The 115,343-nt window shown below is 58.4% G+C and carries 93 protein-coding genes, 7 tRNA genes, 1 other RNA gene, 1 pseudogene and 1 other annotated feature (1 of these 103 running past the window's edge); of the genes and pseudogenes, 79 read left to right on the forward strand and 23 right to left on the reverse strand.

The window, feature by feature from the left end; genetic code table 11:
- Positions 1-307 precede the first annotated feature (307 nt).
- The 28 genes from GTO91_RS05275 (at position 308) to GTO91_RS05410 (ending at position 29,112) form a co-directional block, all read left to right on the forward strand.
- Positions 308-763, forward strand: a complete 456-nt coding sequence (locus GTO91_RS05275; RefSeq protein ID WP_161255958.1) for a DMP19 family protein — start codon at positions 308-310, stop codon at positions 761-763.
- Positions 764-1,131: 368 nt separating this feature from the next.
- Positions 1,132-2,019 carry a 5-oxoprolinase subunit PxpB gene (gene pxpB / locus GTO91_RS17995; protein WP_235919194.1) on the forward strand — a complete coding sequence of 296 codons (888 nt, stop codon included), beginning with the start codon at positions 1,132-1,134 and terminating at the stop codon, positions 2,017-2,019.
- Positions 1,925-2,842, forward strand: coding sequence for a 5-oxoprolinase subunit C family protein (locus tag GTO91_RS05285; RefSeq protein ID WP_235919224.1), 918 nt, complete (start codon positions 1,925-1,927; stop codon positions 2,840-2,842). Before pxpB ends, GTO91_RS05285 begins: the two co-directional genes overlap by 95 nt.
- A gap of 3 nt (positions 2,843-2,845) precedes the next feature.
- A complete protein-coding gene (locus tag GTO91_RS05290; RefSeq protein WP_161255962.1) occupies positions 2,846-3,610 on the forward strand; it encodes a LamB/YcsF family protein in 765 nt (254 codons plus the stop codon).
- A gap of 321 nt (positions 3,611-3,931) precedes the next feature.
- Positions 3,932-4,369 carry a HutP family protein gene (locus GTO91_RS05295; protein ID WP_161255965.1) on the forward strand — a complete coding sequence of 146 codons (438 nt, stop codon included), beginning with the start codon at positions 3,932-3,934 and terminating at the stop codon, positions 4,367-4,369.
- A gap of 322 nt (positions 4,370-4,691) precedes the next feature.
- Entirely contained in the window at positions 4,692-5,009 is a 318-nt protein-coding gene (locus GTO91_RS05300) for a P-II family nitrogen regulator (RefSeq protein ID WP_161255968.1), read from the forward strand.
- Positions 5,010-5,013: 4 nt separating this feature from the next.
- On the forward strand, positions 5,014-5,400 hold the full coding sequence (locus GTO91_RS05305; RefSeq protein WP_161255971.1) for a P-II family nitrogen regulator: 387 nt from the start codon (positions 5,014-5,016) through the stop codon (positions 5,398-5,400).
- Between the two features lie 33 nt (positions 5,401-5,433).
- Positions 5,434-6,288: a nitrogenase iron protein gene (gene nifH / locus GTO91_RS05310; protein ID WP_161255974.1), complete on the forward strand. Its 855-nt coding sequence runs from the start codon at positions 5,434-5,436 to the stop codon at positions 6,286-6,288.
- A gap of 178 nt (positions 6,289-6,466) precedes the next feature.
- A complete protein-coding gene (gene nifD, locus GTO91_RS05315; RefSeq protein ID WP_161255976.1) occupies positions 6,467-7,927 on the forward strand; it encodes a nitrogenase molybdenum-iron protein alpha chain in 1,461 nt (486 codons plus the stop codon).
- Positions 7,924-9,366: a nitrogenase molybdenum-iron protein subunit beta gene (gene nifK / locus GTO91_RS05320; RefSeq protein ID WP_161255978.1), complete on the forward strand. Its 1,443-nt coding sequence runs from the start codon at positions 7,924-7,926 to the stop codon at positions 9,364-9,366. Before nifD ends, nifK begins: the two co-directional genes overlap by 4 nt.
- A 168-nt stretch (positions 9,367-9,534) precedes the next feature.
- The gene (gene nifE, locus GTO91_RS05325; protein WP_161255980.1) at positions 9,535-10,893 is read left to right on the forward strand and encodes a nitrogenase iron-molybdenum cofactor biosynthesis protein NifE; all 1,359 of its coding nucleotides are present in this window, start codon (positions 9,535-9,537) and stop codon (positions 10,891-10,893) included.
- Entirely contained in the window at positions 10,890-12,173 is a 1,284-nt protein-coding gene (nifN, locus tag GTO91_RS05330; RefSeq protein WP_161255982.1) for a nitrogenase iron-molybdenum cofactor biosynthesis protein NifN, read from the forward strand. Before nifE ends, nifN begins: the two co-directional genes overlap by 4 nt.
- Positions 12,174-12,186: 13 nt before the next feature.
- Positions 12,187-12,576 carry a nitrogen fixation protein NifX gene (nifX, locus tag GTO91_RS05335; RefSeq protein ID WP_161255985.1) on the forward strand — a complete coding sequence of 130 codons (390 nt, stop codon included), beginning with the start codon at positions 12,187-12,189 and terminating at the stop codon, positions 12,574-12,576.
- Between the two features lie 4 nt (positions 12,577-12,580).
- The gene (gene fdxB, locus GTO91_RS05340; protein ID WP_161255988.1) at positions 12,581-12,847 is read left to right on the forward strand and encodes a ferredoxin III, nif-specific; all 267 of its coding nucleotides are present in this window, start codon (positions 12,581-12,583) and stop codon (positions 12,845-12,847) included.
- Between the two features lie 95 nt (positions 12,848-12,942).
- Positions 12,943-13,776, forward strand: a complete 834-nt coding sequence (locus tag GTO91_RS05345) for a radical SAM protein (RefSeq protein ID WP_161255991.1) — start codon at positions 12,943-12,945, stop codon at positions 13,774-13,776.
- 18 nt (positions 13,777-13,794) lie between these two features.
- Positions 13,795-14,925 carry a homocitrate synthase gene (gene nifV / locus GTO91_RS05350; protein WP_161255994.1) on the forward strand — a complete coding sequence of 377 codons (1,131 nt, stop codon included), beginning with the start codon at positions 13,795-13,797 and terminating at the stop codon, positions 14,923-14,925.
- A gap of 97 nt (positions 14,926-15,022) precedes the next feature.
- Positions 15,023-15,517: a hypothetical protein gene (locus GTO91_RS05355; RefSeq protein ID WP_161255997.1), complete on the forward strand. Its 495-nt coding sequence runs from the start codon at positions 15,023-15,025 to the stop codon at positions 15,515-15,517.
- A gap of 258 nt (positions 15,518-15,775) precedes the next feature.
- The gene (locus GTO91_RS05360; protein ID WP_161256000.1) at positions 15,776-16,738 is read left to right on the forward strand and encodes a DMT family transporter; all 963 of its coding nucleotides are present in this window, start codon (positions 15,776-15,778) and stop codon (positions 16,736-16,738) included.
- 23 nt (positions 16,739-16,761) lie between these two features.
- A complete protein-coding gene (locus tag GTO91_RS05365) occupies positions 16,762-17,637 on the forward strand; it encodes a DMT family transporter (protein WP_161256004.1) in 876 nt (291 codons plus the stop codon).
- A 196-nt stretch (positions 17,638-17,833) separates the two neighbouring features.
- A complete protein-coding gene (pdxS, locus tag GTO91_RS05370; RefSeq protein ID WP_161256007.1) occupies positions 17,834-18,721 on the forward strand; it encodes a pyridoxal 5'-phosphate synthase lyase subunit PdxS in 888 nt (295 codons plus the stop codon).
- A gap of 14 nt (positions 18,722-18,735) precedes the next feature.
- Positions 18,736-19,392, forward strand: coding sequence for a pyridoxal 5'-phosphate synthase glutaminase subunit PdxT (gene pdxT / locus GTO91_RS05375; protein ID WP_161256010.1), 657 nt, complete (start codon positions 18,736-18,738; stop codon positions 19,390-19,392).
- 146 nt (positions 19,393-19,538) lie between these two features.
- Positions 19,539-20,441 carry an alpha/beta fold hydrolase gene (locus tag GTO91_RS05380; RefSeq protein ID WP_161256013.1) on the forward strand — a complete coding sequence of 301 codons (903 nt, stop codon included), beginning with the start codon at positions 19,539-19,541 and terminating at the stop codon, positions 20,439-20,441.
- 117 nt (positions 20,442-20,558) lie between these two features.
- Positions 20,559-20,768: a binding site (T-box leader), on the forward strand.
- 101 nt (positions 20,769-20,869) lie between these two features.
- Positions 20,870-22,033, forward strand: a complete 1,164-nt coding sequence (locus GTO91_RS05385; protein ID WP_161256016.1) for a pyridoxal-phosphate-dependent aminotransferase family protein — start codon at positions 20,870-20,872, stop codon at positions 22,031-22,033.
- 3 nt (positions 22,034-22,036) lie between these two features.
- Positions 22,037-23,617: a phosphoglycerate dehydrogenase gene (gene serA, locus GTO91_RS05390; protein ID WP_161256019.1), complete on the forward strand. Its 1,581-nt coding sequence runs from the start codon at positions 22,037-22,039 to the stop codon at positions 23,615-23,617.
- A gap of 125 nt (positions 23,618-23,742) precedes the next feature.
- Positions 23,743-25,011: a serine--tRNA ligase gene (gene serS, locus GTO91_RS05395; RefSeq protein WP_161256022.1), complete on the forward strand. Its 1,269-nt coding sequence runs from the start codon at positions 23,743-23,745 to the stop codon at positions 25,009-25,011.
- Positions 25,012-25,220: 209 nt separating this feature from the next.
- Positions 25,221-28,220 (forward strand): diguanylate cyclase, encoded by a 3,000-nt coding sequence (locus tag GTO91_RS05400; RefSeq protein WP_161256024.1) that lies wholly within the window; start codon positions 25,221-25,223, stop codon positions 28,218-28,220.
- Positions 28,221-28,421: 201 nt separating this feature from the next.
- The gene (locus GTO91_RS05405) at positions 28,422-28,922 is read left to right on the forward strand and encodes a RidA family protein (protein ID WP_161256027.1); all 501 of its coding nucleotides are present in this window, start codon (positions 28,422-28,424) and stop codon (positions 28,920-28,922) included.
- Positions 28,923-29,022: 100 nt separating this feature from the next.
- Positions 29,023-29,112, forward strand: a tRNA-Ser gene (locus tag GTO91_RS05410).
- 137 nt (positions 29,113-29,249) lie between these two features.
- Here GTO91_RS05410 and GTO91_RS05415 read toward each other — a convergent pair.
- Positions 29,250-31,223 carry a PAS domain S-box protein gene (locus GTO91_RS05415; protein ID WP_161256031.1) on the reverse strand — a complete coding sequence of 658 codons (1,974 nt, stop codon included), beginning with the start codon at positions 31,221-31,223 and terminating at the stop codon, positions 29,250-29,252.
- 418 nt (positions 31,224-31,641) lie between these two features.
- Between GTO91_RS05415 and GTO91_RS05420 the strand changes: the two genes are divergently transcribed.
- Complete coding sequence (locus GTO91_RS05420) at positions 31,642-32,994, forward strand: sensor histidine kinase (RefSeq protein WP_161256034.1); 1,353 nt, start codon at positions 31,642-31,644, stop codon at positions 32,992-32,994.
- A gap of 79 nt (positions 32,995-33,073) precedes the next feature.
- Here the strand turns inward: GTO91_RS05420 and GTO91_RS05425 are convergent, their stop codons facing one another.
- From GTO91_RS05425 to GTO91_RS05435, 3 genes are all read right to left on the reverse strand, one after another.
- Positions 33,074-34,231 (reverse strand): NAD(P)/FAD-dependent oxidoreductase, encoded by a 1,158-nt coding sequence (locus GTO91_RS05425; protein WP_161256037.1) that lies wholly within the window; start codon positions 34,229-34,231, stop codon positions 33,074-33,076.
- 154 nt (positions 34,232-34,385) lie between these two features.
- Positions 34,386-36,173 (reverse strand): methyl-accepting chemotaxis protein, encoded by a 1,788-nt coding sequence (locus tag GTO91_RS05430; RefSeq protein WP_161256040.1) that lies wholly within the window; start codon positions 36,171-36,173, stop codon positions 34,386-34,388.
- A gap of 263 nt (positions 36,174-36,436) precedes the next feature.
- Positions 36,437-36,595 carry a hypothetical protein gene (locus GTO91_RS05435; RefSeq protein ID WP_161256043.1) on the reverse strand — a complete coding sequence of 53 codons (159 nt, stop codon included), beginning with the start codon at positions 36,593-36,595 and terminating at the stop codon, positions 36,437-36,439.
- A 168-nt stretch (positions 36,596-36,763) separates the two neighbouring features.
- Here GTO91_RS05435 and GTO91_RS05440 point away from each other — a divergent pair, with 168 nt between their 5' ends.
- On the forward strand, positions 36,764-38,017 hold the full coding sequence (locus GTO91_RS05440) for an L-lactate MFS transporter (RefSeq protein ID WP_161256046.1): 1,254 nt from the start codon (positions 36,764-36,766) through the stop codon (positions 38,015-38,017).
- 4 nt (positions 38,018-38,021) lie between these two features.
- Here GTO91_RS05440 and GTO91_RS05445 read toward each other — a convergent pair whose 3' ends face one another.
- The gene (locus tag GTO91_RS05445; protein ID WP_161256049.1) at positions 38,022-38,732 is read right to left on the reverse strand and encodes a YetF domain-containing protein; all 711 of its coding nucleotides are present in this window, start codon (positions 38,730-38,732) and stop codon (positions 38,022-38,024) included.
- 130 nt (positions 38,733-38,862) lie between these two features.
- Between GTO91_RS05445 and GTO91_RS18595 the strand changes: the two genes are divergently transcribed.
- The 14 genes from GTO91_RS18595 to GTO91_RS05515 all read left to right on the forward strand — a co-directional run bounded on the left by GTO91_RS18595 (position 38,863) and on the right by GTO91_RS05515 (position 50,205).
- On the forward strand, positions 38,863-41,217 hold the full coding sequence (locus GTO91_RS18595) for a sigma 54-interacting transcriptional regulator (protein ID WP_161256051.1): 2,355 nt from the start codon (positions 38,863-38,865) through the stop codon (positions 41,215-41,217).
- Between the two features lie 263 nt (positions 41,218-41,480).
- Entirely contained in the window at positions 41,481-42,479 is a 999-nt protein-coding gene (dhaK, locus tag GTO91_RS05455; RefSeq protein WP_161256053.1) for a dihydroxyacetone kinase subunit DhaK, read from the forward strand.
- A 49-nt stretch (positions 42,480-42,528) separates the two neighbouring features.
- A complete protein-coding gene (gene dhaL / locus GTO91_RS05460) occupies positions 42,529-43,167 on the forward strand; it encodes a dihydroxyacetone kinase subunit DhaL (protein WP_328793734.1) in 639 nt (212 codons plus the stop codon).
- 14 nt (positions 43,168-43,181) lie between these two features.
- Positions 43,182-43,577 (forward strand): dihydroxyacetone kinase phosphoryl donor subunit DhaM, encoded by a 396-nt coding sequence (dhaM, locus tag GTO91_RS05465; protein WP_161256057.1) that lies wholly within the window; start codon positions 43,182-43,184, stop codon positions 43,575-43,577.
- 116 nt (positions 43,578-43,693) lie between these two features.
- The gene (locus tag GTO91_RS05470; protein WP_328793735.1) at positions 43,694-43,969 is read left to right on the forward strand and encodes an HPr family phosphocarrier protein; all 276 of its coding nucleotides are present in this window, start codon (positions 43,694-43,696) and stop codon (positions 43,967-43,969) included.
- 9 nt (positions 43,970-43,978) lie between these two features.
- Complete coding sequence (ptsP, locus tag GTO91_RS05475; protein WP_161256091.1) at positions 43,979-45,724, forward strand: phosphoenolpyruvate--protein phosphotransferase; 1,746 nt, start codon at positions 43,979-43,981, stop codon at positions 45,722-45,724.
- Between the two features lie 254 nt (positions 45,725-45,978).
- A complete protein-coding gene (locus tag GTO91_RS05480) occupies positions 45,979-46,128 on the forward strand; it encodes an Mrp/NBP35 family ATP-binding protein (RefSeq protein ID WP_161256094.1) in 150 nt (49 codons plus the stop codon).
- A 171-nt stretch (positions 46,129-46,299) separates the two neighbouring features.
- On the forward strand, positions 46,300-46,725 hold the full coding sequence (locus GTO91_RS05485; RefSeq protein WP_161256096.1) for a PadR family transcriptional regulator: 426 nt from the start codon (positions 46,300-46,302) through the stop codon (positions 46,723-46,725).
- A complete protein-coding gene (locus GTO91_RS05490) occupies positions 46,722-47,582 on the forward strand; it encodes an ATP-binding protein (RefSeq protein WP_161256099.1) in 861 nt (286 codons plus the stop codon). Before GTO91_RS05485 ends, GTO91_RS05490 begins: the two co-directional genes overlap by 4 nt.
- Complete coding sequence (locus GTO91_RS05495) at positions 47,579-48,466, forward strand: ATP-binding protein (RefSeq protein WP_161256103.1); 888 nt, start codon at positions 47,579-47,581, stop codon at positions 48,464-48,466. Before GTO91_RS05490 ends, GTO91_RS05495 begins: the two co-directional genes overlap by 4 nt.
- A 112-nt stretch (positions 48,467-48,578) precedes the next feature.
- A complete protein-coding gene (locus tag GTO91_RS05500; RefSeq protein ID WP_161256105.1) occupies positions 48,579-48,917 on the forward strand; it encodes a DUF5320 domain-containing protein in 339 nt (112 codons plus the stop codon).
- Positions 48,918-48,931: 14 nt separating this feature from the next.
- Positions 48,932-49,390: a QcrA and Rieske domain-containing protein gene (locus GTO91_RS05505; protein ID WP_161256108.1), complete on the forward strand. Its 459-nt coding sequence runs from the start codon at positions 48,932-48,934 to the stop codon at positions 49,388-49,390.
- A 52-nt stretch (positions 49,391-49,442) separates the two neighbouring features.
- On the forward strand, positions 49,443-49,799 hold the full coding sequence (locus tag GTO91_RS05510) for a NifB/NifX family molybdenum-iron cluster-binding protein (protein ID WP_328793740.1): 357 nt from the start codon (positions 49,443-49,445) through the stop codon (positions 49,797-49,799).
- A 34-nt stretch (positions 49,800-49,833) separates the two neighbouring features.
- Positions 49,834-50,205, forward strand: a complete 372-nt coding sequence (locus tag GTO91_RS05515) for a NifB/NifX family molybdenum-iron cluster-binding protein (protein WP_235919195.1) — start codon at positions 49,834-49,836, stop codon at positions 50,203-50,205.
- 159 nt (positions 50,206-50,364) lie between these two features.
- Here the strand turns inward: GTO91_RS05515 and GTO91_RS05520 are convergent, their stop codons facing one another.
- Positions 50,365-52,071 carry a methyl-accepting chemotaxis protein gene (locus GTO91_RS05520; RefSeq protein WP_161256115.1) on the reverse strand — a complete coding sequence of 569 codons (1,707 nt, stop codon included), beginning with the start codon at positions 52,069-52,071 and terminating at the stop codon, positions 50,365-50,367.
- Between the two features lie 494 nt (positions 52,072-52,565).
- Here GTO91_RS05520 and GTO91_RS05525 point away from each other — a divergent pair, with 494 nt between their 5' ends.
- The 12 genes from GTO91_RS05525 (at position 52,566) to GTO91_RS05580 (ending at position 61,732) form a co-directional block, all read left to right on the forward strand.
- The gene (locus tag GTO91_RS05525) at positions 52,566-54,533 is read left to right on the forward strand and encodes a YcdB/YcdC domain-containing protein (protein ID WP_161256118.1); all 1,968 of its coding nucleotides are present in this window, start codon (positions 52,566-52,568) and stop codon (positions 54,531-54,533) included.
- A 61-nt stretch (positions 54,534-54,594) separates the two neighbouring features.
- Complete coding sequence (locus GTO91_RS05530; protein ID WP_161256120.1) at positions 54,595-56,481, forward strand: YcdB/YcdC domain-containing protein; 1,887 nt, start codon at positions 54,595-54,597, stop codon at positions 56,479-56,481.
- Positions 56,482-56,590: 109 nt separating this feature from the next.
- Positions 56,591-56,667 (forward strand) — tRNA-Arg (locus tag GTO91_RS05535).
- Positions 56,668-56,853: 186 nt separating this feature from the next.
- Positions 56,854-56,930 (forward strand) — tRNA-Arg (locus tag GTO91_RS05540).
- Between the two features lie 26 nt (positions 56,931-56,956).
- A tRNA-Arg gene (locus GTO91_RS05545) sits at positions 56,957-57,033 on the forward strand.
- 90 nt (positions 57,034-57,123) lie between these two features.
- Positions 57,124-57,582 (forward strand): nucleoside deaminase, encoded by a 459-nt coding sequence (locus GTO91_RS05550; RefSeq protein WP_328793736.1) that lies wholly within the window; start codon positions 57,124-57,126, stop codon positions 57,580-57,582.
- A gap of 61 nt (positions 57,583-57,643) precedes the next feature.
- A tRNA-Ser gene (locus tag GTO91_RS05555) sits at positions 57,644-57,735 on the forward strand.
- Between the two features lie 171 nt (positions 57,736-57,906).
- Positions 57,907-58,092: a hypothetical protein gene (locus tag GTO91_RS05560; protein WP_161256123.1), complete on the forward strand. Its 186-nt coding sequence runs from the start codon at positions 57,907-57,909 to the stop codon at positions 58,090-58,092.
- 232 nt (positions 58,093-58,324) lie between these two features.
- A complete protein-coding gene (locus tag GTO91_RS05565; RefSeq protein WP_161256126.1) occupies positions 58,325-58,963 on the forward strand; it encodes a TetR/AcrR family transcriptional regulator in 639 nt (212 codons plus the stop codon).
- A 97-nt stretch (positions 58,964-59,060) separates the two neighbouring features.
- Positions 59,061-59,648, forward strand: a complete 588-nt coding sequence (locus tag GTO91_RS05570; RefSeq protein WP_161256129.1) for a hypothetical protein — start codon at positions 59,061-59,063, stop codon at positions 59,646-59,648.
- A gap of 18 nt (positions 59,649-59,666) precedes the next feature.
- Entirely contained in the window at positions 59,667-60,995 is a 1,329-nt protein-coding gene (locus tag GTO91_RS05575) for an MFS transporter (RefSeq protein WP_161256132.1), read from the forward strand.
- Positions 60,996-61,228: 233 nt separating this feature from the next.
- Positions 61,229-61,732, forward strand: a complete 504-nt coding sequence (locus GTO91_RS05580) for a hypothetical protein (RefSeq protein WP_161256135.1) — start codon at positions 61,229-61,231, stop codon at positions 61,730-61,732.
- A gap of 138 nt (positions 61,733-61,870) precedes the next feature.
- On the opposite strand, the gene GTO91_RS05585 is transcribed toward GTO91_RS05580, so the two are convergent.
- From GTO91_RS05585 to GTO91_RS05595, 3 genes are read right to left on the reverse strand one after another with little or no spacing between them, the layout of a single operon-like run.
- Entirely contained in the window at positions 61,871-65,014 is a 3,144-nt protein-coding gene (locus tag GTO91_RS05585) for an efflux RND transporter permease subunit (RefSeq protein ID WP_161256138.1), read from the reverse strand.
- A 2-nt stretch (positions 65,015-65,016) separates the two neighbouring features.
- Entirely contained in the window at positions 65,017-66,363 is a 1,347-nt protein-coding gene (locus GTO91_RS05590; RefSeq protein ID WP_207708974.1) for an efflux RND transporter periplasmic adaptor subunit, read from the reverse strand.
- 45 nt (positions 66,364-66,408) lie between these two features.
- A complete protein-coding gene (locus tag GTO91_RS05595) occupies positions 66,409-66,933 on the reverse strand; it encodes a PadR family transcriptional regulator (RefSeq protein ID WP_161256141.1) in 525 nt (174 codons plus the stop codon).
- Between the two features lie 313 nt (positions 66,934-67,246).
- Between GTO91_RS05595 and GTO91_RS05600 the strand changes: the two genes are divergently transcribed.
- Both GTO91_RS05600 and GTO91_RS05605 read left to right on the forward strand, forming a co-directional pair.
- Complete coding sequence (locus GTO91_RS05600) at positions 67,247-67,630, forward strand: CoA-binding protein (RefSeq protein WP_161256144.1); 384 nt, start codon at positions 67,247-67,249, stop codon at positions 67,628-67,630.
- 536 nt (positions 67,631-68,166) lie between these two features.
- Entirely contained in the window at positions 68,167-70,146 is a 1,980-nt protein-coding gene (locus GTO91_RS05605) for a methyl-accepting chemotaxis protein (RefSeq protein WP_161256147.1), read from the forward strand.
- Positions 70,147-70,199: 53 nt separating this feature from the next.
- Here GTO91_RS05605 and GTO91_RS05610 read toward each other — a convergent pair whose 3' ends face one another.
- The 8 genes from GTO91_RS05610 to GTO91_RS05645 all read right to left on the reverse strand — a co-directional run bounded on the left by GTO91_RS05610 (position 70,200) and on the right by GTO91_RS05645 (position 81,228).
- Positions 70,200-72,701, reverse strand: a complete 2,502-nt coding sequence (locus GTO91_RS05610) for a DsrE/DsrF/DrsH-like family protein (protein WP_161256150.1) — start codon at positions 72,699-72,701, stop codon at positions 70,200-70,202.
- Positions 72,702-72,738: 37 nt separating this feature from the next.
- Positions 72,739-73,026: an ArsR/SmtB family transcription factor gene (locus GTO91_RS05615; protein ID WP_161256153.1), complete on the reverse strand. Its 288-nt coding sequence runs from the start codon at positions 73,024-73,026 to the stop codon at positions 72,739-72,741.
- Positions 73,027-73,388: 362 nt separating this feature from the next.
- Positions 73,389-74,009, reverse strand: coding sequence for a CBO0543 family protein (locus GTO91_RS05620; RefSeq protein ID WP_161256156.1), 621 nt, complete (start codon positions 74,007-74,009; stop codon positions 73,389-73,391).
- Between the two features lie 235 nt (positions 74,010-74,244).
- Positions 74,245-75,960: a methyl-accepting chemotaxis protein gene (locus GTO91_RS05625; protein ID WP_161256159.1), complete on the reverse strand. Its 1,716-nt coding sequence runs from the start codon at positions 75,958-75,960 to the stop codon at positions 74,245-74,247.
- Positions 75,961-76,032: 72 nt separating this feature from the next.
- Positions 76,033-77,067: a cytochrome-c peroxidase gene (locus tag GTO91_RS05630; protein ID WP_207708975.1), complete on the reverse strand. Its 1,035-nt coding sequence runs from the start codon at positions 77,065-77,067 to the stop codon at positions 76,033-76,035.
- Positions 77,068-77,360: 293 nt separating this feature from the next.
- Positions 77,361-77,693 carry a hypothetical protein gene (locus tag GTO91_RS05635; RefSeq protein WP_161256165.1) on the reverse strand — a complete coding sequence of 111 codons (333 nt, stop codon included), beginning with the start codon at positions 77,691-77,693 and terminating at the stop codon, positions 77,361-77,363.
- Between the two features lie 74 nt (positions 77,694-77,767).
- Positions 77,768-78,847: a TolB-like translocation protein gene (locus GTO91_RS05640; protein ID WP_161256168.1), complete on the reverse strand. Its 1,080-nt coding sequence runs from the start codon at positions 78,845-78,847 to the stop codon at positions 77,768-77,770.
- Positions 78,848-78,951: 104 nt separating this feature from the next.
- Complete coding sequence (locus GTO91_RS05645) at positions 78,952-81,228, reverse strand: HelD family protein (RefSeq protein WP_161256171.1); 2,277 nt, start codon at positions 81,226-81,228, stop codon at positions 78,952-78,954.
- 252 nt (positions 81,229-81,480) lie between these two features.
- On the opposite strand from GTO91_RS05645, the gene GTO91_RS05650 reads away from it, so the two are divergent.
- Positions 81,481-82,746 carry an MFS transporter gene (locus GTO91_RS05650; protein WP_161256174.1) on the forward strand — a complete coding sequence of 422 codons (1,266 nt, stop codon included), beginning with the start codon at positions 81,481-81,483 and terminating at the stop codon, positions 82,744-82,746.
- Here the strand turns inward: GTO91_RS05650 and GTO91_RS05655 are convergent.
- Positions 82,716-82,967: a hypothetical protein gene (locus GTO91_RS05655; RefSeq protein WP_161256176.1), complete on the reverse strand. Its 252-nt coding sequence runs from the start codon at positions 82,965-82,967 to the stop codon at positions 82,716-82,718. The genes GTO91_RS05650 and GTO91_RS05655 overlap by 31 nt on opposite strands.
- 474 nt (positions 82,968-83,441) lie before the next feature.
- Between GTO91_RS05655 and GTO91_RS05660 the strand changes: the two genes are divergently transcribed.
- Positions 83,442-84,623: a metallophosphoesterase gene (locus GTO91_RS05660; RefSeq protein ID WP_161256179.1), complete on the forward strand. Its 1,182-nt coding sequence runs from the start codon at positions 83,442-83,444 to the stop codon at positions 84,621-84,623.
- On the opposite strand, the gene GTO91_RS05665 is transcribed toward GTO91_RS05660, so the two are convergent.
- Both GTO91_RS05665 and GTO91_RS05670 read right to left on the reverse strand, forming a co-directional pair.
- Positions 84,571-86,004 (reverse strand): sensor histidine kinase, encoded by a 1,434-nt coding sequence (locus tag GTO91_RS05665; RefSeq protein ID WP_161256182.1) that lies wholly within the window; start codon positions 86,002-86,004, stop codon positions 84,571-84,573. The two genes, GTO91_RS05660 and GTO91_RS05665, sit on opposite strands and share 53 nt — an antisense overlap.
- A complete protein-coding gene (locus GTO91_RS05670; protein ID WP_161256184.1) occupies positions 86,001-86,684 on the reverse strand; it encodes a response regulator in 684 nt (227 codons plus the stop codon). Before GTO91_RS05670 ends, GTO91_RS05665 begins: the two co-directional genes overlap by 4 nt.
- Before the next feature lie 643 nt (positions 86,685-87,327).
- Between GTO91_RS05670 and GTO91_RS05675 the strand changes: the two genes are divergently transcribed.
- A complete protein-coding gene (locus GTO91_RS05675) occupies positions 87,328-89,121 on the forward strand; it encodes an HD domain-containing phosphohydrolase (protein ID WP_161256187.1) in 1,794 nt (597 codons plus the stop codon).
- Between the two features lie 41 nt (positions 89,122-89,162).
- Here GTO91_RS05675 and GTO91_RS05680 read toward each other — a convergent pair whose 3' ends face one another.
- Complete coding sequence (locus tag GTO91_RS05680) at positions 89,163-91,577, reverse strand: ATP-binding protein (protein ID WP_161256190.1); 2,415 nt, start codon at positions 91,575-91,577, stop codon at positions 89,163-89,165.
- Between the two features lie 331 nt (positions 91,578-91,908).
- Here GTO91_RS05680 and GTO91_RS05685 point away from each other — a divergent pair.
- From GTO91_RS05685 to dnaX, 3 genes are all read left to right on the forward strand, one after another.
- Positions 91,909-92,002: transfer RNA gene (locus GTO91_RS05685), tRNA-Ser, on the forward strand.
- A 59-nt stretch (positions 92,003-92,061) separates the two neighbouring features.
- Positions 92,062-92,327, forward strand: an RNA gene (gene ffs, locus GTO91_RS05690) — signal recognition particle sRNA large type.
- A 122-nt stretch (positions 92,328-92,449) separates the two neighbouring features.
- The gene (gene dnaX / locus GTO91_RS05695) at positions 92,450-94,369 is read left to right on the forward strand and encodes a DNA polymerase III subunit gamma/tau (protein WP_161256194.1); all 1,920 of its coding nucleotides are present in this window, start codon (positions 92,450-92,452) and stop codon (positions 94,367-94,369) included.
- A 75-nt stretch (positions 94,370-94,444) separates the two neighbouring features.
- Here dnaX and GTO91_RS18350 read toward each other — a convergent pair whose 3' ends face one another.
- Complete coding sequence (locus GTO91_RS18350) at positions 94,445-94,567, reverse strand: hypothetical protein (protein WP_268894817.1); 123 nt, start codon at positions 94,565-94,567, stop codon at positions 94,445-94,447.
- Positions 94,568-94,595: 28 nt separating this feature from the next.
- Entirely contained in the window at positions 94,596-94,766 is a 171-nt protein-coding gene (locus GTO91_RS05700; RefSeq protein ID WP_161256197.1) for a hypothetical protein, read from the reverse strand.
- A gap of 544 nt (positions 94,767-95,310) precedes the next feature.
- On the opposite strand from GTO91_RS05700, the gene GTO91_RS05705 reads away from it, so the two are divergent.
- The 15 genes and pseudogenes from GTO91_RS05705 to GTO91_RS05775 all read left to right on the forward strand — a co-directional run.
- The gene (locus tag GTO91_RS05705; protein WP_161256200.1) at positions 95,311-95,634 is read left to right on the forward strand and encodes a YbaB/EbfC family nucleoid-associated protein; all 324 of its coding nucleotides are present in this window, start codon (positions 95,311-95,313) and stop codon (positions 95,632-95,634) included.
- A 3-nt stretch (positions 95,635-95,637) separates the two neighbouring features.
- Positions 95,638-96,237: a recombination mediator RecR gene (recR, locus tag GTO91_RS05710; protein WP_161256203.1), complete on the forward strand. Its 600-nt coding sequence runs from the start codon at positions 95,638-95,640 to the stop codon at positions 96,235-96,237.
- Positions 96,238-96,404: 167 nt separating this feature from the next.
- Entirely contained in the window at positions 96,405-96,677 is a 273-nt protein-coding gene (locus tag GTO91_RS05715; RefSeq protein WP_161256206.1) for a pro-sigmaK processing inhibitor BofA family protein, read from the forward strand.
- Between the two features lie 240 nt (positions 96,678-96,917).
- Positions 96,918-100,418, forward strand: a complete 3,501-nt coding sequence (nifJ, locus tag GTO91_RS05720; RefSeq protein WP_407929516.1) for a pyruvate:ferredoxin (flavodoxin) oxidoreductase — start codon at positions 96,918-96,920, stop codon at positions 100,416-100,418.
- A gap of 199 nt (positions 100,419-100,617) precedes the next feature.
- Positions 100,618-100,944, forward strand: a pseudogene (locus GTO91_RS05725) (PPC domain-containing DNA-binding protein); the annotation flags it as partial.
- Positions 100,945-101,285: 341 nt separating this feature from the next.
- Positions 101,286-101,972 (forward strand): hypothetical protein, encoded by a 687-nt coding sequence (locus tag GTO91_RS05730; protein ID WP_161256211.1) that lies wholly within the window; start codon positions 101,286-101,288, stop codon positions 101,970-101,972.
- A gap of 86 nt (positions 101,973-102,058) precedes the next feature.
- Positions 102,059-103,144 carry a transketolase C-terminal domain-containing protein gene (locus GTO91_RS05735; RefSeq protein WP_161256213.1) on the forward strand — a complete coding sequence of 362 codons (1,086 nt, stop codon included), beginning with the start codon at positions 102,059-102,061 and terminating at the stop codon, positions 103,142-103,144.
- 15 nt (positions 103,145-103,159) lie between these two features.
- Entirely contained in the window at positions 103,160-103,924 is a 765-nt protein-coding gene (locus tag GTO91_RS05740) for a thiamine pyrophosphate-dependent enzyme (protein ID WP_161256215.1), read from the forward strand.
- A 2-nt stretch (positions 103,925-103,926) separates the two neighbouring features.
- A complete protein-coding gene (locus tag GTO91_RS05745; protein ID WP_161256218.1) occupies positions 103,927-104,496 on the forward strand; it encodes a 2-oxoacid:acceptor oxidoreductase family protein in 570 nt (189 codons plus the stop codon).
- Positions 104,497-104,638: 142 nt separating this feature from the next.
- Positions 104,639-104,911, forward strand: a complete 273-nt coding sequence (locus GTO91_RS05750) for a 4Fe-4S dicluster domain-containing protein (protein WP_161256222.1) — start codon at positions 104,639-104,641, stop codon at positions 104,909-104,911.
- A 76-nt stretch (positions 104,912-104,987) separates the two neighbouring features.
- Positions 104,988-105,063, forward strand: a tRNA-Ala gene (locus GTO91_RS05755).
- Positions 105,064-106,002: 939 nt separating this feature from the next.
- The gene (locus tag GTO91_RS05760; RefSeq protein WP_161256225.1) at positions 106,003-106,404 is read left to right on the forward strand and encodes a GntR family transcriptional regulator; all 402 of its coding nucleotides are present in this window, start codon (positions 106,003-106,005) and stop codon (positions 106,402-106,404) included.
- Between the two features lie 77 nt (positions 106,405-106,481).
- Positions 106,482-107,396, forward strand: coding sequence for an ABC transporter ATP-binding protein (locus tag GTO91_RS05765; protein ID WP_161256227.1), 915 nt, complete (start codon positions 106,482-106,484; stop codon positions 107,394-107,396).
- Positions 107,374-108,456 (forward strand): ABC transporter permease, encoded by a 1,083-nt coding sequence (locus GTO91_RS05770; protein WP_161256230.1) that lies wholly within the window; start codon positions 107,374-107,376, stop codon positions 108,454-108,456. The genes GTO91_RS05765 and GTO91_RS05770 overlap by 23 nt, the downstream gene beginning before the upstream one ends.
- 604 nt (positions 108,457-109,060) lie before the next feature.
- A protein-coding gene (locus GTO91_RS05775; protein WP_161256233.1) for a carboxypeptidase regulatory-like domain-containing protein crosses the window boundary here: on the forward strand, positions 109,061-115,343 show its 5' portion. 4,553 nt of this gene lie beyond the right edge of the window; the window shows 6,283 of its 10,836 coding nt (coding positions 1-6,283); the start codon lies at positions 109,061-109,063; the stop codon falls past the right edge of the window.

The raw sequence follows: 115,343 nt of genomic DNA on the forward strand, positions 1-115,343 counted from the left end.
AATCGGTCGAGGACTTGACCTTCACTTGCTGCTTTACGAAACTAACTCTGTGTAGTTTTGAGGGAAAGCCCACTGCTTTTTATGAAGCGTGGGCTTTTTGCGTTTGTAACTTTTGTGTCTGTAACAATCTCTTGTCGATTCTGATACAAAAAATACATTTATTATTTAATTTAAAAATGATTTGGTATAATGGTGGGTGGTAAGACGTTACTTTGAGCACTATCTAGTATGTTTCTGTACTACCTGCGCTGAGGCGAGCAAACGGGGTATGGGAAGATAACCAGCGAAAGATAGGTGAACGTTGATGGTGAAAAGAGTAGTGACAAAAGAGATGATGGAAAGCAATCCTTATGAAAAATGGAATCAGTTCGTCCACTTACTTGCTTTGGAAGAATATGATGATTTAACTGAAATTCAAAGAGTGGCCCACCTGAGTTTTTGGTATGATTCGGAGGTTCAAAATGGGGGCCATATGCAATATTTTTTAAATAGAGGCATCTCATTAGCGAACGAGACAGCGATTGCGCTTAAAAAAATTGGTGCGCAATCACAGGCTATAGTATTTTCTAAAGCGTTACGTATTCTTATGACCGAAGGGATACCCGAAATTAAAACCGTAGAAGAGTACGTAGAAGAAGCGCGCGATGGCAAATTCGATGAGGTCGATTTCGAATATTATGATTCTGAACCATCAATAGTTGATTTTCTTCGTGAATATTTAGAGAAGTATGAAGAAGAATTTATAGTTTTTCAAGATTTATAATTAACGCCTTAGCGCGAAGAGAAGGCTAAGATGAACGTACATACAAAGGAGTATGGCAATTTATCGCTTAACGGTAATGCTTTTTTTGAAATGTAATTCTCATAACTAGGATCTAATCTAATGTCATGACCCCTTTTTTATGTCTAGAACCGTCTTCATGATGGCAAGTATATTTTAGAAAGGGAAACCCATTCGTGGAGCAATCCTATATCAACAAGCAGCTATATCTCCAAGGAGGCTGTACAAAGATTAAAAATATATTTTAAAAAGGCGTTTCATTCTCCAGCAAAATTCGATACAATTTTTTAGAAAGACCATATTTGTAATTTTGAGAACAATCTGACAGCATGGGGATGAGCAAGCACATCATGGAGAATCGGACAAAAGAACAGAAGTGCCGGCTGGTGCCGATGGGAGACAGTTGTTGGCTCATTCAGTTTGATCAGGAGATCTCCCCGGAAATCAACGTCCACGTGCATGCCCTGGCGGCGGCGCTGGCGCAAGCGAAGCATGGATGGCTGCGGGAGATCGTCCCCACCTACTGCGCCTTGGCCGTCTATTACGATCCCATGCAAATCGACGCCCACGATGTCGAATGCTACCTCTGGGCGGAACTGGCGCTGCTGAATGAAAGGGGCAGCACCATGTCCTTGACCTGGGAGGTGCCTGTGCTCTACGGTGGGGAATGGGGACCTGATCTGGCGTCATTGGCGCTGCGCAGCGGTCTGAAAACAGATGAGGTGATCGCCCTTCACGCAGGGAGAAGCTATCACCTGTACATGCTCGGGTTTGTGCCGGGATTTTGCTACCTCGGGAAAGTCCCCTCCAAGATCGCGGCGCCACGCCACGCCAAACCGAGAAAGGCTGTGCCTGCCGGTTCGGTCGGCATTGCCGGCGAGCAGACCGGCATCTATCCCATCGAAGCGCCGGGCGGTTGGCAGATCATCGGTCGTACGCCGGTGACCCTCTACGATCCGCGCAGGGAATCCCCTGTGCTCATGCGTCCCGGCGACCGGGTTCGCTTTCGTCCCATCGATCTCGCCACCTACCACATGTTGAACCAAAAGAGCAAATCGGGCTGGCAACTGACGCCGGTGGAGGGGACGAGCAACGTTGACAGTACAGGTCATCAAGGGCGGCTTATTAACCACCGTTCAAGATATGGGGCGTCATGGGCACCAGGCATTCGGGATGCCCGTCGCCGGAGCCATGGACACCTTTTCCTTGCAAGCAGCCAATCTGCTGGTCGGCAATGATCCGAGCGCGGCGGCCTTAGAGATTACACTGGTCGGGCCGCAGCTTCGCTTTTTATCGACGGCGATTATCGCCGTCACCGGCGGCGATTTATCTCCCGTAGTGGATGGTAATCCCCTGCCCATGTGGGAAAACGTGCTGATCGAAGCGGGCAGTCTGCTGACTTTCGGCGCACCGCGCAGCGGATGCCGGGCCTATCTGGCCGTGGATGGCGGATGGGCCGTCGAGCCAGTCATGGGCAGCCGCTCAACCTATTTGAGAGGTCAGATCGGGGGCTACCAGGGCCGGGCGCTAAAAGATGGCGATACGCTTCCACACCACCGGGGAAAGGATTTCAACCAAATCGGTTATCGCGTTATGCAGGCGGAGTGGGTCCCCCGCTACAGGGCAGCTGTCTCCGTCCGGGCGATCGAGGGTCCCCAGGTTGACGTTTTTTCTGCCGCCATGCGGGAGCGCTTTTTCACAGCCGATTTCTGCGTCTCCCTTCTATCGGATCGGATGGGCTATCGATTGGAAGGTCCGTCGATTCAAGCCGTTATGGGAAAAGAGATGATCTCTGACGCCACCGCTCTGGGAGCGGTGCAGGTTCCACCCGACGGTCAGCCCATCGTGCTGATGGCCGATCGGCAGACCACCGGCGGCTATCCCAAGATCGCCACCGTCATCACCGCCGACATCCCCCTGCTGGCCCAGGCGCAGGCTGGCCACCGGATCCGCTTCGTCCCTTGTACCCTTGGCGAGGCGCGGGCCGCGCTGCGCCAGCAGGCAGAAGTCCTTCGTTCACGCATCATTGCGCGGCGACCGTCGCCGGCGGAGGTGTCTTAATCGATGCGGATCGACCTCAACTGTGATATCGGCGAAAGTTATGGCGCCTACCGGATCGGCTGTGACGACGAGATGATCGCCATCGCCTCATCCGTCAACATCGCCTGCGGCTTTCACGGCGGCGATCCCGACGTGATGGCGGTCACGGTGGAACGGGCCTTGCAGTCCGGCGCAGCCATTGGCGCCCATCCCGGCTTTCCCGACCTGGCCGGCTTCGGCCGCCGGGAGATGCGCCTCCAGCCGTCTGAGGTGACCAACCTGATCATCTACCAGATCGGTGCGTTGCAGGCATTCGTGCAGGCCGCCGGCGGAAGGCTCCACCATGTCAAACCACATGGCGCCCTTTACAACATGGCTGCTGTCGATGACGAACTGGCGGCGGCGGTCGCGCTGGCCGTAAAAAGAGTCGATCCGAAACTCGTTCTCTACGCCCTCACCGGCTCCCGCCTTGTTGAAACGGCAAGAAGGCTAGGGCTGACGGTGGCGCGGGAGGCTTTCGTCGACCGGGCGTACCGAGCCGATGGCACACTGGCGCCCCGCAACCTCTCCGGCGCGGTGATCACTGATCCGGTGACGGCTGGCGCGCGGGCGGTGACGATGGTGAAGACCGGTTGCATTCCATCGATAGACGGCGACCCGATCCGAATTGACGCGGACACGCTCTGCCTGCACGGCGACAACCCGGCCGCCGCCGCCATAGCCAAGGCGGTGCGGGCTTCCTTGGAAACAGCGGGGATTGCCGTGAAGGCAGGCTTCGGAACGACATGAGCATGCAAGAATACTGAATGCAATATATTGACACAAATAGGACAACCGCCTAAAGAAAAGTTGGGGAACAAAACAGATATATGAAAACATGCGAAAGAGAGAGAGAAGAAGAGATAATCGAACCTTGAGTGGTCTGTTTAATCCATTTTGCCCGTTTTTGATGAGTGACAGGATAAGAAAACGGGTTTATGTTTATACCATAACTCAACGGACTCCCTTGCACAGTGGCATAGACGCCATTTTGAAGTGAAAGCTTCAAAATGGCGTTTTTCATTTTTACCCTTGTTTTTCTAAGAACGCGAAAAGGGGGATTCGAGAGAGATGAAGGCAACTGCCCAGGAGGGCAAACCCTCTTTAGAGCGCGCCGCCATGATGCTTGCCATGAGTGAGACGAGAGAAAAAGAATACCGCCTTCGCCAGTACTACGGGGAAGAGATGGGACTGGCCTGCGTCGTCACCGAAGTGGGGGGCACCGTCAGCGCCTTGCAGAGCACCGGCAAACTGACGAATTCCGTCATCGCCGCCGCCATTAACGCCAAAGTCATCGAGGGAAAACCGGAGTCCGTCCACGCCGTGCTCCACGCCACCGTCGATGCGATGAAAGGGATTTTCCTCGAAACAGCCAACAACGCCAGCCTAGCCTTGAAAATCAGCGTCATCTCCGACGGCAGATGGGTGGCCGTCGGGATCTTCGGAAAGTCTTCCGTCCATCCTCTTACCGAACACAGCCGGGTTGGGCTGGGATACATGCACCTCTAGAAGTGAGGAACCTTTTTCAGCCATATGGAGATGTTGACCCCAGCGGGTCAAATAAGCGGAGAGCGTGTCATTCGCAGAGTGAGAGTTTCGCAGACATAGCGTAGCGCACAACTTCATAGGAAAATGGGCGCCAACCCTTATGCGGGGCTGGAGTGTTTACAGCGGATTAGAGAGCCTTTGGTTAACAAAACCAGGGGCTCTTTCTGTTTCTCCGGCGGGAGTGTTTTTTCCTGACCACGTAAGGAGGTGATGCCCTCGGTTTCCTTGAGGGTTCCCCACACCATCACTACCCCCCAAACAAAAAAGAGGAGGCGTTGATTCCATGAAAATGATCCGTGCCATCATCCGGCCGGAAAAAGCCGAAGTCGTCGCGGAAGCCCTGGCCCAAGAGGGCTTAACCTCTCTCACGAAAATGCACGTCTTCGGTCGCGGCAAATCGAAAGGGATGCGCATTGGCGATGTGGTCTATGACGAATTCCCCAAAACGATGCTCCTGATGGTCGTCGATGATGAAAATGTCGAGAAAGCCGTCGATGTGATCATCGAAGCCGGCAAAACCGGTTCCATGGGTGACGGCAAGATTTTCGTCACCCCGGTGGAAGAAGCCTACACCGTACGTACGGGGGCAAGGGGGTTGTAATTTTATGAAGGAAATCGTCGCCTTCATCCGGCGCCACCAGCTGCCGGCCACGAAAAAGGCCCTGGAAGAGGCCGGTTTCCCGGCCCTCACCATCCAGAGCGTTGAAGGCCGGGGAAGACAAAAGGGCATCGGCGGTTGGGCCGCCGAGGTCGATCCGGAACTGAACAAGTTCACCTCTACGGCCCTGCAGAGCATGGAGCCGGAGATCAAATGGATTCCCAAGCGCATGCTGACCATCATCGTCCAGGACGATCAGGTCTCGGCAGCGGTGGACGCCATCGTGGCGGCCAACAAGACCGGTCATATCGGCGACGGCAAAATCTTTGTTTGCCCCCTGCAAGAAGTGGTCCGCGTGCGGACCCAAGAGCGGGGTTGCGACGCCGTCATCTAATCTCATCCACGGAAGACTGAAGGAGGAATTCCCATGCGGCAGATCGCCATTTACGGAAAAGGTGGCATCGGCAAGTCCACCACCACGCAAAACACCGTTTCCGCTTTGGCGGAGATGGGCAAAAAGGTCATGATCGTCGGCTGCGACCCCAAAGCTGACTCGACCCGTCTGATCCTGCACTCCAAAGCCCAGGCCACTGTCATGGACCTGGCCCGTGAAAAAGGCACCGTCGAAGACCTCGAACTGGAAGACGTGCTCCTCACCGGCTTCGCCGACATCCGCTGCGCCGAGTCGGGCGGTCCGGAACCGGGCGTTGGCTGCGCCGGCCGCGGCGTCATCACCGCCATCAACTTCCTCGAAGAAAACGGCGCCTACACCCCTGACCTCGACTATGTCTTCTATGACGTTCTCGGCGACGTTGTCTGCGGCGGTTTCGCGATGCCGATTCGCGAGAACAAAGCCCAAGAGATCTACATCGTCACCTCCGGCGAAATGATGGCCATGTACGCCGCCAACAACATCGCCCGCGGCATTCTCAAGTACGCCTCCTCCGGCAAAGTCCGTCTCGGCGGCCTGATCTGCAACAGCCGGAAGGTAGACAAGGAATACGAACTGATCGACGAGTTGGCCACCCGTCTGGGCACCCAGATGATCCACTTCCTGCCCCGCGACAACCAAGTCCAGCGGGCCGAGCTGCGCCGGATGACCGTCATCGAGTACTCCCCCGATCATCCGCAAGCGGACGAATACCGCGCGCTGGCCAAGAAAATCGACGAAAACAAAAAACTCGTCATTCCCACGCCGCTTACCATGGACGAACTGGAAGACCTGCTCATCCAGTACGGCATCCTGGAAGACGAGGAAACGGCGGCCGCCAAGCTCGGCTAAGACCACATCAACGCAGCGAATTTCTCGACCATCTACATCGCCTTCACTGCGCCAGAATACGCAGAAAGCTACTTTTTTTACAAACCCTGACATCTCTTCTCGATGACCGGCAACGTCCTCCGAATGCTACTTACGCGACGAAAACACCCAATTTTAGAAAGGAAAGAGGTGTAGCTTCATGGCTGAACAGCAAGATCCGAAGGGTTATGCCAGCAGAGAGATGGTCGACGAGGTCCTCTCTGTCTATCCCGAAAAAGCTCAGAAGATGCGCGCCAAGCACATCACCGTCAAGGAAGAGGGCTGCGCCTCCTGCTCGATTCGCTCCAACTCCAAGACAGTCCCCGGCCTGATGACTGCCCGCGGTTGCGCCTACGCCGGCGCCAAAGGCGTCGTCTTCGGACCGGTGAAAGATATGGTGCACATCTCCCACGGACCTGTTGGCTGCGGCTACTACTCCTGGGGCAACCGCCGGAACCTGGCGGAAGGCACCCTGGGCGTCGATAACTTCGTTCCCTTCCAGTTCACCTCCGACTTCAGCGAAGGCGACATCGTCTACGGCGGCGACAAGAAGCTGGAGCAACTCTGCCGGGAAGTCAAAGAACTCTTCCCGACCGTCAAAGGCATCTCCGTCATGTCTGAGTGCCCCGTCGGCCTCATCGGCGACGACATCGAGAGCGTCTCCAAGCGGATGAGCAAGGAACTGGGCATCCCCATTGTCCCGGTTCGCTGCGAAGGCTTCCGCGGCATCAGCCAATCCCTCGGCCACCACATCGCCAACGACGCGGTGCGCGACCACCTGTTGGCCAAAAAAGAACGTCCCGATCCCGGTCCCTATGACGTCTCCCTCATCGGCGACTACAACATCGGCGGCGACGCCTGGGCCTCCATCAAGATCCTCGAAGAGATGGGCCTGAAGGTCCGCAACACCTGGACCGGCGACTCCACCGTCGAGATGCTGCAAACGGCCCACCAGGTGAAGCTGAACCTCATCCACTGCTACCGCAGCATGAACTACATCTGCAAGCACATGGAAGAGGAATACGGGATTCCCTGGATGGAGTTCAACTTCTTCGGTCCCACCAAGATCAAAGAATCGATCCGCAAAATCGCCGCTTTCTTCGACGAGACCATCCAAGAGAAAGCGGAAGCGGTCATCGCCAAGTACGACCCCCTCATGCAAGCCGTCATCGAAAAGTACCGCCCACGCCTCGAAGGCAAAAAGGTCATGCTCTACGTCGGCGGCCTCCGTCCCCGCCACGTCATCGGCGCCTACGAAGACCTGGGCATGGAAGTCGTCGGCACCGGTTACGAGTTCGCCCACAAGGACGACTATGACCGCACCTTCCCCATGATGGGCGACAACACCGTCATCTATGACGACGTGACCGCCTTCGAGTTTGAAGAGTTCGTCAACCGCATGCGGCCCGACCTGATCGGCTCCGGGATCAAGGAAAAGTACGTCTTTGAAAAGATGGGCTACCCCTTCCGCCAGATGCACTCTTGGGATTACTCCGGTCCCTACCACGCCTATGACGGGTTCCCCATCTTCGCCCGTGACATGGACATCGCCCTGAGCAGCCCCACCTGGGGACTGGCCAAGGCGCCCTGGAAAAAAGAAGCGAAGGAGGTGCGCAAATGAGTGAGAACACCTGCGCCTGCACGCAATCCAAAGAAGAAATGGCCGAATGGCTGAATTCGCCGGAATACCGGGAGATGAACTTCAACCGCAAAGCCCTTTCCATCAACCCCTCCAAAGCCTGTCAGCCCCTCGGCGCCCTCCTTTGCGCCCTCGGAATCGATGGCTGCCTCCCCTTCGTCCACGGTTCGCAAGGCTGCGCCGCTTACTTCCGCAACACCCTGAACCGTCACCTGCGCGAGCCTGTTCCCACCGTCTCCGACTCGATGACAGAAGACTCGGCCGTCTTCGGCGGTCAAGCCAACCTGATCGAAGGCCTGAAAAACGCCTACCAGGTCTATAAGCCCCAGATGATCGGCGTCTTCACCTCCTGCATGGCCGAGGTTATCGGCGACGACCTGAATGCCTTCATCGCCAACGCCCGCAACGCCGGTTCGGTGCCCCAGGATTTCCCCATCGCCTTCGCCCAGACGCCCTCCTTCGTGGGCTCCCACATCACCGGTTGGGACAACATGTTCAAAGCCCTGCTCCAATCCCTGGCTGACCCGCGCCATGGCAGATGGACCAACGGCCGCCTGTACGTCGTTCCCGGCTTTGACGCCTACCCCGGCAACCTGCGTGAATACAAGCGCCTCGTGTCGGCCATGGGCATCCCCATGACGATGCTGCCCGACGCCACCGAAGCCATGGATTCGCCCCACACCGGCGAGTACCAGATCTACCCCGGCGGCACGCCCATGTCTGAACTGGCGGACGCGCTGAACGCCTCCGGCTTCATCTTCATGCAGCGCTACTCCACCGTCGGCAGCTACAAGTTCGTCAAAAACGTTCAGAAGATCAACACCGAAGTGGTCACCATGCCCATCGGCATCAACAACACCGACAAGTTCCTGATGGCCCTCCAGGAGATGACCGGCAAGCCGATCCCGGCGGAACTGGAAAAAGAGCGCGGCCGCGCCGTCGACTCGGCCACCGACGCTCACCAGTACATCCATGGCAAGCGCTTCGCCATGTTCGGCGACCCCGACCTGCTCCTCGGCCTCACCGGCTTCCTGCTCGAAATGGGCGGCATCCCTGCCCACATCGTCTGTACCAACGGCACCGAGCAATTCCGCAAGGACATCCAGGCGGTGCTCGACGCCAGCCCCTTCGGCAAGGACTGCGGCGTGCACGTCGGCCGCGACCTCTGGCATATGCGCTCCTTGCTGATGACGGAGCCCGTCGACATGCTGATCGGCGACTCCCACGGCAAGTTCGACGCCAAGGACGCCAACATCCCCTTGGTCCGTATCGGCTTCCCGATCATGGACCGCGTCAACCTGCACCGCAGCCCCATCGTCGGCTACCAGGGCGCCATCAACCTGGTCACCATGATCGCCAACACCTTCATGGACCAAGTCGACCGGACCTGCCCGGACCGTCTCTTCGAACTGATGCGCTAATCCGGCGTTACGCCGCAGTGGAAGGATGGAAAAAGCTCCGGTGGCGGGAAGCCGCCACCGGAGGCGTTCCCCTCCTTTCGGCAATCGTTAAAGAACCTTCTGGATTCGCTGCAACGAAGTGAAAACCAGAAACCAGCCTGAGAAAAAGTGGAATAGGGGGTGCCGCCGGTGTTTGTCAATCTGTCCAAGTTAAACCTGCGCGAGGAATGTCCTCTCACCGACAAGGGCGCGCCCAAGCTCTGCATGAAAGCGCTGCCTGGGGAAGGCGCCGAGCGCTCCTGCGCTTTCGACGGCGCCCGGGTCGTGCTCATGCCGATCACCGACGTCGCCCATGTCGTTCACGGTCCCATCGCCTGCGCCGGCAACTCCTGGGATAACCGGGGCGCTCGCTCCTCCGGGGCGCAGCTCTACCGCCGGGGGTTGACGACGGACCTGATGGAGATGGATGTCGTCTACGGAGGAGAGAAAAAGCTCGTCCAGGCCATCATCGAAATCGCCGCGAAACACCGGCCGAAGGCAGTCTTTGTCTATGCCACCTGCGTGTCCGCCCTGATCGGCGACGACCTGGAATCTGCTTGCCGGCAAGCCCAAGCGCAGGTCCCCGTTCCCGTCATCCCCGTCAACGCCCCCGGTTTCCTCGGTGACAAAAACATCGGCAACCGAGTCTCCGGCGAAGTCCTCTTCCAGCATGTCATCGGCACCGCCGAACCGGAGGAGATCCACCCCTTCGCCATCAACTTCATCGGCGAGTACAACATCGCCGGCGACCTCTGGGGCGTCCAGCCTTCGCTCGAAGCCATCGGCGTCAAACTGCAATCCTGCATCAGCGGCGACGCCCGCTTCGACGACCTGCGCACCGCCCACCGGGCCAAACTGAACATCCTCGTCTGCTCGAAGAGCCTGACCAACCTGGTCAAGCAGATGGAGAAAAAATACGGCATCCCCTACATCGAAGGCTCCTTCTACGGGATCCATGACACGAGCAACACCTTGCGGGCCATCGCCGAAGCCTTCGGCGACGCCGACCTGATCGCCAGGACAGAAGCCCACATCCAAAAAAAAGAGGCCGAGACGCGGGCCGTCATCGCGCCCTATAGACAAGGACTCGAAGGCAAACGGGCCGTCCTCTTCACCGGCGGCGTCAAGACCTGGTCCATGGTTACCACATTGAAGGAACTGGGTATCGAGGTCCTCGCCGGCGGCACCCAGAACTCGACACCGGAAGACTTCCTGCGCATGAAAGCCCTCATGGATCCGGAAGCCCACATCATCGAAGACACCAGCGCCGCCGGATTCCTAACCCTGATCAAAGAAAAAGCGCCCGACCTGATCGTGGCGGGCGGCAAGACAAAGTACCTGGCCCACAAGACGCGAACCCCTTTTCTCGACATCAATCACGGACGCAGCCTTCCCTATGCCGGCTATGACGGCATGATCACCTTCGCAAAAGCCGTCGCCCGCACCGTCTTCAGCCCCGTGTGGGAAAAAATGCGGCAACCCTTTCCGGCAGGAGGTGACGCGCAATGACCGCCACCGCCTTCGCCCCCCGAAGCTACACCGGCAACCCCCAGAAAAACAGCCCCGCCTTGGGCGCCACCCTGGCCTACATGGGCGTCGACGGGCTTTTGGCCCTCCTGCACGGCTCCCAGGGATGCTCCACCTTCATCCGGCTTCAGTTGTCGCGCCACTTCAAAGAACCGGTGCCCCTCAACTCGACGGCCCTTTTGGAGGACACGGCTATCTTCGGCGGCTGGGAACACCTGAAAAAGGGCATCGCCAAAGCAGCCGACAAGTTCAAGCCGCGCATCATCGGTGTCATGAGTTCGGGCCTGACAGAGACCTTCGGCGATGACATGGAAAGCGCCTGGTCCACCTTGCGGCAGGAACGGCCCGACCTGAGCGACCTGCCCGTCGTCCTGGCCAAAACGCCCGACTACGTCGGTTCGTTGCAAGAAGGCTACCAGCGCACCGCCCTGGCCCTCGTGGAGACACTGGCCAAGGATCCCGCGCCGCAGGATGCAAAGACCGTCGCCCTCTTTCCCGGCGTCCATCTCACCCCGGCCGACGTGGAAGAACTGAAAGACATGGTGAGCCTCTTCGGACTGACACCGCTTGTTCTGCCGGACATCTCCACATCTCTGGACGGCCACTCCGAGCTCGACCCGGCGCCGGTCGTACAGGGCGGCATCACCTTAGAGGAAATCCGCCGCATCCCCGGCTGTGTCGCCGCCTTCTCCTTCGGCCCCAGCATGGCCGTCGTCGGCGAGGCACTCCAGCGGATGCACGGCGTGCCCCATATGGCCGTCCACTCCTTGACGGGGTTGGAAGCCGTCGACATCTTCGTCCTCAAACTGTGCCAAATCTCGGGACGGCCCATTCCGGAGCGACTGCTCCGGCAGCGGAGCCGCCTGTTGGATACACTGGCCGACTACCACGACCAGATCGGCCGGAAAAAAATTGCCTTGGCCCTCGAATCGGACCTCCTGCTGAGCTTAGCCGGCTGCCTCGCCGAATTCGGCGCCGTCATCCAGACGGCCCTGGCCGCCACAGCCCCTGACCCGAGCGCGGTCCCCCCGGGCATCCCCGTCATTGTCGGCGACCTGGAGCACCTGGAGGAGACGGCCGTCGGCAGCCACCTGATCATCGCCAACTCCAACGCCCGCCAAGCGGCCCTGCCGCTCAAAATCCCCCACCTGCGCGCCGGCCTTCCTGTCTTTGACCGGGCCGGCATGCCCCAGACGGTCTGGATCGGCTACCGGGGAACCCAGCGATTCCTCATCGACTGCCTGAACGCCATGGCTGTGTAAGGAGGCGCCTATCATGCTCGTCGCTTTTGCCACCGAGAGCCAGACCCACATCGACGCCCACTTCGGGCTCGCTCCCGCCTTTGCCCTCTATGACATTACCCCGGAAGCGATCACATCAAAGGGGATCGTCTACTGCCCCCAGGAGTTCGCCCCAGACGCCGACAAAGAGGATAAAGTCGAAAACCGCATGCAGATCCTGCGCGGCTGCGCCGTCGCCTACTGCACCAGCATCGGCGGCCCGGCAGCAGCCCGCCTGGTCCAGAGCGGGATCCACCCACTGAAAGTGCCTGAAGGCACGGCCATCGAGGATGAACTGAAGCGCCTGCAAACCCTGCTGGCCGGTTCCCCGCCGCCGTGGCTGCGCAAACGGCTCCAACAAGAAAAGATGATGAAGGAGGACTAAACATATGGCTACCTTCACCGGATTGACCTACGGCGGTCAAGAATGGACCCCCAAATTCGTCGAGGCGATCGACCCCATGAAATGCATGGGCTGCGGCCGCTGCATCAAGGTTTGCTCCCAGGGCGCTCTCGGCCTCGACACCTTCATGGATGAAGACGACATGCAGCGCATGATCTCCATCATCGCCGACAAGGACCGTTGCATCGGCTGCCAGGCTTGCGGCCGGACCTGCGCCAAGCGCTGCTTTACCTTTGCGCCGAAAGAGATCTAAGGTTGAAGCAGGGGAGTCGCCTCCCATCAGCGTGAAGCTACAGGTTTTTCACATCACCTGACGCGAAAAAAATGAACCGGAAAGAGGTGTGAAACATGGGATGTCTCGGATCTTGCGATGGAAACCAAAAAGAGTCGACCCCTCGCCACCCCTGTTTCTCACCTCAGGGTCACGGCAAAGCCGGGCGCATTCACCTGCCGGTGGCGCCGAGTTGCAACATCGGCTGTGGATACTGTGTGCGTAAATTCGACTGTGCCAACGAATCCCGTCCCGGCGTCACCAGCCGGGTGATCACGCCGGAACAGGCGCTTTGGCGCGTTGATCAGGCCTTGGCTTCCGATATCGGCGCCTATCTCAACGTGGTCGGCATCGCAGGCCCCGGAGAACCGCTAGCCAACGAAAACACCTTCAAGACCTTTAGCCTGATTCAAGAGCATCATCCGCACTTGATCAGTTGCGTCAGTTCCAACGGTTTGATGCTCGCCGATCGCCTCGACGATCTGGTGAAGCTGAATGTCTCGCACATCACGGTCACCATGAACACGCTCGATCCGGCCATCGGCGCGCGCATCTACCGCCATGTGCGCTATCAGGGACAACGGTTGACTGGGGAAGCGGGCGCCGCATTGCTTATCGAGCGGCAACTGCGCGGCATCGAAATGGCGGCGGCCGCCGGACGGACCGTCAAAGTGAATACGGTCGTCATCCCGGGCCTGAACGATGACAAGATCGAAACGCTTGCCCGGGAAGTGAAAAGCCGCGGGGCTGCGCTGCTCAATCTCATGCCCCTGATCAACCAGGGTGATTTCGCCGATTGGGCGCCGCCGACGCCGGCCATGCTGCAGAAGCTGCAACAAAAAGCGTCCGTCATCCTGCCCCAACTGGCCCACTGCCGCCAGTGCCGCGCCGACGCCATCGGATTGATATAAGGGTAAGGGGGCGTTGTCATGCGCCAACGGGTTTGGTTGATGGATACGACGTTACGCGACGGCGAGCAAACGCCGGGGGTGGCTTTTTGCCCACAGGAAAAAGAGCTGCTGGCCCGGCGCCTCGCTGAAGCGGGCGTCCACGAAATTGAAACGGGCGTGCCCGCCATGGGAGAAGACGAACAGGAGACCATCGCCCGCATCGTCAAGTTGAACCTGCCGGCGCGGGTGACCACCTGGAACCGGGCTGTCATCTCCGATCTGGAAGCGAGCCTCAAGTGCGGCGTCCATAGTGTCGCCATCTGCCTTCCCTCTTCGGATCAGCAGATCACCCAGAAACTCCGCCAAAGCCGCCAGTGGGTCCTCGACCAGATGGGCGAGTGTGTCCGCCGGGCCAAGGCGGAAGGGCTCTATGTGGTGATCGGACTGGAAGATGCCAGCCGAGCCGATCCCCAGTTTTTGATCCAACTGGGCGTGGAAGCGGAGCGTCTCAAAGTGAACCGGCTGCGCATCTCCGACACGCTGGGCATCCTCGACCCCATCCGCACCTTCACCCTTTTTGACCGCTTGGCGTCATCGCTCTCGATTCCCTTGGAGATCCATGCCCACAATGACCTGGGCATGGCCACGGCCAACACGGTGTCCGCCATCCAGGCGGGCGCCAAGGCGGCAAGCGTCACCGTCTGCGGGCTCGGCGAGCGGGCCGGCAACGCCCCCCTGGAAGAGGTGGCCCTGGCCCTGCGCCAGTGCTGCGGCGCTGATACGCGCATCAACCTGGAACTGTTGCCGGCGCTCTGCCGGCTCGTCAGTTGGTCCACACGCCGGCCCATCCCCTTTTCCAAGCCTGTCATCGGCCGCGACGCCTTTACGCACGCTTCATCCATTCATGTGGACGGACTGAATAAAGACCGTTCAAACTATGAAGCCTATCCCCCCGAGTATGTGGGCCGCCGCCACCGCATCGCCCTTGGCAAATACAGCGGGCGAAAACCCCTGGACGAACTGCTCAAGGCCCAGGGGCACGACCTGGACCAGGAGGGGATGACCCAATTGCTCCTGAACGTGCGCCAACTCAGCCAAGTCTTGAAGCGCCCCCTGCGCCGGCACGACATCCTCGACCTCGTTTCCGGTGAGACGTCCTCGCAAACGTAAACGCGTTCCCGAGGAACAATTTGTCGACCTGTCACCTACTGACCGTCTATGGAATACATTGCCACTGAAAAAACCAAAGTGGCAAGGAGAGATGGTCATGGACGGCGCGTATCCCCTTTCCCCCGCCTATCGTCCCATGATGTGCGACAGGCTTCGCGGCATGATTGGCCAAGAAATGACCGCCGAGGTCCGCCATCCCGACGGCATGCGGATCTACACGGGCCGCCTCATCTCCGTGGGAGACGATTATATCGAATTGGAGATGGAGGATTCCCGGGCGACGGCGCAAACGGACGATGCGGTCACGGAAGTCATGGCTGGCGGAGAAGCCTTTGCCTCTGAAGAAGCGATGACTGCGGAAGCGGTCATGGCGCCGGAAGAGATGATGGCGGTAGAAACGATGGCGGGAGATACCGTGCAAGCGGAGCAGTTTTTTTACCCGCCCTACCGCTACCCCTACCGCTTTCCCTATCGTCGCCCCTTTTTCGGTCCGGGATTCGGGCCGGGATTTGGACCGGGACCTTTTTACCGCACCTTCATCCCCATTTTCCTCTTGACGTCGCTGTTGGCCCGTCCCGGCTATTACTACTGATGCATGGAATGTCAGCGGTTCCCCGCCAGCGTCGGTGATGCGTCGCGAACGTGCGTAGTCCCGCTGATTGCCATAGGTAACCCTCACCCCAACCCCATCGGTCTTGATCACAGGCCACGCCCGGAACGGATTGTTCCAGGGCGTTTTTTTTGATCCCCGGGGGAAGCTGCGGACACACCCGAAAAAAGGGTGTATAATGTAGTTTTAGACGAAGCCAGGTCGGCGACAGCCGATCACATGCACTAAGGGGATGGGACGGTGGCAGCGCAAGGCAAGACACAACGCCCGGCAAAAACCTATCTGAAACTGATCCTGACGACCTGTTTCTGGGGGGGCACCTTCGTCGCCGCCAAATTGGCGGTCCAGGAGGCGCCGCCCTTTTATTCGGCAACCAGCCGGTTTACTGTCGCCACCCTGGTCCTCTTTGCCATCGTCGCCTGGGAGGCCTATCGACCGGGAGGGGAGGGCCGCATCCCCTACCCCCGAGGGTGGCGCCAAATCCTCGGCCTGTTCAGCCTTGGGCTAACGGGGATTTTCTTTTACAACGCCTTTTTCTTTACGGGATTGAAGTTTACGACAGCCGCCAACGGCTCCCTCGTCATCGCCATCAATCCCTTGGTCACGGCCATCTTCTCGGCGCTCCTGCTGAGAGAACGTTTCCGGCCGATCCAGGCCGTCGGTTTTTTGATCTCCTTCATCGGTGTTGTCACCGTCGTTTCGCGCGGCTCCCTGGAGGTCCTCCGCGGGCTCTTCTTCAACCCCGGCGACGTGATCCTGTTGGGCGCGCCGATCTCTTGGGCTTTGTACTCGATCCTGGGGAAAAAGATGCTCGGCCGGTTTTCGCCGCTGGTGGCGACAGCCTATGCGACCCTGTTCGGCACGCTGCTGCTGCTGCCGGCGGCCTTCATCGAGACGGCCCTGACCGATAGGACAGCCGGCTTTTCCTGGATCGGCTGGACGGCCATTTTGCAGTTGGCCCTGCTCGGGACGGTGCTGGGCTTTGTCTGGTGGTATGAGGGCGTCAACACCATCGGCCCCGGCCCATCGGCCATCTTCGTCAATCTCGTGCCTGTTTTCGGATGCATCTTCGGCGTCGTCTTTCTCCATGAAGGGGTCGCCTGGCCCCAACTGGCCGGCGGCGCTTTGGTCATCACGGGTGTGTTGACAGGGACGCTGGGCGCGAGCGGGGGACCGGATCTGCGGCGCAATAGTCTGTTATAAGCGTTATACCGGAGGAATCTCACATGGGCCTTTTCCTCGTGATCATCTCCGCCTTGGCCTTCGGCTCCATGGCGATCTTTGCAGCCATCGCTTACGATTACGGCGCCCAGGTGCCCACGGTGCTGGCTGTTCGCTTCTGTCTGGCGGCGGCCCTGCTCTGGCTGGTCGTTATCATCCGGAAGGAAACATACCGGGTCGATCCAAAGACCCTGGCCGGGCTCGCCCTGCTGGGCGCTGTCGGCTACGGCACGATGTCTTTTTGCTTTTTTACGGCGGTGCAGCGGCTGACGCCAGGCCTGGCGGCGCTGCTGCTCTACACCTACCCGGTGATTGTGTATGTGCTCTCTCTGCTGATGGGGCGGGAGCGAGTCGGTTGGACGAACATGACCGCCTTGTGCGCGACCGCTGCCGGAATGGTCCTCGTCCTCGGCGCCTCCTTGGAAACGGCGGCCTTTGACGGCGTTGGCGCGGCCTTCGGACTTACCGCCGCTGTCATGTACTCGGTTTACCTGCTTCTCGGCGCCCGCATCGTCCAAGGCGTCTCCCCATTGGTGACGACGGCCTACATCTGCGCCTTTGCCGCCTTCGTCTTTGTCCTGCGCGGCCTCGTCTCCGGCGACCTCCGCCTCGATATGCCCCTTGAAGCCTACGGCGCCATCCTCGGCATCGCCGTCATCTGCACGGCTGTGGCCATCCTGGCCTTGATGGCCGGCATCGAGCGGGTCGGACCGGCGCAGGCCTCCATCATCAGTACCGTTGAACCGGTCTGGACCGTCTTTTTGTCTTTCCTGATCTTCGGTGAGCGCTTCAACCTGTCTCAGATGGGCGGCGGCGCGCTGATCCTGCTCGGTGTGCTGATCCTGCAGGCCTTTCCCGCCAAGTCCCTGCAAAAACAATAAAATAGGATAAAGTCTATCGGGCTCTGGGGATTTCCCTGCGCCAGTCCTTGTCCGCACCCGATGGATCATGTAAAATACAGGGGTAGTCACTGAGCGACTACCTTTTTTACATCGTTTTGGGAAGAATGCATTCGGGGCGACCCCCGGCGCGGGAGGCCAAAAGGGTGCCCAATTACGCGCAGGAGGGAATTTACGAATGACGACAGAAAAAGGAACCTGGACAGTGAAAAAAGGCCTGGCCGAGATGCTCAAGGGCGGCGTGATCATGGATGTCACCACGCCGGAGCAGGCCAAGATCGCCGAGGAAGCCGGCGCTTGCGCCGTCATGGCGCTGGAGCGCGTGCCGGCTGACATCCGCGCCGTCGGCGGGGTGGCCCGCATGGCCGACCCCACGGTGATCCTGCGGATCATGGACGCTGTCACCATCCCGGTCATGGCCAAAGCCCGCATCGGCCACTTTGTCGAGGCCCAGGTGCTGGAGTCGCTCGGCATCGACTATATCGATGAGTCGGAAGTGCTGACGCCGGCCGATGACCTGTTTCATATCAACAAAAACGACTTCAAGGTGCCCTTTGTCTGCGGCGCCCGCAACCTGGGAGAGGCACTGCGGCGCATCGGCGAAGGCGCGGCCATGATCCGGACGAAAGGCGAGCCCGGCACCGGCAACGTGGTCGAAGCCGTGCGCCATGCCCGCCAGGTCATGAGCGAGATCCGCAAACTGACGACCCTGCCCAAGGAAGAGCGCATGTCCTTCGCCAAGGAGATCGGCGCGCCCTACGAACTCGTCTGCCTGGTGGCCGAGACAGGCCGCCTGCCCGTGGTCAACTTCGCCGCCGGCGGCATTGCCACCCCGGCTGACGCCGCCCTAATGATGCAACTGGGCGTCGACGGCGTCTTCGTCGGCTCGGGCATCTTCAAATCAGGCGACCCTGTCCGCCGGGCCAAGGCCATCGTGGCCGCCACGACCCACTACAACGACCCGAAGGTCATCGCCGAGGTGTCCAAAGACCTGGGCGAACCGATGGTGGGCATCGAGATCCCGACCATCCCGGCGGAACAGCGCATGCAAGAGCGCGGCTGGTAGCCGGGGGCTTTTCCATGACCGAAAAAAAAGCGCTCACCATCGGCGTCCTGGCGATGCAGGGCGCCTTTCGCGAGCATGAGCAGATGCTGCAATCGCTGGGCTGCAACGTCGTGCAGGTACGCAAGCCCGAGCAACTCGACGAACTGGACGGGCTGATCCTCCCTGGCGGCGAGAGCACCACCATCGGCAAGTTGATGGCCGACTTTGGCCTTGACGCGGCAATCCTGGAGCGGGCGGCCCAAGGAATGCCCCTCTGGGGCACCTGCGCCGGACTGATCCTGCTGGCCCAGCGGATCGAGCGGTCGGAGCAGAAGCGCCTCGGCCTCATGGACATCACCGCCGTGCGCAATGCTTTTGGCCGCCAGGTCGACTCCTTCGAGATCGCCCTCGACATCGCGGCGCTTAACGGCATCGATGCCCTCGGTGCCCTCGGTGCGGATGAAGCCCTCGGTGATGATAAAGCCCTTGGTGTTGGCGCCTTTCCCGCCGTTTTCATTCGCGCGCCTTACATCGCCGAAGCGGGGCCGGATGTGCAGATCCTGGCCCGCCATGAAGGCAAAGCGGTGCTGGCCCGTCAAGGAAACCTCCTGGCTGCGGCCTTCCATCCCGAATTGACGAAGGACGACCGGATGCACCGCTTTTTTCTCAAGATGGTGGCGGAACAGGCGTAATCAGGGAAGCGATGGGCCGGCCATGGAGCGGCCGGCCCTCGCTATCGCTTGAAAAGGCGCTGCCGCGCAGCCATCGTGATTTGTGAGAAGGCAACACCTCACATGCTTCTTGTTTCCCCAGGTTTCCGTCATCGAAAGGAGAAGCAATGGCTACTGCAATCGCCAACGGTGTTCGCCTGAACTATGAGGTCTTCGGCCCCGAAGGGGCGCCGGCGTTGCTCTTCACCCACGGGGCCGGCTGGGATCACCGGCAGTGGCTGCCCCAGGTGGAGCCCTTCAGCCGCCACTACCGCGTCATCCTCTGGGATGTCCGGTTTCACGGTCGCTCAGGCTGCTGCGACCTTGCCGACCTGGACGATTTCAGCCGCGACCAGGTGGCCCTCTTGGACCACCTCGGCGTCGAGCGGGCCGTCCTCGTCGGCTGCTCCATGGGGGGGCACATCTCGCTACGGACGGCCATCCTGCATCCCGAGCGGGTGGCGGCCCTCGTCCTCATGGGCACGCCGGTGACGAGCGCCTACAACTGGCGAAACCGCCTGGCCATCACCCTGCAGGAGGGATCGCTGAAAAAGTTTTTCAGCGAGTTGATCGACATCTCACTGCAGGGCTTCTCCTTCTTCTTTTACGGACTCACCCTGCGTTTCGCCACCATGGAAAAGATCGCGAGCATGCACGCCAAAGGGCTCAGCCTCTTTCATCCCGAGTTGGAGGAGTACTTCTACCGCGTGACGGTGCAACACCCCAAGGAGCGCTGGAACCTGATCTGGGAGATCGCCTGCCGCATGGAGACGCTGGCCGACCTCCCCAAGGTCGCCTGTCCGACGCTGGTCCTCGAAGGCGACGCCGAGTGGATGATGCGTCGCCAGCACCGCTTCATCTGCGAGGCCATCCCCCAGGCCTGCCACCGGCTGATCTCCGGCGCCGGCCATGCCACCAACCTGGACAATCCCGAAGAGGTCAACGATTGCATCGACGATTTTTTGAAGCAGGCCCTGTTTCGGGATTCCGCTCAAAACCAGCAGCGGCAGCTTGCGGGCGCCGTCTGCTAGTCTATCCTTCGCCTGGCTGCCTAGAATTGCCGCAAAGGCTGCGCCGTTTTTTTAACATGAAATGTCTTGTCAATCATCAACGCCTGTGCTACACTCCATGGTAACGTCCTTACCTTGGAAGAAGCGATGATGGGGAACAGTAATCGGAGGAACGGTTCAGAAAGTTGGCGGTCGATGCGAGCCAACCCGAGCGTCCGGTGAATTTCCACCCCTGAGTTGGCGGCGATGAGCCGGCCCGGTCATGTCCGTTACGCATGTCGAGCGGGCCTTTCCTGACGGAAAGGTCAAGCAGGGTGGCAACACGGGTCACAGCCTCTCGTCCCTGACACAATAGTCATGGATCGAGGGGTTTTTATATTTCTGCCCTTTTTGTATACATGATCACGGCGCCGCAAACGGCGCAAGGTACCAAAGGAGGAGCGCTTTTTATGTATGAAAAAGAATATCTGATGCTTCCCGGACCGACGCCCGTCCCGCCCCGGGTCCTGCGGGCCCTGTCGGAACCGCTAATCAACCACCGGGGGCCGAGCTTCAAAACCCTCATCGAAGAGGTCACCGAAGGCGTCAAGTACGTCTACCAGACGAAAAACGACGTCCTCATCCTGCCCTCCTCCGGGACGGGCGGCATGGAGGCGGCCATCGTCAACTTCCTGTCCGCTGGCGACAAGGTCCTCGCCCTTTCCATCGGCGCCTTCGGTGATCGCTTCGCCACTATCGCCCAGACCTACGGTTGCATCGTCGACAAGGTGGACTTCGAATGGGGCACCGCCGTCGACCTGAACGTCGTCAAGGCGAAACTGGCCGCCGATGTGAATAAGGAATACAAGGCCATCCTGGTCACCCACAACGAAACAGCGACCGGCGTCTGCAACGACCTCAAAGGCCTCAGTGAGATCCGCGGCGACCACCCGGCCCTGATCCTTGTCGACTCCGTCTCCGGCCTCGGTGTCATGGAAGTGAAGACCGACGAGTGGGGCCTGGACGTTATCGTCACGGCCGCCCAGAAAGGCTTCATGATCCCGCCGGGCGTCGCCTTCGTCTCCGTCAGCCCCCGCGCCTGGGCGGCCTACGAGAAATCGACAGCCCCCAAGTTCTACTGGGACCTCGGCTCCGCCAAGAAGTTCCTCGAAAAAGGCCAGACCCCGGTCACCCCGGCCATCCCCCAACTGACAGGCCTCCGAGAAGCCCTCAAGCTCTTCCGGGAAAAAGGCATGGACTACATCTTCGCCAAGCAGCTCTACCTGCGGGACATCACCCGCGCCGGCGCGAAAGCCCTCGGGCTCAAGATGCTGGCTGATGACGCCGTCGCCTCCGCCGCCGTCACCGCCGTCTGGGCGCCCGAAGGCATCGAGGCCAAGGCCATCAACAAGAAGATGCGCGAAGAGTACAACGTGGTCCTCGCCGGCGGCCAGAAGAAGCTGGAGAACAAGATCTTCCGCATCGGCCACCTCGGGTACGTGCAGCACCTCGACATCCTGGCCACCATCGGCGCCCTCGAAATGACCCTCAAAGAACTCGGCTACCCCGTCGAACTGGGCGCCGGCGTCAAAGCAGCACAAGAAGTCATCATGTCAAGAAAGGGGCTACTCTAAACCATGCGCGTGCTTGTATGTGACCCGATTTCGCAAAAAGGGATTGACGTCCTCACCTCGGCCGGCGATGTCGCCGTCGACGTGAAACTGAAACTGACGGAAGATCAGATCGTGGAGATCATCGCCGAATACGACGCTGTCGTCGTCCGTTCGGAAACGAAAATCACCAAGCGGATTATCGAAGCGGCAGACCGGTTGAAAGCCATCGGCCGGGCCGGCGTCGGCGTCGATAACATCGACGTGGAAGCGGCCACCCGGAAGGGCGTCGTCGTCGTCAACGCCCCCGAAGGCAACACCATCGCCGCCGCCGAACTGACGGTGGCCCTCATCCTCGCCATCGCCCGGAACGTCGGTTCCGCCAACCTGTCCTTGAAGGGCGGCAAATGGGACCGCAGCAAGTATACCGGCATTGAATTAAAAGGCAAAACACTGGGCATCCTGGGACTGGGCAAAATTGGATCGGAAGTGGCCAAGCGCGCCCGCGCCTTCGACATGACCGTCATCGCCTACGACCCCTACGCCTCCGTGGAAAAGGCGAAGAGCCTCGGCGTCACCGTCACCGACCTGGAGACGGTCTTCCGCCAGTCTGACTTCATCACCGTCCACATGCCCAAGACGAAAGACACCTACCGCATGATCAGCACCGACCAGTTCGCCATCATGAAAGACGGCGTCCGCATCGTCAATTGCGCCCGCGGCGGCATCATCGACGAGCAAGCCCTCTGCGAAGCCATCCAGTCGGGCAAGGTGGCCGCCGCCGGCCTCGACGTCTTTGAAAAAGAGCCCTGCACCGACAGCCCCCTCTTTGCCCTCGACCAGGTCACCGCCACGCCCCACCTGGGCGCCTCCACCAAGGAAGCCCAAGTCAACGTGGCCATCGACGTGGCCTACGACATCCTGCGGGTGCTCCGCGGCGAAGCCGTCAGCGCCGCCGTCAACATCCCCGCCGTCAAGCAAGAGATGATGGCCATCTTCGAACCCTACCTCAACCTGGTGGAGAAGATGGGCGGCTACCTCGGCCAGACCATCGGCAACCGCATCGAGAAGGTGGCCATCACCTTCAAGGGCGATGTGGCCAAATACGATGTCACCCCCTTGACGACAACGCTGCTCAAAGGCCTGCTCAAGCACGCCCTTGAAGAGTCCGTCAACTACGTCAACGCCCCCCATGTGGCCAAAGCGCGCGGCATCCAGGTCATCGAAGCGAAGACGCCTGACGTGCAGGACTACGCCGTCCAGATCTGCGTCGTCGTCGAGACCGACCAGGGCAAGCGCCAGGTCACCGGCACGCTGCTCCGCAACAAGCCCCGCTTCGTGAGCATCGACGGATATGACATGGATATGGCTCCCGAAGGCCACATGCTCGTCGTCCCTCATACGGACAAACCGCGGATCATCGGCCAACTGGGCACCATCATCGGCGAACATAACGTCAACATCGCCGGCATGCACCTGGGCCGCAAAGACTTCGGCGGCAACGCCGTCGCCATCCTCACCATCGACGGCCCCGTGCCCGCCGTGGTCCTGACCGACCTGGCCAAGATCGACGGCGTGGCCGACGTGAAATACGTCAACCTCGGCTAAAAAACCTCGCACTTGGCCCCGGTAACCGTACGGCCTGCGGCATGAGAAGCAACTGCGGCCTGCTCTAAGGGCCGGCAGGCGGACTGCCCGCAGGCCTTCTCTATTCTGTTCCGGGAGGGATCCCTTTGCTGGACACCAAGTTTGTACGCGCCAATCCCGAGGTGGTGCAGGAAGCCCTGCAAAAACGGGGCGCCAACATCTCCTTAGACGACTTCCTCGAACTGGACCGCCGCCGCCGCGCCCTGGTGGTGGAGGTGGAAAACCTCAAAGCCAAGCGCAACGCCGTCTCCGCCGAGATCGCCCGCAAGAAAAAGGCCAAGGAAGACGCCGAGGCCATGATCATCGAGATGCGCCAGGTGGGCGATCAGATCAAGGCCCTTGACGACGAACTGGCCCAGATCGAACTGGACATGGACAACCGGATGCTCTATATCCCCAACATCCCCCACGCCTCTGTGCCCGTCGGCAAATCGGAGGAGGACAACGTGGAGGTTCGCCGCTGGGGAACGCCACGGACCTTCGACTTCCCTGTCAAAGCCCACTGGGACATCGGCGAAGACCTGAACATCCTCGACTTCCAGCGCGGCGCCAAGATCTCCGGCGCCCGCTTCACCGTCTACAAAGGCCTCGGCGCCCGGCTGGAGCGGGCCGTCATCAACCTGATGATGGACACCCACGCCCAGCGGGGCTACACGGAAGTCCTGCCGCCCTATCTCGTCAACCGGCAGTCCATGATCGGCACGGGCCAACTGCCCAAGTTCGCCGAAGACATGTTCGCCGTCGCCGGGACGGACTACTTTCTCATCCCCACGGCTGAGGTGCCCGTGACCAATCTCTACACCAATGAGATTATGGACGCGGACAAGCTGCCCATCCACCACTGCGCCTACTCGGCCTGCTTCCGGGCCGAAGCCGGCGCCGCCGGGCGGGACACGCGCGGCCTCATTCGCCAGCACCAGTTCAACAAGGTGGAACTCGTCAAGTTCGCCCGGCCCGAAAACTCCTACGAGGAGTTGGAGAAGCTGACGAACGACGCCGAGCACATCCTGCAACGGCTGGGCCTGCCCTACCGGGTGATCACCCTCTGCACCGGCGACATGGGCTTCTCGTCAGCCAAGACCTATGACATCGAGGTCTGGCTGCCGAGCTTCGGAACCTACCGGGAGATCTCCTCCTGCTCGAACTTCGAGGACTTCCAGGCGCGGCGGGCCAACATCCGCTTCCGGCCGAGCCCGAAGGCCAAGCCCGAGTTCGTCCACACCTTGAACGGCTCCGGCCTCGCCGTCGGGCGCACCGTCGCCGCCATCTTGGAGAACTGCCAGCAGCCGGACGGGAGCGTCGTTATCCCCGAGGCGCTGCGCCCCTACATGGGCGTCGACGTCATCGGCGGCTGAGTCGAAAACACCTTCTTTGAAAGAGTCTCCTCTCCTGGGAGACTCTTTCTTTTTGCTTACAGCAGGATTTGAACATTTTGCGCCGAAAAAATATTATTTATATGCATGTTCAAATACATGTTTTTGGCAGTCCATTATATAGGAAGAAACCCTTTTAATAGACGGGCCTTGGCGACTCTTTTCGGTTGCTGAAACGGAGGGGGCTTATATTGCATACGCTGGCGTCCCTCGCGAGCAGGGAATTGGCTACGTTGCAGGGGGAAGCGCTGCTGGTCGACGCCGTCACGCTGATGAGCGACAAGAACATCAGCAGTGTGCTGGTGACGCGCGGTTCCGCCGTCGTCGGAATCATCACTGAACGGGATCTGGTGCGGCTGGTCGCCACCGGCATCGATCCGCTGAAAACGGCGGTCGAGACGGTGATGACCGGTCAACTTGTTCATTTGCCCGAAACAGTGCTGATCGATGAAGCCCTGTATGTCATGGAAAAAGAAAAAGTCCGTCACCTGGTCGTCACCGGCGTCGATGGCCGCGACGCCGCCAGCGAACCGGGGGCCGAACTCTACCGCAAGCACCAACTCCGCGCCGACGACCAGGGGATCCTCTCGGCCAAGGGCATCATCACCTATACCGATGTGGTCCGCAAGTTGGAAGAGGAGTTTTTCAAAAAGCCGCTGAGCGTCTCCGACTGCATGTCCACGACGCTGCACCGCACCGACGCCGGTACGGACATCAAAGCCGCCTTCGCCATCATGAACGCCCAGCGCCTCAGTTCCCTGCTTATCGACAAGCAAGGCAAAACCGTCGGCATCCTGACCGAACGGGACGTGGTGCGCTTCATGCGCAGCGGTCGCAGCCTGGACAGCAGCATCACCGAGGTCATGAGCCCCTCGCCGATGACCGTCTCCCAGGACGTGTCCCTCTTCGAGGCGGCCCGCATCATGGAACAGCACCGCATCCGCCGGCTGCTGGTGCGCGACCCCGAGGGGCGCATCTGCGGCATGGTCAGCCACTCCGACATCGTCCGGGCGGTGCGCAAGAACTACCGCAACGTCTTGCAGGGGGAGGCGGCGCGCAGCCGCAAAGCCCTCAGCCTGATCGGCGAAGGTGTGGCCGAACTGGACGGCAAAACCTTCCGCGTCCTCTGGATCAACCCGGCCGGCGCCGAGATGCTGGGTTTAAAAAACTGTTCCGAAGCCCTCGGCTGGGAGTTTACCGGTTTTTTGGACGCCAAAACGGCGGACCTGATCCACCGCGATTTCATCCAGCGCACCTCCCGCGACGCCCTCCTTTGCACGACGGCGTTGCCACGACCGGGCGAGCGCCACCTCTGGCTCTCCTATGAGATGACCACTGACTTTCGGGGCGAGCCCTGCATCCGCGCCGTCTTCCGGGATGTTACCTACCTGGCCGCCGCCCAGGAGACCTTGCAGGAGGAAAAGGCGCGCTTGCAGATGAGCTTTCAGGCTTCCCGGGAGGGGATCCTCGTCCTTACCGAAGAGGGGCGCCTGATTGACATGAACCGGCGCGCCCGGGAACTGCTTCGCCTGCCGGATCGCTCCGACGTGACGTTGACGGTCCAGGAGTGGAGCAGAGAGGTCCGTGTGTTCGAGGAGTCGGGACACCCGATCCGCCTGAGCGAAGACCTGATCCGGGGCTTTGTGGAGACGGGACAAGCCCTCTACGACCAACTGCTGCGCCTTTTCTTCAACAGTGACGGCAAAAGCCTCTGGCTGATGGTCTCTGCGTCGCCGATCCCGACGCGGCGCTGCATGGTCGTCACCCTCTACGACGTGACGGCCAGCAAGCAGAAGGAACTGGAGATCCAGCGCTCCGAAAAGAAATACCGGACACTCATCCACAACCTGACCGAAGCGGTCCTCCTCCTATCTCCCGCCGGCAATGTGATCGACCTCAACCCGGCGGCGAGGGAGATCTTGCAGGTGACCGATGACCAGCCCCTGCCCCATCCCCTAACGGATTTTTACTGCACCTTTGTCGACCGGGAGGGGCGGCCGATCCCGACGGAGGAGATCGCTCGCTGGGAGGGTTCGCGGCGCAAGGCGCCATTTAAAGACCGGGAGATCGGCATCCTTACGGGCGATCAGGTCTACTGGGGCGTCCTCACCCAGACGCCAACCTTCGGCGACGACGGCGCCGTCGAATCGATGATCGTCACCTTCAACGACCTGACCGAGTATATGGAAAGCAAACGCCAGGAGGAACTGCTCCTGACCTGCTCCATCGACTTCGCCCGGGCGACGACGGAGGAAGAGGTCTACGCCATCCTGGCCCACTACCTGCGCCGCCTCGGACGCGCCAACGGCAAGATCGACGCCATCCTGCTGCGGAACGTGACGACCCCCGCCCAGCATCCGGCCCTGATCCAGTGGGCCGACGCCGGATTTCTCTTCACCGGCGAGTTTCACCCCGAGCGCTGCAAAGCCTACGCCTCCGGCGTCGACCTGGTGGTGAAGGACGCCCGGATCGAGTACGGCTGCCCCTGTCATGAGGTCAACGCCGACCAGGGGAGCTACTTCTGCACCAACCTCAGCGTCGGCGGCCAGGTCGTGGGCGTGCTCCACCTCTACAGCGGCGCCGCCGGCTTTTTCGACGACCAGACAGCGCGGGTGGTGCGCAGCCTCTTGGCGCTAGCCGCCCCCACGATCAGCAACATGCGGCTCATCGACCACAACCGCCGCCTCTCGCTGATCGACCCCCTGACCGGCCTGCACAACCGGCGCTACCTGGAACAGACCCTGGAAAACCTCGTCGTTCAATCGCGCGAGACGGAACGGCGCTTCTGCCTGATCATGGCCGACATCGACCAGTTCAAGAAGTTCAACGACACCTTCGGCCACGACGCCGGCGACAAGGCTTTGCGGATGGTGGCCGCCAACGTGCGCAATTGCCTGCGCGAAGAGGACATCGCCGTCCGCTTCGGCGGCGAAGAGATCACCATCATCCTGATGGGCGTCGCCAAGGAACTGGCCGTCACCATCGCCGACCGCATCCGCAAACGGATCGAACAGACCCCCATCGAGATCGGCGACGACCAACTCCAGTACGTTACGTTAAGCATGGGCGTCTCCGCCTTCCCGGAAGACGGCAAGACCTTGGAGAAATTGATCCAGCGGGCCGACGTGGCCCTTTATGAAGCGAAGCGGCTCGGGAAAAACCGGGTGGCGGCTTTTGAGAAGGCGCAGTGACGGGAATGACCTGTCTTACATGTCTTAAGGAAAAGCCTGTATAGGCAAAGGCGCGGCAAAAGGCAAAAGCACAGAAAAAGGCAAAAGCGCGTTGTGAAAACCCTGTTAAAAGCGCTGTAGAGGAAAACAGGCGACGCGCGTGGAAAAGGGGAGACGCGCCGGGAACGGCGCAGCGACAAAAAGTGAAGAGGGTGGAGCGGTATGCTGACGGTCGTTCCGAAGGAGGAAGACAATCTCAACCCCTCGGTGGAAGAAAGGCTCAAAGCGATGGGCCTCGAACTCCCGGAGGTCATCCCGCCGGTGGCGGCCTATGTGCCTGCTGTCTGGACGGGAAACCTCGTCTTTACAGCCGGCCAACTGCCCTTCGTCAAAGGCGTCCTGCTTTACACCGGCAAGGTCGGTGCTGACCTGACAGCGGAAGAAGCCGCCCAGGCCGCCCGCCTTTGCGCCCTAAACTGCCTGGCCGCCGTCAAATCGGTCACCGGCAGCCTCGACCGGATTGTCCGCATCGTCAAAGTCACCGGCTTCGTCAACGGCGCCCCCGGCTTCACCGGCCAGCCTGCCGTTCTCAACGGCGCCTCGGAGTTCTTCGTCCAGATCTTTGGCACCGCCGGCGAACATGCCCGTTCGGCTGTCGGCGTGGCGGAACTGCCGCTCAATGCGCCGGTTGAGGTGGAGATTATTGTTGAGGTGGAGGCGTAACTTTACTTCCCTGGAAAAAGACTCCCCATTGCCTTTTACGGGTGACTATGGTAATATAATTCACGTCTTTCTACCGGGGCTTTGACGCTCCGGTGAATGCGGAGGGATGGCCGAGCGGTTGAAGGCGGCGGTCTTGAAAACCGTTGTAGGGGTGACTCTACCGTGGGTTCGAATCCCACTCCCTCCGCCATTTATGAAAGAAGCAAATTTTTATAAGCATTGAACTGTAGTCAAAATTACGACTACAGTTTTTTATTATGATGTAATATTCTAGAATCCTTCGAAACAGCGGCCAAGCCATCGTTTCCATCGTTCAATTGCGTTTTCTCAAACTCGATTATTCAAGAGGCTTGGGTGAGGCCGCTCAATCAGATCAAAACCCTGATTCGGATTCGACCGCGCGAAGGGAATGGTAAACCAGAAGGACGAACCGACCCCCTCACGGCTTTCAAAGCCGATCTTCCCCTTCATCAAATCTACCAGTTTTCGACAGATGGAAAGACCCAGCCCCGATCCGCCATACCTTCGTGTGGTCGACGATTCCGCTTGGCAGAAGGGCTCAAACAATTCCGGTTGTTTGGCTTCGGGAATGCCGATGCCCGTATCAGTGACAGTGAAACGTATGGTTTGCGTCCACTCGGCGCTCTCCGAAACCGTTAAGGCCACATCGATGCGGCCCTTGTCGGTGAATTTGACGGCGTTGCCGATCAGGTTGAAGAGGATCTGTTTCAGTCGAACCGGATCGCCCTTCACCCACGTCGCCACATCGGGGGCGATATTTACACTGAGGGCGAGGCCTTTTTCCCGCCCTATGGGAGACAGCATATGGGCCGTTTCCTGGACGGCTCCGTGCAAGTCGAAGTCGAGTGTTTCCAAGATGGTCTTGCCGGCCTCAATTTTGGAAAAGTCGAGGATATCGTTGATCAGAGAGAGCAGCAGATTGGCCGATGTCATCACCGAATCGGCCATTTCTTTTTGTTCCGGCTCTAGGCGGGTGTTCAGCAGCAGTTCCGTCATGCCGATGATGCCGTTCATGGGTGTGCGGATCTCGTGGCTCATCGTCGCGAGAAACTCCGATTTGGCTTTCGTGGCCGCGTTTGCCTTTTGCACCGCTTCGGCAAGTTCCCAGGCCTGCCTGTCCAGATGTTCCTGGGTCCGCTTTCTCTCCGTGATGTCCCTTTTGGCGAAGACAGCGCCAGTGATGTTTCCCGCTTCGTCCAGGATCATTTTGCCCACGGCTTCGAACCAGACATAATGGCCGTCCCGGTGTTGATAGCGAAACTCCGCCGTCTCGCTGGAACGGTTGTCGACAGCGGTCTGCAACCGTTTCAGCACCTCCGGCAGGTCATCGGGGTGGATGCGCTCGTAACACAATGTTCCGACTAGCTCTCCGGGCCGTAAGCCGAGCACCCGTTCATAGGCCGGACTGGCGTATTGGGTCCGAAATTGGTTGTCCGTGAGGGAGATCATATCAAGCATGTTGTCGGTGATGGTGTTCCAGTACCCTTCGCGGATACGCAGCTTTTTTTCCACTTCTTTTTGTGCGGTGATGTCCAAGATATACCCGTCGAAATGAGTGACGTCGCCTTCGCTGTTTTGTTGGACGACGATATGACCGGTGGCCCAGCGCACAGACCCGTCGCTGCTAAAAATCCGGGCTGTCTGCTCAAAGGCGTTGATCCCGGCGGCGATGTTGTCTTCCAGGACCTTTTTGACCGGATCCAGATCATCGGGATGAATGAGGTCGCAAAAACTCTTTCGCCCGTTCATCAGGACCAGAGGATCATAGCCGAACTGGGTCACGTTCGGCGAGACGTATTCGATGGGCCAACCGGAGCAGGCCGACCATTTGAAGATGACAACAGGACCCTTCGAAAAAAGGCGCTCTTCGGTCTGCGGCGTGTCTTCGGTCAACGGACAGGGACAGATCTCGGTGCATGTGCCGATAAATCCGGCAAATTCTCCCTCTGGCGAATAGTGCGGCGCGCCGGCGTCGAGGACACGGCAGTACTGGCCGTCCTGCCGGCGCAGGCGATATTCGATGCGAAAGCGCTTTCTTTGAGAGAAACCGGTGCGGTATGTATGCAGGCGGTGCTGGAGATCATCGGGGTGAACGCCGTCATGCCATCCGTCGCCCCATTCCTGTTCCATCGTCCTGCCGCGAAAAGCCAGCCAACTGCGGTTAAAAAAAGTGCCGCCTCCGGTGCTGTCGGTCAGCCACATCATGACCGGCGCGTTGTCAAGGAGCCAGCGTTGTCGGCTGTCTGGCTGATATGTATTTGTGGGATCTATCGTATGCATTCTTGGACCGCCTCCATAGCTAAAAGGCGCATGCGCAACTAGAACCGAGCGCATACGGGACGAATTGATGTAGAAGACGAAATGATGATGAACAAATTGACAATTAAACAATTTATAAACGAATTGATTATAAACGAATTAATTCTGTCAACAAATCCGCGTTGCGAAGGAGTGACAAGAACAGATTGAATAAATGATTTATTCGACAAAAAGCGCCAGATACCCTTTAGCCTAAAAACTGGTATTGCCCTTCACAACACGACCGCAGAGGCGGTTGCCGGTCCGCTAATGGAGGGAGATAAAGCCCGTTAGATTTGTCATTTACAAAAAGTGCTTTCTAAAGCGGATTTCTCCTGTTATTATTTTTTTATCCCCCACGAAAAATGCGACGATCCTGAAGAAGAGGAAGAAGATAGACATGAAAGATGTTGTCACCTTTTTCTTGTACGGTATTTTTGAGCCAGGCGTCGTGTTGTTTTTGGGGTTAAGCCTGCTTGGACTGCAAGCGCCCTACCGGCGAATCGCCCTCTATTCTGTTATCACAGGCGCGGTCCTCTGGGTAGGGATACACTACGTCATATTCCCCAGCTTCAGCACGAAACTCTTGCTGACGCTGGTTGTCTCTTTCGTAATCACTTTTCTCATCATCGGCATTCCGCTCCCTCAGACATTGGGGGTCACCCTATTTTCCCAAGCTTTTCTCATCGGCCTTCGATTCCTCATGAGTCCGCTGATCGTCCAAATCGCCCAGGGCATCCAGGGGAAGTACCGCCAGGAATTCATCCATATCGGGGGCGGTTGGCTCGTCGCGACGGTGTTATTGGCGATCGCCTTCGGATTTCGTTTTTTACACTGGAAAAAACAGCGGCAAATTGAAGACGCCGACAGGGTCGTCAACCCGGAACACCACATCGAATTTTTGCTGCAGTCGATCACGGGACTTGTCGGCTTGATCACGGTCTTTCAGTTCGTCGTGCTGATTTATAATCCCCAGATGTCGATTTTTATATTGGGGACGACCATCCCGGCCAAAGTGCTGAACCCCTTTGTCGGGCTTTTTGCGCTGACCTTTCTCGCCGGCGCTCTCTTCATCAGACAAGAAATTCAGCATTACTATCGGATGGCGGTTCGCGGCGCGGAACTGCAGTATCAACTGCAAAGCGCCAAAGAAATTACCCGCCGGTATCGCATCGACCAGCACGAATACCTGAATCAGATGCAGGTGATTTCCGGCTTCATCCAGTTGGGCAAACCGGAATGCGCCCTGGAGTACATCCAGGGTTACAACGAAAAGCAGCGCCAAGAATACCGGCTCGCGGAGATTGCCAAGCCGGAAGTCGCCGCCATCTTGCTCAGCAAGATGGCCAGCGCCCGCGATGAAGGGATTGACATGGGCGTCGCTGTCCATAACAACCTCGAACAACTGCCGCTCCGTGTCGACGAGAACGTGACGCTTATCGGAAATCTGCTGCAAAACGCTATTGAGGCGACCAAAAAACTAGAAGCCGAGGAACGGTATGTCCATGTCACACTCGACAGCGACGAGGAAAGCCATCTGATCATTGTACGAAACAGCGGCCCGACGATCCCACCGGAACTGCTGAACCACATCTTTGAATTCGGCGTGAGCAGCAAGAACAGCGACAACAACGGCATCGGCCTTGCCCCGGTCCATTCCATTATCCATAAGCATCAAGGCCGGATCGACATTGCCAGTGAAGCGCAGTCAACCACATTTACGTTGAGAATTCCTTTTGCGCAAAAAAAGTGATCGCCGATTCAATGCACTCTTTTAAGAACATCCCTGCCCTCGGAAAAAGAGAACCGGCAGGAAACCGGTCGATACCGGCCTATGGCAAAGAGATAAAGGGCCGCATCACCCGCGCTGCTGTGCCTAACACATCCCTTGGGGTGTCAAAGAGCCAGTCCCCAACAGAGCCATCCAGAAACCGGAGCAGCCGATCAAACCCCCGGTTGGAAACGTGCTCCATGGCCCGGCGGATGACGAGGGATTCCTCGTAACATTTCAGATACTGGGCTGCTTTTTCTGCGTAGTCTCCCATCCCCAGGAGGTCATAGGCCGCGTGGACGCCTGTCAAAATGGCGTAGTATTGGCCGAAGCCGAGGAAGGGCATGACGGCGCCGAAGCAGTTGCCCACAAAATAGGTGTTGCCGATGCGGGGATAGTGACAGCGCCCGACGGGGTAGCCGGAGATGTTCCAGACGCGGTGAATGTCATGGGGCTGGCCGATGTCGTGGGCATAGCGGGTCAGGAAGCGGCTCCAGAAAACATCTGTCGGCTGGGGCGATTTATCGGTCAGGCCAGTGGGGGCATATGCTTGCGGGGTAGGGGGCGGGTTTCCCGGAAGATTTGCCGGGGGGTTTACTGGCGGCTCGGGATAGGCAATGGCGCAACAGGCTTCCTCGTCCGAATAGGGGATGAGGTAGGCGTATCCCTTCGGGGCGATCCGGTTGTCGAGCCAGGCACAGACGATCTGCGGGTCAAACCGGCCCCGGATGGTGGCGCCTTTCATGGTGACCCGAAAATCGATTCGGAAATTCTTCAGCTTCACTGCATATTCGCTGTCGCCGGTAGCCAGAACAACATGGGTGAACTCTTGCAGCAGGTCCTGGTAGGCGCGTTTCGAGTTGAATTGAATGGGGGCGCGGACTTGGCGGGCGAGTTGAGCGTCCCAGGACTGGGGATGGCGGCCTCGGGTGCAGGAGAAGCCGATGTGGCCGTTAAAATCACAGCGTTGATTCTCTGAAAAGACGACCAGTTTGGCCAGATTGGCCACCGGCTGCAGGTAAATGCCATGCTCTTTCGAAAAAAAGCGCAACGTGTCCATGACAGGGCGATGGAGGATCTCCATGTCAATTTCACCGGTGACAAAGCGATCACCCACCTGGCCGCGATCCTCGAAAATGGCCGGCTCGATCCCGTATCGCTCCAGCACAATGGCGCAACTCAACCCCGACAGGCCGGCCCCCATGATGGCAACCTTCATTTCCTCACCCGTTTTTTACTATGACCGCAAGGGGGGCCGGCTATCCAATCTGCGGGAGGACGATGCCCATCTGTTAGACACCTACCCCGAAAATGAGCAACGCCCTGATCCTCCAGATGGAAGATGAGGGCGCTGTCTGTTTTTTCAGGACAAGCTAGATATTAAATCCCTTCACCAAATCATTCAACTTCTCCAGATTCTCATTCGTCTCGTCCGACTTCTCCTTGATCGACCCGACCTGGTGCTGCATGTCAGAGGTCTGGGCGGCCACCTGGGAGATGCCGTCGGCGCTCTCGTTGACGGCGGCGGTCATCTGCTGGATGGACTTGGCGATCGATTCCATCGTCTCATCCATGCGGTCACAGGTGCGCTTGAACCCTTCCATGAAAGTCTCAAAGCGTTTGGCGTCGGCGCTGTACTGTTCGGCGGCGCCTCGGAGTTTCTTCGCGCTGGTGGCAACGCCCTCGTCCATGAAGTCGACGGCTTTGCCGGAGGTATCGGCCAGGAGGGCGACGGAGGCGCGAGCCGCCGTGACGATCTGTTGGATGTCTTCGACGGTCCGGGCCGACTCCTCGGCCAGTTTGCGGATCTCGCCGGCGACGACAGCGAAGCCCCGGCCGACCTCGCCGGCGTGGGCGGCTTCGATGGCTGCGTTTAAGGCGAGGAGGTTCGTCTGTTCGGTGATGCGCAAAATGGCGTTGGCCAGTTCATCGATCTTTTCCACTTCCCGTGAGCCTTCGATGGCAGCCGTCAGTTGGCCCTTCATATCGGCGAAGACGGCCTGGGCCTGTTGGGCCGAGGCCAGGGCCTCTTCGTGGAGACGGTTGGCTCGCTGGTCGATGGTGTGGGAAAGGGTGAGGCCCTCGGTCGCGTTTTGGTTCATCGAATGGGTCTGTTCGCGCACTGCTTCGATGGTGGCGTTGATCTGCTGGATCGTCGCCGCCGACTCCTCCATGGCGGCGTTGATCTCCTGGGTGATCGCCGTTGTCTCCATCGACTGGCGCGCCAGTTGATTGCAGGACTGGTCCACTTCGTGGGCGTTCTGGGTGATCCGGCCCGATGATTCGATGACCTGTCGAACGAACTGCCGTACTTGCTCCGTTAGGCCGTTCAGCGATCGGGCCAGATCGCCGATCTCATCCTTGGCCTCGACATGGACGTCGCGGATGGTGATTTTACCGGCGGCGTCTTTTTCGATGCCGGCCATCATCGTCCTCAGCGGGTTGGTGATGCGCCGGCTGAGGAAGATGGCGACTGCGCCGGAGACGAGCAGGGAGAGGACTGAGAAAAAGGCTTCGAAGATGATCTCGCGCTTGGTCGTGTCCCATTGTTCCTGGCGGACCGCTTCGACGGCTGTCTCGATCTCGTCGACGTAGTTGCCGGTGCTGATGACCCAGCCCCATTCCTTAAAGAGTTTGGAATAGGCGCGCTTGGGCGTCAGGTTGCCCGAACCCACGTCTTGCGGCTTTTCCCAGAGGTAGTCGGAATAGCCGTTGTTCTTGCCCTGGGCGGCGGCGACCACTTCCTGGATCATATAGACGCCCTTGGGGTCCTGGCTGTTTTTGCGGTCGGTCCCTTCTTGATTGGTCAACATGGGGTGGGCGACGAGGGTGTAGTCGAGGGCGTCGATCCAGAAGTAGCCGTCCTGTTTTTCGCCGTAGCGGAGGGTTTTGATCATGTCGGTGGCCAGTTTTTTTGCCTGGACTTCGGTGAGTTCGCCCGTCTGTTGTTTGTTGTAGGCGTAGAGGAGCACGCCCACAGCCTGGTCGACTTGGTTTTTGATCATGCTGTCATACTGGGCGTAGAGGTGGGTGCGCTTGTTGGCCACTTCCATCTGGGCGCTCTTGTAGATCCCCATCAGGGTGGTGCCGCCGAGGATGGCCGTCATCATGAAGGTGGTCAGCATGATGGCCGCCATGATCTTATGCTTGATCTGTCTCACTGTGCATGCCTCCTACGCCTGCGTGTTGCCGTCTTTCTCTTTTAGACGTTTTTGTGTCCTGCTCTGTGACGCCTTTTTCTGTAAATATTTTTCTGTGAGATTATCTTTTCTTCAGGGTAGCCGAAAAGTCCTTTGCAGATTTTTGTCAAAAAGACACGAGGCGTTATTTATTTAATATTTTCAATATTTTGATTTTATTTTATATGCAGAGAAGGCGACGATAAGGCAAGAGACGCCGCCCTCTTCGGGCGGCGTCTTTGAGCTCATCTCGTTGTTTTGCGCGCGATAGGATGCAGGGATGTGGGCAGGTAGCTTTGGTTGAGTTTTTCGAGGTCACCCACCTGCTCGTCAGGAAAGGATTCCGATTTTTCCATCCCGATGCCCCGGCTGACGTCTTCTGGCTGCATCTTCCTTTTATCCACCCTGTCACCTCCCTCCGTTAGTATGGGCAGGCGCGCCAGGGTTTAAGGGGTGCTCTTCGTTAAATACTAATCCAGCGTGAACTGCCGCGGCTTCATTCCGCTAGAGAATATCGTCTTCAAGATACCCGTCGTCGGAAGAATGCTGTTCTCGGGAAAGGACGGGATACGATGGCCGGATCCCCGAAAAGCCGGTGGCTGGTGGTGGTAGGGGCGTTGTTGATCCAACTGTGCCTGGGCGCCGTCTACGCCTGGAGCCTGTTCAATCAGCCGCTCATCGAGCGCTATGGCTGGGATCGGGAAGGCGTGGTGCTCACCTTTTCCATCACCATCGCCACCTTCGCCTTTGCCACCATCTGGGCGGGTCGATTGCAGGACCGCATCGGACCCCGGTGGGTGGCCACGGCCGGCGGCTTGTTGCTGGGCATTGGCGTCATGCTGACCAGCACGGCTGATTCTTTGATGGAACTCTACCTGTACTACGGGCTGATCGGCGGTTTCGGTATCGGGACGGCCTATGTCTGCCCGCTGATCACCTGTGTCAAATGGTTCCCGGAAAAACGGGGACTGATCAGCGGGATTGTCGTCGGGGGGTTCGGCGCGGGCGGCGTTATCTTTAAGCCTGTGATCATGCGCCTCATGGCCGCCTACGGGGTGAACGAAACCTTCTTTTACCTAGGGCTCATCTATATGGCCGCTGTTGTCGCCGGGGCGCAGTGGCTGCGGCTGCCGCCAAAGGGGTACGGGGAAGCGGCGGTTGGAGGCGAGAAACAGTTGGAGCCTCATGGAGAAAAGCCGGTGAGCTTGCCTAATGACGTGACACCAGGGGAGATGCTGCGATCCCGGCAGTTTTACCTGATGTGGGTGCTCTACCTCTTCGGCTGTGTGGCGGGGCTGATGGTGATCAGCATGGCCGTCAACATCGGCACGGGCCTGGCCGGGCTGGACCTGGCGTCGGCGAGCAACGCCGTCATCGTCATCGCCCTGTTCAACGCCGCCGGACGCGTCTCCTGGGGCGCTCTGTCCGACCGGATGGGCCGCAAACAGACGCTGGCGCTCATGTACCTGCTCACCGCCGGGGGCATGTTCTATCTCGGGATGGCGCCGGTGGGCGCTGTGGGCTTCTTTGTCGTCATTTCCTTGATCGGCTTTTGTTTCGGCGGTTTTTTGGCCCTCTTTCCCTCCAAAACGGCGGACTACTTCGGCACGACCCATCTGGGGATGAATTACGGCCTCGTCTACCAGGCATACGGGTTGGCGGCGCTGGTGGGTCCGGTCATGGGCACGGACTTGCCTATGCGAACGGCTTTTCTCATTGCCGGCGGCCTGTCCGCCTCGGCGGTGGCGGGGACCTATTTTTTGCGTCAGCCCGGCGTGGTGGCGGAGCCTGTGCGCCCGCGTTATGCGCGGCGGCCGCAGCGGTGAGGCGCTAATGATGGAAAAGGTGGGCCGGGTTGAGTTGTTCGAGGCCCTTTGAGATATAGAGACTGCCGTCGCTGTTGACGGCGGCAAAAAAGACCTCTGTTTCGGAAAGGATGCCCTGGGTCTTCAGTTGAGACATCAGCCAATCCTTGCTGAGGTCGAGTCGGAGCAGGGCCATGTCGTCGATATTCCCTTCGACAATGAGGGGAATGGAAAGCCCCTTGTAGCCAGTGTCGATCTGCAGATCGCTCGGGGTAAGGGGCTGTTTTTGCGCCTTTTTCAGCAGGCTGAGCCGACCGGTCGATTCAATGATGGCAAACTCGACTTCTCTAAGGTCGAAGACGCCTTGCTCCCGCAGCAGCATGAGCACGTTGTCGACGGTGTAGCGCAACTTGCGCAGGTTGGCTTTGACGAACTGGCCGTTTTCGATGACTACGATGGGCTCAAAGTTGACGAGGCGGCCGAAGGGGCGGTGTTTCATCGACAGGTAACCGAATCCGGTCTGGATGAGGAGGACCAGGATCACCGCGTACACCGTCGGCAGGTGCTTCACCCGGGGCTCGGCAATGTCGGCGCCGACAATGGAGCCCACGGTGATGACGACGAGAAAGTCGAAGACAGGCAGTTCGCCGATCTTTCTCCGGCCTGTCAGCAAGGTGAGAATGAGCAACAGGCCCATGATGGTGATAATTCTCGCTGTTAAAACCAGATACTCCACGTCCATCACTCCGTCATTTAATATGTCCAGCCCTTGGAAAATCTCCCGGAAAGGATTTGTCAGACAAAAAGCGAATGAGAAAGTAACAACATAGACAATTACCGTCGCCCCGAGGGAGGATGAATATCCTTTGGCAACCCCCTTGCTCAACGAGACAAAAGCGATCATCCGTCACGAGAAAGGGCTCCATGCCCGCGTGGCGGCCATGATCGTGCAAAAGTCAAGCGAACTGCAGATGCGGCACCGGGTCTCCCTCTTTTTGCGCCACCGGGACCGCAAGCCGGTGCCGGCCACCACGCTGCTGCAACTGGTCTCTCTCGCTGTCCAGCCCGGTGAGGCGGTCTGGGTGTCGGCGAGGTCCACAGCAGACATGCATTCCGCCGGTGAGACGCGCGACGAAGCGCCTCCGGCAGATTCGTCGCGCGCAGATACACCTTGCGCCGAAAGGCCTGGCAACAAGGCGTCGCAGGCCGCCATCGCTGTCAAGGAACTGGTGCGCTTCCTCGAAAGCGACTTCGCCCTTTCTGACGATCAGGTCCAGCGCCAGGTAGACAACCTCCTCCAGGACAGCGCCCTGACAGCGGGGCAGGTCTTTGCCAGCATGGCCGACGGCCTGATCGTCACTGATGACCACGATGTGGTCACCGTCTTCAATCCGGCCGCCGAGCGGATCATGGGCATGCGGGCCAGTGATGTGGTTGGAAGGAAAGCGGCGGCGGCCATCCCTGGATCGAGGATGCACATCGTCGCCGGGACAGGGCAGCCGGAACTCGGGCGCCGGCAGATGATCGGCGAAGCGGTCATCCTCACCAACCGGACGCCCATCGTCGTCGACGGGCAGGTCAAAGGCGCCGTCGCCGTTTTTGAAGACATCTCGGCGCTGGAGAAGGTGACTCACGAACTGCGCGAAGTCAAGGAACTGAAAGAGCGGCTGCAACTGGTCCTCGAATCGGTGCAGGACGGCATCTGCGTCGTCGACCGGGAAGGTTGCGTCACCTATGTGAACCCCGCCTACGCCCGCATCGTCAACGGCCGCCGGGAGGACCTGATCGGCCAGGATTTGCGGGACCTTTCGCCGCGGGGGGCGCGGCGGCAGGCATTGGAGACGGGCAAGCCGGTATTGGACCATGTGGCGCAAAAGGCCGGCGATGTGACCGTCATCGCCGACGCCTACCCCATCATCGTCGATGGGGAGGTGACCGGGGTGGTCTCCATCGTCAAGACCCTCACCGATGTGCAGACACTGGCCGAGAAGCTGAACCGGATGGCTGCCCGCGCTGAGTATTTGGAACAGGAACTCCGGCGGACGAAAAAACCGGGCGGCGCTTTCGCACGCTTCATCGGCCAGAGCGGCAAGGTGCGCGACGCCTTGGCGATGGCGGAAAAGGCGGCGGAGGGGCCGGCGACGGTGCTCATCCGGGGCGAGAGCGGCACCGGCAAGGAACTGGTGGCCGAAGGCATCCATGAGTCGGGGCCGCGATCAAAGGGACCCTTTATCCGCGTCAACTGCGCCGCCATCCCCGAGACCCTGTTGGAGAGCGAACTCTTCGGCCATGAAAAGGGCGCCTTCACCGGCGCCATCAGACGCAAATTAGGCAAGTTCGAACTGGCCCACAAGGGCACCCTCTTTCTCGACGAGATCGGCGAGTTGGACAAGGCCATGCAGGCCAAGCTGCTCCGCGTGCTCCAGCAAAAAGAGATCAGCCGCATCGGCGGCGAGGAGACCTTCAAAGTCGACGTGAAGATCATCGCCGCCACCAATCAGGATCTCGAAAAGTTGGTGGCCGAAGGCCGTTTTCGGGAAGACCTCTACTACCGGTTGAACGTCATCCCCATCCTGTTGCCGCCGCTCCGTGAACGCAAGGAAGACATCCCTCTATTGGTGGAGCATTTCCTCCAGCAAGCCGGACGGGAGCAGGGCAGGGCGCTGCGCGGCATCCGCAGCGACGCACTGGAGGCGTTGATGCATTATGCCTGGCCAGGCAACGTGCGCGAACTGGCCAACCTGATCGAGCGGGTCGTCACCTTGAGCGACGGTCCCTGGATTACCGGCAGCGATCTGCCCACCTACCTCCGGGAGCGGGCGGCCGGGGAAAATCATGAAGGGAAGCAGCATGAAGGAGGGCCTATTGAAAAGCGGCCTGTTGGTGGGGGACACGGCAAAGGGGAACGCTGCGTGTGGCTATATAACGGAGGGGAAGACAGGAGTAGCGGGCCGGCCAGGGGAATCACCGGTCACAACTGCTGGGAGAATACATCGGAGGAACAAGGTGATGCGCCGCTGCTGACCTGGGAAGAGTACGAACAGCAGATCATCACCCTGGCCCTGCGCCGGCACGGCAGCTTTAACGCCGCCGCCAAAGCCTTGGGACTGACCCATAAAACCGTGGGGGCGAAAGCCCGCAAGTACGGCATCGACAAAAACGAAGCCGGTACAGGCCTTGGGGAAAAAGGAGCGGCGTTGGGAAAAAGTATCAGCGAATGAACCGGAGGCTTGATACTTTTTCCCAAGCAAACACGGTTTTTGATGGGCGCCAAGGTCTCATCTTGTCCCTGCCGAACGCGGCACCTTCGCCTGCGCGCCGCTTACGGGCACTTTTCAACCCCATTTTGCATTCGCTCCACCGCATTGGCATAGTTCTTGCAATAACAATTAGCAGGTTGTATCGGGCGGAGATTTTTCTCAAAGGGACAAACCAAATCCCGAGCGCCCTAGCGACAAAAAATTATTTGCGGAGGCGGATGACAGTGAAGAAGGTCATCAATCAGGCGGAACAAGTCGTCGAAGAAATGCTGCAAGGCGTCGTCCTCGCCCATCCCCAGTATGTGAAACGGGTGGAAGGCTTCGACGTCATCGTCCGCGCCAATGCGCCCGTGGCCGGCAAGGTCGCCCTCGTCAGCGGCGGCGGCAGCGGTCATGAACCGTCCCACGGCGGGTTTGTCGGCCGGGGCATGCTGGACGGCGCGGTGGCCGGCGCCGTATTCACCTCGCCCACGCCGGATCAGGTCTATGAAGCCGTCAAAGCCGTCGACGGCGGCAAAGGCGTCCTGCTGGTGATCAAGAACTATACCGGCGACGTGATGAACTTCGATATGGCGGCGGAGATGGCTGAAGCCGACAACATTCAGGTGGCCAAGGTGGTCGTCAATGACGATGTGGCCGTAGAAAACAGCACCTGGACCACCGGCCGCCGCGGCATCGCCGGCACCGTCTTTGTCCATAAGATCGCCGGCGCTAAGGCCGAAACGGGCGCCAGCCTGGAAGAAGTCAAAGCCGTCGCCGAAAAGGTGATCGCCAATGTGCGCTCCATGGGCATGGCCCTTTCGCCCTGCACCGTGCCGGCCGCCGGCAAGCCGAGCTTCACCCTGGCCGAAGACGAAGTGGAGATCGGCATGGGCATCCATGGAGAACCGGGTACCCACCGCGAAAGCATCCGCAGCGCCGATGAAACGGCCGCCCACCTGCTCGACAAGATCCTGGCCGACATCGACTTCACCGCCGGTGACGAGGTGGCCGTCCTGATCAACGGCCTCGGCGCCACCCCGCTGATGGAACTCTACGTGGTCAACCGCAAGGTCGCAGAGATCCTCGGCGAAAAAGGGATACAGATCGCCAAGACCTACGTCGGCAACTACATGACCTCTCTTGAAATGGCCGGCTTTTCCATCTCCCTGCTGAAGCTCGACGCCGAGTTGAAGGAGCTGCTGCTGGCGCCGGCTGACACCCCCGCCTTCGTTCAATTCTAAAAGCAACGCTTTCGTGACTTTTAAGCCGGCTCTGCGCCGGCGGTCGGAGGTGACCCTGTTGAATAACCCAGCGATCGCATTGATCGGGGCGGTGGCTGACGCCATCGTCCAAAACAAAGAGTTCCTGACCTCTCTCGACGCAGCCATCGGCGACGCCGATCACGGCATCAACCTGTCCCGTGGCGCCGAAGCGGTGCGGGCGAAAGCGGCCGCCTCGCCGAACGCTGATATCGGCGCATTGCTGAAGGCGACCGGCATGACCCTCATCTCCACTGTCGGCGGCGCTTCCGGCCCCCTTTATGGCACCGCCTTCCTGCGCGCCGCCGCGCCGGCCCAGGGGAAAACGGCGTTAGACGGTGAGACGGTCAAACTGATGCTGGCCGCCGCCATCCAGGGGATCAAGGATCGGGGCAAGGCCACCAGGGGAGAAAAAACCATGCTTGACGCGCTGGAGCCGGCCTTTGAGGCCTTTGTCCAGGGCCTGGAGGCGCAAAAGCCCCTGGTTGAATGCCTGGAAGAGGCCACTGAGGCGGCCCGGCAGGGCGTCGAGTTCACGAAGACCATCATCGCCACCAAGGGCCGGGCGAGCTACCTCGGCGAACGCAGCAAGGGCCACCAGGATCCGGGGGCCACGTCTTCCACGATCATGCTGGCGGCCATCACTGATTTTTGCCGCAAGGCGCCATAAGGGGGGGCAAGCCAATGGTCGGCATCGTCATCGTCTCCCACAGCGCCAAAGTGGCCGAGGGCATCTGTGATCTGGCCAGGCAGATGGCCAAGGCGGATCAAAAAATCCTGCCTGCCGGCGGCATGGCCGACGGTTCCATCGGCACTGACGCCTTCAAAGTGAGTGAAGCCATCCAAGCCGCCTGGAGCGACGACGGGGTGCTTGTCCTCGTCGATCTGGGCAGCGCCCTCCTCAGCACCGATATGGCCATGGAATTTCTCGATGAGGCGATCCGCGAGCGGGTCCGCGTCGCCGACGCTCCCATCCTGGAAGGGGCCATCGGCGCCGTCGTCGAGGCGTCCGTAGGCAGTTCCCTGGAGCAGGTGCTCTCGACGGCGGAAGGCGCCAGGGAGATGCGCAAAATCATCTAGTTCCACGTGGAACACTTTTTTCCAATGAAACATTTTATTGAGAAACGTTTAATTCCAAAAAACAGGTCGGGGGGCGGCAGAACCCGCCCCTGCTGATTTACCGAGCCCGAGGGGGTGTGTATCCGTTGACAGAGATTCAACTGGTCTTAATGAATCCCACGGGCCTGCACGCGCGACCGGCTTCCCAGTTTGTGCAGACGGCAGCCCGTTTTAAGAGCAAAGTCCAAATCATCGCCGGCAGCAAGAGGGCCGACGGCAAAAGCATTTTGAACGTCATGACCATGGGACTGAAAAAGGGCGCCGATTTTACGGTGTCCGCTGACGGCGAGGACGAAGCCGAATGCCTGGCCGCCTTGCAGGCGCTGGTCGAGGGCAATTTCGGCGAAGGGTAGGGAGCGGCGGTGACAACCTTTATTGGCAGAGGTGTGGTGTCCGGTGTTGCCTTGGGCCGGATCAAGCGACCGGCCAGGGACCTGACGGCTTATCTGGAGCGCTACCGCCCCGGCTCCGTGGAAGAAGAGACGTCCAGGCTGGAGCGGGCGCTCGCCGGCGCGAAGGATCAGTTGCAGGCGATCCTGTCCGGGCCGTCTGTCGATGACACCCTGTCCGCCATCATGGGAGCCCACTTGATGATGCTCGACGACCCTGGACTCGTGGAGTATATAATGGAAAAAATCCGGGAGGGCGATAGCGCTCCCCGGTCTGTCCTGGCTGCCTGCGAAGCCTATGCCGCCCAGTTTGCGGCCCTTGACGACCCTTACCTGCGCGAGCGGGCCGCCGACATCCGGGACATCGGACGGCGGGTGGCCGGACTGCTGCTGGGGGTGGACGGCGAGGGGGCGGGCGCGCAGGCGGTGGAGGCGCGGGGCGTGGCAAGTAACAGTGGGATTGTCTTATGCGCCCCTGACATCGAGCCCTCCGTCGTGGCCGCCTACCCGCCGGGACAACTGCAAGCCCTGCTTCTGGGCCAGGGGAGCACCACGTCTCACGCCGTGATCATTGCCAAAGCCAGGGGTATCGTGACCGTTGTCGGTCTTGGAGAGGCCGTGGACGAGATCCCCGACGGCGCTGAGGCCATCGTCGACGGTGATTCCGGTGAGGTGCGACTATCTCCCGATGAGAAGGAGCGCAACGCTGTCCTGGCGCGGATCGCAGCGCAGGCGGAACAGCGTCGACAGGACCTTGCCGACGCGACCCTGCCCGCCGTTACCCGCGATGGGGTGAGGGTCCAGTTGGCGGCCAATATCGGTTCACCTGGCGAATGGGAGAACGCGCGGGCGCTGGGGGCCGAAGGGGTGGGCCTGTTTCGCAGCGAGTTTTTGTTCATGGGACGGGACGCTTTCCCGAGTGAAGAGGAGCAGTTTGCCGCTTATCGCCAGGCGGCGGAAGGCTGCGGCGGCCACCTCTGTGTGATCCGCACCCTCGACATCGGCGGCGACAAACCTTTGGCCCATCTGGCCATCGGCCACGAAGACAACCCCTTTCTGGGTTGGCGGGCGATCCGCATCAGCCTGGAACGGACCGATCTGTTCCGCACCCAGTTGAAGGCCATTCTCCGGGCCGGTTGCTACGGCAAGGTGGCCGTCATGCTTCCCATGGTGATCAGCGCCGGAGAGATCCGCCAGGCCCGGGCCATCCTCACCGAAGCAACCGAGGAGTTGGCGCGGGAGAGGCGGGAATTCGCCGCTGATGTCCCCGTCGGCATCATGGTTGAGACGCCGGCGGCGGCCGCCACCGCATCGTTGCTGGCGCCGGCCTGCGACTTTTTCAGCATCGGCACGAACGACCTCGTCCAGTACACCCTGGCCGTCGACCGGGGCAACCCCAAAGTGGCCCCCTTGTACAGCCACTTTCATCCTGCTGTCCTCCGGCTCATCGACGCCACCATCCAGGCGGCGCGGCAGCAGGGGATCTGGGTGGGCATGTGCGGCGAGATGGCGGGCGATCCCTTGGCGGCTCCCCTCCTGGTCGGCATGGGCATCGACGAACTGAGCATGAGCGCCCCGTCGATCCCGCAGGTTAAGGCGGTCATCCGCAACCTTTCCATCTGCGAGGCGCAGGAGATGCGGGAAGCGGCGCTGGCTATGGATGACGCCGCGGCAGTCCGGGCTTACCTGGAGAAATGGCGCCGGTCTGCTGCTCTCTAACAAAGGCCACGTTCATGTCACTGACGATTACAGAAGGACCGTTCGCCTGACGGGGATTTACCCGGTGGTGACGGTCCTTTTTTTCAGCATACAAATACCTCCATCATTGGAATTGACTTTTTTCATCACTAGTGATACTATGTCAGTAGTTACAGGGAAACACTACAGGGGAACAGGTAATGATTCGGAGGGGATCATGTTGTCTGAACGATGGCGGCAAACCCATATCATCGCGGTCGGCAGCGGGAAAGGGGGTGTCGGCGGCCACCCGGCAGGCCTGTGACGAGGGCCGGCCCATCGTGACAAACGACCATAGTCCATCCAGCAAGGCCTATATGGCTATCGCCCGCGAGATCGCGAGCGCCTGCGGGCAACCGGCGAAAGGCGCGGCAGCGCATTTGTAAGGAGGAACGCATATGTTTGAAGGTGGTCAAGGCTCGGGATTTGGACAAGGCCATGGTTTGGGTCCAGGCCCGGCTCCAGGCCCGGGTGAGGGATCCGGACGAGGCCCCGGCCAAGGACGAGGCCAAGGTCCCGGTTCCGGTCGCGGTCGAGGGCGCTGCGGTTGCGGAGGCATGGGCGGAGGTTTCGGCGGCGGACGCTCCGATTCGCTGGCCTTTCCCGGCGTGCTGCTGAGCCTGCGGCAGCGGCCGTCGCACGGGTACGAACTGATGGAAAAACTGGAACAATTGCATTTTGTGTCCGCCCTGCCGGACCCGGCGGTGATCTACCGCTACCTGCGGCGGCTGGAAGAGGAAGGGATGGTCGAATCCCGGCTGGAACCTGGCCAGGGGGGGCCGGCGCGCAAGGTCTACTCCTTAACAGCCGAAGGCGAGAGCTACCTGCAAGCCTGGGTGAGCCGGATTTGCAAGCAAAAAAACGATCTGGAGGCTTTTCTCCAAGCCGCCGAAAAAACGGTGGAAGACGAATCCGCTCACGGGGCTGCCGATAGCCGATCAACCAGCGAATCTGCCGGCGGGAATGCTGGTGACGGCCAATGAAACCGATCATCGCCATCGCATCAGGAAAAGGCGGTACCGGCAAGACGACGGTGGCCGTGAACCTGGCCGCCGTATCGGAGGAACCGGTCCTGCTGGCCGACTGTGACGTGGAAGAGCCCAACTGTCATCTCTTCATTCACCCGGAAGAAAAAGCGACCCATCCCTTCGGCGTGCTGACGCCGGCCTTCAACCTGGAAAAATGCGTCGGCTGCGGCCGTTGCCGAGACGTCTGTCGCTTTCAGGCGCTGATCATGGTCAAAGGCAAGCCGATGCTGTTTCCGGAAAACTGCCACGCCTGCGGGGGCTGCAGCCGCCACTGCCCGGCCCGGGCCATCACCGAGGTGGAGCGGCCTGCCGGAACGATTCACCAGGGAGACGCCGGAGCGATTCGCCTGGTCTACGGCCTCCTGGACATCGGCGAGGCCAAAAGCCCGCCCCTCATCCGCGAAGTGCGCCGCCGCCTGAACGACCGGACGACGGCTGCGGAGCGCACGGTGATCATCGATGCGCCGCCCGGCACGTCCTGCCCGGTCGTCAGCGCCATCGACGGCGTCGATTACCTCGTCCTCGTCACAGAGTCGACGCCCTTCGGGCTCCACGACCTGCAGTTGGCCGTCGAGATGGCCCGGACGATGGGCCTTCCCTTCGGCGTGATCATCAACCGCGCCGGTCTTGGCGACAGCCGGGTCCGCGAGTACTGCCAGCGGGAAGGGATCGCCGTGCTGATGGAACTGCCCTTTGACCGTGAGGTGGCCCAGGTGTACGCTGACGGGAAACTGCCGGCGCGGGAACTGCCGGCCATGGGCGAGGCCTTTCAAGGGCTTTGGAAGCGGCTGCGTGAGGAGGTGACGCCATGAAGCAGATCGCTGTACTATCGGGCAAGGGGGGCACCGGCAAGACATCCCTCGTGGCCGCCTTCGCCGCGCTGGCGGAACGGTCTGTCTTCGCCGACTGTGACGTCGACGCCGCCGACCTGCACCTGCTCCTGCAACCGGAAATCGAGGCGAAAGAGCCCTTTGAAAGCGGGCGGACCCTCACCTGGAACAAGGATGCCTGCATCTTCTGCGGCCGCTGCTTGAGAGTCTGCCGCTTCGACGCCCTCAAGTTCGACCGTTCCGGGCCGAAGCTGGTCATCTCGCCCTTCGCCTGTGAAGGCTGCGGCTGCTGCGTCGATGTCTGCCCTGGGGAAGCCTTCACCCTGACGCCGAAACAGGCGGGAGAACTCTATGTGTCCGCAACCCGTTTCGGCCCCTTCGTCCACGCCCAACTGGGCGTCGCCGAGGAGGCCAGCGGCCAACTGGTCACCAAGGTCCGCAAGCGCGCCCAGGAGATTGCCGAACAGCAGGGGATGTCCTACGTGCTGATCGATGGCTGCCCCGGCACAGGCTGCCCCGTCATCGCCTCCATCACCGGAACCGACCTCGTCGTCCTGGCGACCGAGCCGACCGTATCGGGCCTTCATGACCTGCGCCGCGTCGTCCAGGTGGTCCGCCACTTCCGCCGTCCCTGCGGCGTCGTGGTCAACAAGGTGGACTTAAACCGGGACATGACCGCCCGCATCAAAGACTATTGCCGCGATGAGTCTCTCCCCTTTTTCGGCGAAATCCCCTTCGACGCCCAGGTGGTGGCCGCCCAGTTGGCCGGTCGGACGATCGTGGAGCAGGGGTCGTCGCCTGCGGGGGAGGCCATCCGGGCGATCTGGGCGGACATCACCAAAGCGGTGTCAGGCACAGCCATCTAGGGGGTTGCCGGCAAGTTTTGCCCTGCTAGTGACTTTAGTCAACTAGCGACTGTAAGCATATAGATGAATCAGGCGGGGTACACCGCGCGACCGAAAATAAGGAGGAATCGTGATGCCTAGAATGGATGGAAAAGGCCCGATGGGAAACGGGTCTATGACTGGAGGGGGACGCGGCCGTTGCATCCTGCCTGTCGATGAAGCGCCGGTCCGCCAAAGCGGCGCTCAGGGCGGCCAAGGCGGTCAAGGCGGCGATTGGAGCGCCCCAGGCGGCCAGGGCGGCGGGCTTCGTCAAATGCTTCGTAACTGCGCCAACGCCTTCTGCCGCTTTGGCGGTCTCGGGAGAGGCCGGGGCAACGGAGGCGGGGGCAACGGCGGCGGCGGCTTCGGGCGCCAGGGCAACGGACGCCGGGGCGGCGGTCGCGGCGCGAATGGAAGAAACGCCGGTTTCTAAGGAGGGGTAGGACGTTGGATAAAGGCCTTTCGCGACGCAAGTTTCTCGGCGCCGTCGTCGCCGTTCCGGCCATCGGCGCCCTGACCGGGCCGGCGATCGTCGCCGCTGATTACGTCTATCCGCCCGATTCGCTGTTGCAGCCACCGCCCCCGAAAGTAGTCGGCAAAAAGGATGCATTGAAGCCCTGGGAGCCCCTGTTTTTCGATTACAATGATGTGCCCGCCCTGGCGGTGAAACTCGATGATGGCGAGATCATCTCCTACACCCTCAAATGCACCCACCTCGGCTGCACCGTCGACGTGCCCAAAGGAAACATCAAAGATAAACAGATCCTCTGCCCCTGTCACGGCGGGATTTTCGATCCCCTCGGCGGCAATGTCTCCGGTCCCCCGCCGAAGCCCTTGAAGCGGTTGTCGGTGACCATCGCCGACGGCGGCGATATCGTCGTCCAGGAGAAAGGCGAGACGGCCTGAGCATAACGAAAATGACCCAACGATCTGCGCAAAGGGGGTGACTGCATTGAAAGTGCTGATCACGAGCACCGGTCCGTCTCTGGACGACCAAGCCGATGAACGCTTCGGCCGGGCGCGCTGGCTGCTTCTGGTGGACACGAACAGCCAAACGTTGCTGGAGGCCCTGGATAATCACACACAGGTGAACGCCATGCAAGGCTCAGGGATCAAAGTGGCGGAAATCGCCGGTGAAAAAGGGGCCGAATGGGTGCTGACCGGGTTTGTGGGTCCCAAAGCCTTCGCCGCCCTCCAGGCTATGGACATCCGCATCGGCCAGGGCGTCAAGGGCGCCGTGCGCCAGGTGTTGGAATCGTTCCAGCGCGGCGAATTCACGGCGGCCGAAGCGCCCAACGCCGAAAGCCACTGGTGAAGCAAACGAAGACAAACAGAAAGGGATGCTGAATATGTCCAACGTTCGTCTTGCCATTCCCTCCGTCCGCCCCGGCGGGCTGTCCGCTGACTGCTCCGGCCATTTTGGCCGCTGCGACTGCTTCACCATCGTCGAGATCAACGACGGCAAATTGGTCAAGGATACCGTCATCGACAACCCGCCTCACTATGAAGGCGGCTGCCTGCGACCGGTGAACCTGTTGTCCGATCATCAGGTGAACGCGCTGGTCGTGCAAGGCATCGGCGCCCGGCCCCTCTCCGGATTCCGTCAGGCTGGCATCGAAGTCTACCAGGCCAACGAGCCGACGGTGCAAAAAGTGGTGAACGCCTTTTGCGCCGGAAAAATCCCGGCCATCGACGACCGGCAGGTCTGCCAGCATCATTAAACGGAAAAAGCATCATTAAACGGAAAACGAAAAACCCGGCGAAATGCCGGGTTTTTCCGTTGAACATTGATTTTTTACAAAAAAACTTGTCGTTCGAAAAAAGTCCTGCTGCGGAACAAAGTCTGATGTTGAGGGCGTATGTAACAAGGAAATCGCTCGTCAACAGGAGAATGTAGCAATGGCGGAGGACAACTTGCCGCTCAACGCTTCGAGCCCCTTGGCCGAGGCGGCCAACTCCTCTGTGACAGCCAACTGTTCTTGTGAGGCGGCAGCGACACTCTGCGTTTGACCGGCTGTGCGGGTGGTGATCGCCGTAATCTCCTTGACCGATCCGGACACGGCAGTCGCATTATCGCAGACCGCTGTCATCAGGGAAGCCGTTTCATCGAGTTGGCGCTTCGCCGAATCCGTTGTTTCCGTGATCTGCTGGAACACTGTTTCAACCTCAACCATCGTATGGACGCCCTGGTCAACGGAAGCCATCTGATGAGACATGGAAAGACTCGTTTTTTCAATCTTGCCTTGAATGGCCTCGATCAACCGGGCGATCTGCTTCGACGATGCGCTCGATTCGTCGGCCAGCTTCCGGATCTCCTCGGCCACCACGGAGAATCCGGCGCCGGCTTCTCCGGCGCGAGCTGCTTCGATGTTGGCGTTCAGCGCCAGCAGGTTCGTCTGCTGCGCGATAGATGCCATTGCCGCTGCGATGTGGCCGATTTCGTGAGAGTGACCGGCCAGTTCCTGCACCTGTCCCGCGAGCGTCTGTGTGTTCTGACCGATCTGATCGATCTGGCGGATCGCCTTGTCAACCGTCTGAACCCCATCGGCAGCCTGAACGGCCGCCAACTGTGCTTGCGCCGTGATGCCGGCAAAGAGGCGTGTGATGTCATGGATCTCATCAACGATGGCCCGCACCCGTTCGGCGCTCGCCTGGGCTTCATCAGATTGCCGTTCCGTCCCGGCAGCGACGTCCTGAATCGCTGCCGTGATCTGTGTCGTCGCTGATTCCGCTTGATTGGCGCTGGCCGACAGAGAGGCTGACGACATGGCCACCCGCTCGCTGCTCTCGCTCACCCCTTGCACCAATCGCCGCAGACTGTCGGCCATCGTATTGATGGAAGCCACCAATAGGCCGATCTCATCGCGGGTCGTCTCCGGGAGCCGATCCACACGCAGGTTGCCGGCTGCAATCTGCCGGGCCGTCTCAGCGGCGGCCACCAGCGGCTGCATGCTCTGCCTGACGACGAACCAGGAGACCAACACACAGAAAAGGATGCCCAGGCTGCCTGCGAAGAGAACTTTTGTCCGGAGTTCAACGGTCATCTTTTCGTAGGGGGCGTTGGGCACACCGACATACCAGATGCCGATCACCTCGTTTTTCCCATTCCGGATCGGTTCATAGGCGGTCTGGTTTAAGGCGCCGACCACCAGCGCCTTGCCGATGTATGTCTGTCCCTGTTTCAACACGGCTTCAGCCACTGCCTCCGATACGACGGTGCCTACTGCCCTCGATCCATCCGGTCCTTTGACGTTCGTCGCGACCCGTCGATCCCCTTGGAAGAGGGTGACCGTATCGCCGGTGAGTTCTCCGATCCGATCGACCAGTTCCGATTTGTTGTTGATGACCTGATCGCCTTTGCACAACTGTCCATCGCGAATCGACCATTCCCCCGGATAGCGCTGCTCGATATAGGCCATACCAATCCGGGAATCGGATTTCAGTTTTTCGATCGCCGATGCTACCAGTTTTTGCTCAGCTTGTGACGATGCAAACCAACCAACGAAAATAATCACGGCAATGCCGATGGTGGAGAAGAGCGTGACTACTTTAGCCTTCATTCCGAGTCGAAACATTGTGCCAGCCACAGTAGAACCTCCTCCGATATATACTAGGAAAAATGTTGCATTTGTATCATAACATACAAGGTGTAATAAATGTAGATGGTGTGATGAAGGTTTGACAATGTCTTTGCTTGAAAAAACATACATTCAAACAAAAAGCAGCAGAGAGAAATATAAAAAAATAAAGGGATATTTTGCATATACAAATGAATACTGTGTTTACCGAATAGAAAATAGTCAATAACCCATAACCGATAGCCCATCGCCCATCGTCAATCGTCAGCAGCAATATGCAAAGTCCCCCGCTAGTCAAAGTCGCGCTTCGCCGGTTGATTGTCCCTTTCGCCGTGATCAACGGCTAAAATAAAATTCGGAAGAAAAGGGGTTATCTTACACCGATAGGTTCAAAAAATCTTCTTTTAAAAGAAACCAATAGCAGGTCCTATGCGTCAAATGACTGAAGAATCGAATCCAACGACAACTTTTCACTGATCGAAGATATCGAAGGAGGTTCTTTCATGAGCCATCAAGGAAAGGGAGACGAAAGAAAGGGAAGGCGGCGTCCCGCCCAGGCGGCCCTGGCGGGTCTCGTCCTGACGAGCATGTTGGCAGGCGCCTTTCCCGCATCCGCCTTGGCCGCAGACGGGACTGCCCAAACGACGGAAGCGGCTGCCCAAGCTGCGGAGGCGGTTCCCCGAGGCACAGAGGCGATTCCCCAAGCGAAAGCGGCGGTTCCCCAACCGGAGTCATCTTCCTCGCGGACAGCGACGGTGGAGGTTCAGGGCGAGGAAGAGCATAAGATTGAGAAGGCTTCGCCCCAAGTGGAAGCCCGCATCCAGAAAACGATCGACCTGCTCCGGTCACTTTACCCCGAGTTCGGATCCTTGAACCTCCAGATGAAGCTCCGCGAGAAGAACACCCGTATGATGCACGGGCAGCGTACGGAACGAGAAGAGTGGATCCTGTTCTTCGATGACCGGCAGCCGAAAGACAAGAAGTCCGAAGACCGGATCTACAACCAGGTACATATGAATTTTGATGAAACAGGCGCCCTGATATCGTACAGTTGGCAAAACCCCAACTGGGCGGGAACAGACATGCCGGACAAGGCAATGGCCTCGAAAAAGGCAAAGGAATTTCTGCAGAAGCTCATCGGCGCCGACCTTGACCGTTACGCGCCGGGGAGCGCCAGCAGCACCGGGACCCATGGCGCCGCTTCGGATGGCGGGAAAAAAGTCACCTGGACGCACCGCAGCGTTCAGTTTGAGGGGCTCGTCAACGGCATCCCCCTGATCAACAGCAGCGACAATTGGACCGTCGATGTGGACGGAAAAGGCCGGATCGTCGGGGTGCACCACTGGAACAAGGAACGGCCTGATCCCGCCTTGTACCCTGATCCGGCCAAAGCGATCACCTTGGATGCGGCGAAAAGGCGCTTTGCCGAGCAGACGCGGATGGTGCTGTCCTACCAGCCGCAAGAATTTCTGAATCAGAGTCCGGCAGAGTTAGCCGACATGCCCTTGCCGGGGAGAAAGCCGATGATCCTGGCCTACATGCCAGACAGCATGGGCTACATCGACGCGTTCACAGGAAAGCCCTCTATAGAATTTAACGCTGTCACCGATGTATTTAAGAAGACCGAGGCGAGCATCCGCATCACCGGTCAAGGAAAGGGGCTCTATGTCCGGAGTCCGGAAGAAGGCCGGCGGTTTATCGAAAAAGAACTCGGTTTCGACATGACAGGAATGACCTTTTTCAATGTCCCTAAGGAAGAAGAAAAGGAGCCCGCCGCGCCCACGATCAAGCGGTACCACTGGGATGAACAAGAGCGCATGGACAGCCTGCTCGCGAAAATCCGGCCCGACAAGTTCCGGCCCCGCTACGCCTCCCTGACGACAGAATCGGATACGGGGCGGATTTGCGGTTTCTCCATCGGTCGCGTCTACGTCGACAGCGAACAACAGGCGCAGGAAGCGAAGCCGTTCACGGCGATCCCCGCCGAGGAGGCGAAGAAAAAGGCCGTCAGCTTCCTCCAGCCGTTCCTGCCGGCACGGACCATTGAAACGAAACTGTTAGAGCCGAGGGATGGGCAGCCAACGTACCCCGACTGGGTTGACGTGTCCAAGCTGCCCCAGGACTTCCGCGAAAGTCCTGTCTGCGATTTCATCTTTATCCCTCTCCATGAGGGCGTTCCCGTCGAAGGGATCCACTGGCACGTGTCCGTTGACAAAGCGACGGGCAAGGTGTGGTCCTTTACCTATTTCCCTGTCGACTTTGACAAACTGCCGTCCAAGAGCGGCCTCATTTCCCCGGAGATGGCCGAGGATACGTACCTTAAAAACCTCGATATTAAACGGGTCTATTTGTGGCCGGAGTTTTTCAACCAGCGTGCGCCCAAGCCCCAACTTGTCTACATGCCGGCATATGAGTTCGTCGGCGTCATCGACGCCAAAACAGGGAAGCCCATTCCTTTCGTAAAGGATTAAAAGGCAGCAGATCAACGATGGGAACTGTGGGACAAACCAACAGAGGGGGGCCGAATGCGACATGCGTCATCGACGAGACGGTGATGAGAGAAGAGAACGCTTCCGGTCCTGGCAGGCGGCTGTGGCTGGCGCTGTTTTGACCGGCATGCTGACAGGGGGAATTCCCTGCGCTCAAGCGGAAGAGGGGAGCCCTGCAACCGCAACTGGGCCTGCAGCGACGACAGCGGCTAGGGCCGGTAAGCCCATATCGTCAATGAAAGCCATGAACGAAGCGGCTTCACCGGAAGTGGAAGCCCGCATGCAACAGGTCTTGGAGTTGTTCCGCTCCATGTACCCCGAGTTTCGCTCCTTACAAATCCAGATAAAAACCCGTGGCAAGAGCCTGCATATGGGAGACGGACAGCGCCTGGAGCGGGAACAATGGATGCTTGCTTTTGATGAGCGAAAACCGGGAGAACCGAAGCGGGATGATCAGGTGTCCAACCAGGTGCTGTTGCAATTTGACGAGACCGGCCTCTTGGAATCCTACCGTTGGGAAAACCGGGACTGGGCGGGAGAGAATTTGCCCGATAAGCAAACCGCCCTGGCAAAAGCGACGGAATTCCTGCAAAAACTCCCCGGCGCGGACCTTGCCCAGTATGCGCCGGGCAATGTGAACGGGGAAGGCAGCAATACTAAATTCCTAGATGAAAAGGAAGTCACCTGGGTACACCGCAGCGTTCAGTTTGATCGCCAGATCAAAGGCATCCCCATGCTCAACGGCACCGATATGTGGAACGTTGATGTCGACGGCGGCGGACGGATCACGGGACTCCGCCGTTGGGCGAACAAGAACCACCCCGATCCGGCCTTGTTTCCCGACCCGGCCACGGCACTTCCCCTCGAAAAAGCAAAAAAAGCATTAGAAGCGCAGCAGCAAATGGCCCTTGTCTACCTGCCGGCGGAGTTCCTGACACCGGCGCCGGGTGACGTCAGGCCGTTGCCGGGGCGGTTGCCGCTGCGATTGGTCTACCGGCCCCTATCATTCCTGGACCTTATGGACGCCGTCACAGGAAAACTGCCGGCAGAATTTGAAGCAGCAAGGTCAGGCGACGCTGTCGAGACCACCCTTCGCGTCACCGGGGAAGGGAAGGCGCTCTACGCCAAGAATGCCGAAGAAGGCCGCAGGGTGATGGAGAAGGAACTTGGCGTCGATTTGACGGGGATGACCTGCTCTGACGATGAAAACGAGTGGGCACAGGAGGAGAAACCGGCGCCCCATATCCGTCGATGGGAATGGCATGACCGGCAGTTCATCGAAAGCCTGTCTGCTGAGAACCGAACACGTCCGTTCATCCTTGACAACGCATCCTTGGAGACGGAATCAGATACCGGGCGTGTTTGCGGTTTTTCCGCCGGCTATGCAAGCGCCGATGGCTCTGAAGGGCAAAAAGGCAGCGAAAAGGCCGTCATTTCCGCCGACGAGGCCAAGAAAACGGCCACTGCCCTTCTGACAAAGCATCTGCCGATGCGAACCGTCGAGATGAAAATGGTCGCCATGGACCAGGCGCCGCGCAAGTACCCCGACTGGGTTGACACCGCCCATTTGCCGCACTACGCAAAAGAGCGCCCCACCTATGACTTCAAATTCATCCCGCTCCATCAAGGCATCCCCATCGACGGATTCAACTGGAGCGTGTCTGTAGAAAAAGCGACTGGCAAGGTGGTTTCTTTCCACTACCATCCGGTGGACTTTGACAAAGTGCCCTCAAAAGAAGGCATTGTCTCTCCGGAAACGGCCAAGAATGCCTTCGTAAAAACCGTGAACATGAGACTCATGTACCACTGGCCCCAGTACTTCAACCAGCGCGCGCCCGAACCGGTGCTCGTCTACGCGCAGGAAGTCCACCATACAGGCATCATCGACGCCAAAACAGCGACGGTGGTCCAGCGCCTTGGGGACGATTAAGGGATACGGCGTCCCGTTTCTTTTTGCCTTGTGTTGGCAAGAATAAAAGGAGTTCCCTATTGCCAAAGCGGGGAAAGGGGACTATAATAATTTTTGTGCCTCAGGAGATGCGCCCGTAGCTCAGCTGGATAGAGTAATTGACTACGAATCAAGAGGTCGGAGGTTCGAATCCTCCCGGGCGCGCCATTTGCACATCAGCCCTGCGAGTATGCAGGGTTTTTGTTTTGCAGCTTTTTGATTAGCGGCTTTTTTGGAACAGGCCGTGCGCGTTTTCAGAACAGCGAGACAGAAATTGCCACACCCTACACCTTGACGCATCAACAGCATTTTGTTATACTATCTCATGCGGCGCGAGAGAGCGCCGGGAAATATGCGCCCGTAGCTCAGCTGGATAGAGTAATTGACTACGAATCAAGAGGTCGGAGGTTCGAATCCTCCCGGGCGCGCCATTTCTTTTTTTATTTTAGCGGAAAATGCCTCCGTAGCTCAGTGGATAGAGCGAGGGCGTCCTAAGCCCTGTCGTCGGGAGTTCGATTCTCTCCGGGGGCACCAGGAAGGCACCGTCCTTTTCCCCGAACCTTGTGTCGGGAAAGGCGTTTTATTCGTGGGCCGATTCCATCAATCGAAGAGCAGGGAACCGCAGTGGCACTCGATGACGACAAGTTCATGGGGTTGGCCCTGGAGGAAGGCCGGCAGGCCTTTGCCAAGGGCGAGGTGCCGATCGGCTGTGTCATCGTCAAAGACGGCGAGGTCATTGGCCGGGGACACAACCTCCGCGAGACGGACAAGAACCCCGTTGCCCATGCCGAAGTCCTGGCCATCCAGGATGCGGCCAACCGCACCGGCGGCTGGCGATTGGCGGGAACAACCTTGTACGTGACCGTGGAACCTTGTCCCATGTGCGCCGGCGCCATCGTGTTGGCCCGGATCCCTCGCGTTGTCTTCGCCGTCATGGACCCAAAAGGCGGAGCGGCCGGAACCTGCTTCAACATCCTCGAAAGCCCCTGGACGAACCACCGCGTGTCGGTCGTCTCCGGTGTGCGCGAGGAAGAGGCCAAAGAACTGATGCAGTCCTTTTTTCAGCGGCTGCGCAGGAAATAGGCTGTTCGTTCAACCGTTGCTTCAGTGACTGAGTTCTGAATCATGAAAACCGCATAAACACGGAGAGGTGGCTGAGTTGGTCGAAGGCGCCCGACTCGAAATCGGGTAGGCGTTAACAGCGTCTCGTGGGTTCGAATCCCACCCTCTCCGCCATACATAAAACCCGAGAATCAACGTTTGACTGTAGTTAAGCGTTGATTTTTTGTTTTTACAATTATTGAACCGTTTCTGCTTTTTCGAGGAGCAGCAATGGCTTTTACCTATGAATTTCAGGCATAATATTAAAAAGCTTAACGAGGGAACGGTAAAGAAGAAGGGCCTAAAATGGCATATAACTCCAAAGTTGAAAAGAGACCGCCTTCGAAAGAAATGCTACTCGAAGCCCATAAACGTTATGTCGACCTTATAACTAAAACGTCTGCCGCTGGAATAACCAAAGCAGACTTAGAGAGAGACGTTAAAGAAGTATTTGAAGAGATCAAAGCAAGTCGCCGTTCCGGTTATAATTGACACGAACGTATTGGTCCCCTGCGTAACAATGAAGAAGCCGTCTCCTGCTTGACTTTTCGCAGGAGACGGCTCTTTTTTCGTTCACGTTGTGTCTAGACGCTGAAGACGAGTCGTCTGCGCTTTTTCTCCAACGACGAAGAACGTAAAAAGGATATTGACCGACCGTCGGTTAGTGTAGCATAATGAAAGTAATCAACAGCAATGATTTACAGAACGATCGGAGGAGGAAGCCATGGCACGCATCGTGAAAAAACCGGAAGAACGACGCAGGGAGCTCATCGAAGCAGCCCTGGAACTGTTCCAAAGTCAAGGATACGGGAATACCACCGTCGAGGCGGTCATCCGTAAGACGGGGATCGCCAAAGGGACGTTCTATCATTACTTCCAGTCCAAAGAGGATATCCTTGCAGCCGTCGTCGACAGCATGCTTAGCCGGGTTATCGCAGACGCCCGCGCCGTTTCCGACGACCTCTCTCTAAACGCGCTGGAGAAACTGCAACGGCTTCTCGGCGGGGAGAACCAGGTCTTCCGTGAGGCGGAGGGGATGGCGGAAAGCCTGCATCATCCTGAAAACCGCGAACTGCACGAAAAGACGAATGTGGAAATCGTATTGCAGTTGTCGCCGGTGCTGGCCGATGTGATTGAACAGGGAGTCAGGGAAGGCTTTTTTCAGGTTGAGAACGTGCTGGAAACGGTGCAGTTCCTGCTTGCCGGTTCCCAGTTTCTCTTCGACCTCGGGCTGTTCCGCTGGTCGAGAGAAGAAGCGCTCCTCCGCGCACAGGCGATGGCTACAGTGATTGAGCGGACATTGGGGGCTGAAAAAGGAACCTTTCAGTTCCTCGTAAATAAGTACAGAACGAAAGAGTTGTAGGTGAGAGGCAAGTGGAGTAATACGGGGATAGACGCAGAAGTCCTGTAGCGCGGTCGGAGACGAGCGCCGGTCAGAGATTCGGATCGGAGGTATGGCGATGAGGAAGGATGCATTCGTTTACAAACCCGTACGATATTTTGTGATCACCTTTCTGTTTACCTGGACCGCCTGGTTCCTCTCGGCCTTTTTAAGCTTTCAGGCTGGGTGGGAGGCGCTGCAAGGCGCAATGATGGGCATCGGCCTGCTGGGTCCGCTCGTCGCTGCGTTATGGATGGTCTACGGATCAAAGATCAGCGTCTTGAAACAGGATTTTGCAAACAAGCTGACCAACCTCAACCGGATCCAGCCGATCTTCCTGCCTGTCGTCATCCTGCTGATGCCCCTCGTCATGGTCCTGTCGATCCTGCTGTCTACGGCATTTGGCCAGGTCATCCCGATGACCATCATCACCAACTGGCTTTACTATAAGAACAACCGCAGCATCATTGCCGCCATCGTCTTTCACGCCGTCGTTGTCGTGTCCTCGGAAATGTTTCAAGCAGTGGACTTCACAAAATGCATCGTCACGGTTGTGCTGGCGATGATCGCAGTCAGCATCGTCCTGATAGACAGTAACTTCTTTTTCAATAAAAACAAGGCTGTCCTTTTCACAGATCTCGATGGTACGCCTGGTCGCTTTGTGTAAGCCCGAAAGGAGCAGAAAATGGCTCAGAATTACGGCTTCTCCAGATTCATGGTTGTCTGGTCCGGACAGTTGATCTCCAACATCGGGAGCGGGCTGACGGCTTTTACGCTCGGCTTGTTCGTGTATCAGACGACGGAGAGCGCCACGAGTTATGCCCTGCTCATGCTTTTTTCCTTTCTGCCGTCGTTGTTGCTGAAGCCTGTCGGCGGGGTGTTGGCTGACCGCTTTGACCGGCGACTGATGATGATCACCGGCGACCTGGGGTCGGCCATGGGCTTGCTATTCATTCTCGGTTGGCTGCTTTCCGGCCACTTGGCGCTGTGGCAGATTTACACGGGCGCAGCCATCAGTTCGGTATTTGCAGCCTTGCAAAACCCAGCCTACAAGGCTTCGGTGTCCGACTTCCTGCCAGAAGAAAGGTTCGCCCAGGCGAGCGGGTTGATGCAACTCGCCGCCTCGTCCCAGTACCTCGTCTCACCGGTCCTGTCCGGTTTTTTGTTCAACCGGATAGACATAAAATATATCCTCCTCATCGATATGGCTACCTTCTTCATCGCTGTGCTGGCTGTCTTTTTCGTGCGGGCGAACCAAGCCACTTCGTTGCGAAAAGTGGAAAAACCGCAACTCTTTTCAGAAATGCGAGAGGGCTTTCATGCGATCACCGGCAACAAAGGCATCGTCATCCTGATCGCCATCACGTCGGTGCTTTGTTTCTATATTGGCTTTTTGCAGACCCTCTTCGGGCCGATGCTGCTCCATTTGATGGACGCCGAAAGCTTTGGCGTCACGCAGGCCCTCTGCGCTGCCGGACTGCTGGTCAGCAGCTTGTTGATAGGGGTGATGGGCGGTTCTGAACGTCATGTCAGCACGATCTCCCTGTCCCTGTTTTTGGTCGGGCTGTTCTATGCATGGATTGGCTGCTCCACGAACAGGCACTTCATCATCGTATCCGGCTTTCTCTTTTTCTTCACGCTGCCCTTTGTCCAGACCAGCCTGGAAGTGCTGATCCGCCGGAATGTAGACAACGAAAAGCAAGGGCGCGTCTGGTCGATCATCTCCCTTGTCACCCAGTTGGGCTATCCTGTGGCCTATGGTTTGGCAGGCCCCTTGGCCGACGATGTCTTCAATCCCTTGTTGATGGAACAGGGCCTTCTCGCACCGACCGTCGGCAGGTTGATCGGCGCCGGAACGGGGCGGGGGATCGGGCTGATGTTCATCATCGCCGGCGTTCTCGTGATCCTTCTGGCCGCAGCGATCAGCCGGAACAGGGCCATAAGAGACCTTGAAAAAGGGGAAGGCCAAGGTGAGCCGTTCCCACCGGCCGGTTTGGGTCAGGCGAATACGTAGCGGCGGTCTGCCGGAATATGGTTTCACGATGGAACAGAGAGGCTGCCACCATGCCCGACATGGGTTCCTATGCGAATCCGAGAACCAAATTCGGTCAATAAAGAGTTCAAAAGATTTGAAAGAATGTAGGCGTAAGCGTAGAATTAACATTCAGAAGAAAGCAATTGAGATTGACGCCTAATGATGCGAAAAGGGATCTGCCACATAGGATATGGAAGCGGGAGAGGATTCAGATGGATTTAATCGACATTCGCGGTGAAATCAATCAACATGTAAGGCTCCTGATAAATAACGCCAATTTTAGACTGGGTCGTTGCGGTGATTCGAGGATTCGTTTTACTTCGGACAACATGACGCTTGCAGATTCAAAAGGCGGCGCACTATTAATCAATTCACGAAGGTTATTTGTTTTTGAATGTGAGCTAAGGCAAGATGCATATACGCTTCAGCTGCTCATCTCCCGTGGTGAAAAGCACAATAGGGAAAGGGCCTTAAAGGTTTATTATGACCATCGTAATACGGTGGAGTTAGCGTGGGTGTATGGAATAGCCTCGAATGCCGTGGATAGACACAATACGAGAATTTACAAGATTAAGTTGTTAGAAGATAGCGAACTACAAACGAATGATTACGGTGAGAGAGTCAATCGGGCAAAAGGACTTGTTGGGGAAAGATTCAACCACTTTATCCAAAAAGATGTACCTGAATTAGAAAGGTTATTTGGTGTGTTACAGTAATTGACTCAACAGCCGGAGGCCGGCAAATGGACAAGTGCCTTTGACGGAATGATGTTCTAAAAAACAATATCAGAAAACGAGAAGAAACCTGCCGCTACAATGCAGTAGGTTTCTTCTCGTTTAGGATTCTTGAAGTTGCTACCTTAATGAGGTTGTTTTCCCTATCCGCCCCTTCACCCTGGCTAACACCGTATAAAAGCACGGCACGATCACGAGCGTCAGCATTGTGGAGAAGAACAGCCCCGAGATGATCGTCACCGCCATGGGCTGGAAGAGCACGTCGCCCGAGATGGCCAGGGGGAGCAGGCCGGCGATGGCGGTGCCGGAGGTGAGCAGGATGGGCCGCAACCGGGCTTCACCGGCGGAGATGACGGCTTCGATCAATTCCTGACCGCCGTGGCGGGCTTCTTCGATGAACTCGACGAGGATGATGCCGTTTCGGACGACGATGCCGGCCAGGCAGATAGCGCCCATCATGGTCATGAAGCCGAGGGGCGTTCGCGTGATGAACAATCCGATCAGGCTGCCGGCGAAGGCGAGGAAGATGGTGCTCAAGACGAGGAAGGGGATCGACAGGGAGTAGAACTGCATGGCGATCAGGATGACGATGAGGAAGACGACGACTACCGACAACTTGCCCATGTCGACGAAGACTTCGGTCTGGTCGGACGTCTCGCCGCCGATCTCGTAGCGGTAACCGTCGGGCATTTGCAGGGCCTCCAGCTTCGGCTTCAGTTCGGCGATCGCTTCCGTGGCCGTCCGGTCTTTCAGGTCCGAAGAGACGGTGACGACGCGGGAGAGGTTTCTGTGGGAGATGGAAGAGATGGCAAAACCGGGCTTCACATCGGCCAATTGGTAGAGGGGGATCTGCTCGCCCCGGGCGTTCGGGACGGTGAGGCGGTGAATGGCTGTCAGGGGATCGACGCCTTTGGCTTCACTGTACAGCGTGATGTCGATCAGGTCGCGCCCCGTGTCATACTTGCTGACGGACAGGCCTTCACTGACGAGGCGGATGGTGCGGGACAGGTCGCCTTCATTCACCAGGAGGGCATCCATCATGTCCTTGCGGACCTGGAAGTTGAGGGCGTATTTGTCGACGCCGAAGGAATCATTGATATCGAATGTCCCTGGCATATCTTTGATGATGTTCTGGACCTGCTGGGAGAGGCCGCGCAACTGTTCCACGTCGCTCCCGTAGAGGCGGACGACGATGGGTTTGCCCACCGGCGGGCCGCCTTCCATTTCTTTCGGGATGACCGTCGCTTGAGGGAAACGCTCGGACAGTTCCTTTTCCCACAATGCGACCGCTTTCGATGTGGGCAGTTTCTCCTTGTCCACTTTGACGACGATCTGACCGATGTTGTCAGCGTTGCCCAAGCCCGTATCGCCGCTGAACATTTTCGGGGCAAAGGTTCCTGCATAGCCGGCTGTCATGGTCACCCCTGGCTGTTCATCGACCCAGCGGCAGATCTCATTGAGAGTGCGAGCCGTTTCCGCAATGCTGGTGCCGACGGGGGTGCGCACGTTGATGAACATTTCAGCGCGGTCGGCCGTGGGGAACAGTTGGATCGGCGTAAAGGGGATTAAGGCGTAGCCAATCAAGGCGACACCGACGCCGATCAAGCCGGTGCGCAAGGGGTGACGAAGCATCTTGGGCATCAACGTCCCGGCGTAATAGGCGGTGAGCCGCTGGATCTGGGGGCCAAGCAGACCGGCAGGTTTTCGGTAAAAATCATCAGCCGATGCGGTTTCGGCATGGCTGGTGCTTTGTCCGCTTTGTCCGCTGCTTTGCCCATTGTCTTGTCCCTTTCCCTGCCGGCGCGTTTCCCGCCACTCCCGGAAGATGGGGATGACCGACAGGGACATGACCATCGAGGCCACCATGGCCAGGGTGATGATGATGGGGATGGGTTTGATGAAGGAACCGACGTTGCCGTCGAGCAGGGCCAGCGGCGCAAAGGCGCAGATGGTGGCCAGTGTGGCCGTCAGGATGGAGATGGCGACTTCCTTGCTGCCCCGGATGGCGGCTTCCGTCGGGCTTTCGCCGAGGACGGCGAGGCGGCGCTCGATGTTGTCGTTGACGACGACGGCGTCATCGACGAGGATGCCCAGGACGATGATCAGGGCGATGACCGAGATCTGATTCAACGTCACGCCGAAGCTCCCCAAGGGAATCAGGCCGACGGCCAGGGAGATGGGGAGGGCCATCATGACCACGAAGGATGTGGTGATGTTTAAGCCCAAGGTGCAAACGAGGACGACGGCGGCGATGGCGATGAGCGTCTCGCGGGTGAGGTCGGAGAAGAGTTCGTCGATCCGCTCGTTTTGGGCATAGACGAGGTCGATCTTCGCCCAGTTGGGCAGGGTCGTCTTCAAGTAGTCCAGGGTCTTATCGATGTTTTTTTGCACCGAGGGGATGTCGCTGCCCGTTTCGGGGCTGACGCTGATGCTGATGGCCGGGCGACCGTTGTGGTAGGCGTAGACGTCGACCGGTTTGGTCGTCAGTTCGACCGTGCCGATGTCTTTGAGGTAGATGGGCGTTCCCTCGGGCGTGCGAGCGATGAGGGAGCGGCTGAACTCGCCCACATCCTTGACCTCCCGCAAGGCCAGTTCGTAGGTGCGCTTATCCCCCTGGATATCGCCGAGGGGGGCTTTTTCGTTCAACTGCTTGACGGCGTTTAAGACTTGGCCCCAGGAGAGGCCGAAGTTCCGCAGTTTTTGGCTGTCCACGGTCACCCGGACTTCCTCGTCCGGCAATCCCGTGACGGTGACGTTGGAGACGTGGGGGATGGTGCGCAACTGGTCTTTCCAGTTTTGAATCATGTCCCGTAGGGAATAGAGGTCTTCGTGCCGGTCGGCGGAGATGTTGAAGGTCATGATAAAGGTGCGGTTGAGGTCATCGTTGACGATGGGCTGTTTACAGTCGTCGGGGAGATCCTTTTCCGCATCTTTGACTTTTTTGCGAAGCTCCTCCCAACGGCCTTCCGGTTCGATGTCGTCGTTGCACTCGATGATAATCGACGAGACGCCCAGGCTGGAGGTGGAGGTGATCGATTTGAGGCCCTGGATTTCTTTGATCTGCTCCTCGATCTTGCGGGTGACTGCCTGCTCCACTTTGGACGGCATGGCGCCGGGGTAGATGGTCGTCACGGCGGCGGTGCGGACGACGATGTCCGGCGTTTCCTGCTTGGGCAAGCCATAGAAGCTGAAGAGCCCGAGCAGGGTGATCATGACGAAAAAGAGCAGGGTGATTTTGCGTTTTTTGACGATGTATTCGATCATGGTTACTGGCCTCCGCCTGTGGAGGGGGAGGCGTTTTGCGCAGGAGCGGGCGCGGGGGAAGGCGCAGGGACAAGGGCAGGGGCGGGGGCAGGGGCGGAGGCAGGCGCGGGGGCTGGCGAAGGCGCAGCGGCAGTGAGCGGGGCGACGGCGTCGCCGTCGAAGAGGCGTTCGACGCCGCTGGTGATGATCTGTTCGCCCGGCTGGATGCCTGATTTGACCTCCAGGTGGTTGTTGATCAGTTCGCCGATTTCGACGAAGCGCTTGACGGCGCGGCCCTCTTGCAGGACAAAGACATAGGGTTTATCCTGGCCGCGGCGGACGACCGACTGCACCGGCGTCCAGAGGCCTTCCTTCACCTTGTTGACGTGATTGACCCGGACCACCTGACCGGCCAGCCAGTCACGGTTCGGGTTGTCGATCCAGATCTCCACGCCCACGGTCCCCGTGTTCTGGGTGGCGGCGGGGTAGATGTACTTGATTTTGCCGTCACGCTTTTGGCCGTAGAGGTCGACGGTGACGGTCCCGTCCTTTTGCCAGTCGCCAATCTCCCGGTCAGGGACGGGGATGACGACCTTCAAGGTATCAATCGCAGCGATTTTGTAGATGGCCGTACCCGCGCCGACCAGTTGGCCCGCATTGGTCAGTTTGGCGACCACCGTCCCGGAGAAGGGCGCTTTCAGCCGCGTCTTGTCCAAGGTTAAGGCAGCCTTTTTCTGGCGCGACAGGGACTGTTCATAGACCGCTTGGGTCTGCTCTTTGACTTCGTCGCGCGCGCCGTGGAGGACATTTTGGTAGACCTGTTCGGCGTATGTAAAATCGTTTTCGGCGACGGTCAACTGGGTCTGGGCGCTTTCAAAGTCCCTCCGGGAGAGGGCGCCGCTATCGTAGAGAACTTTGTACCGTTCAAAATCGGCCTTCAGTCTGTCCAGATTGGCGCGGGCTTTTTCCATGGTGGCCTGGGCCTGTTTGACCTCAAAAGCGGTGGCGCCGTTTTCCACCTGCCGCAGGCTGGCACCCGACTGGGCCGCTGCGGCCGCTGCGGCGTCCAGGTCCAGGGCGTAATCGGATGGATCGATCTGCGCCAGTACGCCGCCGGCGGGAATGTTGTCGCCTTCTTTGACCAGCGTCGAGGCGATGCGGCCGCCCACTTCAAAGGATAAGACAGCCTCCTCCAGGCCTTGCAGCGTTCCCGAAAACTCGCCGTTCAGTTGTTGGCTGCTCATCGCTGCGGTGACGATTTCGACGCTACGGGCCGCGCTTTCCGGCGTGTCGCTTTTCCCGCAAGCTGTCAGCAACATAGAGGCCGACAGGATGAGGGCGGCTGAACGGATCATATGAGCTTTTCGCATGATGTACCCTTCCTTATGATCTTTTTATGTTGTCCTATGCCGGCATCAGTTCTTGTGATCCGGCGCTTCTAATTCAGAAATGATGTTCTCCAGTTCGGTGACGGCGCCTTGTTGTATCGCCAATCCGAGCCGCAAAGCAAGCCTTTCACTGGCGCAAAGACAGGGCTCTTGCTCCACGTTTTTTAGTTTGTCGAGATCCTCCGTTAATTGGGCCAACTCTTGCTTAAGCCACTTCAATCGTTGTTCTTCTGAGGCATGTTTGCCGAAGACCAGGCGCATCATAAAGTCGTATTTGATGGTCTTCGGTTCGATGGGACTCTGTATGTAGGCTTGGAAGGCCTCTTTGCCTTTTGCGGTGATGTGGTACAGGTGTTTGTTCGGTTTTCCTTCCTGGACGATGATCTCTTTCTCGATATACCCTTCCTTCTCCATCCGGTTTAACGTTGGATAGATCGTGCCGAAAGAGGCCACAAACATGTCGGGAAGGTATTTCTCAAAATGCTGTTTGATGTCATAACCAGACATGGGCGTATCGTGGAGAACCCCCAGGATCACGTCTTGCCCTTTCAACCCAGCACCTCCCATGGGAAAAAGTATTTTCAGCATTCAGGATTTATTCTCGATGTTTATATTCACATTGTTAATATAGACGTGGGAAGGCGCATCGTCAAGAGGGTTGTTGAGACGAGTGTTCGCTTCGTGTCTATCCATGGGGCGGCAAAGGGTTCAGAGGCATTGACGATTCTCCGTTGGCGCATAACGAGGTTGGATATAACGAGGTTGGACATTACGAGGTCCGACAGAGGAGTAAAACCTTGTTAATGGAAGATAATATTTCTGGTATGATAAGAAGCAGGTACAAAGAGTAAATGGGGTGCGCGCAATGGAAGACCTGATTACGTCCATGCTGGAGCAAAAAGTCTGGGTGGTGGCCGGCTCTTTCCGCAGCGAGGAAAAGTGGGCCTATAAGATCTACCGCAAGTTAAAACAAAAGGGGTACACCGTCTACGCCTTAAACAAGGCGATCAAAGAGGTGGACGGCGACCCGACGTACCCGGAACTGAAAGACCTGCCCCAGGTGCCGCAGGTGATCAACCTGGTCACCCCGCCGGAGGTAAGCCGGAAGTTGGTCGATGAAAGCAAGTCCATCGGCATCGACTATGTATGGTTCCAACCGGGAGCGGAAAGCGCCGAGGCCGTCGAGGCGGCGGAAAAAGCCGGGCTGAAGGTGCTGCACAACGCCTGTGTGTATGCGCTGCACAACTAAACATTTCGAGTATTGAACTGATGATACTCCCTCATTGAAGGAATCGTCATTTGTGGCTTGGGTAAGTGAAAGACCAACGCAAAAGTCCAATGGCATATTTCAAAGGGAAATAATCAAAGGATAAAAATCAACGGCTAAATAAACGGTCGTTGATTTTTTTGTTTTTATTTCGTAACAGTGGGCTAAGAAGGCGTATCTTTTTCAAAGATGATTAAAAACTGAATTTCAAATGAAAAAAAGAATTTATTTACATAAACAAGAAGGACTTGTCGGAACTGTGGGAGAAATATGCTTTGGTGGTAAAAACTTATGTACTCAAATAGTCCTCGAATACGGTTACTTTGCGAATACGGTTACATCAGCGAATAACGCGTTTGTCCGCGAAAATAGGTAGCCCAATGGTGAACTGGGGCGACGACGATCCTGGTGAAGGGGGATTACCGAAGGCATAAAGGAGGATAGAGGCGAATGGGGATTCCTGATTCCCCTTTTTGCCGCATACGAAGATGACAATCAGAAATCGGATACTGGTGAGCATGGTCTCCATGACGCTGTTACCATTGTTGATTGGCGGCTATATTCTCTTCAAAGGTTCCGAAAAGGAATTAAAGCAGCAGATGCTTGCTAGTCATAAGGCCCAAGCGGAGTCAATCGCCTCACTGATTCAGGACCGGCTTGAATCGGAAGTAAAAATCGTGAACCACATCGCGAACTCGCCGTACATTCAATCGTTGTCTGCGCAACAGGGAGACCCGTACTTAAAAGAAATCGTCGACAAGTCGAACGGCGTATATTCGCACTTTCTTGCCACAGCAGCCAATGGAGATGAAGTCATTCACTCAGGGGGAATCCATGCAACCCCGCCGGTCAACTTAAAGGGCCGCGATTATTATGAAGGTCCGAAATCTGGAAAAGCGCTCATTTGTATGCCTAACATATCGAAATCGACAGGGCGTAAAGTGCTTCCGATTGCGGTGCCGATCTACCAGGAGGGCAAACAGATTGGCGGCGGGTTGTCCGGTTTTTTGTCCATGGATTATGTATCGAGGTTGGTCAGTCAATACAAGATTGGTGAACATGGTTTTGTGTTGATGTTCGGCCAAGGCGGAGACAAGGTGGAAACCCGGGTGATCGCATCGCCCAATCATCAAGATTTGTGGGACCGTGTTTTAACGGAAGACAAGAACAGCGATTGGAGAAATATCGCGGAACAAGCAAAAAACAAAAAACCGGGCACCTTTATGGTGAATGAAAACGGCGTCGAGTATCATGTTTCATTTGTTCCAGTGGGTATTTATGACTGGCACATTGCCGTGGCGACACCCACCAAAGAGATTTTTGATGTCGCTGCCATACATGAAGTGAAGACGATTTACTACGGATTAGTCCTTGTTGCGCTCCTGCTTTGCACCGGCATCGCCTTCTTCATGGCGAACCGCATTTCCAGTCCTATCGGTAAGATGAAGGATAAGGTGAGTGAATTGGCAGGGAGCGGCGGCGATTTGACCCATCGCTTGCCGGTGGATGCCAATGACGAGTTCGGTCAACTGGCCCATGCCTTTAATTCGATGATGGATAACCTGCAAGACTTGATCAAACAAGCCAACGGTAAGAGCAATCAAGTGGCCGCTTCCACCCAAGAGCTTTCCGCAAGCGCCGAGCAAATCACCCTGTCGGCGAATCGGATTGTGAACATGATGGATCAACTGGTCAGTGGCGCGGACCGGCAGCAGGCAGGCGCCTTTGAAAGCGCTCGCGCCATTGAAGAAGTCGCCCAGGGCGTGCAGCATATCGCTGAAAGCGCCGAAAAGGTTGCTTGTTCTGCCGCAACGGCTTCCCAACAGGCGCAGCGAGGAGACCAGACCATCCAAGAAGTCATCGCGCAGATGGGGCAGATTCGTTCCTCTGTCGACAATCTTGCTGCCGTGATGGAGGGGTTGGGCGTCCGCTCTGAAAAAATCGGCCAGATTGTGGCGATGATCACGGGAATCGCCGGACAGACGAACCTGCTCGCCTTAAACGCCGCCATTGAAGCAGCCAGGGCGGGGGAAGCGGGACGGGGATTTGCGGTGGTGGCAGAAGAGGTGCGTAAGTTGGCCGAACAGTCGGCGGACGCTACTCGCCAAATTTCAGAGATCATTCGCCAAATCCAAGATGATACCGCTCAGGCTGTCGGGGTGATGGATGAGACGACGAAGGAAGTGAACAGGGGCAGCGTCGTTGTTCAGAAGGCTGGAAAGGCATTTCGTGAGATCCTCCAATCGACGAAGGGTGTAGCGCGAGATATTCAGGAAATATCCGCAGCCGCCGAAGAGATCTCTGCCGGAACGGAGGAAGTGTCTGCCGGCATTGAGGAGATGTATCGCATAGCGAAGGACACGGCGGAGTCCTGTAAAGAGATCGCGACTGTGACGACGGAGCAGGTGGCGGCGATCCATAATGTGAACGATTCTTCATTGCAATTAAGCGATATGGCGCAAGGTCAGTTAGCGTTGATGAAACGCTTTACGGTATAGCGAAAGAGCCCAAAAGGCGCTTCCCAGCAGGGGATGCCTTTTGGGCTCTTTCATTAGATAAACAGGTTGACGTTCGAATCCTCCGCTTCGCCCAGGTAGTATCCCACGCCGCCGATCTTAACGCCGTCGATCAGTTCCTCTGCCTTGACGCCCATCACGTCCATGGACATCTGGCAGGCCACCAGTTCAATCCCCTGGTCCAAGGCGGCTTTGATCAACTCTTCGAGGGATTGGACGTTTTTGTTTGCCATGACCATGCGGATCATCTTGGCGCCCATGCCCATCATGTTCATTTTTGAGAGGGGCAGCTTTTTGCTGTGGCTGGGCATCATCATGGAGAAGAGGTTGTCCATGAAGCCCTTCGTCACCGACGGGGGATTTTCTTTTTTCAGGATGTTCAGGCCCCAGAAGGTGAAGAACAGGGTCACCTTCTTCCCCATGGAGGCCGCCCCGTTGGCGATGATGAAGGAAGCGATGGCTTTGTCCAGGTCGCCGCTAAAGACGACGATCGTTTTATTGTCCTTCATGGGCGCTGGTTCTCCTCCCTCTTGGGATGCCGCGCGATTGGCCTGATGATCGGCCTGCGTGTCGCCTTTTTGGATCAACGCCTTGATCTGCCCGCCATCTTTCGCGTGGTGGAGCAGGGCGTTGCCGGTGCGTTTGCACCAGGCTTCGATGTCTTTGAAAAAGCCGGGGTCAGAGGCTTCCACATAGAGTCGTTGACCCGGCGCCATCTGGTCAATGCACTTTTTCACCTGCAACAGCGGTCCGGGGCAACAGAGACCGCAGGCGTCTAACTTGCGGTCGTGTTCGGAGAAGTCAATGGGCCGGGAAGGGAGGGGGGTCGAGCCGCCTTGCTCCGGCATCCGAGTATCGTTCCCGGCTTTTCCCACCGTATAGTGGGCGATCTCATAGGACGCATAGCCCCCGGACAGGTTCCTCGCCTTGAAACCCCGTTGCTTCAAAATTCGTTCGGCCAGGTAACCGCGGAAGCCGACTTTGCAGTACACCCAGTACGCTTTGCTCGGATCCAGTTCGCCCAGCCGCGGACGCAACTCGTCGAGGGGGAGATGGATCGCGCCGGGGATATGGCCGTTTTCATACTCCAGGTCGGTGCGCACATCGAGCAGCACGGCTTTTTCCCGGTCCATCCCGTCAATATCGCTGCTGACGAAGAGGTCCGCCCGGCCGGCCAGCACGTTTTCGGCGAGGAAGCCGGCCATGTTGACGGGGTCTTTGGCCGATGAATAGGGCGGCGCATAGGAGAGTTCCAGTTCCTTCAGGTCGTCGATGGTCCCGCCCATGCGGATGACCGTGGCGATAACGTCGATGCGCTTGTCCACGCCGTCATAGCCGAAGGCCTGAGCGCCGAGCACCTTGCCCCTTTCATCGAATAGCACCTTTAGCGTGATCGGCGTGGCGCCGGGGTAGTAGGAGGCGTGGGAATTGGGGTGGACGTGGACGACCCGGTAGGCCATGCCGAGGCGGCGGAGGGTGCGTTCGTTGTTACCCGTCACCGCCCCGGTGAGGCCGAAGATCTTGATGATGGAAGTGCCCTGGGAGCCCCGGAAGCGGCTGTCGATGCCGCAGATGTTGTCGGCGGCGATGCGGCCCTGTTTGTTGGCGGGGCCGGCCAGGGGGATGGCCGTCTCGCTGCCGTTGACGAAGTCGACGACTTGGATGGCGTCGCCGACGGCGTAGACGCTGTCCAGGTTGGTCTGCATGCGATCATTGACGACGATATGGCCGCGGGGGCCGAACTGGAGGCCCGAGCCCTTCAAAAAGTCCACATCAGGCTTGACGCCGATGGCCAGGATGACCATGCCGGCCTTCAGGCGGGCGCCGCTTTGCAGGGCGACCTCGATTTCGTCGCGGTCAGGAATCTCCGCAAATCCTTGCACCCCGTCGCCGGCGATCACCCGCACGCCGTGATCGGCCAGTTCCTTCTCGGCCAGGGTGACCATATCATCGTCAAAGGGCGGCAGGATATGGGGCGCCGCCTCCACCAGGGTGACGGCGATGCCGCGCTCGACCAGGTTCTCTGCCATCTCGACACCGATGAAACCGCCGCCGATAACGACGGCCTCTGTTCCCTCTTTTTTATGGGCCATGTTGTCGACGACAGCCTTGATCCGGTCGGCGTCGGGGATGTTGCGGACGGTAAAGATCTTGTCGCTCCCGACGCCGGCGATGGGCGGCACAAAGGGTTTCGCCCCCGGCGAGAGGACGAGCACGTCGTAGGTCTCTTCGTAAACGCCCCGGTCGGCGCTCTTGACGGTCACTTTTTTCTGCGCGCTGTCAATGGACACCACCTCGCTGTGCAGGCGGGCGTCGATGTTGAACCGGTCGAGCATCATCTGCGGCGTTTGCAGGATCAGGTTGGACCGTTCGACGATGGTCTCGCCGATGTAGTACGGCAGGCCGCAGTTGGCAAAGGAAATGTAGCCGTCTCGTTCAAAGAGAATGATTTCTGCCTGCTCGTCAAGCCTGCGCAGCCGGGCTGCTGTGGATGCCCCACCCGCGACGCCCCCCACGATGACGACTTTTTTGCTCATACATACCTCTCCTTGCGTGTTTTTCATGGTGCGCTATTCAGGTCTCTATGTCAAAGAGACAAGACAGCAGGGCGCGGATCTGATCATTGGCGATGCGGTAGTTGACTTCCAGGCCCTTGCGTTCCCCGACGACAACCCCGGCGGCTCGCAACTTCTGCAGGTGCATGGAGATGGTCGACTGAGGCAGGTCCAGGCAGTGTTGCATATGGGATACGTTGCAGTCGCTTTTCTGCGCCAGTCCGCGCAGGATACAGAGGCGGACCGGGTGGGCCAGGGCTTTGAGCAGTTCCGCCGTTTTTGCATATTGCCGGAAATCGTTTTCCATATGGGCGTCCTCCCATGTAGGTAAAGAGTGAACCATCTGATAGAGGGAAGGAAAAAACCGATAGAAAAGTCCGAATTCGTAAGTGAAGAAATGCGCATGCGAGGAGGAACGAGCATTCTGAAAAACGAGAGCACCCAGACGAAAAAGTCTAACACACTAAACATCCACATATCCAAATATAATGATATTGTGATAACTAGATTTTACGCCTCGCAAAGACCCCCGTCAATGTTTGTGGACATGGTTTTAAACGTTAAAAAAGGACAGATATGGGCCGTTTCGGCCTTCTGTCCTCAATTCGGGGGAGATGCTCACCCCGCAGACCAATCAGAAATCCTGATGAAATTAGACGAGGTTGCACGTTACTCCTTGTCTTCTTCGTGCGGTCTCCGCGCGGGAACCAAAGCTGGGCTGAGCAAGGTTGAGGGGTTTTTGATCCCCTCAGCGCTGAATTGTGTTTTGATGATCGCCAGTATGAGGTACCGAGAAATCAGACTGGCCACAACAACAAAGAAGAAGTACCAGTATAACTGAAAATTATAGTGGTGTTTGATGTTTATGCTCACCATTGTCGGAAAGATCACGGCGTTCAACAGCAATCCGGCCAGTGATGATCCGATGAGAAAAGATCTCCAAGAATTTGTGTACTGGTAAGCCAACATAAAAAGGATGGGGACAACAGTGTAGTCAATCGGAAAGGGCCCTGGGCTGAGCGGGACGAGGCGTGTGAAGTACATCCAGCGACTCGAACTGGTGCCGATATTGTCCATAAACGCATTGGTCACAGCCATGAACGATCCGAAGAGCAAGATTTCCATGAACCGGCTCTTATCCAGCAGTTTCCACCAGGTAAAGTAGAAGATCGCGAGCATTCCTACGATAAACCACCAGCCGACGGAAAAAAGCTCGGCGTTGACGTAGTGATGCCATGATAGGTGGTTAAAGGTAAGCCTAGCCTGAAGCAGCATCTCATCTGTTACCACGGGCTACATTCCTTTGCCAGCAACATTTGTGGATAGATTTCCCGGAATGTAAGTTATCATTCTTCTTTGGCAGCGAACGTTCAAAACGGAGAAGGACAGGGAAGCCTGAACCGGCGCCCTGTCCCTCCTGGTGATAAGCCTACCGAAGCATCGTATTCGTCCATTCCGGGCATTCATGGAGAACACCCGTTCCGGGGACGAGATTCACCGTTGTTCTGATCTTGAATTGCATGGATTACAGTTGAAAGTGCTTGACCTCCTGATTGAGCCGGCTCGCCAGCAGTTCCAACTCCTTGGCCTGAGAAGCCATGGTCTCAACCGTTTTCGACTGTTCGTCCGCCGAAGCCGATACCTCCTCGGTGGAGGCGGCGGCCTCTTCGATGATCGCTGAGATATCCTCAATGGCGTGCAATACGCTAGTGGAGTTGTCCTTTAAGGTATTGAAGATCTCGCGGATCTGCCGAGAATCGTGTTCGGTCGACTCCACGTTAGCGACGATCTGTTTCAGCGCCTCGCCGCCCTGCCGGATCAGCGCCACCTGACGGTCGAAGGCGCTGCTGTTTTCCTCCATCGCCCGCACTGTCCTGGCTGTCTTGTGCTGCACATCGCTGATCAGGGTGGTGATCTGGGAGGCGGCCTGGCCCGATTGCTCGGCCAGTTTGCGCACCTCTTCGGCCACGACGGCGAATCCGCGGCCTTCTTCGCCGGCCCGGGCCGCTTCGATGGCCGCGTTCAGCGCCAGCAGGTTGGTCTGGTTGGCGATCTCCGTGATCACCTGGATGATGCTGCCGATCTCGCTGGAACGTTGGCCCAGTTCCTGGATGGCGAGGGTGGCTTCGGAGACGCTGCCGTTGACCACCTGCAGGTGATCGATCGCTTCGGTGATCGACGCCTGGCCTTGACGGGCCACAGCCGTCGACTGACCGGCCGTCTGCAATGTTTTCTCCGCCTGCCGGTTGCCTTCGGCCACCTGGTCGACGGCGTCTTTCATCATGGTTAAGATGGCATGGGCCTGTTCGGCCTGGCGCATGGTCCCGGCCGCCACTTCGTTGACGGTCAGGCTGATCTGTTCCGCCGAGGCGCCTGTCTGGCGGACATCGGCCGTCAGCGCCTGGGAGAGGTCGAAGACGCGGCGGGCTGAATCGTCGACCTGCCCGATTAGGTTGCGCAGCCTGGAGACGGTGTTTGCCAGGGTTTGGGCCAGCAGGCCCATTTCGTCCTTGCGCGTGACCGCATCGGTGTTGATGTTCAAATTCCCTTGTCCCACCTCTTCCATCGCCGTTTTTAGCGATTGGACGGGACGGGTGATCAGGCGGGTGATGAACAGGCCGGCGATTACGTTAGTGGCGATGGCCAGGGCGATGGCGATGAGGATGACGGCCTGGGCCCTTGCGCTTTCTTCATGGTTTTTCTTGTCAAGTCGGGCGGCTTCTTCCACATTGTAGCGGGATAACTCTTCAGCCATTTGGTTGATGGCCTTCAGTTGCGTTTCCGTTTGCTTGTAGTACTGGAAGGCCTCTTCTTTTTTTCGCCCCACGGCTCGGTCGATGATCTTCTGCCGTTCGCCATGATAAGCGACCAGGAGGTCTTGCAGGCGCGTCATCTTTTCTTTGATCGCCGGTTCGAGACGCTTGTTGCCGTAGTCGTAGAGCAGTTGGTCGATGACCAGTTTACGGTCCCGCACATCGGCCATGATGGCGTCTTTTTCTTTGCGGTCATCGGTCAGGATCAGGCGGACCATGTCCGATTCCATAACCCGCAGGTTGTTCTGCACCTCGTCAAACCACTTGATGGGGAGCAAGCGGTCCTTGTACATCTCGTCCGAACGCTGGCTCATTTGCTGCATATTGTAGTAACCGGTCACGCCGACGACCAATAAGAAAAATACGCTGCCGATGATCATGGCGGTCATCTTGCTACGCAACGGCAGATCATGAAACCACTGAATCAATGGAGTTCCTCCCTCGTGCCCTGTTGTTGTCTAGAGGATTCCTATGTAAGAAGCGATGCGTTAGGAGGCCCCCTAGGGGATAACCGGGGCGGTCACCTGAGGAGGTTTTCCGCTCATGGACTTGAGGAAGGCCACCAGGTCCATCTCTTCTTCCTTCGTCAGTCCCAGCGGCCTGACGCGCGGGTCCTTGTTCGGGTGGGCTTTGCCGCCGGTGTTGTACATATGGACAACATCCTCGAGAGTGACTTCGCTGCCGTTATGGGTGTAGGGGCCTGTAAAGTTAAGGCCCCGCAGGGTGGGTGTGCGGAATTTTCCTCTATCCGCTTCATTGCCGGTGATGGCAAAACGTCCCGAATCTTCCGAGTCGGTTCCCACGTTGTAGTAGTTGGAGTCGGACAGGTTGGGCCCGCTATGGCAGGAGATGCAGTTGCCTTTGTTGACAAAGATCTCCATGCCCCGTTTTGCCTGGGGCGTCAGGGCGTCGCGGTCGCCGGCCAGGTAACGGTCAAAGTCGGAATTGTTGACGATGATCGTCCGTTCAAAAGCGGCGAGGGCTTTGGCAATGTTGTCAGCCGTGATTTCCTCGCCGAAGACCTTGCGGAATTTCTCCACATAGGCGGGAACGGCCCGTAATTCCCGGACGAGTTCGCCCAGTTCCTGGTTCATTTCCTTGGGCGACTGGATGGGACCGAGGGCTTGTTCTTCCAGGCTCTTGGCGCGGCCGTCCCAGAAGTTGGTCTTATAATAGCCCGAATTGATGATCGTCTGGCTGTTTCGCCCGCCGACGACTTTTTGAAAGCCGACGAAGGTGGTCAGATTGTCCGAGTAGCCCAACTCGGGGCTATGGCAACTCAGGCAACTGAGTGTATTGTCGCCGGACAGGCGCGGGTCGAAAAACAGGGTTTTGCCCAGTTGAATCTTTTCGTCGGTCATCGAGTTGTCCGCCGGGATAGGGATCGGTCCTAGTGGTTCGAAGCGCTTGATGTACTCGTCGTCGGGAAAAGCGGTGGTTGCGGTTGTCTTGTTTGCGCTGCAGCCGGCAGCGGCGATGGTGAGGGCAAGGAAGGGAACCAGGATGAGGTTGCGGATGTTTCGGGGTTTATCCATGGGCATGCCATCCTTTCACGGGTATCAGTAAGCGACCGTAAATCAGATAGTCAGTAAAAGTTACGATTCCTGCAATTTATTGTAGGTGGATATCCTTTATCGGTAAAGAGAAAGTTGATTCTTTTAAACTGTATCTATATACTGCTTGGGACATCTAGGTAATGCCGTTCGTGGGGAGCGCCACTTATCATATACGGATGGCCCCGTTTTATTTTTCCGATGAAATAGAAAAAGTGGGATTCTCCGTTTGACAAAGAATCCCACTGCGCTTTTCTCGTTGACTTTTGATGGCTTCAGTGTAAGGGCTGCTGCGTCGGTAGCTGGCTTAGGGCGATTTCTAAAATATTCTGCGGCACGTCGTAAAACTCGCTTAACACCGCAACGCCTTCACGCGTCGTCTCATGAAGATGAACATCTGTCAGGTGATTGTCCCGCGCTAATACCACTTCCTGCAGAAATGCGCATAACAGGTCAAACGCCTTTTTGATATCGCCGGCTTGCTCCGTCGTTTCCGGGGCCTTTTTTTCCTTCAGTGCGGTCATATCCAGTTCGCTTAATAACAGCCCGGTTTGTTTTTCCAGCATTTGAATCCATCGCAATTGACGCTGCGTCGGCGGTTGGCTCATCAATCCATTCACCTCATCGCATAATCCGGTTTTTAAAAAATCACGTTCCGGCAGCCAGATCAGACACTTTCCGGTCAGTTTAGGGGCTGAATCCAGACTTTTGTATCCCCCTTTTGCGAGACGGTGCTGTAGGCCAACTGCCGCCCCGATAGGGACCAAGTGACATTTCTGAGAAGGTAGTGTGTGGGGCTGGCGATGCGGGCCTGATCGCTCTTCACATCGCGTACATAGAGGGTCATTTCATGGGTGTAAGGCTCCTGGCGCTCAAAGCGAAGCGCATAAGCGACTCGTTTGTCGGCGGGATCCAGTTTCATTTCATATTTGTTGCGCTCTATGTCCATATTGGTGCGGTTTCCCGAAGTGGTGTCGATGAGTTGGGCCGTCGTCTGGTCATAGTCGCTCTGTCCACAGAGGATCTGCCGGTTGTCATTCAGCCAGTAGGTGTAGGAAACATCAGGCAGGGAGAAGAACCGGTGCCCGGTTCCATCGGGGTTCATGACGCCGACGCCCTCTGTCCCTTCATAGAGACACAGGATGTATGACAGCCGGCTATCGTCATCGGACCATTTCGGACGAAAAGGCGCTTTCGTACGCAAGTTCTCCCCTGTTCGTTTCACGAGCAGTTTCCGGTTGGATAGATCGGCGTCAGCCACATGCAGGCCCTGTTCATCACAGAAGATCAGCCGACGCCCATCACTCGACAGGTCGACGCCTCGCGTATTCGGCGGCAAGGGGATCTCACGCTGCTTTTGAAGTGTTTCTTTGTTGAAGAAAATGATTTTCTCCCGGCATTGAAAGGCGAGGGCGCCGTCTCGCAGGTGCTTTATGGTCGTTTCGTAGCCCACTACATCGTTGGCCTGATAAAAAAGGGAGGATGTCTTATTTTCGAGATCACAAACGTAAAGGGAGATGGCCGACTGCTGATCTGCGCCGCCTTGGAGGCCGAAGACCAGCCGCCCCTCGTCAAGCCAGTCGATGAGAAAGACGCCCTTTCGCTCGCCTCCCGGCGGGAGGGGAATCTCGATGGCCGGGGCAATGGGTTGCTTGCCGGGCTGCGCCGTTTGGCTGAGGCAGGCGGTAGTGGAGAGGGGTAGGAGGAGCACGCTGAGGAGAAGGCATAGGAGCGGGAATCTGTTCGGGAATCGGCGCTTCATGAAAGCCCCTCCTCTCTCTGCGTCGGACGGTCATGCGCTCACCTTGGCATGGCTGTTTGGCATTACGTTCTTTTTCGACACGTCTTAGAAAAGGCCTGCCGCTTTTATATGAAACCTGTCGCGGCTTTCCCTGGGCCAGGTAAAAAGGGGCTGCTGTCGCCGGTATGATAAACGATCAGGCGATGCAACGCCCGGGTGCAGGCGATGTAGAGCAGCCGCCGATCCAGGTCGCTCCTGTAACGGCCTTCATCTGCGCCGTAGACGATGACGGCGTCAAACTCGAGCCCTTTGGCGAGATAGGCGGAAACGATGGAGATGCCTGTTTCGACCCATCCTTCGCGGGGCTGGATCAGTTTCACGTCCAGCCTGTCCTTCAGCCGGTCATACAGGCCTGCCGCTTCCCGCTGGCTCTTGCAGATGATGGCGACGGTCCCAAAACCGGCGTCAACAAAGGCGGCGGCGTCATGAGCCGCGGCGTCATCCATGGCGGCGCTATCCTCGGCGTGTACGATGCGTGGCGCCTCGTCGTGGCGTTCGAAGGACATGCCGTTCTGATCTTTTCCCAGCACCTGCCGGGCGAAGGCGCTGATCTCCTGGGAGGAGCGGTACCCTTTCTCGAGATAAAGGCGGAGGGTTTGCGGCTTCCGGAGGATCTCGACCACTTCGTCGTAGAGCCCCAGGTCGCCCTCTTTTTCTACGCTTTGGTGGATGTCGCCCAGGACGGTGAAGCGCGCCTCCTTAAAAAGAGTAGCGAAGATGGCGTACTGCAGCGGCGTGTAGTCCTGGGCCTCGTCAACGACGACCTGCTTGATTTCCGGGTAGAGGGAAGCGCCTTCGAGCCGGAACTTGAGGTAGAGCAGGGGGGCGGCATCCTCATAACGGGCTTGTCCCCGGCGGAGCCTGTCCCTGGTCTCGGCGATCAGCGCTTCGATCTCTTTCTCCGTCATGTCTCCAGGGAAGGAAAGTCCCCTGGCGAGGCGGGCGAAGAGTTTCGGCTGGGCGAAGAGGGTTTCATAGACGCGCCCGTAGTCGACACGGGTAAACCGGCGGAGGCGGCGGCGCAAGGCCTTTGTTTCTTTCATCGATAAGAGGCGGCTGAAGGATTTGATCTCAAAATCGCGGCCTTCGCTTTTGGTGACGATCGGTTCGATCCGCTTCAGCCGCCGCTTTTGCAAGGGCGCGATTTTTTTCAGGACCGTTTCTTCCAGCCGGCGGAGTTGGACGGCCATGGGGAGGCCGATCTTGTTGTGTAAGAAGCGGTTTTTTAACTGCTGCCGCGTCTCTACAGTGACGCCGTCATAGAAGACATCCTCGAAGGGGATCACCCGGTGGGCCCAGTGGCGGAGCAGCCGGTCGAGGAGGGTGACGAAGGCGCGGGAGCCCTTGAAGGCGATGGCGCGCTGGCGGCGGAAGGCTGTGCGGCTATCTTCCGCTTGGAGGAGCCCTTCTAACTGCTCGGCCCGGCTCTCCACGGCAAAACGGCCGGCCAGGGCCGAGGCGGCGATGTCGTCGAAGGTTGTCTGGGCCACGTTCTCCTCGCCGAGTTCAGGCAGGACATGGGAGATGTACTGGCTGAAGACGGCGTTGGGCGAGAGGATCAGGACGTTGTTCGATGTCAGGCGGGACCGGTGGCCTTCGTAGAGCAGGTAGGCGATGCGGTGCAAGGCGATGGAGGTCTTGCCGCTGCCGGCGACGCCCTGGACGATGAGCAGATCTGTTTCGCGGTCCCGGATGATCCGGTCCTGCTCCTTTTGAATCGTCTCGACGATGGTGCGCATCTTCGGCGAGGCGTTATGGCTGAGGATTTCCTGCAGGATCTGATCGGTGATCACGACGTTGCAATCGAAGAAGTAGACCAACTGCCCATCTTTGATCTTGTACTGTCGCTTGCGGAGGACCTCTCCTTCGATGATGCCGCCGGGAGCCTCGTAGGCTGCCCGTCCCGGTTCATGCCGGTAGAAGATGCTGGAGACGGGCGCCCGCCAGTCATAGACGAAGACCTGGTGATTCTCCGGCTCCATGACGGTGTGCAGGCCCACATAAATCTTTTCGGCTTCCTCGTATCCGTCCTCGATGAAGTCGACGCGGCCGAAGTAGGGCGAGCCGATCATGTGTTTGTATTTGGCGACCTGTTTGAGCGTGTTCACATAACCGGCCGTCTGCTGGTTGACGCCGACGAGGTACTGGTTCATCTCGGTCAGCCGGGTGAAGTCGCGGGAGGAGTGGACCGTGTTCTCCCACATGTCCCTTCTGGCCTCGATGAGGGCTTCTTTGCGACTTTCCAACTGGTCAAGTTCGCGGTTCAAAAGGGTCTGGAGGAGTTGCTCCGTTTGCGCCAGGTACTGGAGTTCTTCCTGGTGGCGTTGTTGTTCCTTGTCCATTTGAACCTCCTCGCGGTTTTCACGTGACGCTTGACAAAAGGGGCGATTTTTGATATAATAAAATGGGATAATGTAATGATTGCTAAAAAACAATGGTCGTCTGTTTATTATAATCAATTTTCGTGTCTGAGTAAAGGCCTGATTCGCCCATTGTCGCATAAAGGGATTCCCGGAGAACAATCCGGGGGTCCCTTTTTTGGATAGAAAAAAGGCAGCCGTATAGCTGCCATAAGCGCCCGGGATACTACCGGCATGGGAGATGCGACGTCGCTGCCGTTGTTTACAAAACCCTTCGCCGCCTTGCTCGTGGCTACATCCCTGTTCATCAGCGCCTACTACCTGCTGATGCCGGTGATTCCGATCACCTTGGACGCGCTCGGCGCCGGCAAACTGGAAATCGGGATGACCATGGGCGTCTTTTTTGTGGGCTCCCTTTTTTTGCGCGTCATCGCCGGCTATTTGGGCGACCGGTATGGACGAAGAGCGCTTTTCTGGTCCTGTTTTTTTGCCGTCCTGCCGGCGCCCTTTTTGTTTCTCTCGCCTTCCATCCCCAAGATGGCGCTGGTCCAGTTGATCTACGGATATGCTGTCGGCGTTTTTACCGTTTCGTCTCTGTCGGAACTCGCCGAGATGGTCGACGCGCCCCGTTTGAGTCAGGCGGTGAGCATCCACAGCATCTCCCTGGTGATCGCCAAGGGACTGGCGCCTTCCTTGGGACTGTTCCTGTTTCAGGGCTGGGGAACGACAATGTTGTTGACCCTGTCTTTCGCCTGCGCCTTTCTGACGGGGGCGCTGCTGCCTTTTGTGCGCAAGCTGCCACGAAACAGGTCGGAGTCGGAGGCGTATGGGGCGGAATCAACTGAGGCCGAGTTGCCCGGAGAAGAAGCGCGCGCTAAAAGCGATAGGGGAGCGTCCAGAGCAGCAATTGAAACAGGCGCAACCACGGTGGTCCCTTTTGGTCAACTGCTCCGCAGCCCCGATGTGCTCATCCCCGGTTTCACCTTGTTTTTCATCACCTTTACCAACGGGGCCATCGTGACCATGCTGCCCCTCTTTGCCGGGGAGCGGGCGATTGCCGGGTTTGAGTGGTTCTTCACCGCCAACGCTTTGGCGATTATCCTTTCCCGGCTCGTCATGCAGCGTCTCTCCGGTCGGGCTGAGGTGTCGCTGGTCCAGGTGTCGCTGGCGCTGATCGCCTTGTCCGTCTTCGCCCTCGCCTTCGTAGAGACGCTGGCGACGCTGTTGGCGGTGGCCCTTCTGTACGGGCTCGGTTTCGGCCTCATGTATCCGGCACTGACCGTGTTAGTGCTCCGGCGCACCCCTCCATCGGTCAAGGGGAGCGCCATGGGGGTGTTCACGAGCTTTTTCGACATTGGCGTGACGGTAGGCGCTTTTTGGGCGGGGTTCAGCGAATTCTGGGGATTTGGCGCTATTTATCTCAGTTCCGCCGTGTTGCCGGCAGTGGGACTTTTGCTGTTCACTGTTGCTTACGCATCGAGAAGAGACGAGGCTTCATAGAGCCCGCCGGAGGCCTGTGCGCTATCTCCGCGCCGGCTTGCGCGCTTGGCCGTTGTGGCGAGGTATTGTTCCCAAAGCAGGTCTGCTTCCCGTGATGTCTTTACGGCGTTATCCACATCCCCGAGGGCCATAAAGCGCAGCGCTTCGTCACGCTTGAGTCGGACAAGTTGTAAAAAGGCTTTTCTCGCTTCCCTTTTGTTTGTCCGTTCATCACGTTTCAATTGAAGAACCTCCCAATCGGTCATAGGGTTGTTGCATCTTCTGAGCCTTCCCTGGTGTAAGGATACAACTCAATTCTCGTAGGAGGGACAGGAAAAGACAAAAATAATATAATCATTCTAAATGTAGCATTTAATGTAAATTTATTCAAGGTTTTAATGACAAATACTTTGGTGGGATTTGGGATAATTCTGCGTAATAAAGAGAAGGAGGGCTGCCGGTCGCCCCTCCTTCTCTTTGTTACAAATGGTTACATTCAGTTGTCATAATGAATCCGAAATGAAACCCCCTGTGGGCCCCCTATCAATAGAAGGTGACGGCGGCGCCGATCATGCAGGTGCCCAGCCCCAGCGATTCACCGGCCAGCATGGCGTACGTGGCGGCAAAACTTGCGCATCGGGCGGCGCCATGGTAGGGTGTAATTTAGCATGAAAAGCGGCGGCGATGGGGGGACATCAATGAGGTTTGTTGCAGTCTTGGCGATTATTTTCGCGTTGTATGGGTTGCTCCACTACTGGATCGGTCTCCGGGGATGGCAGGCCTTCGGCCACTGGGTCCCTGCGGGACAGGGATGGACATATTGGGCCACCCTCGTCCTGCTGGCTGCCGCCTACCCGCTCGGGCGGATCACAGAGGGCAAGCTGCCCGCATTGCTTACGGAGGCGATGATCCGGCTGGGCGCTTACTGGCTGGGGGCGTTGATTTACATCGTCCTCCTGCTCGGGGCGGTGGAGGCGGTGCTTGGTCTGAACCGGCTCCTGCACTTCCTGCCGCAACACTGGCTGGCGGCGCCGCAGGCGGCGGCTCGGGCGGGCATGGTCGCCGTCGCCCTGATCGCGGCGATTGTCGCTTACGGCGCCTGGAATGCCCGGAACCCGGAGGTGGTCCGCTATGAGGCGACCATCGCCAAGGACGCCGGAGAGATGAAAGAATTGAAGGTGGCCGTCGTCTCGGATCTGCATCTGGGACTGCTCGTACATAACGGGCGGCTCACCCGGATGGTCGAGTTGGTCCAGGCCATGGAACCGGATCTGGTGCTCTTGCCGGGCGATGTCATCGATGAGGATCCCGGCGCCTTTTCCGAGCAGGAGATGCAAAAGACCTTCGGCCGGCTGAAACCGCCCCTGGGCATCTATGCCGTGCCGGGCAACCACGAGTATATCGGCGGCAAGTGGGAAGAGATCTTTACCCATCTCGAGGCATCGGGTGTGCGGGTGCTCCGCGACGAGACGGTGACAGTGGGCGGCGCCGTCACCATCGTGGGCCGTGACGATCTCTCGCGGGGACGCTTTACCGGCGAACCGCGCAAGGAACTGGACGAACTGATGGCGCGCGTCAATCGCGCCCAGCCGGTGCTGCTGATGGACCACCAACCCTTTCACCTGGAGGAGGCGGAGAACCAAGGCGTCGATGTGCAACTCTCCGGCCATACCCATCGCGGGCAGTTGTTTCCCGGCAGTCTGATCACTGGGCGTCTCTACGAGAACGATTGGGGGCTCTCTACACGGGGGGCGATGACAGCGGTCGTATCCTCCGGTTTCGGCACCTGGGGACCGCCTATCCGGGTGGGAAGCCGCGCCGAAGTGGTGGAGTTGAAGATCCGCTTCACCGGTCCTGCGGGGGGAGGGGCTCTTCCTCTGTCGGCAGATAAACAGTGAACACCGATCCCTGACCGGGAACGCTGTCGGCGGAGATGGAACCGCCCTGCAAGAGCGCGTATTCACGGGCGATGGCGAGGCCGAGGCCGGATCCGCCGGTGCGCCGCGTCCGGCTCTCATCGATGCGGTAAAAGCGGTCGAAGATATGGGGCAGGTGCTCCGGGGCGATGCCACAGCCGCTGTCCCGGACGGCGATGGCGATGCCTCCCGGCCGGACCTGGGTGTCGACGGAGATGAAGCCGCCGGGGCAGGTGTGCCGGAGGGCGTTGTGCAAGAGGTTAAGAAAAATCTGAACGGTGCGGTCGGGATCGACATAGAGGAGGGTCCCGGCCGTTTCTCTTTCTGCGGTGACGGTAAAGGAGACGCCCTTTTGCCGGGCTGCTGCGCTGAAGGATTCCTCCAGCCGTTCCAACAGGTCCCCCACATAGAGCCATTCCTTGCAGAAGGAAAGTTGTCTCGTCTCCGCCTTGCTCAATGCATGGAGGTCGTGAACAAGGCGGTTCATCCGCCCCGTTTCTTCCTGGAGTGTTGTCAGCGCTTCTTTGTCCCAGGTCGCGACGCCGCTTTCCAGGGCGTCGAAGAGGCTCTGGCAAACGGCGAGGGGGGTGCGCAGTTCATGGACCACATCGGCCTGCAACTGCCGGCGTAGCCGCTGGTCTTCCTCCAAGCGCGCGGCCATGGTATTGAAGTCTGCCGCCAGTTCACCCAGTTCGTCGCCGCCGGTCAGGGTGACCCGGTGGCCCAGGTTGCCCCGGGCGATACTGCGGGCCGCTTCGGCGAGCACGCCGATCGGTTGGATCAACCGATTGGAGATGAAAAAGGCGATGATCAGGGCGATGATGGAGGCAATGATCACCGTTCCGACCTGGCGGATGACAAGGGGCACGATGAGGAAGTTGCGGGCCGTTTCCAGGAGGCTGTTTTCCTTGGGCAAGAGCCGCAAGAGGCCGATGCGGCGGCCGTCGACCTCGAGAGGATAGGCTGTCGCGTAGCCGGCATGCGCTCCGGCAAGAGTCGTTCCCTCGGGGCCGAGGACGATTTGACCGGCGCTGTCTTCGACGATGACAGTCCAGGTGCCTCCGCCGGGAACGTTGACGAAAGGTGGCGGACCATGGTCCGGGTCTCTCTCAAACTGGCGCGGGAAGCGGACCACCAGTTCCCGTGGGGTGACGGCCTCTTCCGTCAGTCCTTCCAGGTCGCCATGGGCGCGGTAGTGGGCGGTGATCGCCACCCCGGCGGCCTCGGCGAAGGCATCGCGGAACTGGGCGGTGAACCGGTCGAACGAAAGCTTGCTACCCGAGGCGGTGATTGCCAGGTTGAGGCCTGCCGTCAAGAGGATCAGCGCCAGAAAGTAGAGGAAAAAGCGCTTGCGCAGCCTCATCGCTGCTCTCCAAAGCGGTAACCGATACCGAAAACCGTTTGGATATAGCGCGGTTTGCCGGTGCGGTCTTCGATTTTTTTGCGCAGGTTGAAAATATGGGTGTCCACGGTGCGCTCGTAGTTTTCAAAGGCCTCGCCGATAGCGCCTTCTAAGAGTTGCAACCGGGTGAAGGCGCGCCCCGGCTGCTTGGCCATCATGGCGAGCAGGCGAAACTCGGTGGCCGTCAATGGCACCTCTTCGCCCTTTTTCAAGAGGCGGACACCGTCGATGTCGAGGGTGAGTTCACCGAGATAGAGGACCGACTGGGGGGCCTGAGCCAGCGACTGCCGCCGGAGGACCGCCCGGATCCGCGCCACCAGTTCGCGCATACGGAAAGGTTTGACGATATAATCATCGGCGCCCTTTTCCAGACCGTCCAGCACGTCCTCCTCGCCGCCGAGGGCGGTCACCATCAGGATGGGGACTGCGCTCTCTTGACGGATGATTCGGCAGATCTGGATGCCGTTTAGTTCGGGGAGCAGGATATCGAGGAGGATCAGATCCGGTTTTTCCGTCCGGAAGCTTTGCAACGCCGCCAGTCCGTCGCCGGCCTCACTGACGGAGAACCCTTCGGCAGCGAGAAACTGGGCCGTATGTTGCCGGAGCTTCGCTTCGTCTTCAACGATCAGGATACGCGTCACGGTGGTTCATCCTTTCTACAAGGACTGCCTTTGGGGTCAACGTTCTTTTTAGAGCGAGGAAAATCCTTCAAGTTTGGACAACATTGCGTTGAAGGAGGGCGGTCATGTCAAGGGTTTATCAAGATGAGAAAAGGCGCTTCACTTAGGCGAAGCGCCATGTTTGTTTAATTTTTTTTCAAAAAAGGAATAACCAAAATAGCGTCGAATACGTTAAACTATATATAGCCGAGTTCTGGTCGCAAGGGAGACCGCTGACCAGTGCTCAGGAAAAATGTGGAAAAAGGAGGTGTACGCTCAATGGAAATGTACAGCCCCACTTTTAACGTCGCCCACATCCTGGCCTTTTTCTTCCTGTTCCTCCACATTCCTTTCTACTTCGTCCTGAAAGACTAGTATCCCTATGCACTAATCCTCTTTGGCCATTTGGCAAAGCTGTCGACAAGGCGAGCAATGACATAAGTGACGATAAATCAGGGGGGCGACTCCCTGATTTGTTTTTTTGCCGGTGGCGCCGCCGGATATCTTTGTCTTGCCAAATCGTCTAAAGAATGTTCATAATTAATATAACGTAGGAAACCGGGGGATGCGGCATTCTCCCTGTACGCCTTGAGGGAATGCAGGCGCGAAGATTCGGAGAGGTGCGATGACCGTGTCAGGGATTCGAGGGACGGCCTTTCGCTTCTGGCTCGCCTTGACGGCCTTGAGCCTCGCCGGGATTTTGGTGATGGCCGGGCATTTCATTCGCACGGAACGAGCACAGTTGGAAGAGGCGCTGCGTAATGAGGCGTTGGCCGGCGCCAATCTGTTGGCGAGCGCTGTCGGACCGGAATTGCCAAAAGGGGACGTTGAGCGGATCAATTCCCTGGCCTGGGCGCTTCTCAACCAGCCGAACATCCAGTATGTGCGCGTCCTTGATGCGAACGGCCATGTGGTGACCCAGCGGGAAAAAACACACTATGTGGCGGATGTGCTGATCGAGCAGGTGCCCGTGTTGGACCTCGACAAAAACCTCGGAACCGTGGAAATCGCGGTGCGGATGACAGACCTTCGAAAACAACAGAAGCAACGATTCGACTATTCGGCGGCAGTCGCCTGCCTGGCTTCGATCGTAGCGGTCGCCTTCTCCGCCTGGGTCAGCCGCCGACTAACGCTCCCCCTGGTGCGCTTGCGGGAGGCGGCGCGTCGTATGGCTGACGGCGATCGGACGGTTTGCGTCCCAGAGGCAGGGACGGAGGAAACAGCTGCGTTGGCTGTCGCCTTTAACCAGATGGCTGCGGCTGTGGCTGATCACCAGGCGTTGCTGCAGGAAGAGATCCGCAAAGCCACAGCGAGCCTGGCGGAAAAGGTGGAGACACTGGAGTCGCTGGACTGTATCTTTCGGAGCGTATTGGCGCAAAACACGCGCCGGGACGAGGTGATCCGGACGATTATCGCCCACATCCAGGCGCGTGTGCCGGCGGAAGCGATCTCCATCGCCGTGTGGGAAGAGGGAAAGAAGACAGCCGAGTTTTACATCTGGGAGTCTCAGGGAGCGGGGATCGTGTCCGATTCGATTCCCCTCGATCAAACGCGCTTGTTGGCAGTGGCGGCGGAGGGACAGTTGCGGATCTGCGCAGATCTGAGCCGGGAGGCGATGAGCCCGCAAGAGGAGGAACTGCTGGCCTTGGGGTACCATTCGACGGTGTATGTTCCCCTGATGGCCGGGGAGAAGGCCTTGGGCGCCATCATTGTCAGCAGCCGGGAACCCGGTTATTACACTGATGAGACGGCGGGACGCCTGACCGAGATGGCCCAGGCCGTTTCTATATCCCTCAACAACGCCAATGCCTATGCATCGCTGAATAACGCCTTCTGGCAGATGATTAAGACCCTCTCCCGGGCGATCGACATGCGCGACGCCTATACGGGTGGGCATTCTGAACAGGTGATGCTCCTGTCGCGGGCGATTGCCCGCCTGGCGGGACTTTCCGACGGGGAAATCGAAACGATCGGCATCGCCGGGCTGCTCCATGATGTGGGCAAGATCGGCATCCGGGAAAGCATCCTGCAAAAGCCGGGACCCTTGAGCGCCGACGAATTTGCCGAGATGAAAAGCCACTCGGCCATGGGCGCCGAACTGCTGCGGCCCATCGGGCTGTTCCGGAAGGTGGCCGATATCGTTCATTACCACCATGAACGCTTTGATGGAAAAGGCTATCCCCTCGGACTTCGCGGTGAGGAGATTCCGATGGCCAGCCGGGTGATCGCCATCGCTGACGCGATTGACGCCATGGCCAGCGATCGCCCCTACCGCAAGGGATTGCCGCCTGGTGTCATTCAGGAGGAACTGCGCAGGCACGCCGGGTCCCAGTTCGATCCCCGGCTGGCGGAGATCGCCATCGAGCATTTTGATGAACTGATGGCGCTGGTGCTTCGGACCACTGATCCGGCGATGTAAAAAAGCAGCGGGCTATGCGACGAGCCCGCTGCTTCCGTTTTTTACGCTTTCTCCCCGTCCTTTTCTTCGCTAGAGAAGAGCCGGTGCTGGTCCAGGGCACACAGCAATTGATGCTTTTTCACCGGCTTTTCGAGGAGGGAGTCGCAGCCGGCGGCAAGGCAGCGTTCCCGGTCCTCCGGGAACACGCTGGCCGTCAGGGCAATGATGGGGATGGGAGGGGTTCCCCGGTCTGCTTCGAGGCTGCGGATTTCCCGGGTGGCCTGGTAGCCGTCCATCACCGGCATGGAGATGTCCATCAGCACAAGGGCATAGGATTTTTGGCTGAACTTGGCGACGGCTTCTTCTCCGTTTTCGGCCACGTCGAGCCGGTAACCGGTGCTCTTCAGATAGAGTTGCACCAGCAGGATGTTGACGGGGGAGTCTTCAACGAGCAGAATGTCGACGGGAGGTTCCTGGGCGGTTTCTACTCGTTCCCCTAGAGCCCCTGCCGTTTCCCCTAGATTCCCTGTTGTTTCTCCGGTTGTTCCCTCTATTGTTTCCCAGTGCGGGTGGCTTTGCCGTCCGTCCAGGCCCGTCGCTTGCTCCGAGCTTCCCGCCGATTCTGTGAGACGGCTCTCCACGGATACGGCGGGGAGCAGGTGAGGCGGCGGAAGAGCGACCATGCAAGCGGTGAAGGTGAAGGCGCTGCCTTTTCCCGGTTCGCTGTCGACCCGGATCTGCCCGCCCATCAGTTCGACGAGGCGCTTGCAGATGGCGAGGCCGAGGCCTGTTCCCCCAAATCGCCGTGTCAATGAGGCGTCGCCCTGGGTAAAGCTGTCGAAGATTTGGTCCTGCCACTGCGGTGGGATGCCAACGCCTGTATCGACGACGGAAAAGCGCAGGTGGACCGGTTGACCGGATTGCAACACCTCCGGGTCAGCGACTTCGATGAGGAGGGAGACGGCGCCTGTCTCGGTGAACTTGATGGCGTTGCCGAGGAGGTTGAAGAGCACCTGGCGGAGGACGCCGGCGTCGCCCAGCAGGAGGCGAGGGACATCATCGGGCAGTTGCGCCGTCAGTTCGAGGCCTTTTTCCTGGGCGCGGGTGGAGAAGAGGGTCATCGTATCATTGACCAGGTTATCCAGGTAGAATTCAACAGGCTGCAACGCCTGTTTGCCTGACTCGATTTTGGACAAGTCGAGGATGTCATTGATCAGCGCCAAGAGGTTGTTGCCGGCGTCGCGGAAGATGTGGACGAACTTTTTTTGCTCTTCATTGAGCGGTGTCTCCCAGAGCAGGTCGGCCATGCCGATGATGGCGTTCATAGGGGTGCGGATTTCATGGCTCATATTGGCCAGAAAGGCGCTCTTGGCGCGGTTGGCCACATCGGCTTCTTCTTTTGCCAGTAGTAAGGCCGCCTGCATCTGCCGGCGCTCTTGCAGTTCCTTTTCCAAGGCTAGGGTTTTGTGCTGGATCTCTGCTTCCATTTCACTCGTCTGAATGATGATTTTGCCGGTCAAGGGGCGCAGTAGTAGGGTGATCGCCAAGACGCCGAGGACGATTAATCCGAATATAACGCCGGCGAGCAGGCTGATCTGGACCCGGATGGGAGCGTAGAACTCGTCGGAACTCATCATGACCAGGATCGCCCAGCAAGTGTCCGGGATCGGACCGTAGGCGATGATGTTGTGAGGGGCCAAAAACAAATGGGGATTGTAAACGCCGCTTTGTCCCTCGACCGCTTTCAGGAGTGCCGCCCCGACAGGGGCTTTTGTGTCAATAGGGAAGGGAGAGGGGAGGGGCGCCTCGTGAAGGTTGAACAGACGCTCGCCCTGCCCTCCCCGGACGCGCGCGAGCAAGACTTCCCCCGTATCGCCAAGTCCCGCCTTGTCTTCCAAAATCCGGCGCAACCCGTCCAATCGGAAGATGACCGTATCGTAGCCGAGCACGTCGCCGGTCGCTGCGGTGATGGGCGCGCTGACGAGGAGGGCGGGCGTGCCTTCGATCAACGCGGGGCCGTGGATGGTCGGACTGCCGCTGTTGTCTCCCGCGATACAGGGGCATTCCTGTGGCAACGGGACGCCGACTCGGACCACCGGTTGTCCATCCCGGTCAAAGCGGGTGATGCCGATGACGCCGGCTTCCGGGTTCAGGGCTTCTTTCAGCCGTTCAGCCGTATACACGGCCAGTTCCTGGCGGCTGATCTCGCCGTGATAGTAGGCGGAGAGGCTTTTTTTGATTTGACTGCGGCTGGTCACCTGAAGGGTGACCTCGCGGCCCCTCGACAAAAACTGTTCCAGCACCATGGTCCGGGAGCGGAGCGCCGCGACCAGTCGCTGCTCGGAATCACTTTGCAAGTGATTATAGAGGGGGATGATGCTGACCAGGGCGATCAAGATCCCGATAGTAAGGATCCCCAGGGCCGAATAACCGATGATGTTTTTTTTAAACTGTTCCGGCTTGTCCAGTCTGACCATGGCATGGATCCTCCCGGTCGATATCGCTGGACGACGAGTGAAGGGGAAATGCGCATATATAATGATGATACCAGTGAAACCAGGGGGAAGGAAAGGAAAAATGCAGGAAATTGACGCTTTGCTGGGGCTGGTCCGGCATGGGGGAACCGGGTCTTGATATGGGGCTGTTGGAAGACCTTTCATCATTGACATGAGACCTGATTTAGGGTATTATAGTTAGCATGCGCCGCGCTACGGAAGCCCTGAACTGGGCAACCGTTGGATCGGTTCCCACCGTATTCCGCTTTACTTTTGTCTATTCCATCGATATACTATTTTTATGTAGACCTACGGAGAGATGGCCGAGTTGGTCGAAGGCGCACGATTGGAAATCGTGTAGGCGGGCAAAACCTGTCTCGAGGGTTCGAATCCCTCTCTCTCCGCCAGCAACTACCCGGTAACCGGATCCATGTAACCTCGGTTGCCTTTTCTACGTGAAGATTGGCCGTGCTACACGGGGCGTTAGCGGTGCCTTGTCACCCGCAATCCGCTACAGCGGGGTGGATGCCCGAATTGAGGGCCTGACTTGTGGGGTCTGGCTTCTGCAAGTGACGTTGAAGATTGGGTCCTGCGCAACGGAAACCTATGAACCCCGCCAGGTCCGGGAGGAAGCAACGGTAAGTAGGCCCTTTCGGGTGCCGCAGGGGAGCCTGGTCTGAGTTAACTACAGGGGTAACGCCCGGAAGCCAGTGTTCGAAGTCGGGTGCACGGCCATAATTATATTTTGCAGTTGTATCGGTAAGAAAAGATGGTGTAAGCCATCTTTTTTCTGTATGTAAGCGTAATGCCAGCTGGGTCGCCTCGGCGGACCGGCGGAGATGTGGGAGGATGTCATGGCCTATCTGGCGCTATACCGGGAGTGGCGACCCCAGAGCTTTCAGGAACTGGTCGGCCAGGAGCATGTGAGCCGGACCTTGCAGAACGCCATCGCCTACCAGCGGATCGCCCATGCCTATCTCTTTTGCGGCCCCCGGGGGACGGGGAAGACGACGACGGCCAAGATCCTGGCCAAGGCGCTCAATTGCAGCGGCCATGGCCCGGTGAGACCCTGCAACGACTGCCCTAACTGCCGCGCCATCAACACGGGCGCCTCCCACGACGTGCTGGAGATCGACGCGGCGTCCAACCGGGGCGTCGATGAGATCCGCGAGTTGCGCGAACAGGTCAAGTACGCGCCCCAAGAGGGGAACTTCAAGGTCTACATCATCGACGAGGTCCACATGCTGACGACGGAGGCCTTCAACGCCCTCTTGAAGACGCTGGAGGAGCCGCCGGCCAACGTGATCTTTGTGCTGGCCACGACAGAGGTGCACAAAATCCCGGCCACCATCCTCTCCCGCTGCCAGCGCTTTGACTTTCGCCGCCTCGGCATCAACGAGATCGTCGACCGACTGGAGCGGATCTGCCGCCATCACGAGATTGCGGCCTCTCGCGAGACGCTGTCCTTTATCGCCCGCAAGGCCGAAGGGGGCATGCGGGACGCCCTGGGGATCCTCGATCAATGCGTCTCTTACGCCGGAAATGAGATCAACAGCGGCGACGTGACGGCCATCCTGGGCGCTGTCGCCGACGAGATACTCTATGAAATGACCCAGGGCCTGGCGGAAGACCGGCTCTCCGATGTGCTGATGCAACTGAATGACCTGATCAACCGGGGCAAAGAGGTGCGGCCGCTGACGCGGGATCTGATCGAGCACTACCGGGACCGGTTGATCCTGCGGACGGTGCCGGGCGCCGCCGATCTGGCGGACATGCCCGACGACATCGCCGCGAAGGTCAAGGAGACAGGACACGTCTACAGCGCGGCCGACCTGCAAGCCTGCATCGCCCTGTTGAGCCAGGCCGAAAACGACATGAAGTGGACAACCCATCCGCGCATCCTCCTGGAGGTGGCCTTTGTCCGCATCGCCCGCCGGGAGTGGGGGAATGGGGCGACCGGCGCGGTTGTCGGCGTAGCCGCTGGAACAGCGATGGCTGGCTCTGCCCCTGGCACAACGACAGCGCTGAGCCAAGGCCCGGGCGCCGGCAACGCCCCGGCGGCGTCACTGTCACCGGCTTCGGGTGGGGCCGTCGGTGCTGCCGACATGGAGATGCGCGCCCTCCGGCGGCGGGTCGAGAGCCTCGAGGCCAAGTTGCGGGAGATGCAGCAGGTAGTCGAGCACCAGGGCGCGGCTTCCGGTGAAAAGCGCCCCAGCCCTTATTCGGAGGCGCCCCGGCGCGCAAACCCTCCAATGCCCTCCGCAACCATCCCCTCACCGGATGAGGAGACAAAAGCGGCGGCCAAGCCTGCCGAAGCGCCGATCCATTTTGACCAGGTCAACGCCTGCTGGCCCGATGTGCTCGCTGCCGCGCTGGAGCGCATCTCCCCGTTGAAACGCTCCATCCTGCGGGGACAGACGCGTTTGGCTGGCGTTGAACAGAACCGGGTCGTCTTGGTCCATAACAACACCCTCTATGACCAGCCCAACGATCCGAAATTGAGCGATGTGGTGAACGCCCTCAAGGAGGAGTTTTCCAAGGCCCTGAGCAGGCCGGTGTTGATTCAACTCTGCCATGAAAGCCAGTGGACGCCCAAAGGGGAACCGCAGCAGCGGCAAGGGGGGAACCGCCCTCCGGCGCCGGCGAAGGCGGCGGGATCAGGCGGCGTGTCCCCGCCCTGGGCCGATCCGACCTATATCCGTGACAAGGTTTTTCAAGACCCCAACCTGCCTGTGGAATTCGACGACGATGACACGTTGGACGGACTGGAATAGGACAGCGCAATAGAAAAAGGCCTGGAGGCGATGATCGCCCCCGGCCTTTTTCTATGAAACCGGACGGAAGTGGAGCTACCGGAACTGCAACCAGCGTCGGTTGCGCATGGTCCAGCGGATTCCCAGACGGGCCAGGTTGTACATGATATACCCCCGAAGCCCCATGGGAACCAGGCGAGCCAACAGGCGTCGCTGCATCACACCACCCCCGGCTTAGCATGCCCCGTCAAGAAGGTGTTCTTTCTTCGCCCTTCTCTCCGACGAGCATCTCTGTGCGGACGGGACCGCGCGCCACATCCGGCGTTTCCTCGAAATCGTCGGGATTGAGCCCCTCCTTGAGTTCCAGTTCCAATTTCTTCGCGTCGGGGGCGATTTTGCCGTCTTCACGACCGCTCATCTGTGCATTACCTCCATTGTCGTCATCGTTGCCGTCGTTGTGTTTTCGCAAGCCCTTCTCGTCTTCGTCGTCGCGCCCACGTCCATCTCAATGTGCGCGAAAAGGTCTGAAAATACGCAAGGACGCCGGAAAATCACTGGGGGAAAACATTGACAGAGCGGTATGGATCCACTATACTTCACATAATCTTAAAATGCTTAACAGAAATTTAACGCGAGCATAGCCTGTAGTACCGGATGTCAGCAGGATAAGCGCCACCGCAATCAACCGGAATACCACAGGAAGGGGGGGAGATAGATGACCTCGTGGATTAACACGGACCTTGTCCTCCTGGCCGTTGCCATCACGGGGCTGCTGTTCGCGTTGATGCAACCTGCGCCGAGATAACAAGGGGAGGGGTATTTATTTTAGTACCCAGTCGGTAACACTGCCGCGAGACCGGGACCGGTTTGCGCGGCAGTGTTATTTTTTGCGGTCCGGCGCTTTATATTGCTGTTGAATTGTGGTAAACTACTGACGCCAAACGCTGGGAGGGGGATTGCCGATGTTCGGGAAAATGGGCGACATGCAAAAGATGATGAAACAAGTGCAAAAGATGCAACAGGATATGGCCAAACTCCAGGAGGAACTGGCCGAGCGCACCGTCGATGCCACCGGGGGCGGCGGAGCGATCAAGGTGGTCGCCAACGGGAAAAACGAGATCCTGTCCATCACCATCGCGCCGGAAGCCGTTGACCCCGATGACGTGGAGATGCTCCAGGACCTGATCCTGACGGTGGTCAACGAGGCGCTGCGCAAGGCCCAGGAGATGGTCAGCCAGGAGATGTCCAAGGTCACGGGCGGTCTGAAGATTCCCGGTATGTTCTAATCGATGCTCTATTATGCGGAACCGGTCGGACGGCTGATCGAGGAACTGTCCAAATTGCCGGGGGTGGGGCCGAAAACGGCCCAGCGGCTCGCCTTTCATCTGCTCCATGTTCCGCGGAGCGAAGCCGTCGCCCTCGCCAAGGCCATCGTGGAGGCCCATGACAAGACCCTCTACTGTTCCGTCTGCACGAACCTGACCGATCGCGACCCTTGTCGGATCTGCGGCGACGCGAACCGGGACCGGGCTGTCATTTGTGTCGTAGAGGAGCCTCGTGACGTGGTGGCCGTCGAAAAGACGCGGGAGTACCGCGGTCACTACCATGTGCTCCACGGCGCCCTGTCGCCCATCGAGGGCGTCGGGCCGGAGCAGCTGCGGATCAGCCAACTGATGGCCCGGCTTGCCGACCCGGAGTTAAAGGAAGTGATCGTCGCCACCAACCCCACTGTCGAGGGGGAGGCGACAGCGGCCTACCTGGCGCGGCTGATCAAGCCCATGGGCGTCAAGGTGACGCGCATCGCCCACGGTCTGCCGGTGGGCGGCGACCTGGAGTACGCCGATCAGGTGACGCTGCTGCGGGCGATGGAAGGCCGGCGCGAATTGTAGAATTGACAACCGGCCTGAAGGCGGAACGAGCGCCTGCAGCCGGTTTTTTGTTTTGCCTCTTTTTCCCTTTTCGTTCTGAAATGGCGGGACAAGCGTAGATTGGGTAGTGGGAGTCCCCTGTTCGCTCGGGGCTCCGCCGCAATCTGAGAAAGGGGAGGGAGAGACCGGTGAATCTCACGACGGAACAGTTGGTCCTGATCGGCGCCGGTGTGTTGCTGCTCATGGTGGCCGGCCATTTCTTCTGGCGGCCCATGCGCTGGCTCTTTACATTGGCCTTCAACTCATTGCTGGGTGTGCTGATGCTCGGGGGAACGAACCTGCTGGGCGCGCCCTTCGGCCTGACCCTGCCGTTGAACCCGGCCAGCGCGCTCATCGCCGGTTTTTTGGGCATCCCGGGCATGCTGCTCTTAATAATGTTGAAATATTTCATGATCTTGTGAATACTTGCTATATCGCGACCCTTTCGCTATAATTTCTGTTGGGAATCCCGGCGGGCATCGGATAGATCCGGATTTTATTTGAAACAATCCTCTTTTTTTTGCGCAAAAAAGAAGGAGGAAAAAGTCGGGTGTCGAATAATTACCCCCCTAAATCGAATTTGGGGCAATTTTGAATTGCTCTAATATTCGATATATTTGAATATTCCATCTGAAAGGGGAGCGTTACGCTTGTCCAAGGTCATGCAAACGATGGACGGGAACAAGGCTGCCGCCTATGTCTCCTATGCGTTCACGGAGTGCGCAGCCATCTACCCCATCACCCCCTCGTCCAACATGGCGGAGTATGTCGACGAGTGGAGCGCCCAAGGCAAAAAGAACATCTTCGGTCAGACGGTGACTGTTGCCGAACTGCAATCCGAAGGTGGCGCCGCCGGGGCTGTCCACGGCGCGCTGTCGGCGGGTTCACTGACGACTACATACACCGCCTCCCAAGGTCTTCTTTTGATGATCCCCAACATGTACAAGATCTCCGGCGAACTCCTGCCCGGCGTCATGCACGTGTCGGCCCGCGCTGTGGCCGGCCACGCCTTGAGCATCTTTGGCGACCACTCTGACGTCATGGCTTGCCGGCAGACCGGTTGGGCCATGTTGGCCTCCGGCGGCGTCCAGGAGGTCATGGACATCGCCGGCGTCGCCCACCTGGCGGCCATCAAGTCCCGCGTGCCCTTCCTCCACTTCTTTGACGGTTTCCGCACCTCCCATGAGATGCAGAAGATCGAAACCATCGATTACGCCGATTTCGCCAAGCTTGTCGATTATGAGGCCATCCGGGCCTTCCGCAAGCGCGGCCTCAATCCGGAACACCCGATCGTCCGCGGCACCGCCCAGAACCCTGACATCTTCTTCCAGGCCAAAGAAGCCTGCAACCCCTACTATGAGGGCGTTGCTGACATCGTGGCCGAATATATGCAGGAAATCAGCAAGCTCACCGGCCGTGACTACCTGCCCTTCAACTACTATGGCGCCCCCGACGCCGATCGTGTTATCGTCGCCATGGGCTCCGCCTGCGAGACCATCGAAGAGACCATCGACTACCTCCTGGCCCGCGGCGAAAAGGTCGGCCTGATCAAGGTCCGTCTGTACAAGCCTTTCTCGGCCAAGTACTTCTTCAACGTCCTGCCCGCGACGGTCAAAAAGATCGCCGTCCTCGACCGTTGCAAGGAGCCCGGTTCCCTCGGCGAACCCCTCTTCGAAGATGTGCGCACCCTCTTCTACGACGCCGATTGCAAGCCTGTCATCGTCGGCGGCCGCTACGGCCTCGGTTCGAAAGAGGTGCTGCCCGCCGATATCAAGGCCGTCTTTGACAACCTCAAGGCAGATGAGCCCAAAAATGGCTTCACCATCGGCATCGTCGACGACGTCACCTTCCTGTCCCTGCCGACGGGCGAGTTCATCGACGCCTCTCCCGAAGGCAACATCCAGTGCAAGTTCTGGGGCCTCGGCTCTGACGGCACCGTCGGCGCCAACAAGCAGGCCGTCGAGATCATCGGCGACCACACCAACATGTACGCCCAGGCCTACTTTGCCTATGACTCCAAGAAGTCCGGCGGCGTCACCGTCTCCCACCTGCGCTTCGGCAACAAGCCGATCAAATCGCCCTACCTGATCCACAACGCCGACTTCATCTCCTGTTCCAACCAGTCCTACGTCTACAACTACGACCTCTTGGCCGGGCTTAAAACCGGCGGCGTCTTCCTGCTCAACACCATCTGGTCGCCGGAAGAGCTCGATGAAAAACTGCCGGCCCGCATCAAGCGGACCATCGCCGAGAAGAAGATCCGCTTCTACATCATCGACGCCGTTCACATCGCCAAGAAGCTCGGCCTCGGCAACCGGACCAACATGGTCATGCAGTCGGCCTTCTTCAAACTGGCCAACGTCATCCCCATCGAAGAAGCCGTGCAATACCTGAAAGACGGCATCAAAAAAGCCTACGGCAAAAAAGGCGAGGCCATCGTCGCCATGAACGCCGCCGCCGTCGACCAGGGCATCGAGGCGCTCGTCCCGATCGATGTTCCCGCCGCCTGGGCCGAAGCCGCCGATGAAGCCGCCGCTACGAAAGACGTGCCGGCCTTCATCGAAAAAATCCTCTCGCCCATGAACGCCCTCCAGGGCGACAAGCTGCCGGTCAGCGCCTTTGCCGACGCGGCGGACGGCTCCTTCCCCGTAGGCACCTCCCAGTACGAAAAACGCGGCGTCGCCGCTTTCGTCCCCGAGTGGATCAAGGAAAACTGCATCCAGTGCAACCAGTGTTCCTTCGTCTGCCCCCACGCCGCCATCCGTCCCTTCCTGCTTGATGCCGAAGAACAAGCCAAAGCGCCGGCCGCCTTTGAAACCATCAAAGCCATCGGCGGCAAGCAGTTCGAAGGCCTGACCTACCGTTTGCAGGTCACGCCCCTCGACTGCCAGGGCTGTGGCGTCTGCGTCAACACCTGCCCGGCCAAGCAAAAGGCGTTGGCCATGAAGGAACTGGACAGCCAGGTTCTCGTCCAGCAGCCGAACTGGGACTTCGCCACCACCCTCGCCATCAAGGACAACCTCTTCAAGCTCGACTCCATCAAGGGCAGTCAGTTTGCCCAGCCCCTCCTCGAGTTCTCCGGCGCCTGCGCCGGCTGCGGCGAAACACCCTATGTCAAGCTGATCACTCAACTCTTCGGCGACCGCATGATCGTGGCCAACGCCACCGGTTGCTCCTCCATCTGGGGTGGCAGCGCGCCCTCGATGCCCTACTGCACCAATAAGGAAGGCAAAGGGCCGGCCTGGGCCAACTCCCTCTTTGAAGACAACGCCGAGTTCGGCTACGGGATCCACCTGGGTGTCAGCAAGATCCGCGCCAAGCTGGCCGATCTGGTCCGCGAAGCCCTGACCCTGGACATCGACGCCGCCCTCAAGGCTGCCTTCAACGAGTGGCTCGTCGGCATGGACGACGCAGAAGCCTCCAAGCAGGCCACCGCCAAGATCCTGCCCCTGCTCGAAGGCCAGTCGAACCCCCTGCTGGCGGAAATCGCCGACCGTAAGGACTACCTGATCAAGAAGTCCCAGTGGATTTTCGGCGGCGACGGCTGGGCCTATGACATCGGCTTCGGCGGTCTCGACCATGTGCTCGCCTCCGGTGAAGACGTCAACGTCTTCGTCATGGATACCGAAGTCTACTCCAATACCGGCGGTCAGTCCTCGAAAGCGACGCCGCTGGCTGCCATCGCCAAATTCGCCGCCGCCGGCAAGCGAATGAAGAAGAAAGACCTGGGCATGATGGCCATGTCCTACGGCTACGTGTACGTCGCCCAGATCGCCATGGGCGCCGACATGAACCAGACCATCAAGGCCATCAAGGAAGCGGAAGCCTACAAAGGGCCCTCCCTGATCATCGCTTACGCTTCCTGCATCAACCACGGCCTTAAGTCCGGCATGGCCAACAGCCAGATCGAGATGGCCCGCGCCGTCAAGTCCGGCTACTGGCACCTCTACCGGTTCAACCCCGAACTCAAGGAAGAAGGCAAGAACCCCTTCCTCCTCGAGTCGAAAGAGCCCTCCGAGTCCTTCCGCGACTTCATCATGAGTGAAGTCCGCTTCAACGCCCTCGTCCGCTCCTACCCCGAACAGGCAGACCTGCTCTTCGGCAAGATGGAGCAGGACGCCAAAGAACGGTACGAGATGTACAAGCGACTGGCGTCGTTCTAAGGGTTTTGCCCGGAGAGTGCTCCGGGAAGTTTCCCCAGGCAACCGTCTCAGGCAACCGTTGCTCGACTGACGCGAATCGGTAGCTGATGAAAACCGCCCCTTGCGAGATCCGATGTAGGATCAGCGAGGGGCGGTTTTTCTTGCCGTTACCGAAGGAAACCCTCAATCCGGTTGTGGGTTCAGGTCGTGCAAAAAAGGACTCATCCGGCTCGGTGCTGTATCAGGGATTGGCGCGGTCGGTCGCGCTACGATCGGCCTGTTCGAATCGGTGACGAAACAATACCATTCCCGGGAAGTGACCGGTGACATGGAGATCGCCAGCCTTGCCGGAAACATCAGTGAGTTGAACGGAGAGGCGTACCTGCACCTGCACGTCACCTTGACGGACGCCACCAACGCCGCCTTCGGCGGGCATCTCTCGGCCGCCACGATCAGTTGCACCGGGGAGATTATCATCGACGGGATCGATGGTCATGTGGATCGAGAATTTAATGAAGAGATTGGGCTGAACCTGTTGAAATTCTAGATTCTAGCGGTACCGATGACTTCGTTGCTTATGGTGAATCTCGCCTTTCTGTTCTCTTTGTGGAAACAGAAAGGCGTTCGTTTTCCCAACTAAAATCCGTCAATTATGAATTCAGCCGCCGAGCTTGCAACGTACAGATCAAACTGGTAATCTATCGTTGACTGGAATCCAATGTTTCACTACAACTGGGTGACATAGCCACCGTATTGCTTGATATTTTTTCACTAGGGGCATCTCCCCCCTAGTGTTTTGCGTCCAAAAAGGCTGTAAAAAAGAGAAAGCCGTCGGATTAACGGGCATGAATTGTCAATGGGCGGGAAAAATACACGCTAGCGGAGGTGGTGACCATTTCCGGCACGGAACGCCAACGGGTCGTCGAGGCCTACGTGGGCGAGTATGCCAGCGGAAAGAGTGAAAACGCCGTCAACCGCGCCCTGGAACTGCTGGCGCAGGGCCGTCAACCGGTGACGATTGTCGACCTGGACATCGTCGAGCCTTTCTACACCCTCCGGCCGATCAAAAAGGAACTGGAGGAAAAGGGGTTGCAGGTGGTCGCCTGGGAGACACGCGCCACCATGGGCCTCGGTGAGGCGGGGACCCTGATCCGGGGCGACATGCTCTGGTCTTTGCGTCGCGAAGGCGACCTGGTGCTGGACATCGGTTACGGCGTCGAGGGCTCCAAGACGCTCAACCTGCTTCACGGCGCTCATGATGACCAGGACCTGCGCATCATCGCCGTCATCAACGCCTCCCGGCCCATGACCTCCTCTGTCGAGGAGATCGTCGACCATGTGCGCGGCCTCGGGCCTGTTCACGGCCTGCTCAACAACACCCATCTGGCGGAGGAGACGGACTTGGCGATCATCCGGGAAGGGGCGCGTCTCGTCGACGCCGCCGCCCGGGAACTGGACCTCCCGGTGGTGGCCACCGCTGCCGATGAGCGGTTTCGGGGGAAACTGACGCCGGAGGACGTGCTGGGCCAGCCGGTGCGTTTTTTGCAGCGCTTCATGCCCCGGTCTTTCTGGTAACCGCAGTTTCAGAGGAGGGGCCAATCGTCGCCCGAAGCATTCGTGCGACGACCCAACATACACGTTTCAGGAGGTGTGCCTGACCTATGGCAGACAAGCCGATTCAAGGCGAAAAGCGGATGTTCATGACCGGCAACGAGGTCTGCGCCTACGCGGCGCTGGCCGCCGGCGTGGACATCATGTACGGCTACCCCATCACGCCGCAAAACGAGATCATGCACTACTGGACGCGCCTGGCGCCCAAGCACAACCGGAGCTTTTTGCAGACCGAGGACGAGATCTCAGCCGGTTTCACCACCTGCGGCGGCGTTCTCTCGGGCAAGCGGGCCTTTACGGCCACGGCGGGCCCCGGCAACACGCTGATGCAGGAGCCCATGTCCATGGCTGAGATGATGCGCATCCCCGCCGTCTTCATCATCCAGCAGCGGGGCGGCCCGTCGACGGCCACTGTCATCTACTCCCAGCAGGAAGTGACGATGACCTGCTACGGCGCCAACGGCGAGGGCCTGCGCGTCGTCTACTCGACGGCGAATCACCAGGAACTCTACGACTACACGATCAAGGCCTTCAACACGGCCTGGAAATACCGCTTCCCCACCTTCGTCCTCGGCGACGGCTACCAGGCCAAGATGCGCGAGTCACTGACCATGTATGACCCGGAGCTGCGGGGCATCAAGATGGTTGACACCTATCCCCTCGTCGGCCTGCCTGGCAAGGCCGGCGCAGACCGCGACCCAGCCCACCTGCGCAACACCTACAACACGGAAGAAGAACTCTATGAAGTCGTCAAGGAACTGGTGGCGACTTACGAAAAATTTGCCCCCGAGATCGTCGAGCACACGACGATGGAATGCGATGACGCCGAAGTGGTCATCCTCTGTCACGGCATCGTCTCCCGCGCCGCCGTCGAGGCCATCCGCGAACTGCGGGCCGATGGCGTGAAGGCCGGCATGTTCCGTCCCATCACCTTGCGCCCCTTCCCTGCCGAGCCGCTACGCAACGTCGTCCAGAAGGCGAAAAAGCTGCTCATCGTCGAATCGGCGGAAGGGCAGTTCGCCCGACTGGCGCTGCCGTCTCTCTACGGCCTCACCACGCCGATGGAGACCATCTTCAAGCCGGGCCAGGGCATCACATCCGACGAAATCGTCAAGAAAATCAAGGCCATGGCCTAAGGGGAGGGTGACGCGATGACAACGGCGACTGTATTAGAACCGAAAATGCCCAAGTGCTGGCGGCAGGAGACAAAACCGCACAAGTTTTGTCCCGGCTGCGGCCACGGCGATATCTTAAAAGCCCTGGGGACCGCCATCGATGAGCTCGGCATCCAGGACCGCGTCGTCTTCGGCTGCGACATCGGCTGTTCCCTTTTGTCCTGGGACTTCTTCAACTGTGACGCCATCCAGACTCACCACGGCCGCACGACGCCCGTCATGACCGGCATCAAGCGCGCCCGGCCCGAATTGATCTGCATCGCCTACATGGGCGACGGCGGCGGTTACGCCATTGGCGCCCAGCACCTCGTCAACGCCGCCAGCCGCAACGAGAAGCTCACCGTCATCCTGGCCAACAACGCCCAGTACGGCATGACCGGCGGCCAGATGGCCCCGACAACCCTGCCGGGGATGAAGACGGAGACATCGCCCTACGGCCGCGACGTGGACGCCACAGGCAACCCGACCCTCGGCCCCGAGATGGTCGCCGCCATCACGCCCGCCTCGGCCTATGTGGCCCGGGGGACGATGGCCAACATCCCGCAACTCACACGGATGATGAAAAAGGCGCTGCAAAACCAGATCGACGGCAACGGATTCTCCTTCGTCGAAGCACTCTCCGCCTGCCCGACCAACTGGCGGATGAACGCGGCCAAGACCTGGGAGTTCGTCGAGAAGGAAATGACCAAATACTTCAAAGTCGGCGAGCTGAAAGTTCCCGCCGCCAAGCAGGAGGGATAACCATGGCCAAAGTCGTCAAAATCGCCCTCGCCGGCGAAGGCGGCCAGGGCGTTCAGTCGGTCGCCGAGATCCTCACCGAGGCGGCCAACGAGGAAGGGAAGGAAGCCCTCTACATCCCCAACTTCGGCGTCGAACAGCGCGGCGGCGTCTCCATCGCCTTCGTCCAGATTTCGGACAAGGAGAAGGTGGGCTCGCCCAAGTTTGAGAAGGCGGATATCGTCATCGCCCTCTCCGACCGCGCCATCCGCCGCTGCGCCCAGTATGTCGACGGGAACACGGTCTTCGTCTATGACACCTTCATCGAAGGCGTCGAAGACGACCTGCCGAAAGGCGCCAAGAAGGTCATCGGCATCCCGGCCATCGACACGGCCAAGAACGAACTGCACCCCCGGGTATTCAACATCATCATCATGGGCGCCGTTGTCCGCGCCACCCACGTCGTCAGCGAAGAGCGCGCCAAGCAAGCCCTGGAAGACAAGCTGGGCTACAAGTTCGAACAGGACCCCAAACTGCGCGAGTTGAACTACCGCGCTCTGGAGCGGGGTATGCAACTGGTGGAGGGGCAACTGTAAGATTGCACCGCCATAAAGGGGACGGAAGCGACGAACGTTGTAGCGTGAACCGTCACTGCAGGTGAATCCGACAGGGTGAGCCCATGGGATTACCCGTCAGGGTAGTGTGATTTGACTCCACCGAGAAGGAGGTACGTCTTCCGTGGCTGAATGGAAAGTTTATACGATTGAGAGCGGCAAAGGGCGCCACAGCGTGTTCCCCGGCCTCTGCAAAGGCTGCGGGCTCTGCATCGAGAAGTGCCCGACCGATACGATCACCTGGTCGAAGAAACTGGGCGTCTACGGCACCCCTGCCGTCGAGGTGCAGCAGGACCCCGCCTGCATCGCCTGCGGCATCTGCCAGCACGTCTGCCCCGACTGTGCGATTGTCGTCGAGAAGCTGAAGCCGGAGGAGCAGAAAAAGCCGAAGGCGTAGGGTTGGTGGATAAAAAAGGAGGCCCAATACCACTTGCATTGGGCCTCCTTTTGCGCTATAATACCTTTTGTCACGTGGGGGTGTAGCTCAGCTGGGAGAGCGCCTGCTTCGCATGCAGGAGGCCAGCGGTTCGATCCCGCTCATCTCCACCAATTAAAGTTTAAGGTAGTTCATCCTTTTCGGGATGGACTTTTTAATTTTTCGGGACAATAGTTTTTCTTTTGATTCAAATTTTTGTAACTGTTACCCAACACAATTGTTTTTGCGGACTAAAAACCCCATAACTTCCTTGTTCGAGATAATTTTGTTATGTATGGAGAAGGATGGCGCTTTCTTTTGAAAACAGTGTAATCGACTTATAGCAATGCCGCTTTTTGTAGCTTCAAAGACACACCCGATGATCCGGTTCCCGGACTTAGTCGGAAACATTATTCGGGAATACTATGGATTGGATTTGAAGAGCAGAAGGCCCACCAATCCTTTCGAACATTGGTTATCGGAACTATTTTCTACGATACAAAGAAGAACTATTAGTCTGCCTAATTTTAGGGGGGCCGTTGATTATGGTCTATACGAGATGCCGGAACATTATTTTAAGAAACAGCCGACTTAAAGGAAAAATGATGTACTAGAACTGTTTGACAATGGGAACAATTCTGATATAATATAATCGATCATAGGATAATGTCTTTCCAGCGTCATCCTTGAAGTAGGGCTTTTCCGGCACTGCTCATGATCGATAGAAAGCTCGCCTTTTTTGGCGAGCTTTATTTTTTGGTACGCCCGGTGGGCACCTCTTGATCAATACGCGGGGAAGGGAACAGTCCGAACATAAGCCAGAGGAGCAGAACGGCCAGCAGCATAATGGTAAGCCGTTTCAGAATCTTTCAAGAGCGATTCGGGGTACGCTCGCTTCGGGGTCGAACGCTTGTGCCTGCCATCTCCATCCCCCCTTTAAATTCAGGGTATTATTGACAGTTAAGAATAAAAATACTATGCTGTGCATACCACCTCATATAGTACACGCAGTACGCTCATGGGGTCAGTTAGAATGTGTTTACTAACAGGGTTCTCGCGGCGGGGGTGATCTCGTGTGGTATGACGTAGATCTGCGTTCACCCGTTCCGGTCTTTCAGCAACTTTTCGATGGGATCAAAGCGGCGGTAGCCAAAGGAATATTAGCGCCCGGCGATCGGTTGCCTTCCGTCCGGGAATTGGCGGCGCAGATCATGCTAAATCCCAACACAATCGCCAAGGCCTATCAGGCGTTGGAACGCGACCGTGTCATCGAAACGCTGCGCGGTCGAGGGACCTTTGTGGCAGGGAGACATACACGAAGAGCCGTCACTGACGCAGAGAAACAACAGGTGGTGGAGGCCCATATCCACCGGTTGCTGGTGGAAGCCCACTACCTGGATATGGACGAAGAGGAGTGTCTTCAGCGTATTGCAGCGGCGGTGCGTCAGTGGCATCGCTCACGTACCGACCGCTAGCGTCGGTGCGATAGCGGTCGGTACGCCAGCGGCTGTAACGCGAGCAGCCGGGGATGGCGAAGAAAGGGGGGCGGACCGTGGACTGGGCCATTGAATGCCGGGAATTGACGAAAACCTTTCAGGACTATACGGCGGTAGACAAGGTCAACCTGCAGATACCGCAAGGAATCGTCTACGGACTGCTGGGACCCAATGGCGCAGGCAAGACGACCTTGATCCGGTTGTTGATGGGTATTTTTCGGCCCACTTCGGGAACAGGCGCTATCCTCGGGCGGTCCATCACCGATGAGACCGGCGCGGTAAGACAGTCCGTCGGTTATGTGGCCGATGTTCAGGACTATTATCCACAGATGACGGCAGAAGAACTGTTGGACTTTTGCCGCGGCCTCTATCCTTCTTGGGATCGGGACAAAGAACGCTGGTTGCTCAAACAGTTTCATGTGCCGATGGGGAAATGGATACGCGCCTTTTCCAAAGGAATGAAGACCATGCTGGCCTTGACGATCGCCCTGTCGATTCGACCGCAGGTGCTCATCCTGGACGAACCGACCAGCGGTCTCGATCCGGTGATCAAACGTATGTTTTGGCAACTGGTCCTGGAGGAGACGGCTGCCGAGGGGATGACGGTCTTTTTGTCCACCCATCACCTGCGAGAACTGGAACGGTTCGCCGACAAGGTGGGGGTGCTCTTTGACGGGCGACTGTTGCAGGAACAGTCGATCGAACAATTGAAAGCCTCTAGCCGGAAGCTTCAAGTAGTTTTTCCTGCGGGTTTTCCGGAACCGCTGCGCCGGTTGCCGGAGGTTCTTTCAGTGGAAGCGCGAGGGCGCGTCTATACCATCGTCGTGGCGACGCGGTGGGAGCAGGTGTACCAGCAGGTGCAGGCATATGAACCGCTGTTCGTCGAGACGCTGGACATGGAATTGGAAGAGATTTTTCTCTATTGGATGTCCAAGGAGGGATACGGCGATGCTTGGCGCCATGTTGGCTAGACTCGGTTGGCATCCGGTGCTGGCGCGAAAGGAGTGGCGGCAGCATCGCCTGCTTCTATCGTTCGTTGTCATACTGGCCGTTTTTTTCCCCTTGTCCTTCGCTTTCGGAACGCCGGTACAGAACGACCCCTTTGAGATCAGTGTGAACGAACACTATGAATTTCTCGATGGCACGGTGATGTCTACGCCTATCACATACATGGGCTGGGTGGGCACCCTAGTCGATATCGCTCATGGAAGTAATTATCCATATATTTTCCTAATCATGGCCGCCGTCGCGGCGGGTACTCTGTTGCTTGCGACAGAGCGGGTTCCCCACACGCTGGCTTTTCTCGTCACCCTTCCGGTGAGTCGACGGCACATCGGTGCCACCAAGTTCATCCTTGGCTGGCTGGCGATCACAGCCATGACGCTGCTCATGCTCCTGGTTTTCCTGTGTGCCTTCTTGCTGCTGCCGCCGGAGGTGCGAATCGATAACATGCTGGCGGCGTTAATCTGGTTCCTCCGTGTGACCTTAGTTCTGTGGGCCGTCTATGGCGTCAGTTTTTCCATCGGGACGATCACGGGCAGTATCCAGGGCACCCTGGCGGTGACGATACTTGTCTTTATCGGTCCTGCCTTTTTCTCGGGGATCATCGGCGACTTTCTCGTGCTCACCGGTTGGGCGCCATCCCATCCGGCGGAACGTCCGCTGCGCTGGCTGAGTCAGTGGCTGACGCCCTTTCACTATCTTCCCGCCGATGGTTCGGTGACGGAGGGCGCCGTTCCGATCATCGCCGGTATGGCCATCGTTGCCGTCGCCTCCTTTTTGGGAAGCATGAAGCTTTTTGAACGGAATGATCTGGAACGAACCGGTGATAAGCTTCTCTTCGGGGACGGCAAAAAGTTGCAGCGCCTGTTCATGCCGCCCTTTGTCGGTCTCACTTTAACCATATTCACGGCCAATGTGTTTCAACTGAAAGGGCAGACGGTCATACTCCTGTTCGCGCTGTTTTGCATCCTGGGCGAGCGGGCGGTCCTGTGGGGTCAACAGTGGCGGAGACGGCGCTTGGGGGAGTGATGCGCAAAAGAGCGCTAAGCCGGTACCGAAAAAACCCACTAAACGGATGGACCGTTACAGGGATGATCTTCGGCTGCTGAAAGATCAGTTGCCTTTTCTTTTCCTATGATAAGAGGATCTCTGGAAGTACTCTTTCGTCCAGCAATGGACACCAGCAGATGTGGTGGGGGAGACTCCCCAGTTGGAAAAGGAATGCTTCGGCTATCGTCTTCGCTGTAACGGTGGTATCGCCCGATAAAGAAGGACGGCTCGTCTGTGGGCCAGGTTGTAGAGAAATGAAAAGCCCTTTCGCGGCGCTTATCCGCGAAAGGGCTTTTTTTACAAGAAAAAGCACACCAAAAATCTTGTATGTTCAGATGAATATAAATTATGTTTACCGCAAGTTATATTACGCTTGCAAAGGACTTAAAAAACAAACAGCAATCTTTAAAGATATAATATATGAGAAGGAACAATTGCAAACTAATGGAAAATTATTTGACCATAGCGAAAAACTAAGAAGAGAAAAACGGTAGAGTACAGAATTCGCTTTACACACAATACAACCGTGCGCAGATGGGACAGGAAATAGCACTACAGAAAGATATTGGAAGGGGTAGTTGCTTTGCAACAGGAATCGCAGTTCAATCAACGCAAACCGTTTCGTCTAGTGAAGAAAAAAGCGCTCACATCTCTAGCTCTCTTCATTTTGTCATGGTTCTGCCTGTTCTCCTGGTCCGCTTTTCTGAATCCGGCGGATGCCGAAGCCGCAGTCGATGTGGCAGTCGATAACGGCGCCAATGCCTTCCCCGGTGACAAGCTCGCTTTCACCGTCAATCATGCCACGACGGCTGTTTTAGGAAGGACGGAGACACTGGAGATCCGCTTGACCAACCAGTCGCCGGACAAGTGGGCCTACAACATGGGGATCGAAGCGATCCTCCCCGATGGCATCGAGATCGCCCAACTCTCCCAACACACAGCCCCCACGACAGTCGAACTGCTGGACACCAGCGAAAATCCCGTTGACGGAAGGCAGCGGGTCTTTTGGAAAGACGTGAAGGAACTCGCCCCGGCCTCCGGCGGGAGCGGCGAGGAGTTCCGCTTTTACATCACCGTCAAGGTCAGCGAAAACTACCGCGTCAAAGCGCCCGGTCCCGTCGATCCCGAAAACCCAGACGCGGAGGTTCCGCCAGTCCTCCAGCCGGTCCAGTACGGAGAGAACCTGTTGCCGATCATCAATGTCTACGCCAGCACCGACGCGCGCAACTACTACTACGACCAGAACCACCCGACGAATACCCGAACATTGCAGACGTTCACCGTCGTCCCCTTCAAAATGATCATGAACACCAGCCACAGGGAAGAGGTCAAAGGGGCCGGCGCCGATTCGAACGACAGCGACATCTGGCACAAGTTCCCCTTTACCGTTCAGATGATCGCCAACAGCCGTGACGACATATCGAACATCTCCCTGAATGCTGACATGAACGGCGCCCTGCGGGTGAACGGCATCCCGGACGGCTATTCGGTCGCTCCCGCGTCGATTGGAATCGATAATAACCGGAACCAGGTGCGCTGGGATAATCTCACCATCAACAGGGGAGAAACGAAGACCATCACCTTTTATACAGCCGTCTTCAACAAGTGGATGCAGAATGGGCATGAAAACAGCGGCGCCATCATCCCGGACGGCGCCTTGATCGACGGCAATACGCTCCACTACGGCGTCGAGGTGAACGGCCAAGCCTATGGCGGCGACCTGTCTTTCAGCGTTACCGCCAAAGACATCCAGATCAGCCAGTCCTCTTTGAAAGATGACGGACAGAACCGGATCGGCTACGGCGACCGGGTGATCACCCGGATGAGTATCCGGACCAACCAGTACTACCCGGTAACCGCCGTCGCTCTTCAAGAATCCATCGGCGACGGTCATACCTTCCTAGACAGCGCCTACAATGGAACCGGTTATCAGGTAAACGCCCCGGAGGGCGCGCCGCTCAACGTCACCAATTTCACCGGCGACGATCAGAAAGACGGTTTCGGGAAGAATGAACTTCAGTGGGACATCGAAGCGATTCCCGCGAAGAGCCTCGTCGGCATCCAAGTCGACAGCGTCGTCGACAGCCATTGGACCGTCGCCTACAACAGAAGGCCGTTGAACGCGAATGACCAGATCAGCGCCAGCAGCCGGATCGAGGGGACTTCCCAGCCGGGGGGGCCGCTTGACGGCGGACAAGGCCAGACGTGGACGGCTGCCGATAGCGCCGGCTCCAGCATCTCGACGAAGGCCCCAGCCCTTTCCGAAAAAATCACCGCCGTTAACGGCCAAGCGCCTGCGCGCGATGACCAGGCCGCCGTGACCGTCGGCGATGTGGTCAACATCCGCCTTACCTATGACGCCAGTGGGATCCGGGTCAAACAGCCCGGCGTCATGGTCTACAGCTTCCTCCCCGACGGCGCCGAACTGGCCGCCATGGACGAGCAGGGAAACATCTCCGATGCCAGCCTGTCTGCCCTGGCCCTTAACGGCGTTTCCCCCGGCTACGCCAGCGGCATCCGGGCGCTCGTCTGGAATCTGGGAACATTAGATGAAACAACTGGGACGCTCTCCGTCGATGTGCCGGTCCGCATCCGCAACAACCCGGCCGTCGTCAACGATAAGGGCGAAGAGAACCTGGCCAAGCTCTCCTTCCTCAATTCACCGGGACAGGCCCAGAGCGCCGGCGCATCTGTAAGGTTGAACTATGTGGAACCTAAATTGCAATTCAGCCGCACCATCTACCTGAACGACGGCGGCGCCCTCACCCCCGTCGGCGCGAATGCCGCCGTCACCGGCGGGGCAAAAGTGACCATGGAGATCAAACTGACCAGCACGGGAACGACAACCGCCTACAGCGTCAAGTTTGTCGATACCTTGCCGGAGGAGTTGACCAATCCCCAAGGGGAAAACGGCGCTTCCTTCAGCCGCAGCGGCGCTGAACTCACCTTCGATTGTGGCGACCTGGCGTCCGGTCAGGAGAAAACCTTCCGGTACACCGCCGATGTGGTCGACACCATCGGCGCCCTGCGTCCCATCGCCACAACCGGAAAAGCGAACTTCAGCAGCAGCGTTGCCGGCAGCGGTCGACAATACGAGCTTTCCGAGCCCGGCGCGCCCTACTCCAAGCTAGCCGCCCAGACGGCGACGATCACCAAGACCTTCGTCGATTCCGCCACCGGCCATGATGACGACCTGCGCATCGGCGACTGGGTTGTACATAAGATCGAGATCACCCTCCCGGACAAAACCTGGGCCTACAACAGCGTGGTCAAGGACATCATCGACAGCAATCAAAGCTTTCTCAACGCCTACACCGGGTACGACATGTCATCCCATAGCGGAAGCGGGAGTCCCGCTGCCGCGTTTTCCGGAAACACCGTCACCATCACCGGCATCCCCGCGATCAAAGGACCGGGTGTCGCTTACACCTGTTTTATCAAGACAAAGGTCATGGACCTGAGCGGACAGCAGACCCAAACATCCCATGCCACATTCGATTGGGATGACAAAACGGCAGGAGGCGTCAATCACCGGATCACTTCGGCGGACGTGGCCGTCACCGTCAAATCGCCGATGCTGCAAATCACCCTGAGCCCGGGCGCCGGGAACATGGTGGAAGGGGATAGCCGGTTATACACCGTTACCATCAAAAACCGCGGACAGAACATCGCCTACACCTTTCAACCGACCGTCCAAATTCCGTTGAACCAGGGCTTTTCCCTTACGGACTGCTCGGAAGGAGAATACGACGGCAGCGCGAACCGGCTCACCTTGCCGATTGTTGCCCAACTCGCCCCGAATGAAACGAAGACCTACACCTTTACGGCCAAATTGAATCAAAAACTGGGCGCCGGCCTTTTGACAAGTATCACCGCCTCGACAGGGGACTACTACACCAACGACAGCGCCAAGGCGGCGGAGGCTTTAGGTACGCCCCCCGATAAACAAAAACTGACCGCCCTGAACGCCGCCGCGAATATCACCATCCCTTCAGCCACCATCACCCACAGCATCATTGCCACAAGCAACGGCAGCGTCCTCAACAAGATCCGCCCCGGCGACACCGTCACTTACAGAATCACCCTGACGGCGCCCAAAGGCGTTTGCCTCTATGACGGCAAGTTGGTCGAACGACTGCCAGAACTGGCCAAGTTTCAAGTGATCGAATCGCCGCCTGGGACGACATCCAGCGGAACCGAATTGACCATCCCCGTCGGCGATCTGACGCAAACGGATAACGGCCCCCAGACCGTCGAGGCCATAGTGACCCTTCGGGCCAGAACGGATACAACCTTCACCGGGACGTCGCAAACCATCACCGCCTATGCCAAGGCTTCTTGGCAAATGGCTGCCGCTGGCGTTGTGCGCAAAAGTCTCAACGAGGTTTCTGTGCCCCTGGCGGTCATCCAACCGAATCTGACCATTTCCTTTCTCAACAAGGGGAATAACCGTTTTGCCGATGGCGTCGATACCCTTCCCATCACCATCCGGGTAAGTAACACAGGACAGTCGACAGCATACGGGAGCACCTTCCATGTGACGATCCCGGCCTTGATCGAGGTATCCGGCCTTTCGGGCGGCGGCGTTCAGGACGGCGCAAACATCACCTGGAGCGGCAATGACATTCCTGTCGGGGCTTCCCAGGATTACACCTTCAACGCCCGGCTGATCCCCACGGCCGGTTCCGGCGCCAGCGGCATCCGCCTGGAGGCGAAGGTGGACAGTTACCAGTCGCGGGAAGTGGGACTCTCCCCGGCGGTCACCTACGCGCCGGCGAACGTCAAGGATACCCATGACCTGTCCGTGCAGGATCTCCAGGCTGTTTTAACCATCACGGACACGACCAACGGCGGCGACAAGACAAAAGTGCGCCCCGGCGACCAGATCACCTACGAGTTGACCATGACAGCGCCCATCCAGACGACGGCCTACAACGCCGTATTTGATCCGGGTAACAGCGTCCTGGTCGAACAAGAGATCCTTTCCGTAAAAAAAGGCGGGATGGAGATCGCCCCGCTCAATTCTCGCTATCCCCTGGGAAACCTGTCCGGAACGGCAAATACCGTTACGATTATCACCCGGATAAAGACGGAATCCAACTTCGCGACGACCCAGTATGCCAGTTCCCTGAAGGCCAATGTCAGTTACGAGACGGCCCCGTCGGGCGGCCAGTCGAAAGTCCAAAACTCCAGCACGGTCACGATCAGTGTCGTGCAGCCGAAGCTCACTCTCAACCTGAACCCGGATAAAAGTGTCTACGAGGCTGTCTATGACTCCATCCAGCTGACGGGACAGTTGCGCAATGTGGGCTTGAGCCCCGCTTATGACATCGAGGTCAACCAGACCGTAACGGACTTCGTGTACGGCGGTGGCGGCAACGGCACGCCAAGCGGCGCGCAGGGCAGTTGGAACTTCCCGAGCCTCAGCAGCGACGATGGACAGCGGGACATGACCTTCACCGTCCAGGCCGATGATCCCGCCATGCCCGTCACATCGGTGCGCAAGGCGGCCCTCGAAGTGAGCCGGTACTTCTCGCGTCCCGATGGCGATCGCAAGCAATACGATCCCCTTACGGCATCAGTCGACACGATCATCGGCGGCAATCACGCCATCGACATCACCGGCCCTGACGCCAAAGAAGCGGAAGCGGCCACCAGCGTCGATTTCCGCTACCTCTTGAAAAACACAGGCGCCGGTAAGGACCGGTTCCGCCTGACCGTAAATGTGGGGGACACCATTCCCTATGACGCTTCTCTGACCGGTGATGGACAGACCATCGCTCGCGGCAGCGGCGCCAACGGGGTGTGGACCTGGAGGGAGATCGCTGCCCCGCACCAGTCCGTCGGCGGTCCTGAGATCGAGTTGAACGGGGGAGAGACGAAAGAACTCACCCTGACGATCACCCTGCCGGAGCGAGCCAGTCTGGGCGAAAAACTGGTCACCCTCACCGCCCGGGGGGCGCTCAGTGACAAGCGTTATGACGCCCAGACCCGGATCAACGTGACCGGTCAGTCCCTGGACGGGTGGACGGGCAACCATCCCCGTGATGCCTGGCGCTTACCCCTGCTGGCGCCCGGCGAAGCCCTCAAGTATTCCGCCGTCACCGCCATCAACGTAGATCAGGTGAAAGCCGAGTACCAATTTACCGCCGGCGGGCAGAACCATTCGGTGGAAGTGCCCTTGTCGTTGCAAAACGGCGCCACCTATCTCGCCGATCACCAGAAACGCTGGGCCAATGTCACCACCCATCTGCCAGATGACATCCCTGCCGGTGAGGTTTTTGTCACCTTCGCATCCTACGACCAGAACGGGGTGCTGTTGGAAAGAGAAGACGCGAACAGCCCATCGAAAGGCGATAACCCCTTCACCGTCTTCTCCGGCATCGACATCACCGGTCGTGTCACCCGCCCCGATGGCGCCGCCATTCCCGGCGCTGCGGTGACCCTTGCCGATGTGTCTGGGACTGTGACCACCGGACAGACCACGGCGGACGGCGGCGGAAACTTCCGCTTCTCGAATGTTCCCGCCCGCATCTACCGCCTGACAGGGGAACAGGCAGGCTTTAGCCGGAAGGAACTCTTTATCCGGGCCGTGCCGGAAGATCCCGGCATGAGCGCTGTCAACGCAGACATTGTGCTCTCTCCCTTCCAGTTGGCCTTGACGGCCAATCCGATGACGGTCTTGGGAGACGGCGTCTCCGTTAGCCGCGTGCAGGCAGTCATTACCGACGAGCAAGGCAACCCCCAGCCGGGCATCGCCGTCCGGTTTGAGGAACTCCATGGGGAAGGCGCCTTCCCGCAGGGGGCGACGGCGGTCACCGGCGTTGACGGCGCCGCGGCGGTTAACTTTCTCGCCGATAAAATTG

This window comes from Heliomicrobium undosum (genome assembly GCF_009877425.1).
In the GTDB taxonomy this organism is placed as follows: Bacteria; Bacillota; Desulfitobacteriia; order Heliobacteriales; family Heliobacteriaceae; genus Heliomicrobium; species Heliomicrobium undosum.

Excerpts from the sequence above, each read along its gene's own strand:
- pxpB (WP_235919194.1), top strand. The coding sequence starts at position 1,132 with ATGGAGAATCGGACAAAAGAACAGAAGTGCCGGCTGGTGCCGATGGGA.
- GTO91_RS05285 (WP_235919224.1), top strand. The coding sequence starts at position 1,925 with ATGGGGCGTCATGGGCACCAGGCATTCGGGATGCCCGTCGCCGGAGCC.
- GTO91_RS05290 (WP_161255962.1), top strand. The coding sequence starts at position 2,846 with ATGCGGATCGACCTCAACTGTGATATCGGCGAAAGTTATGGCGCCTAC.
- GTO91_RS05295 (WP_161255965.1), top strand. The coding sequence starts at position 3,932 with ATGAAGGCAACTGCCCAGGAGGGCAAACCCTCTTTAGAGCGCGCCGCC.
- GTO91_RS05300 (WP_161255968.1), top strand. The coding sequence starts at position 4,692 with ATGAAAATGATCCGTGCCATCATCCGGCCGGAAAAAGCCGAAGTCGTC.
- GTO91_RS05305 (WP_161255971.1), top strand. The coding sequence starts at position 5,014 with ATGAAGGAAATCGTCGCCTTCATCCGGCGCCACCAGCTGCCGGCCACG.
- nifH (WP_161255974.1), top strand. The coding sequence starts at position 5,434 with ATGCGGCAGATCGCCATTTACGGAAAAGGTGGCATCGGCAAGTCCACC.
- nifD (WP_161255976.1), top strand. The coding sequence starts at position 6,467 with ATGGCTGAACAGCAAGATCCGAAGGGTTATGCCAGCAGAGAGATGGTC.
- nifK (WP_161255978.1), top strand. The coding sequence starts at position 7,924 with ATGAGTGAGAACACCTGCGCCTGCACGCAATCCAAAGAAGAAATGGCC.
- nifN (WP_161255982.1), top strand. The coding sequence starts at position 10,890 with ATGACCGCCACCGCCTTCGCCCCCCGAAGCTACACCGGCAACCCCCAG.
- nifX (WP_161255985.1), top strand. The coding sequence starts at position 12,187 with ATGCTCGTCGCTTTTGCCACCGAGAGCCAGACCCACATCGACGCCCAC.
- fdxB (WP_161255988.1), top strand. The coding sequence starts at position 12,581 with ATGGCTACCTTCACCGGATTGACCTACGGCGGTCAAGAATGGACCCCC.
- GTO91_RS05345 (WP_161255991.1), top strand. The coding sequence starts at position 12,943 with ATGGGATGTCTCGGATCTTGCGATGGAAACCAAAAAGAGTCGACCCCT.
- nifV (WP_161255994.1), top strand. The coding sequence starts at position 13,795 with ATGCGCCAACGGGTTTGGTTGATGGATACGACGTTACGCGACGGCGAG.
- GTO91_RS05355 (WP_161255997.1), top strand. The coding sequence starts at position 15,023 with ATGGACGGCGCGTATCCCCTTTCCCCCGCCTATCGTCCCATGATGTGC.
- GTO91_RS05365 (WP_161256004.1), top strand. The coding sequence starts at position 16,762 with ATGGGCCTTTTCCTCGTGATCATCTCCGCCTTGGCCTTCGGCTCCATG.
- pdxS (WP_161256007.1), top strand. The coding sequence starts at position 17,834 with ATGACGACAGAAAAAGGAACCTGGACAGTGAAAAAAGGCCTGGCCGAG.
- pdxT (WP_161256010.1), top strand. The coding sequence starts at position 18,736 with ATGACCGAAAAAAAAGCGCTCACCATCGGCGTCCTGGCGATGCAGGGC.
- GTO91_RS05380 (WP_161256013.1), top strand. The coding sequence starts at position 19,539 with ATGGCTACTGCAATCGCCAACGGTGTTCGCCTGAACTATGAGGTCTTC.
- GTO91_RS05385 (WP_161256016.1), top strand. The coding sequence starts at position 20,870 with ATGTATGAAAAAGAATATCTGATGCTTCCCGGACCGACGCCCGTCCCG.
- serA (WP_161256019.1), top strand. The coding sequence starts at position 22,037 with ATGCGCGTGCTTGTATGTGACCCGATTTCGCAAAAAGGGATTGACGTC.
- GTO91_RS05405 (WP_161256027.1), top strand. The coding sequence starts at position 28,422 with ATGCTGACGGTCGTTCCGAAGGAGGAAGACAATCTCAACCCCTCGGTG.
- GTO91_RS05415 (WP_161256031.1), bottom strand. The coding sequence starts at position 31,223 with ATGCATACGATAGATCCCACAAATACATATCAGCCAGACAGCCGACAA.
- GTO91_RS05420 (WP_161256034.1), top strand. The coding sequence starts at position 31,642 with ATGAAAGATGTTGTCACCTTTTTCTTGTACGGTATTTTTGAGCCAGGC.
- GTO91_RS05425 (WP_161256037.1), bottom strand. The coding sequence starts at position 34,231 with ATGAAGGTTGCCATCATGGGGGCCGGCCTGTCGGGGTTGAGTTGCGCC.
- GTO91_RS05440 (WP_161256046.1), top strand. The coding sequence starts at position 36,764 with ATGGCCGGATCCCCGAAAAGCCGGTGGCTGGTGGTGGTAGGGGCGTTG.
- dhaM (WP_161256057.1), top strand. The coding sequence starts at position 43,182 with ATGGTCGGCATCGTCATCGTCTCCCACAGCGCCAAAGTGGCCGAGGGC.
- GTO91_RS05485 (WP_161256096.1), top strand. The coding sequence starts at position 46,300 with ATGGGCGGAGGTTTCGGCGGCGGACGCTCCGATTCGCTGGCCTTTCCC.
- GTO91_RS05490 (WP_161256099.1), top strand. The coding sequence starts at position 46,722 with ATGAAACCGATCATCGCCATCGCATCAGGAAAAGGCGGTACCGGCAAG.
- GTO91_RS05495 (WP_161256103.1), top strand. The coding sequence starts at position 47,579 with ATGAAGCAGATCGCTGTACTATCGGGCAAGGGGGGCACCGGCAAGACA.
- GTO91_RS05500 (WP_161256105.1), top strand. The coding sequence starts at position 48,579 with ATGCCTAGAATGGATGGAAAAGGCCCGATGGGAAACGGGTCTATGACT.
- GTO91_RS05515 (WP_235919195.1), top strand. The coding sequence starts at position 49,834 with ATGTCCAACGTTCGTCTTGCCATTCCCTCCGTCCGCCCCGGCGGGCTG.
- GTO91_RS05525 (WP_161256118.1), top strand. The coding sequence starts at position 52,566 with ATGAGCCATCAAGGAAAGGGAGACGAAAGAAAGGGAAGGCGGCGTCCC.
- GTO91_RS05530 (WP_161256120.1), top strand. The coding sequence starts at position 54,595 with ATGCGTCATCGACGAGACGGTGATGAGAGAAGAGAACGCTTCCGGTCC.
- GTO91_RS05560 (WP_161256123.1), top strand. The coding sequence starts at position 57,907 with ATGGCATATAACTCCAAAGTTGAAAAGAGACCGCCTTCGAAAGAAATG.
- GTO91_RS05565 (WP_161256126.1), top strand. The coding sequence starts at position 58,325 with ATGGCACGCATCGTGAAAAAACCGGAAGAACGACGCAGGGAGCTCATC.
- GTO91_RS05570 (WP_161256129.1), top strand. The coding sequence starts at position 59,061 with ATGAGGAAGGATGCATTCGTTTACAAACCCGTACGATATTTTGTGATC.
- GTO91_RS05575 (WP_161256132.1), top strand. The coding sequence starts at position 59,667 with ATGGCTCAGAATTACGGCTTCTCCAGATTCATGGTTGTCTGGTCCGGA.
- GTO91_RS05580 (WP_161256135.1), top strand. The coding sequence starts at position 61,229 with ATGGATTTAATCGACATTCGCGGTGAAATCAATCAACATGTAAGGCTC.
- GTO91_RS05585 (WP_161256138.1), bottom strand. The coding sequence starts at position 65,014 with ATGATCGAATACATCGTCAAAAAACGCAAAATCACCCTGCTCTTTTTC.
- GTO91_RS05590 (WP_207708974.1), bottom strand. The coding sequence starts at position 66,363 with ATGCGAAAAGCTCATATGATCCGTTCAGCCGCCCTCATCCTGTCGGCC.
- GTO91_RS05600 (WP_161256144.1), top strand. The coding sequence starts at position 67,247 with ATGGAAGACCTGATTACGTCCATGCTGGAGCAAAAAGTCTGGGTGGTG.
- GTO91_RS05605 (WP_161256147.1), top strand. The coding sequence starts at position 68,167 with ATGGTCTCCATGACGCTGTTACCATTGTTGATTGGCGGCTATATTCTC.
- GTO91_RS05610 (WP_161256150.1), bottom strand. The coding sequence starts at position 72,701 with ATGAGCAAAAAAGTCGTCATCGTGGGGGGCGTCGCGGGTGGGGCATCC.
- GTO91_RS05615 (WP_161256153.1), bottom strand. The coding sequence starts at position 73,026 with ATGGAAAACGATTTCCGGCAATATGCAAAAACGGCGGAACTGCTCAAA.
- GTO91_RS05630 (WP_207708975.1), bottom strand. The coding sequence starts at position 77,067 with ATGGATAAACCCCGAAACATCCGCAACCTCATCCTGGTTCCCTTCCTT.
- GTO91_RS05635 (WP_161256165.1), bottom strand. The coding sequence starts at position 77,693 with ATGAGCCAACCGCCGACGCAGCGTCAATTGCGATGGATTCAAATGCTG.
- GTO91_RS05640 (WP_161256168.1), bottom strand. The coding sequence starts at position 78,847 with ATGAAGCGCCGATTCCCGAACAGATTCCCGCTCCTATGCCTTCTCCTC.
- GTO91_RS05645 (WP_161256171.1), bottom strand. The coding sequence starts at position 81,228 with ATGGACAAGGAACAACAACGCCACCAGGAAGAACTCCAGTACCTGGCG.
- GTO91_RS05650 (WP_161256174.1), top strand. The coding sequence starts at position 81,481 with ATGGGAGATGCGACGTCGCTGCCGTTGTTTACAAAACCCTTCGCCGCC.
- GTO91_RS05665 (WP_161256182.1), bottom strand. The coding sequence starts at position 86,004 with ATGAGGCTGCGCAAGCGCTTTTTCCTCTACTTTCTGGCGCTGATCCTC.
- GTO91_RS05675 (WP_161256187.1), top strand. The coding sequence starts at position 87,328 with ATGACCGTGTCAGGGATTCGAGGGACGGCCTTTCGCTTCTGGCTCGCC.
- GTO91_RS05680 (WP_161256190.1), bottom strand. The coding sequence starts at position 91,577 with ATGGTCAGACTGGACAAGCCGGAACAGTTTAAAAAAAACATCATCGGT.
- dnaX (WP_161256194.1), top strand. The coding sequence starts at position 92,450 with ATGGCCTATCTGGCGCTATACCGGGAGTGGCGACCCCAGAGCTTTCAG.
- GTO91_RS18350 (WP_268894817.1), bottom strand. The coding sequence starts at position 94,567 with ATGCAGCGACGCCTGTTGGCTCGCCTGGTTCCCATGGGGCTTCGGGGG.
- GTO91_RS05700 (WP_161256197.1), bottom strand. The coding sequence starts at position 94,766 with ATGAGCGGTCGTGAAGACGGCAAAATCGCCCCCGACGCGAAGAAATTG.
- GTO91_RS05705 (WP_161256200.1), top strand. The coding sequence starts at position 95,311 with ATGTTCGGGAAAATGGGCGACATGCAAAAGATGATGAAACAAGTGCAA.
- recR (WP_161256203.1), top strand. The coding sequence starts at position 95,638 with ATGCTCTATTATGCGGAACCGGTCGGACGGCTGATCGAGGAACTGTCC.
- nifJ (WP_407929516.1), top strand. The coding sequence starts at position 96,918 with ATGCAAACGATGGACGGGAACAAGGCTGCCGCCTATGTCTCCTATGCG.
- GTO91_RS05735 (WP_161256213.1), top strand. The coding sequence starts at position 102,059 with ATGGCAGACAAGCCGATTCAAGGCGAAAAGCGGATGTTCATGACCGGC.
- GTO91_RS05740 (WP_161256215.1), top strand. The coding sequence starts at position 103,160 with ATGACAACGGCGACTGTATTAGAACCGAAAATGCCCAAGTGCTGGCGG.
- GTO91_RS05745 (WP_161256218.1), top strand. The coding sequence starts at position 103,927 with ATGGCCAAAGTCGTCAAAATCGCCCTCGCCGGCGAAGGCGGCCAGGGC.
- GTO91_RS05770 (WP_161256230.1), top strand. The coding sequence starts at position 107,374 with ATGCTTGGCGCCATGTTGGCTAGACTCGGTTGGCATCCGGTGCTGGCG.